Origin of the sequence: Oceaniradius stylonematis (assembly GCF_003149475.2) — a bacterium.
In the GTDB taxonomy this organism is placed as follows: Bacteria; Pseudomonadota; Alphaproteobacteria; order Rhizobiales; family Rhizobiaceae; genus Roseitalea; species Roseitalea stylonematis.
Genome location: NZ_QFWV02000004.1, coordinates 225897 through 338524 on the forward strand (window position 1 = coordinate 225897; position 112628 = coordinate 338524).

The 112628-nt window shown below is 64.8% G+C and carries 108 protein-coding genes, 1 tRNA gene and 3 pseudogenes (2 of these 112 cut by a window edge); 53 read left to right on the top strand and 59 right to left on the bottom strand.

Annotation, left to right across the window (positions count from 1 at the left end; all coding sequences use genetic code 11):
• Positions 1 to 31 (top strand) — tRNA-Thr (locus tag DEM25_RS04700) (it extends 45 nt beyond the left edge of the window).
• Between the two features lie 80 nt (positions 32 to 111).
• Here DEM25_RS04700 and DEM25_RS04705 read toward each other — a convergent pair.
• The gene (locus DEM25_RS04705; protein WP_109766920.1) at positions 112 to 366 is read right to left on the bottom strand and encodes a helix-turn-helix domain-containing protein; all 255 of its coding nucleotides are present in this window, start codon (positions 364 to 366) and stop codon (positions 112 to 114) included.
• A 92-nt stretch (positions 367 to 458) separates the two neighbouring features.
• Between DEM25_RS04705 and DEM25_RS04710 the strand changes: the two genes are divergently transcribed.
• Positions 459 to 788: a hypothetical protein gene (locus DEM25_RS04710; protein ID WP_109766921.1), complete on the top strand. Its 330-nt coding sequence runs from the start codon at positions 459 to 461 to the stop codon at positions 786 to 788.
• Between the two features lie 156 nt (positions 789 to 944).
• Here DEM25_RS04710 and DEM25_RS04715 read toward each other — a convergent pair whose 3' ends face one another.
• The 9 genes from DEM25_RS04715 to DEM25_RS04750 form a co-directional block, all read right to left on the bottom strand.
• The gene (locus DEM25_RS04715; RefSeq protein ID WP_158585164.1) at positions 945 to 3380 is read right to left on the bottom strand and encodes a bifunctional DNA primase/polymerase; all 2436 of its coding nucleotides are present in this window, start codon (positions 3378 to 3380) and stop codon (positions 945 to 947) included.
• Positions 3352 to 3516: a hypothetical protein gene (locus DEM25_RS17730; RefSeq protein WP_158585165.1), complete on the bottom strand. Its 165-nt coding sequence runs from the start codon at positions 3514 to 3516 to the stop codon at positions 3352 to 3354. Before DEM25_RS17730 ends, DEM25_RS04715 begins: the two co-directional genes overlap by 29 nt.
• A gap of 405 nt (positions 3517 to 3921) precedes the next feature.
• A complete protein-coding gene (locus DEM25_RS04725; protein ID WP_109766924.1) occupies positions 3922 to 4428 on the bottom strand; it encodes a hypothetical protein in 507 nt (168 codons plus the stop codon).
• A complete protein-coding gene (locus DEM25_RS17870; RefSeq protein ID WP_196780272.1) occupies positions 4415 to 4672 on the bottom strand; it encodes a site-specific integrase in 258 nt (85 codons plus the stop codon). Before DEM25_RS17870 ends, DEM25_RS04725 begins: the two co-directional genes overlap by 14 nt.
• Positions 4659 to 5510 carry a tyrosine-type recombinase/integrase gene (locus DEM25_RS04730; RefSeq protein WP_196780273.1) on the bottom strand — a complete coding sequence of 284 codons (852 nt, stop codon included), beginning with the start codon at positions 5508 to 5510 and terminating at the stop codon, positions 4659 to 4661. Before DEM25_RS04730 ends, DEM25_RS17870 begins: the two co-directional genes overlap by 14 nt.
• Positions 5511 to 5689: 179 nt before the next feature.
• Positions 5690 to 8809 (bottom strand): type I restriction endonuclease subunit R, encoded by a 3120-nt coding sequence (locus DEM25_RS04735; protein ID WP_109766926.1) that lies wholly within the window; start codon positions 8807 to 8809, stop codon positions 5690 to 5692.
• Positions 8809 to 9498, bottom strand: coding sequence for an abortive infection family protein (locus tag DEM25_RS04740; RefSeq protein WP_109766927.1), 690 nt, complete (start codon positions 9496 to 9498; stop codon positions 8809 to 8811). Before DEM25_RS04740 ends, DEM25_RS04735 begins: the two co-directional genes overlap by 1 nt.
• Before the next feature lie 6 nt (positions 9499 to 9504).
• Complete coding sequence (locus DEM25_RS04745; protein WP_109766928.1) at positions 9505 to 10803, bottom strand: restriction endonuclease subunit S; 1299 nt, start codon at positions 10801 to 10803, stop codon at positions 9505 to 9507.
• On the bottom strand, positions 10796 to 12418 hold the full coding sequence (locus tag DEM25_RS04750; RefSeq protein WP_109766929.1) for a type I restriction-modification system subunit M: 1623 nt from the start codon (positions 12416 to 12418) through the stop codon (positions 10796 to 10798). The genes DEM25_RS04745 and DEM25_RS04750 overlap by 8 nt, the downstream gene beginning before the upstream one ends.
• Before the next feature lie 224 nt (positions 12419 to 12642).
• Between DEM25_RS04750 and DEM25_RS04755 the strand changes: the two genes are divergently transcribed.
• Complete coding sequence (locus DEM25_RS04755) at positions 12643 to 13734, top strand: restriction endonuclease (protein ID WP_196780274.1); 1092 nt, start codon at positions 12643 to 12645, stop codon at positions 13732 to 13734.
• Positions 13735 to 14101: 367 nt separating this feature from the next.
• Here the strand turns inward: DEM25_RS04755 and DEM25_RS04760 are convergent, their stop codons facing one another.
• Positions 14102 to 14806 (bottom strand): pyrimidine 5'-nucleotidase, encoded by a 705-nt coding sequence (locus tag DEM25_RS04760; protein ID WP_109766931.1) that lies wholly within the window; start codon positions 14804 to 14806, stop codon positions 14102 to 14104.
• Between the two features lie 68 nt (positions 14807 to 14874).
• Here DEM25_RS04760 and DEM25_RS04765 point away from each other — a divergent pair, with 68 nt between their 5' ends.
• The gene (locus tag DEM25_RS04765) at positions 14875 to 15789 is read left to right on the top strand and encodes an EamA family transporter (RefSeq protein WP_109766932.1); all 915 of its coding nucleotides are present in this window, start codon (positions 14875 to 14877) and stop codon (positions 15787 to 15789) included.
• Here DEM25_RS04765 and phhA read toward each other — a convergent pair.
• Positions 15786 to 16643, bottom strand: coding sequence for a phenylalanine 4-monooxygenase (gene phhA / locus DEM25_RS04770; RefSeq protein ID WP_109766933.1), 858 nt, complete (start codon positions 16641 to 16643; stop codon positions 15786 to 15788). The genes DEM25_RS04765 and phhA overlap by 4 nt on opposite strands.
• Positions 16644 to 16762: 119 nt before the next feature.
• Here phhA and DEM25_RS18070 point away from each other — a divergent pair.
• Together DEM25_RS18070 and DEM25_RS18075 are read left to right on the top strand one after the other, a co-directional pair.
• Positions 16763 to 17110 (top strand): annotated as a pseudogene (locus DEM25_RS18070) (Lrp/AsnC family transcriptional regulator); the annotation flags it as partial.
• Positions 17111 to 17707: 597 nt separating this feature from the next.
• Positions 17708 to 18034, top strand: a complete 327-nt coding sequence (locus DEM25_RS18075; RefSeq protein WP_109767036.1) for a GNAT family N-acetyltransferase — start codon at positions 17708 to 17710, stop codon at positions 18032 to 18034.
• Here DEM25_RS18075 and DEM25_RS04780 read toward each other — a convergent pair.
• From DEM25_RS04780 to DEM25_RS04800, 5 genes are all read right to left on the bottom strand, one after another.
• Positions 17997 to 19391 carry an MmgE/PrpD family protein gene (locus DEM25_RS04780; protein WP_109766935.1) on the bottom strand — a complete coding sequence of 465 codons (1395 nt, stop codon included), beginning with the start codon at positions 19389 to 19391 and terminating at the stop codon, positions 17997 to 17999. The two genes, DEM25_RS18075 and DEM25_RS04780, sit on opposite strands and share 38 nt — an antisense overlap.
• Positions 19392 to 19396: 5 nt before the next feature.
• Positions 19397 to 21997: a dipeptide ABC transporter ATP-binding protein gene (locus DEM25_RS04785; RefSeq protein ID WP_109766936.1), complete on the bottom strand. Its 2601-nt coding sequence runs from the start codon at positions 21995 to 21997 to the stop codon at positions 19397 to 19399.
• A gap of 11 nt (positions 21998 to 22008) precedes the next feature.
• Positions 22009 to 23220 (bottom strand): ABC transporter permease, encoded by a 1212-nt coding sequence (locus tag DEM25_RS04790; protein WP_109766937.1) that lies wholly within the window; start codon positions 23218 to 23220, stop codon positions 22009 to 22011.
• Positions 23221 to 23238: 18 nt separating this feature from the next.
• Entirely contained in the window at positions 23239 to 24243 is a 1005-nt protein-coding gene (locus DEM25_RS04795; RefSeq protein WP_196780316.1) for an ABC transporter permease, read from the bottom strand.
• 151 nt (positions 24244 to 24394) lie between these two features.
• Entirely contained in the window at positions 24395 to 26041 is a 1647-nt protein-coding gene (locus DEM25_RS04800; RefSeq protein WP_109766939.1) for an ABC transporter substrate-binding protein, read from the bottom strand.
• Between the two features lie 259 nt (positions 26042 to 26300).
• Between DEM25_RS04800 and DEM25_RS04805 the strand changes: the two genes are divergently transcribed.
• Positions 26301 to 27107: an undecaprenyl-diphosphate phosphatase gene (locus DEM25_RS04805; RefSeq protein ID WP_109766940.1), complete on the top strand. Its 807-nt coding sequence runs from the start codon at positions 26301 to 26303 to the stop codon at positions 27105 to 27107.
• 3 nt (positions 27108 to 27110) lie between these two features.
• On the opposite strand, the gene DEM25_RS04810 is transcribed toward DEM25_RS04805, so the two are convergent.
• From DEM25_RS04810 to DEM25_RS04835, 6 genes are all read right to left on the bottom strand, one after another.
• A complete protein-coding gene (locus DEM25_RS04810; RefSeq protein WP_245412762.1) occupies positions 27111 to 27854 on the bottom strand; it encodes a sulfite exporter TauE/SafE family protein in 744 nt (247 codons plus the stop codon).
• A gap of 13 nt (positions 27855 to 27867) precedes the next feature.
• Positions 27868 to 28863 carry a complex I NDUFA9 subunit family protein gene (locus DEM25_RS04815; RefSeq protein ID WP_109766942.1) on the bottom strand — a complete coding sequence of 332 codons (996 nt, stop codon included), beginning with the start codon at positions 28861 to 28863 and terminating at the stop codon, positions 27868 to 27870.
• Positions 28864 to 29029: 166 nt separating this feature from the next.
• Complete coding sequence (gene lysM, locus DEM25_RS04820; protein WP_109766943.1) at positions 29030 to 29539, bottom strand: peptidoglycan-binding protein LysM; 510 nt, start codon at positions 29537 to 29539, stop codon at positions 29030 to 29032.
• A gap of 103 nt (positions 29540 to 29642) precedes the next feature.
• Positions 29643 to 30080: an alternative ribosome rescue aminoacyl-tRNA hydrolase ArfB gene (gene arfB, locus DEM25_RS04825; protein WP_109766944.1), complete on the bottom strand. Its 438-nt coding sequence runs from the start codon at positions 30078 to 30080 to the stop codon at positions 29643 to 29645.
• The gene (locus DEM25_RS04830) at positions 30070 to 30759 is read right to left on the bottom strand and encodes a nitroreductase family protein (RefSeq protein ID WP_109767037.1); all 690 of its coding nucleotides are present in this window, start codon (positions 30757 to 30759) and stop codon (positions 30070 to 30072) included. The genes arfB and DEM25_RS04830 overlap by 11 nt, the downstream gene beginning before the upstream one ends.
• A gap of 100 nt (positions 30760 to 30859) precedes the next feature.
• Positions 30860 to 32470, bottom strand: a complete 1611-nt coding sequence (locus tag DEM25_RS04835; RefSeq protein WP_109766945.1) for a phosphoenolpyruvate carboxykinase — start codon at positions 32468 to 32470, stop codon at positions 30860 to 30862.
• Between the two features lie 360 nt (positions 32471 to 32830).
• Between DEM25_RS04835 and DEM25_RS04840 the strand changes: the two genes are divergently transcribed.
• The 12 genes from DEM25_RS04840 to trxA all read left to right on the top strand — a co-directional run bounded on the left by DEM25_RS04840 (position 32831) and on the right by trxA (position 50236).
• Positions 32831 to 33538: a response regulator transcription factor gene (locus DEM25_RS04840; protein ID WP_109766946.1), complete on the top strand. Its 708-nt coding sequence runs from the start codon at positions 32831 to 32833 to the stop codon at positions 33536 to 33538.
• Between the two features lie 51 nt (positions 33539 to 33589).
• Positions 33590 to 35368: a sensor histidine kinase gene (locus DEM25_RS04845; RefSeq protein ID WP_109766947.1), complete on the top strand. Its 1779-nt coding sequence runs from the start codon at positions 33590 to 33592 to the stop codon at positions 35366 to 35368.
• Positions 35365 to 35829: an HPr kinase/phosphorylase gene (locus DEM25_RS04850; RefSeq protein ID WP_109766948.1), complete on the top strand. Its 465-nt coding sequence runs from the start codon at positions 35365 to 35367 to the stop codon at positions 35827 to 35829. The genes DEM25_RS04845 and DEM25_RS04850 overlap by 4 nt, the downstream gene beginning before the upstream one ends.
• Before the next feature lie 140 nt (positions 35830 to 35969).
• A complete protein-coding gene (locus DEM25_RS04855) occupies positions 35970 to 36371 on the top strand; it encodes a PTS sugar transporter subunit IIA (protein WP_109766949.1) in 402 nt (133 codons plus the stop codon).
• A complete protein-coding gene (locus tag DEM25_RS04860) occupies positions 36368 to 36682 on the top strand; it encodes an HPr family phosphocarrier protein (protein WP_109766950.1) in 315 nt (104 codons plus the stop codon). The genes DEM25_RS04855 and DEM25_RS04860 overlap by 4 nt, the downstream gene beginning before the upstream one ends.
• A 109-nt stretch (positions 36683 to 36791) precedes the next feature.
• Entirely contained in the window at positions 36792 to 38192 is a 1401-nt protein-coding gene (ahcY, locus tag DEM25_RS04865; RefSeq protein WP_109766951.1) for an adenosylhomocysteinase, read from the top strand.
• Positions 38193 to 38376: 184 nt separating this feature from the next.
• The gene (locus DEM25_RS04870) at positions 38377 to 40905 is read left to right on the top strand and encodes a sensor histidine kinase (RefSeq protein WP_120222638.1); all 2529 of its coding nucleotides are present in this window, start codon (positions 38377 to 38379) and stop codon (positions 40903 to 40905) included.
• A 16-nt stretch (positions 40906 to 40921) separates the two neighbouring features.
• A complete protein-coding gene (gene tsaE, locus DEM25_RS04875) occupies positions 40922 to 42439 on the top strand; it encodes a tRNA (adenosine(37)-N6)-threonylcarbamoyltransferase complex ATPase subunit type 1 TsaE (RefSeq protein ID WP_109767038.1) in 1518 nt (505 codons plus the stop codon).
• Positions 42436 to 43161, top strand: coding sequence for a nucleotidyltransferase family protein (locus DEM25_RS04880; protein ID WP_109766953.1), 726 nt, complete (start codon positions 42436 to 42438; stop codon positions 43159 to 43161). Before tsaE ends, DEM25_RS04880 begins: the two co-directional genes overlap by 4 nt.
• Before the next feature lie 53 nt (positions 43162 to 43214).
• Positions 43215 to 46334, top strand: coding sequence for a double-strand break repair protein AddB (addB, locus tag DEM25_RS04885; RefSeq protein ID WP_109767039.1), 3120 nt, complete (start codon positions 43215 to 43217; stop codon positions 46332 to 46334).
• Positions 46327 to 49833 (top strand): double-strand break repair helicase AddA, encoded by a 3507-nt coding sequence (gene addA / locus DEM25_RS04890; protein ID WP_109766954.1) that lies wholly within the window; start codon positions 46327 to 46329, stop codon positions 49831 to 49833. The genes addB and addA overlap by 8 nt, the downstream gene beginning before the upstream one ends.
• Before the next feature lie 79 nt (positions 49834 to 49912).
• Positions 49913 to 50236, top strand: coding sequence for a thioredoxin (gene trxA / locus DEM25_RS04895; RefSeq protein WP_109766955.1), 324 nt, complete (start codon positions 49913 to 49915; stop codon positions 50234 to 50236).
• 58 nt (positions 50237 to 50294) lie between these two features.
• Here trxA and DEM25_RS04900 read toward each other — a convergent pair whose 3' ends face one another.
• The 7 genes from DEM25_RS04900 to DEM25_RS04930 are packed head-to-tail and all read right to left on the bottom strand — an operon-like array spanning position 50295 to position 56587.
• Positions 50295 to 51659 (bottom strand): bifunctional folylpolyglutamate synthase/dihydrofolate synthase, encoded by a 1365-nt coding sequence (locus DEM25_RS04900; RefSeq protein WP_245412764.1) that lies wholly within the window; start codon positions 51657 to 51659, stop codon positions 50295 to 50297.
• A 12-nt stretch (positions 51660 to 51671) separates the two neighbouring features.
• Complete coding sequence (accD, locus tag DEM25_RS04905; protein WP_109766956.1) at positions 51672 to 52691, bottom strand: acetyl-CoA carboxylase, carboxyltransferase subunit beta; 1020 nt, start codon at positions 52689 to 52691, stop codon at positions 51672 to 51674.
• A 33-nt stretch (positions 52692 to 52724) separates the two neighbouring features.
• Positions 52725 to 53564 carry a tryptophan synthase subunit alpha gene (gene trpA, locus DEM25_RS04910; RefSeq protein ID WP_109766957.1) on the bottom strand — a complete coding sequence of 280 codons (840 nt, stop codon included), beginning with the start codon at positions 53562 to 53564 and terminating at the stop codon, positions 52725 to 52727.
• Entirely contained in the window at positions 53561 to 53983 is a 423-nt protein-coding gene (gene arsC, locus DEM25_RS04915) for an arsenate reductase (glutaredoxin) (protein WP_109766958.1), read from the bottom strand. The genes trpA and arsC overlap by 4 nt, the downstream gene beginning before the upstream one ends.
• A complete protein-coding gene (locus DEM25_RS04920) occupies positions 53980 to 54684 on the bottom strand; it encodes a flavodoxin family protein (RefSeq protein WP_109766959.1) in 705 nt (234 codons plus the stop codon). Before DEM25_RS04920 ends, arsC begins: the two co-directional genes overlap by 4 nt.
• 2 nt (positions 54685 to 54686) lie before the next feature.
• Positions 54687 to 55907 (bottom strand): tryptophan synthase subunit beta, encoded by a 1221-nt coding sequence (gene trpB / locus DEM25_RS04925; RefSeq protein ID WP_109766960.1) that lies wholly within the window; start codon positions 55905 to 55907, stop codon positions 54687 to 54689.
• A gap of 2 nt (positions 55908 to 55909) precedes the next feature.
• The gene (locus tag DEM25_RS04930) at positions 55910 to 56587 is read right to left on the bottom strand and encodes a phosphoribosylanthranilate isomerase (protein ID WP_109766961.1); all 678 of its coding nucleotides are present in this window, start codon (positions 56585 to 56587) and stop codon (positions 55910 to 55912) included.
• A gap of 167 nt (positions 56588 to 56754) precedes the next feature.
• Between DEM25_RS04930 and DEM25_RS04935 the strand changes: the two genes are divergently transcribed.
• Both DEM25_RS04935 and DEM25_RS04940 read left to right on the top strand, forming a co-directional pair.
• A complete protein-coding gene (locus DEM25_RS04935; protein WP_109766962.1) occupies positions 56755 to 57030 on the top strand; it encodes a transposase in 276 nt (91 codons plus the stop codon).
• A 15-nt stretch (positions 57031 to 57045) separates the two neighbouring features.
• Complete coding sequence (locus tag DEM25_RS04940) at positions 57046 to 58296, top strand: radical SAM protein (RefSeq protein ID WP_109766963.1); 1251 nt, start codon at positions 57046 to 57048, stop codon at positions 58294 to 58296.
• Positions 58297 to 58330: 34 nt separating this feature from the next.
• Here the strand turns inward: DEM25_RS04940 and DEM25_RS04945 are convergent, their stop codons facing one another.
• The 4 genes from DEM25_RS04945 to DEM25_RS04960 form a co-directional block, all read right to left on the bottom strand.
• Complete coding sequence (locus DEM25_RS04945; protein ID WP_109766964.1) at positions 58331 to 59074, bottom strand: M48 family metallopeptidase; 744 nt, start codon at positions 59072 to 59074, stop codon at positions 58331 to 58333.
• A gap of 152 nt (positions 59075 to 59226) precedes the next feature.
• Entirely contained in the window at positions 59227 to 59688 is a 462-nt protein-coding gene (locus tag DEM25_RS04950; protein ID WP_109766965.1) for a DUF2852 domain-containing protein, read from the bottom strand.
• 126 nt (positions 59689 to 59814) lie between these two features.
• Positions 59815 to 60957, bottom strand: coding sequence for a benzoate/H(+) symporter BenE family transporter (locus tag DEM25_RS04955; protein WP_109766966.1), 1143 nt, complete (start codon positions 60955 to 60957; stop codon positions 59815 to 59817).
• Between the two features lie 2 nt (positions 60958 to 60959).
• Positions 60960 to 61745, bottom strand: coding sequence for an alpha/beta hydrolase (locus tag DEM25_RS04960; protein ID WP_109767041.1), 786 nt, complete (start codon positions 61743 to 61745; stop codon positions 60960 to 60962).
• Positions 61746 to 61969: 224 nt separating this feature from the next.
• Between DEM25_RS04960 and infC the strand changes: the two genes are divergently transcribed.
• Positions 61970 to 62506 carry a translation initiation factor IF-3 gene (gene infC / locus DEM25_RS04965; RefSeq protein WP_109766967.1) on the top strand — a complete coding sequence of 179 codons (537 nt, stop codon included), beginning with the start codon at positions 61970 to 61972 and terminating at the stop codon, positions 62504 to 62506.
• Between the two features lie 71 nt (positions 62507 to 62577).
• On the opposite strand, the gene DEM25_RS04970 is transcribed toward infC, so the two are convergent.
• Complete coding sequence (locus DEM25_RS04970; RefSeq protein WP_120222639.1) at positions 62578 to 63210, bottom strand: class I SAM-dependent DNA methyltransferase; 633 nt, start codon at positions 63208 to 63210, stop codon at positions 62578 to 62580.
• A gap of 237 nt (positions 63211 to 63447) precedes the next feature.
• Here DEM25_RS04970 and rpmI point away from each other — a divergent pair, with 237 nt between their 5' ends.
• The 4 genes from rpmI to pheT all read left to right on the top strand — a co-directional run bounded on the left by rpmI (position 63448) and on the right by pheT (position 67765).
• A complete protein-coding gene (gene rpmI / locus DEM25_RS04975; RefSeq protein ID WP_109766969.1) occupies positions 63448 to 63648 on the top strand; it encodes a 50S ribosomal protein L35 in 201 nt (66 codons plus the stop codon).
• A gap of 34 nt (positions 63649 to 63682) precedes the next feature.
• The gene (rplT, locus tag DEM25_RS04980) at positions 63683 to 64084 is read left to right on the top strand and encodes a 50S ribosomal protein L20 (RefSeq protein WP_109766970.1); all 402 of its coding nucleotides are present in this window, start codon (positions 63683 to 63685) and stop codon (positions 64082 to 64084) included.
• A gap of 122 nt (positions 64085 to 64206) precedes the next feature.
• A complete protein-coding gene (gene pheS / locus DEM25_RS04985) occupies positions 64207 to 65307 on the top strand; it encodes a phenylalanine--tRNA ligase subunit alpha (protein WP_109766971.1) in 1101 nt (366 codons plus the stop codon).
• Positions 65308 to 65359: 52 nt separating this feature from the next.
• Positions 65360 to 67765 (top strand): phenylalanine--tRNA ligase subunit beta, encoded by a 2406-nt coding sequence (gene pheT, locus DEM25_RS04990; protein WP_109766972.1) that lies wholly within the window; start codon positions 65360 to 65362, stop codon positions 67763 to 67765.
• 2 nt (positions 67766 to 67767) lie between these two features.
• Here pheT and DEM25_RS04995 read toward each other — a convergent pair whose 3' ends face one another.
• Positions 67768 to 68067, bottom strand: coding sequence for a type II toxin-antitoxin system RelE family toxin (locus DEM25_RS04995; RefSeq protein ID WP_158585166.1), 300 nt, complete (start codon positions 68065 to 68067; stop codon positions 67768 to 67770).
• Positions 68057 to 68275, bottom strand: coding sequence for a type II toxin-antitoxin system RelB family antitoxin (gene relB / locus DEM25_RS05000; RefSeq protein ID WP_158585167.1), 219 nt, complete (start codon positions 68273 to 68275; stop codon positions 68057 to 68059). The genes DEM25_RS04995 and relB overlap by 11 nt, the downstream gene beginning before the upstream one ends.
• A gap of 165 nt (positions 68276 to 68440) precedes the next feature.
• Between relB and DEM25_RS05005 the strand changes: the two genes are divergently transcribed.
• Complete coding sequence (locus tag DEM25_RS05005; protein ID WP_109766975.1) at positions 68441 to 69829, top strand: nicotinate phosphoribosyltransferase; 1389 nt, start codon at positions 68441 to 68443, stop codon at positions 69827 to 69829.
• Between the two features lie 10 nt (positions 69830 to 69839).
• Positions 69840 to 70826 carry a Gfo/Idh/MocA family protein gene (locus tag DEM25_RS05010; RefSeq protein ID WP_109766976.1) on the top strand — a complete coding sequence of 329 codons (987 nt, stop codon included), beginning with the start codon at positions 69840 to 69842 and terminating at the stop codon, positions 70824 to 70826.
• On the opposite strand, the gene DEM25_RS05015 is transcribed toward DEM25_RS05010, so the two are convergent.
• Positions 70827 to 71954 (bottom strand): zinc metalloprotease HtpX, encoded by a 1128-nt coding sequence (locus DEM25_RS05015; RefSeq protein ID WP_245412765.1) that lies wholly within the window; start codon positions 71952 to 71954, stop codon positions 70827 to 70829.
• A gap of 47 nt (positions 71955 to 72001) precedes the next feature.
• Positions 72002 to 72454, bottom strand: a complete 453-nt coding sequence (locus tag DEM25_RS05020) for a GtrA family protein (protein WP_109766977.1) — start codon at positions 72452 to 72454, stop codon at positions 72002 to 72004.
• Between the two features lie 144 nt (positions 72455 to 72598).
• Between DEM25_RS05020 and mepA the strand changes: the two genes are divergently transcribed.
• From mepA to DEM25_RS17735, 7 genes and pseudogenes are all read left to right on the top strand, one after another.
• Positions 72599 to 73681: a penicillin-insensitive murein endopeptidase gene (gene mepA, locus DEM25_RS05025; protein ID WP_439650649.1), complete on the top strand. Its 1083-nt coding sequence runs from the start codon at positions 72599 to 72601 to the stop codon at positions 73679 to 73681.
• 87 nt (positions 73682 to 73768) lie between these two features.
• Positions 73769 to 74188 (top strand): methylglyoxal synthase, encoded by a 420-nt coding sequence (locus DEM25_RS05030; RefSeq protein WP_109766978.1) that lies wholly within the window; start codon positions 73769 to 73771, stop codon positions 74186 to 74188.
• Positions 74181 to 75171 (top strand): annotated as a pseudogene (locus DEM25_RS05035) (glucokinase). The gene DEM25_RS05030 and the pseudogene DEM25_RS05035 overlap by 8 nt, the downstream one beginning before the upstream one ends.
• An 8-nt stretch (positions 75172 to 75179) precedes the next feature.
• Entirely contained in the window at positions 75180 to 77000 is a 1821-nt protein-coding gene (locus DEM25_RS05040) for an ABC transporter ATP-binding protein (RefSeq protein ID WP_109766980.1), read from the top strand.
• A complete protein-coding gene (gene dapB / locus DEM25_RS05045; protein ID WP_109766981.1) occupies positions 76997 to 77812 on the top strand; it encodes a 4-hydroxy-tetrahydrodipicolinate reductase in 816 nt (271 codons plus the stop codon). Before DEM25_RS05040 ends, dapB begins: the two co-directional genes overlap by 4 nt.
• A gap of 29 nt (positions 77813 to 77841) precedes the next feature.
• Positions 77842 to 78483, top strand: a complete 642-nt coding sequence (locus DEM25_RS05050) for a 2,3-bisphosphoglycerate-dependent phosphoglycerate mutase (RefSeq protein WP_109766982.1) — start codon at positions 77842 to 77844, stop codon at positions 78481 to 78483.
• 119 nt (positions 78484 to 78602) lie between these two features.
• Positions 78603 to 78800 carry a type II toxin-antitoxin system HicA family toxin gene (locus DEM25_RS17735; RefSeq protein ID WP_158585168.1) on the top strand — a complete coding sequence of 66 codons (198 nt, stop codon included), beginning with the start codon at positions 78603 to 78605 and terminating at the stop codon, positions 78798 to 78800.
• Positions 78801 to 78802: 2 nt separating this feature from the next.
• Here DEM25_RS17735 and DEM25_RS17740 read toward each other — a convergent pair whose 3' ends face one another.
• Positions 78803 to 79048, bottom strand: coding sequence for a DUF1902 domain-containing protein (locus DEM25_RS17740; RefSeq protein ID WP_158585169.1), 246 nt, complete (start codon positions 79046 to 79048; stop codon positions 78803 to 78805).
• A gap of 114 nt (positions 79049 to 79162) precedes the next feature.
• Between DEM25_RS17740 and DEM25_RS05060 the strand changes: the two genes are divergently transcribed.
• On the top strand, positions 79163 to 79807 hold the full coding sequence (locus DEM25_RS05060) for a LysE family translocator (protein WP_158585170.1): 645 nt from the start codon (positions 79163 to 79165) through the stop codon (positions 79805 to 79807).
• On the opposite strand, the gene DEM25_RS05065 is transcribed toward DEM25_RS05060, so the two are convergent.
• Positions 79774 to 80685, bottom strand: coding sequence for a methylated-DNA--[protein]-cysteine S-methyltransferase (locus DEM25_RS05065; protein ID WP_109766985.1), 912 nt, complete (start codon positions 80683 to 80685; stop codon positions 79774 to 79776). The genes DEM25_RS05060 and DEM25_RS05065 overlap by 34 nt on opposite strands.
• Positions 80686 to 80768: 83 nt before the next feature.
• On the bottom strand, positions 80769 to 81272 hold the full coding sequence (locus DEM25_RS05070; RefSeq protein ID WP_109766986.1) for a DUF2244 domain-containing protein: 504 nt from the start codon (positions 81270 to 81272) through the stop codon (positions 80769 to 80771).
• Between the two features lie 21 nt (positions 81273 to 81293).
• Between DEM25_RS05070 and nth the strand changes: the two genes are divergently transcribed.
• Together nth and DEM25_RS05080 are read left to right on the top strand one after the other, a co-directional pair.
• Positions 81294 to 82055, top strand: a complete 762-nt coding sequence (gene nth, locus DEM25_RS05075) for an endonuclease III (RefSeq protein WP_109766987.1) — start codon at positions 81294 to 81296, stop codon at positions 82053 to 82055.
• Positions 82055 to 83368: a hemolysin family protein gene (locus DEM25_RS05080; RefSeq protein ID WP_109766988.1), complete on the top strand. Its 1314-nt coding sequence runs from the start codon at positions 82055 to 82057 to the stop codon at positions 83366 to 83368. Before nth ends, DEM25_RS05080 begins: the two co-directional genes overlap by 1 nt.
• A 9-nt stretch (positions 83369 to 83377) precedes the next feature.
• Here DEM25_RS05080 and DEM25_RS05085 read toward each other — a convergent pair whose 3' ends face one another.
• Entirely contained in the window at positions 83378 to 84109 is a 732-nt protein-coding gene (locus DEM25_RS05085; protein WP_109766989.1) for a sulfate transporter family protein, read from the bottom strand.
• Positions 84110 to 84214: 105 nt separating this feature from the next.
• Here DEM25_RS05085 and DEM25_RS05090 point away from each other — a divergent pair, with 105 nt between their 5' ends.
• Positions 84215 to 85216, top strand: coding sequence for an adenosine kinase (locus DEM25_RS05090; RefSeq protein ID WP_109766990.1), 1002 nt, complete (start codon positions 84215 to 84217; stop codon positions 85214 to 85216).
• A 28-nt stretch (positions 85217 to 85244) separates the two neighbouring features.
• On the opposite strand, the gene grpE is transcribed toward DEM25_RS05090, so the two are convergent.
• Positions 85245 to 86021, bottom strand: coding sequence for a nucleotide exchange factor GrpE (grpE, locus tag DEM25_RS05095; protein ID WP_109766991.1), 777 nt, complete (start codon positions 86019 to 86021; stop codon positions 85245 to 85247).
• A gap of 84 nt (positions 86022 to 86105) precedes the next feature.
• Positions 86106 to 87188, bottom strand: coding sequence for a heat-inducible transcriptional repressor HrcA (hrcA, locus tag DEM25_RS05100; protein ID WP_109766992.1), 1083 nt, complete (start codon positions 87186 to 87188; stop codon positions 86106 to 86108).
• Positions 87189 to 87321: 133 nt separating this feature from the next.
• Here hrcA and rph point away from each other — a divergent pair.
• From rph to DEM25_RS05135, 7 genes and pseudogenes are all read left to right on the top strand, one after another.
• Positions 87322 to 87973 (top strand): annotated as a pseudogene (rph, locus tag DEM25_RS05105) (ribonuclease PH).
• A gap of 2 nt (positions 87974 to 87975) precedes the next feature.
• Positions 87976 to 88626: an RdgB/HAM1 family non-canonical purine NTP pyrophosphatase gene (gene rdgB, locus DEM25_RS05110; protein WP_109766994.1), complete on the top strand. Its 651-nt coding sequence runs from the start codon at positions 87976 to 87978 to the stop codon at positions 88624 to 88626.
• Positions 88604 to 89812 carry a radical SAM family heme chaperone HemW gene (gene hemW, locus DEM25_RS05115; RefSeq protein ID WP_109766995.1) on the top strand — a complete coding sequence of 403 codons (1209 nt, stop codon included), beginning with the start codon at positions 88604 to 88606 and terminating at the stop codon, positions 89810 to 89812. Before rdgB ends, hemW begins: the two co-directional genes overlap by 23 nt.
• Position 89813: 1 nt before the next feature.
• Positions 89814 to 90704 (top strand): 16S rRNA (cytidine(1402)-2'-O)-methyltransferase, encoded by an 891-nt coding sequence (gene rsmI / locus DEM25_RS05120; protein WP_109766996.1) that lies wholly within the window; start codon positions 89814 to 89816, stop codon positions 90702 to 90704.
• Positions 90697 to 91068, top strand: a complete 372-nt coding sequence (locus DEM25_RS05125) for a YraN family protein (RefSeq protein ID WP_109766997.1) — start codon at positions 90697 to 90699, stop codon at positions 91066 to 91068. Before rsmI ends, DEM25_RS05125 begins: the two co-directional genes overlap by 8 nt.
• Positions 91069 to 91128: 60 nt before the next feature.
• On the top strand, positions 91129 to 92067 hold the full coding sequence (gene gshB / locus DEM25_RS05130) for a glutathione synthase (RefSeq protein ID WP_109766998.1): 939 nt from the start codon (positions 91129 to 91131) through the stop codon (positions 92065 to 92067).
• 183 nt (positions 92068 to 92250) lie between these two features.
• Positions 92251 to 93783, top strand: a complete 1533-nt coding sequence (locus DEM25_RS05135) for a YifB family Mg chelatase-like AAA ATPase (RefSeq protein WP_109767045.1) — start codon at positions 92251 to 92253, stop codon at positions 93781 to 93783.
• Positions 93784 to 93861: 78 nt separating this feature from the next.
• On the opposite strand, the gene DEM25_RS05140 is transcribed toward DEM25_RS05135, so the two are convergent.
• From DEM25_RS05140 to DEM25_RS05150, 3 genes are all read right to left on the bottom strand, one after another.
• A complete protein-coding gene (locus DEM25_RS05140; RefSeq protein ID WP_109766999.1) occupies positions 93862 to 94482 on the bottom strand; it encodes a LysE family translocator in 621 nt (206 codons plus the stop codon).
• A 98-nt stretch (positions 94483 to 94580) separates the two neighbouring features.
• A complete protein-coding gene (gene dut, locus DEM25_RS05145) occupies positions 94581 to 95042 on the bottom strand; it encodes a dUTP diphosphatase (RefSeq protein WP_109767046.1) in 462 nt (153 codons plus the stop codon).
• 87 nt (positions 95043 to 95129) lie between these two features.
• The gene (locus tag DEM25_RS05150; protein WP_109767000.1) at positions 95130 to 95423 is read right to left on the bottom strand and encodes a DUF6958 family protein; all 294 of its coding nucleotides are present in this window, start codon (positions 95421 to 95423) and stop codon (positions 95130 to 95132) included.
• Positions 95424 to 95520: 97 nt separating this feature from the next.
• On the opposite strand from DEM25_RS05150, the gene DEM25_RS05155 reads away from it, so the two are divergent.
• Positions 95521 to 97116 (top strand): peptide chain release factor 3, encoded by a 1596-nt coding sequence (locus DEM25_RS05155; protein WP_109767001.1) that lies wholly within the window; start codon positions 95521 to 95523, stop codon positions 97114 to 97116.
• 7 nt (positions 97117 to 97123) lie between these two features.
• Here the strand turns inward: DEM25_RS05155 and DEM25_RS05160 are convergent, their stop codons facing one another.
• Together DEM25_RS05160 and DEM25_RS05165 are read right to left on the bottom strand one after the other, a co-directional pair.
• Positions 97124 to 97504, bottom strand: a complete 381-nt coding sequence (locus tag DEM25_RS05160) for a MarR family winged helix-turn-helix transcriptional regulator (protein WP_245412766.1) — start codon at positions 97502 to 97504, stop codon at positions 97124 to 97126.
• Between the two features lie 65 nt (positions 97505 to 97569).
• Complete coding sequence (locus DEM25_RS05165; protein ID WP_109767002.1) at positions 97570 to 98739, bottom strand: Acg family FMN-binding oxidoreductase; 1170 nt, start codon at positions 98737 to 98739, stop codon at positions 97570 to 97572.
• 310 nt (positions 98740 to 99049) lie between these two features.
• On the opposite strand from DEM25_RS05165, the gene DEM25_RS05170 reads away from it, so the two are divergent.
• The 3 genes from DEM25_RS05170 (at position 99050) to DEM25_RS05180 (ending at position 101670) form a co-directional block, all read left to right on the top strand.
• On the top strand, positions 99050 to 99709 hold the full coding sequence (locus DEM25_RS05170) for a peroxiredoxin (protein WP_109767003.1): 660 nt from the start codon (positions 99050 to 99052) through the stop codon (positions 99707 to 99709).
• 259 nt (positions 99710 to 99968) lie between these two features.
• On the top strand, positions 99969 to 101285 hold the full coding sequence (locus DEM25_RS05175; RefSeq protein ID WP_109767004.1) for a sulfite oxidase: 1317 nt from the start codon (positions 99969 to 99971) through the stop codon (positions 101283 to 101285).
• 55 nt (positions 101286 to 101340) lie between these two features.
• The gene (locus DEM25_RS05180) at positions 101341 to 101670 is read left to right on the top strand and encodes an aldehyde dehydrogenase (RefSeq protein ID WP_147393274.1); all 330 of its coding nucleotides are present in this window, start codon (positions 101341 to 101343) and stop codon (positions 101668 to 101670) included.
• 41 nt (positions 101671 to 101711) lie between these two features.
• Here the strand turns inward: DEM25_RS05180 and DEM25_RS05185 are convergent, their stop codons facing one another.
• The 4 genes from DEM25_RS05185 to ubiE all read right to left on the bottom strand — a co-directional run bounded on the left by DEM25_RS05185 (position 101712) and on the right by ubiE (position 106589).
• Complete coding sequence (locus DEM25_RS05185; protein WP_109767048.1) at positions 101712 to 102629, bottom strand: pirin family protein; 918 nt, start codon at positions 102627 to 102629, stop codon at positions 101712 to 101714.
• A gap of 113 nt (positions 102630 to 102742) precedes the next feature.
• The gene (gene coaBC / locus DEM25_RS05190) at positions 102743 to 104167 is read right to left on the bottom strand and encodes a bifunctional phosphopantothenoylcysteine decarboxylase/phosphopantothenate--cysteine ligase CoaBC (RefSeq protein WP_109767049.1); all 1425 of its coding nucleotides are present in this window, start codon (positions 104165 to 104167) and stop codon (positions 102743 to 102745) included.
• 63 nt (positions 104168 to 104230) lie between these two features.
• Entirely contained in the window at positions 104231 to 105808 is a 1578-nt protein-coding gene (gene ubiB / locus DEM25_RS05195) for a 2-polyprenylphenol 6-hydroxylase (protein ID WP_109767006.1), read from the bottom strand.
• A gap of 4 nt (positions 105809 to 105812) precedes the next feature.
• Positions 105813 to 106589 (bottom strand): bifunctional demethylmenaquinone methyltransferase/2-methoxy-6-polyprenyl-1,4-benzoquinol methylase UbiE, encoded by a 777-nt coding sequence (gene ubiE, locus DEM25_RS05200; protein ID WP_109767007.1) that lies wholly within the window; start codon positions 106587 to 106589, stop codon positions 105813 to 105815.
• Positions 106590 to 106739: 150 nt separating this feature from the next.
• On the opposite strand from ubiE, the gene DEM25_RS05205 reads away from it, so the two are divergent.
• From DEM25_RS05205 to DEM25_RS05215, 3 genes are all read left to right on the top strand, one after another.
• Positions 106740 to 107714, top strand: coding sequence for an adenosine deaminase (locus DEM25_RS05205; protein ID WP_109767050.1), 975 nt, complete (start codon positions 106740 to 106742; stop codon positions 107712 to 107714).
• A 94-nt stretch (positions 107715 to 107808) separates the two neighbouring features.
• A complete protein-coding gene (upp, locus tag DEM25_RS05210; protein WP_109767008.1) occupies positions 107809 to 108438 on the top strand; it encodes a uracil phosphoribosyltransferase in 630 nt (209 codons plus the stop codon).
• A 111-nt stretch (positions 108439 to 108549) separates the two neighbouring features.
• Positions 108550 to 109077: a retropepsin-like aspartic protease family protein gene (locus DEM25_RS05215; RefSeq protein WP_109767009.1), complete on the top strand. Its 528-nt coding sequence runs from the start codon at positions 108550 to 108552 to the stop codon at positions 109075 to 109077.
• Here the strand turns inward: DEM25_RS05215 and deoA are convergent.
• The 5 genes in view from deoA to DEM25_RS05240 are tightly spaced (at most 9 nt apart) and all read right to left on the bottom strand, a layout consistent with a single transcriptional unit that may run on beyond the window.
• Positions 109074 to 110387: a thymidine phosphorylase gene (gene deoA / locus DEM25_RS05220; protein WP_109767010.1), complete on the bottom strand. Its 1314-nt coding sequence runs from the start codon at positions 110385 to 110387 to the stop codon at positions 109074 to 109076. The genes DEM25_RS05215 and deoA overlap by 4 nt on opposite strands.
• 2 nt (positions 110388 to 110389) lie before the next feature.
• Positions 110390 to 111187: a purine-nucleoside phosphorylase gene (locus DEM25_RS05225; RefSeq protein WP_109767011.1), complete on the bottom strand. Its 798-nt coding sequence runs from the start codon at positions 111185 to 111187 to the stop codon at positions 110390 to 110392.
• Entirely contained in the window at positions 111184 to 111585 is a 402-nt protein-coding gene (gene cdd / locus DEM25_RS05230) for a cytidine deaminase (RefSeq protein ID WP_109767012.1), read from the bottom strand. The genes DEM25_RS05225 and cdd overlap by 4 nt, the downstream gene beginning before the upstream one ends.
• Positions 111586 to 111587: 2 nt before the next feature.
• Complete coding sequence (locus DEM25_RS05235) at positions 111588 to 112559, bottom strand: ABC transporter permease (protein WP_109767013.1); 972 nt, start codon at positions 112557 to 112559, stop codon at positions 111588 to 111590.
• Positions 112560 to 112568: 9 nt separating this feature from the next.
• Positions 112569 to 112628, bottom strand: the final stretch of a protein-coding gene (locus DEM25_RS05240; RefSeq protein WP_109767014.1) for an ABC transporter permease. Its footprint extends 1074 nt past the window's final position; the window shows 60 of its 1134 coding nt (coding positions 1075-1134); its start codon lies off the right edge, out of view; the stop codon is at positions 112569 to 112571.

Sequence of the window (112628 nt, forward strand, 5' to 3'; positions counted from 1 at the left end):
GTCAGGTGTTCGAGTCACCTAAGCGGCACCAGCCAACTCTCTGATTTTCAACCTGAAATCCGAGCAGGAGGCGATTTCACGCCTGCTGATTTTCTGCCCTACTAGACCCTACTAATTCGGTATGGCGTCGAGCGCGGCAAGAAGATGGTCAAAGACCGCTGTTGGATTCTCGTCCATCGCCTTCGCTAACGCCACGAACTCGACAACATCCAAACGCCGCTCCCCGCCTTCGACTTTGGCGATATAGGATTGCGGTTTTCCGAGCCTGTCAGCCACGTCCTGTTGCGTCATGCCGCTTCGCTTTCGCGTATCAATCAGGGTGCGGAGCAGGGCTGTATATTCAGGCGTATGCAGGCTTTTGGTCATGGCTTCCAGTTCCGGAAGCCGGATCAATAATCCCAGTTTCGGATTATCCCATTTTGGGATATAGTGGTTCTGCTGAACGGGAGCAGGCCACCTTGGAAAGCTACAATTTCTGGCAGGACTTGTTCGACACCTATCAGTCGCTGTCGGACTGGATGAAGACGCTGTGGCTGATCGTGCCTCCGGCCTTCGCGCTGGGGGCGCTTTGGATAGGTCTCGATTACCGGCTCAAGAGCCGGTCTGCAGCGCCGACTGGGGACGGAACGCTCGCCTATACGGTATTCGCCGACCAGACCGGCATCTGGCGAATCCATGCACATCAGGGCGCGGAGGCGGTCGCCGATGAGCGGCCCGAGGCAACCGTGCTGCCCCTGCCGGGCATACACCCCCACACCCTGCCCAAAAAGCCCTCCTCGGACATCTGAGGCGGCTCTGAGGGCACACTAAAAGCCCGGCAAGCGCCATGCCTGCCGGGCTTTGTGGTTTTGAGGGGTTAGGCGGGTTTGCAGCGGTAGCGCGCGGTTGGCGCAAACCCGTAATACCCTGTCAAACCCGGTTATGCTTTCCGGTTCCCGCCATCCTCAGAACGGCGATGGCTCGATGTCCCTTCCGGCCCGCGCTGAGGCGGTGACATCTCGGACACGATAGGTCTTCACGCCCGAGCCATCGGATTCGGACAGCAGCACCAGACCGCCGACAATGCGGTCAACATGTTTGGCCAGAAACCGCCCGACGCTGCGCGCGTTGAAGTGCTGATAACGGGTGGTCGCGATCAGCTCCGCGACAAGGTCCTGTGCCGGTCCCTTGCCCTGCTTGTCCGCCATCGTCGCCAGTTCTGCGAGGGTCACGGGGCGATCCTGCAAGGCTGACCGCCAGAGGCGAAGCAGATCGAGCAGCACCGCCTTCGCCGGGTCGTCGGCAAGAATGCGCTCACGGGTATCAGCGGGATCGTCTTGCCCGAGCCACAGAAGGGCTTCGCGCACAAGGTTCCAGGCTTCGAACGAACCGATTGTGTCGCGTGGCATCGGTCGTCCTGCCTCGATATAGGCGCGCAACACGGTCAGCCCTGCCATGACCAGTTCGGGGCGGTTGGCGCGCGCCTCGACACGGGGATCAAAGCTGAACTGGCGCTGGTCCGGTCGTTCCATGCCGGGATCCATCCGGCAGATCAGCGCGCGCCGCGTGACGTCGCCGGAGAGGGTCAGATTGTTCCCGGTCGCCATGACGAGGCAGCGTGTGGGCAGCGTCCGCATTTCGGATTTGCCAAGAATGCGCGGGCGCACCCGTTCTTGCGTCAGCATGGAGCACAGGAAGTCGCCCTGAATGGGCCGGTCGCAATTGTCGATGATGATGACCTGATCGCCTGCCATGAGTACCGAGGACAGCCGCTTTTGATCCTCTTCTCCATTATAGCCCTGCGACAGCATCGCCGGCTTGTGCCCCGTGGCGATCACACCGATTGTCTCGGCGAGCAGCGATTTGCCCGTTCCCGCAGTCGGCGCATCGATGGCGAACAGCGGGGCGGCCGGAAACATCGGTCTGACCAGCGCCGTCAGCACTGCGACGAGCGTTACGCTTCTGTCCGCCTCGCTGGCAAAGCAGAAATCGCGAAACGGCTTGGCGAGAATGGCGATGGCCTTTTCCGCGTCGGCCCTGGTCGGTGCTTCAGGGACCGCCGGAAATACCACATTCCCCGGATCGTAGAGCAGAGCGGTAGCCCGGTCGTATCCCGGCTCCTGCAGCACCGTGCCGTCCGCCCGGAGCGTCGGGCTCTGGATCACGCCCTGAAGGAACGGAACCCGCCAATCGCCTACACGGGCCAGATAGGCCACAGGCGCTTGTGCGGGCGGATCAACGCGCCGGACCGTGTCGTCTTTCTCCTTGAGCCATTTCGATGTGAGCGCGAGTTGCTCGCGGAGCCATGCCGCCACAACCGGTTGCAGGATAAGAGCGCCGCTGTCGCGGCCCACGCCATCTTCCTGGGCGCTGACGGTCAGCCGAACAGGACGAACAAGGCTGTCATAGCGCTGGTAGATCGGCACGCCCGCAGCAAGCAGAGCCGTTTCCGCCGCGTCGACCGCTTGCGGCAGGAAGCCGGGACGGACGAGGATCGCAGCGCCCTCCTCGCCCGGTCCGTCGCCGGAGACGCCAAGCCATCCCCGGAGGGTGTCGGCCATCGGCTCGATACCGAGATGCTCGCAGAGCGCCGGTATGCCCCACACGTCCTCGCCCGCATCGAAGCGTTCACGCGCCGCAGCGGCCTTGCCGCTGCGCTTGGCCGCTTCCTCGTCGCCAGCCAGCGTTGCGACATGCTCGACCCAGCGGTCAACGTCATCGTCACCCCAACCTGCACGCACGAGAACGCCAGTCAGGGCGAGACAGATATTGTCGCGGTTGCCCCGTGTCGCCGGATACTTGGACAGCACCACAGCGAGGGCAGCCGTTACCCCCGCCCGCCGCGATATATCCTCGGGGTCTGCGTCAGGTACGCCGCGCGGGTCATCGTGCCAGCGCACAGTTTCGCCGTTCGGGTGCACCGAGGGCGGAACCATGGTCTGCAATCCATCGCCGCGAAGCTCCAGCACCACAGACCGCTCCGCCTCGAACAGGTGGGCAGCGCTGGACGGGATCTTAAATTGCCGGTTCTTCGGCAGCTTGCACCGGGCGAGGCGATGGCTCCGGGGGGATGTCGCCCGACCGAAGCTGGGCAAATCCGGCAAGACCGCGTCCGCGATCCGGGCCGCTTCCGGCCAGTCGAAGTCGAGATCGACCAGCCCGCCCGACCTGTCGCCCAGCGCAATGCCCACATTATTGGTCGCGCCGAACTTGCGTGACAGTTCTTCGTCGGACAGGCGGGGCAGATCGCCCCACCTGCCCTTCGGCGCTTTCTTGCGCTCGGGGAGCACGAGCGGCTCCCAGCCGAGCCGGTTATAAAAGACCGCCGCGCCGGAGGGCGAGGCGAACTGCTGTTCCGCGGTGAGGCTGAAATCAGTCATGGCTACCAGCCTCCGGATCACAGACATTCCGCTCGACGTAGAGCAAAATGTCCGACCAGCGGTAGCGGATTGCGCCGCCCTTTTCCGAGGTCCCGAAGCGGATGTATTTGGGTCCCCAGCCGTAAACCCGTCCCTTGCACAGCCACGACTCGCTCATGGTGGTGAGGGTCGCGACCTGACCGGTCGTCAGGAGCCGGTCGGGGTGGCGGGGTTGCGCCTGGATTGCGGGAGTGAACGCGCCATCGGCACGGGCGCGAGACATAGTTGCGGTTTGCATAGCTGAAGCTTTCGAGGTCGAGCGTGCGAGCACGCATTGGTTTGAGCCAATGCCTGAAATCTCGGCGATCTTTCTCGACCTCGGTCGGGAGTTTCACCCGCAAACGGGGGCCATACTATAGGTCACCCACCGCAACCGGACGCATCCGGCAGATGCTTGTCAGGGCATCTACATTCATCATGACAGATAAGTTCGGGCGTCTCAATCTGAAGGAGCGTTCCGCGAAAGCCAGTCCAACGATTGGCTCTTAAGCGCTTGATCTCTGTGCGCGATGTGCCGCCTCGATCAGTAGCGCGTAGAAACACCCCATTCCTCTAGTTCCGCCAATATGCGCCCCACGGCTTCTTCTTCCAGCGCTGCGGTGATGGGGTCAGGCTCCATCGGGCGCGTCTGGGCGGACAGGCGGTAGCGCTGAGAGAGAAACCGCGCAACGGCGCGAAGCTCTGCAGGTGTGGAGCAGCCCACGACCTTACGCGCCGCCGCTTCGGCCAGTTGCGCAATCGGACGGGCTGAGGCCGCAGTAGCCGTTCGGCTGGATGGTATCGCCGCAAGTTCGGCCTCGCAGATGTCCCGCTGCCGCTCCCGAACCATGTAGCGGACCGCCTGTTTAATCTGCCGCTCGCGTTCCGTGACCGGCCCGACAAGCGCTCTCATGGCCGTGCCCAGCCGTTCCTGCTGACGGCCTTCGGTCTCGGGCGTCGTGTGCGCTTCGATGATCGCCAGAAGAACGCGTTCCAGCACGCTTGATCCATCCCCGAACGGCGCGAGAAAAGTGGAGTCACTGCCTGACATTGGCCAGCTCCAGTATCCGGGCCGCGACCTGTTCCACCGGCCCGCGCAAGCGCTCGGCGTTCACGACGATATAGCCGCCCGTTACGTCGCCATTGGCGCGGTGGTTCAGCAGGCGCTTGAGCGCGTAATAGGGAACGTCGAGGCTTTCGGCGATGGTGATGAAGGTGCGCCGCAGATCGTGAAGCGTGAAGGTCACGCCCGATCCGGCGCTGACGCGGAGCAGGAATTTCTTAGTCTCCTTCAAATGCCCGTCCCGCCCTGGACCGGGAAACANGCAGCGGGTCGCCATTCTTCGTCCTGGGCAGATGCAGCGTCCGCGCGACGAGGTCCACATTCTCCCAGCGCAACGCCATCAGTTCGCCCCGGCGCATGCCGGTGAACAGCGCCATGAGCAGAAAGTCGCGAGAATAATCCGGCTCGGCCATGACCGCCTTCCACCATTGGGGCAGGTCCTGAGCCGTCACCAGCGTCTGCCGCCGCTGCTCGCGGTGCCATGCCCGCGCCTGCGTCAGGATGGTGACCGGATTGGGCGGAAACTCATCATGCGTCGCGGCGGTGAAATTATAGACCGACCGAAGATGCCGCATGACGTTGTTCGCCGTGGTCTTGCCGATTTCCGCCGACAGGTCCTGATGGCGCTTGAGCACCATTTGCCGGGTGATCTCATTGACCGGCTTCCTGCGCCACGCCTTGAGATAGATACGGGATGAGCGCGAATAGTTCAGCACCGTATGCGGTGACAGATGCGGGCGCGCGGCGAAGAAGGCGTCAAAGGCATCGGCCAGCGTAACGCGGGACGTGACGGCCTGTTTCTTCTCGGCGTTGGGATTGCGCCCCTCGGCCATCTCGCCCAGCAGGCTGAGCGCCTTCTTGCGGGCGATGTCGGCGGCGAACAGATCGGCCCGTCCGATTGTCACCCGACAGGAGCGCCGGTCCACCTGCCCCTCGGCGAAATAGACCTTGGATTGCCGCCCGACCCGAAGGCCGAAGCCCGGCAAAAGCGTGTCGCGATAAAAGGTTTGTCCGCTCTGGGTGAAGGGCAGTGCGTCAACGGACTGACGCGTCAGACGTAGACTTGGCATGGTGAGACCTCCTTCCGGCCTCACCTCGAACTAACGTCACTAACGTGAAATTACTAGTGATGTCAGATACTTATGACACAAAAAGGCATCCAGTCCATGACCCGGACGCTGCATCCAACACGCGCGCATGCGCGAGGGGGCGAACATGGGGATCGGCAGTGTCAGGATAGCCAAGGCCGTCAGTCGTCCACCCATTTCTCGCAAACGACGTTCGCCTGTTCCATCACAAGGTCAATCGCCAATTGCTGAAGGTCAGGCGGGTAGCCGTACTGTCTCAGTAAACGGCGCACCTCAACGCGAAGTTTGGCGCGCACATTGTCCTTCACCGCCCAGTCGACCGTCACGAGCGGTTTCATCCTGCGCACGAGCTCTTGGGCAAGCTCCCGCAATCCCTTGCTGCCAAGCACATCGATAGCCGACCGGTTTTCGGCCAGCGCGTCATAGAACGCCACCTCGTCAGGATCGAGGCCCAAGTCCTCGCCACGCCCCAAGGATGCTTGCATCTCCTTCGCGAGATCAATCAGCTCCTGGATGACTTGGACGCTGTCGATGGCGCGGTTGTGATAGCGAGCGATTGCTTCTTCGAGACGCTCGGAAAAGCGGCGCGCCTCCACCACGTTCTGCTTCTCTCTTGACCGGATTTCCCCGTTCACGAGTCGGCGCAAAGCCTCGATGGCGAGGTTCTTCTGCTCCATGGAGCGAACCTCTTCGAGGAACTCGTCAGAGAGGACAGCAATATCCGGCTGCTGGAAACCGGCTTCCTTGAAGACATCCAAAAGGCCATCGGCAACCACCGCCTTGGACAAGAGTTGCGATAACTCGAACTCGATCTCCTGCCGGTCCCGTCGCCGTCCGCCCGTGTATTTTACGAGATTGGCGCGCACAGCGAGAAGGAACGCCACGTCCTCACGCAATCGATCTGCTTCCGCCGTACCAGCGGCCAATGCAAACGCGCTGGCCAAGGCTGTCGCCAGATCGAGATAGCGCTTGCGTCCGCCCTCCTGTGAGAGGATCGCTTCAACGGTCGTCTTGAGAATCGTAAGGCGGCGCGGAGGATCGGCGTTGAAGAACTCGCGCCAGTTCACGCCCTCCAGCAGGTCGCAGACCGCTTCATGTTGTGTCAGCAGGTGCTGGACCGCGAGGTCCTGATCCTTGGCCGTCTGGTCGCGGTCGGTCTGGCTATAGGCGGCGAGCGCTTGTTGAAGCTCGACGCCCAGCCCCATGTAATCCACCACGAGACCGCCCGGCTTTGCTCCGAAGACGCGATTGACGCGTGCGATGGCCTGCATGAGGCCATGGCCGCGCATGGGCTTGTCCACATAGAGCGTGTGCAAGCACGGCGCGTCGAAGCCTGTCAGCCACATGTCGCGAACGATCACCAGCTTGAAAGGATCGGCAGGATCCTTGAAGCGATCAGCCAGCTTCTTGTTCTCACTTTTCTTGCGGACATGAGGCCGGAACTCTTCCGGGTCGTCCGCGCGGCCCGTCATGACGATGTTGAGCGCGCCGTCCTTTGCCCAGTCCGGGCGAAGACGGACAATCTCGTCATAGAGGTCAACCGCGATGCGTCGGCTCATGGCGACGACCATGCCCTTGCCGCCACCCATCGCGTCGAGCCGATGTTCGAAGTGTTCCACAAGGTCAGCGGCGATGAGCTTGACGCGTTCCGGCGCCCCTGCGATGGCTTCAAGGCGCGACCACCGCGATTTGTGCTTCTCCCGCTCGCTCGCCTCCTCGCCTTCGAGCAGATCGTCGGACCCTTCGTCCAGAACCGCCCGCGCATCGGAATCGAGGTGAAGCTGCGCCAGCCGGGCCGTGTAGTAGATCGGTACCGTCGCGCCGTCCTCGACCGATTGGGCGATGTCGTAGGTGTCGATGACATCACCGAAGACATTGTAGGTGTCCCGCCCGACCAGCTCGATAGGCGTTCCAGTGAAGCCTATGAAGGTGGCGTTGGGCAGCAGGTCGCGGAGATGGACCGCGAGGCCATAGCGCGTCTTGCCGGTCTTCTTGTCGATGCGGGCGTTCAGCCCGTATTGGGTGCGGTGCGCCTCGTCGGCGATGACGATGACATTGTCGCGGTCGCTGATGGCGTCGTTGCGCCCGTCGCCTTCGGGCGCGAATTTCTGCATCGTCGTGAAGATGACGCCACCCGACCCGCGCCGCAGCTTGTCGCGCAGATCGTCCCGGTCCTCGGCGTTTTCCGGGGTGACGCGGAACAGGTCCGGATGGTCGGTGAACGTGCCGAAGAGCTGATCGTCGAGATCGTTGCGGTCGGTGACGATGATCACCGTGGGGTTTTTAAGCTTGGCGCTGCGTTCCAGCTTTGAGACATAGAACGCCATGGTCAGGCTCTTGCCCGAGCCTTGCGTATGCCAGACCACGCCCGCTTTGCGGGAGCCTGCGGACGCTGCGCCCTCGGTGGCGCGGACCGCCTTGTTGACGGCGTGAAACTGGTGATACCCGGCCAGCTTCTTGCCGCGCGCCGCGCCGTCCTGAATTTCATAGGCGCCGAAATTCACGACCAGATCGAGGAAGCGATCTGGGTGAAACACGCCCTTGATGATCGTTTCCAGCTCCGCTTCGCCCTTGCCCGCAATCTCCCGCCCGTCCACCGTGCGCCATGGGGCGAAGCGGTCAAAACCTGCTGTCAGCGAGCCGATGCGCGCTTCCATCCCGTCGGAGATAACGATGGCGCCGTTATAGCGGAAGAAGGTCGGGATGCTCGCCTTGTAGGTTCCAATCTGGTTGAAGGCGCGCCGCACCGTTGCGTCGGCGTTCACCGCGTCCTTCAGTTCCATGATGGCGAGCGGCAGGCCGTTGACGAAACAGGCGATGTCGAGCCGGCGATGCTCCTTGCCCTCCACGACGGTGAACTGGTTCGCGGCAAGATAATCATTGGCGAAAGGATCGTCGAAATCAAACAGCCGCACCTTGCGGGTGATGACACCGTGTTCGGGATCGCGGGTCTCGACATCGACCCCGTCGCGCATCAGCCGCATCATCCGCCGGTTCTGGTCCAAGAGGTCCTGGCTCTCCACATCCTGCACCTTGCGCAGCGCGGCGGCGATGCCGTCCGAGCCGATGGCGGGGTTCAGGCGGAATAGCGCATCCTCAAGCCGCGATAGGAGAATCACATCGCCATAGGAGCCGCGCGGCGCGCCGGGACCGTCCGGGGCCAGATAGCTGCCGTCCAGCGTCCGCCAGCCGATGGCCTCGAACCACGCCATGGCCGCGCTTTCGACAGCCGCTTCGCGAAAGCCGAGAGGGGGTGAACTGGCGGACTGGACATACTCCATCAATCTGTTTCCGCTTCTGCTTGCACGGGTTGGGCCGACTTCCAACCGGCCAGCTCTGACTTGTAAGCTTCGGGGTCGAGCAAGAACAGGACTTCACTTGCATTGTAGCGATAAGTAGCGATCTCCACCGGCCACTCATCGTCGAATGAAGTGTTGAAGTCAGGCTCATCATCGTACCGCACGGGTGCGCGGTCAGTCCTCAAAAGCTCTTCGCGGTGGCATTCGAACAAGAAGGCCGAAAGTGCATCGACAGCCACGGCCAGAAGGGCGGCATGGCGCTGCTCTGCACCGGTCCAGGCCGATGCTCCGCCATGGCGGAGCCCCGGAATATTGGACAATTGGGAGAGCGCGCGCACAGCGCCGTTGAGGCTTCCTGCAAGCGCCGTAAGGTGTTGTTCGATAGCCGTCTGCTCCGGGTGTCCCTCAAAACCCAGAACAATGCGGTCAATCAGTTTCTTCGCACGTTGCGGCAGATCGTCGGCGCGTCCGCTAGCTTGGGCGACGGCTCCATCGCGCTCAAGCTCGATGGTGAGACAGCAGGTTTCGAGGAAGGATCGCGCTAACCCGAGACAGATATGGGGGTTGGTTTCGACATTGGCCTCGATGGCTTCAAGCTCTCGGCGGAAGCCATCACCGGTATCTGGGAACCGTTCAATCACCGCCCGCATCTGCTGCATGACAAACGGCATGGCGCGTCACGCTCCCGCTTCGCCGGCGAGCTTCTCCGCATCCCTGATGCGAATCTCGCCGGACATCAGTTTGGGGAGGAGAAGGTCGCGAAGTGCGGCGAGATTTCGGCTTTCCTCTAGCGCAACGCGGAAACGTTCAAATATTAGCAAAACAATTTGGTCAAATGCCGTCAGTAATTCTGGCAAAGGTTCGGGCAAAAACAACCTTTGCATGTCCCCTTTTGTCACATGTCCTAAGCCAGTTGTTTGCTTGTTCGCTGCAATTCGCGTGAATTCCGGTTTCAGAAAACGTAGGGCTGTGTGGAGGTACGCTTTGCTGCGGCACCCGTTTTCTCTGACAGCGAAAATGTGTTGGTTTAGCCAAGCGGAACCGCCCACCCATACAAAGGCGTCGATAGATGTCTCCGGGTTGCCGGACCATGAGAAAAGAAGCTCGCCATTATCGATGCGATAGCGATCTCCAAGCTGGGTGTTCGTCCGTTTTGTTTGTCCGGTAACGCCTGCCTTAAGCTCTGCTATTTTGACGACAGGGAGCGCATCGGACTCATCGCTGAAGTGCATATTCTTGTATGCGGCGCCATTGTCCCAGTTCGCCAAATCCAACAGGGGGGCGGTATCCCACCCCTCCGGCAGGCCATTGTCGCCGAACCGGTCTGGGAAGAGGGCAGCGAGGTCGGGGGCGAGGCCGGTGTCGCGGCCTTCGGCCTTGGCGTGGACAGGGTCGAAATCGACGAACCAGCTCTTGAAGATCGCCCGCGCGAGTTCCTCCAGTGTCTCATTCATCCGCCGGTTCAACTCGATCTTGTCATCGAGCGCGCCGAGAATCGTTCCAATAGCCGTTTGCTCGGCAATGTCCGGGCAGGGGAAAAGAAACTCGGGCATCTCGGTCAGAAGGAGCCGATCAACCGTAGCGCCATGGACAGTCTGTCGCCGCAGAAACTCTTGGTATTGCGGCGACAAGTAGGCGTAGAGGAAAAATCTTGGATCAACACGCTTCTTATCGAGCCGAATAAGCCCCATACGTCTCCCAAGACAGCAGCGTAGGTCTTTTGGGATTAGTGCAGCTTCACCTATTCGCGTTTCATAGGAAAATACGAAGTCATCCGGTTGCGGGGTTACCCTCTTCGTCCACTTTGCGAAATCTTCTTCGGTAACGTGGCGCGTCGTTGAAAGATCAATCCGTCCGTCAACCAAAGAGCCGATGCCAAGAAATAGCGGACCTTCTTCAACGGTTTTCGGCGTCGCATGAGGGCCATCAAAGACGGCCCCGAGATCTCGGATGCGGCATTGCGGCCAATCAACCATTGACTTTGACCATTGTCAGCCCAGCCGCGATCTTCACATCCAGCTTGGCGGCCTCTTCTTGCTGCGCCTCCAGTTTCGCCGTCAGCGCAGCGAACCGTTCTGCGAAGGGCGTGTCGTCCTCCTCCACCTTGGCGGCTCCGACGAAGCGGCCTGGAGTCAGCACAAAACCCTGCGCCTCAATCTCCTCATTTTTCACCGCCTTGCAGAAGCCGGGCACATCTTCGTAATCATCGCGGCCTTCGCGCCATGCGTGATAGGCCTCGACAATCCGGCCGATATCGCTGTCTTCGCCTTCGCCCGCATCGTCCGGGCTCGTGAGCACCTTCAGGGTGCGCGTCTCCATGTGCCCCAGCGCGCGGGCGTCGATGAACAGGGTTTCCCCGCGCCGGTCCCGCAGGCGCTTGTCTTTCAGGATGCCGTTCGACTTGTCGCGGGCGAGGAACCACAGGCAGACCGGAATCTGCGTGGTGTAGAACAACTGCCCCGGCAGGGAGACGATGCAATCGACGATGTCACGGCGGATCATCTCAGCGCGGATTTCGCCTTCGCCGGACTGGTTCGACGAGAGCGAGCCGTTGGCCAGCACGAAGCCCGCAAGCCCGTGCGGCGCGAGATGGTGCACCATGTGCTGCATCCACGCGAAGTTGGCATTGGACGCGGGCGGCACGCCGAACTTCCAGCGCACATCGGACTTGCGGCGCTCGCCGCCCCAGTCCGAGACGTTGAACGGCGGGTTGGCGAGGATGAAGTCGGCCTTCAGGTCCTTGTGCAGATCGTCGTGAAAACTATCCGCCGCGCGCGGGCCGAGATTGGCCGTGATGCCGCGGATGGCGAGGTTCATCCGGGCAAGCCGCCATGTCTGGGGGTTGGATTCCTGGCCGTAGACGGAGAGGTCGTCGCGCCCGCCGCCATGGGCTTCGACGAATTTCTCGGATTGAACGAACATGCCGCCCGACCCGCAGCACGGATCATAGACGCGGCCCTTATAGGGCTCGATCATCCGCACCAGAAGTTCGACCACGCAGGACGGGGTGTAGAACTGGCCGCCCTTCTTGCCCTCGGCGGCGGCGAACTGGCCGATGAAGTATTCATAGACTCGCCCGAGGATATCGTTGCCCTGATGATGTTCCTGTTCGGCGATCATCTCGACACTGCCGACAAGGTTGATCACCTCGCCAAGCAGGCGCTTGTCAAGATCTGCGCGGGCATAGGTCTTTGGCAGGACGCCTTCGAGGGCGGGGTTTTCTGCCTCGATGGCTCGCATGGCGTCGTCCACCACCTGCCCGATCTCGGGCGTCGGCGCCTTGGCTTGAATATCCGCCCAGCGCGCGCCCTTCGGAACCCAGAAGACGTTCTCGGAGACATACTCGTCGCGGTCCTCGGGGTCGGTGTAGTCGGTGTCTTTGCGCGCTTCGAGGTCGGCGTATTTGGCGTTGAACTTGTCGGAGATGAATTTCAGGAAAATCAGGCCGAGAACGACATTCTTGTATTCCGCCGCGTCCATATTGGAGCGCAACTTGTCCGCCATCGCCCAAAGCTTGGCCTCGAAGCCAAGAGAAGTGGATGTCTTCTGGGTAGCTGTTGTCTTGTCTTTTTTTGACTTGCCCCGTGGCATCTCGTCTCCCCAAATCACTTGACGGGCTTTGGGACAAAGAATCACGTAGGAGTCAGCAAAGCAATGCCGAAGACGCAGGCTCAGCGCCGCTGAAGCCAGATGGGAGAGGAAAAATGTCCGAGGACCAAGAACCGATCGTCCGCGCGCCGCTTTTCCCCCTATACGGGCAGGTCAAGCGTTGCCTGCACGCATGGGATGGCGAAGCTGTGCGGGCCGTTCGTGACATGATCACCGCCATTCACGACCAGACCGGCACGCCACAGAACCCGGTCGACTGGTCAGACCCGGATACCTGGATCGCGGAGCGTCTGTCCGGCGAACATGCGCGGCTTGCAACCAAGGTGTGGATAGATAGCGGCAAGACGGTCAATCCCCGGCACGTCTATGGCTGTTACCTCTTCATCAACCGGCTGAACCTTCTTGGCCAGTCCGCGAACCGATATGTACTTGGCGACAGAGGCGAGCGGTTTCTTGCCGATGACCCGGCGCTGCTTCAGGAGCTCGACGCCGGCGAAGGCATCCCCAAGATCCTGTCGCTGGTCGCGGAAACGCCGCAGGCCAAACGCTCGGACCTGATCGATGACTGGGGCGCCTATTTGCTGGCGGTCTCGAAGTTCTCAACTCAAAAAGTATTCGGCGACACGCTTCGCCGCCGCCTTCTGAATCTGGTGGAACGCGGTCTCGTGGAGCGGGATGGAAACCGCTACAGCATTACAGATAGCGGACTTTCTTATCTCAAGTCGTTTCCCGAAAGCGCGGCTGACCGGAAGCCCTCGTCCCAGCGCACCGATGTCGCCCTTGCGGTTCGCGCCTTCAATGAGGCTCAGATCGAGGCTTTGCGCCGCCGACTGATGGGATTGGAGCCCTACGCCTTCGAGCACTTCGTCAAAGAGCTCTTGGAGGCGATGGACTATGAGAATGTCGAGGTGACGCGGCAGTCCGGCGACAAGGGAATCGACGTGGTGGCCAATTATCAGTTCGGCATCACCGAGATCACGGAAGTCGTTCAGGTGAAGCGCACGGAATCGACCATCGGCCGCCGGGTCATCGATGAGTTGCGCGGTGCGCTTCCCTATCACCGCGCCATTCGCGGCACCATCATCACGCTGGGACCGTTCGCGCGCGGCGTGGAAGAGTCTGCGCTGTTTCCGGGCGCCGCGCCAATCACCCTGATAGACGGCGACAGGCTTCTGGAGCTTGTGGTGAAACATCAGATTGGCGTTCGGCGGAAACCTGTCGATCTTCTGGAAGTCGATGAAGCGTTCTTCGCGGATCGATCTGTCGTTGTCGAAGCCGAAGGGGCAGATGAAAACTAGCCTTTCGGTCAAGCACGATTGCGCGACATCCCGACATCCACCCGTTCCGCTCCCCGCCCCGAACCGTGAGCGCCGTTGATGGGGGGAGGTCCGGGGGGCAGGGGTGCAGATCGCCGATTAGTAGGGCAGATCGGGATTAGCAGTTTTCTAGTAGGGCAGCGGGGTGAACCGGGTGGCAACCGGATGACACCCTGTGCTACCCTTCAGCTTCCGAAAGTGGAGTCAGCCCAACGGGTTGTCCAACACGGTCCAACAGAATAGTAGGGCATATAACTCTCTGAAATCATTACGAAATACAATTCGTAATGATGGGGTCGTAGGTTCGAGTCCTATCAGCGGCACCATTCTTGTTGGCCAGGCAGCGCCGTCAAAGGCCCGGCAGGATGGCCCTCAAAAAACCGGCCAGATCGTCGGTGACGTGGTCGACCTGATCGTCGACATCGTCCCGCTCCCAGATCTCGGAGAAAGCCGCCTCGAAATTGCGCGGAACGATCAGCACGGTCTTCATGCCCAATTGCTTGGGAACCGTCAGGTTGCGCGCCAGATCCTCGAACATGGCGGCGCGTGTGCAATCAACACGGTGGAGCGCGCGGAACTTGTCATAGGTCGCGCCGGCCGGCTTGGGCACCAGATCGGCGGCGACGATGTCGAAGATCTCGTCGAAATGGTCGAGAATGCCAAGTTGGCGCGCGGCGCGCTCGGCATGGCCCTTGTCGCCATTGGTGAAGATGAACTTTCGCCCCGGCAGCGCGCGGATGGCATCGCCAAGCGCCGGATCGGGATCGAGCCACGAATAGTCGATATCGTGGACCTTCTCGAGAAAATCGTCCGGGTCGACATCATGGCGCTGCATGAGGCCGGCCAGCGTCGTGCCATACTGTTTGTAATAGTCCTTCTGGACCTTGCGCGCCTCGTCGCGCGGCACCTGCAACAACTCCGACACATAGCCGGTCATCGCCACATCGATCTGCGAAAACAGGTTGGAATGGTGCGGGTAGAGCGTGTTGTCGAGATCGAAAACCCATTCACGGACATGGGCGAAATCGGAGGGTTTCGGAGCATGGACGTTCATGGCCGTGTTATGGCACAGCCGGTCACGGCCCGAAACAAAAACCGGCGCGGCAGCGCTCGCGGGGACCCATGGAACTCTGGATACCGATCACGATCGCCGCAGCCTTCGTGCAGAACCTTCGCTCGGGGCTGCAGCGCCATCTGCGCATGCAGATGGGCACGACGGGGGCGACCTTCGTGCGTTTCGGCTTCGGCCTGCCGGTCGCGTTCGCGCTACTCGCCCTCGCCCTGTGGCTGACCGCAAGCGCGCTTCCGGAGACGAAACCCGCCTTCTGGCTCTGGGTCACGGTCGGGGCGTTCGCGCAGATCTTCGCGCAGGCGCTGCTCGTCATCATGTTCACCCGGCGCAGTTTCGCCGTCGGCTCGGCCTATTCGAGGACCGAGCCGGTGCAGGCGGTCATCTTCGGGCTCGTCCTTCTCGGTGAACGCGCGCCGGCGTCGGTTCTGATCGCAGTGGCCATTTCGGTCGGCGGCGTGATCGCGCTGACCTTTGCGCGGCAGCCCGTCGGCGAGATGGCGCGCAGCCGGTCGCCGCTGGCGCTTCTGGCCTCGCCGACGGCCCTGATCGGCCTCGCCTCGGGCACGTTCTTCGGACTTGCGGCGGTTGCCTTTCGCGCCGCCTCGCTCAGTCTTGCCGGTCCGAACTTTCTGGTGCAGGCGGGGCTGACGCTGTGCGTGGCGATCACCATCCAGACCGCCGTCATCCTTGTCTGGATGCTCGTCCGCGACCGGGCGGAACTGCGCCGCATCGCCGACGCCTGGCGGGTCGGTACGCTGGCGGGACTGGCCGGCGCACTGGCCTCGTTCGGCTGGTTTTCGGCGATGACGCTGCAGCAGGCGGGCGCAGTCAAGGCGCTCGCGCAGATCGAAATGCTGTTTGCCTATGCAACGACGGTTCTGATCTTCCGCGAACCGGTGAACCGGGCGGAAATCGCCGGCTGCGCGCTGGTCGCCGCCGGCGTGATCGTGCTCGTTCTGGCCTAGGCGGCCGCCTTGCGTGCCGGCAGAGCCGCCGGATCGAGCGGCGCGTCATCCTTGTAACGCCTGACGATGGCGGCAAGGTCGCTTTCGGCCATCTGGCGGTTGAGCGCCTCGAACGATGGCAGGACGAAATAGGCGCGCTGGAAGGCATCGATCTCGTAGCCGGTGCGCATGATCGTCTCGATGTCCATCGGCACGCGGTTGGCCTTGCCGCTTTCGGCGGCGAACTGCAGCTCGGAAAAGGACGACATCAGGCCGGCGCCGAACACTTTCAGATCCTGACCCGGCTCGCGGATCAGACCGAACTCTGCGGTGTACCAATAAAGCCGCGTGACCATGCGGTCGCCGCCCAGCGGGATCAGCTCCAGCGCCTTTTCGCCATAACGCTGCATGAAGTCGGCGAAATCGGGCTGGGTCAGGATCGGCACGTGGCCGAAGAAATCGTGAAACATGTCCGGTTCGACGATGTAGTCGAGTTCGTCCATCGACCGCAGCCAGTTGGTCACCGGAAAGCGACGATTGGCGAGATGATCGAAAAAGGGTTCGGCGGGGATGAGGCCCGGCACGGCGACCAGCGTCCAGCCGGTCATTGCCGAAAGCTTCGCGCTGACCGTCTCAAAGTCCGGCACGCGGTCGATGAGGCCGAGCGCGGCGACACCGTCGAGATAGGAATGGTGCGCATGGCGCTCGGTCAGCTTCGTCTGCCGGTCGCACAGCGTGCGCCACACCGCCTGGTCGGCTTCGGAATAGACGCCGTAGTCCTGCGGCACGGTGAAATCGGCGCGGCAGCGGGTATAGTCGCCCCGCATGCCCTGGGCGGCGCATTCGGCGGCATATTGCGATACGGTCACGGACATGGCGGCCTCCTCGAGGGTTTACGCCCTATTCTACCAGCGGCAGCGACGGCGAATTGACTTAATCGACCCGCCCATGCAAGGAATTCGGTGACTTTCTCCCAATTTGAGGGAATTTCGAGATGATTTCACTCGATCCATTCGAGGTGGCGATGCTCGACGTGCTGCAACGCGACGGCCGCCGGACGATCACCGATCTGGCCGCCGATGTCGGCTTGTCGGCGACGCCATGCGCCCGGCGGTTCGACCGGCTGACCGAAAGCGGCGCCATCCGCGCCATCGTCGCGCGACTCGACCGGCGCGCGCTGGGGCTGGAGGTGGAGGTGTTCGTGCAGGTGCGCCTTGGCAGCCATGCGGACGATACCCCTGAACGGTTCATCGCCATGGTCGGGCGGCTCGACGAAGTCGTCGCCTGCTGGTCGCTGACGGGCGATTTCGACTTCATGCTCCAGGTCGTTGTGACCGATGTGGAGGCGCTGAACGANCAAGGGACCGGCCAAGCTGCCGCTGGGGCATTTGACATGAGCGACGGGGAACAAGGCGCGCCGCCGACGCCGGTGCTCATGGTCGGTGGGGCCGCAGATGCGCAGGCCCTGTTCCAGACAATTGCGGCGACACTGCTCGATGCGAGAGACGTCATCGTGCGAACCGCACCTCCGGATGCCATCGCCGAAGCTGCCGGCCTGACTAGCTGGATCGCGGAATCGGTTGGCCGCGACGCCGCAGACCGTGCGATCATCATCGCCCACGGCCGGGAGGCCGACATGGTCATCGCGTGGTTTGCGCCGTCCGTGCCGGACGGTCCGGTGGCGCTGCTGCACCCGCTCGCGCCAACCGACACCATCGCGCCGGACGGGATCGAGGGTCGCGCCGTGCTGATCACCGCCGGAGCGACCGATCCCGAGACGCCACCGGCGGCCATCGGCGCGCTCGCCGATGCGCTGGACACGGCCGGCGCGAAGACCGATGTCTTCTGGAACCGTGGCGGCGCGGAGATCACAGAGGAAGAAACCCAGCGCATCATCGCATGGCTCAATGCGGCACGCGGCGCGCTTGTCGACCCCCGTATGCTGCCCATCACGGTCGAAAAGGATGGGCCCAAGGGCCGCTACTTCATCGAGGCGCCGGGCGGCGTGACGGCGGAGATGACGTTTTCTCAGGCCAGCGACACGCTGATCATCATCGACCATACCGAGGTGCCGGACGCTTTTCGGGGCACTGGAACCGGTGTCCGTCTGGTCGAGACGCTGATCGCGGACGCGCGTGCATCGGGCACGAGGATCATTCCGCTGTGCCCGTTTGCGGCGGCGCAGTTCAAGCGCCATCCGGAGTGGAGCGACGTTCTGGAGACGAAAGTCAGGATGAAGCCGAACAGCAGGCGACCAGATCGCTGACCGTGGCCGGTGTGGCGGCGCCGGCCATCATCATGTCCTCGATCCGGGTAGCGCGATCGCCATAGCCGGCCTCGTCCATCAGGGCGTGGAACTTCGAAGAAATCTCGGCGTCGGAAAGCGGCGCGTCGGCATCGCCCCGCGCGGTCAGCGGCTTTGATGCCAGCACGCGTCCGCCGGTCAGTTCAAGCTCCACCTCCGCCCAGCGCTCGGCCGGGAAAAGGTCGTTGAAGGCGGCGCTTTCCGACAGTTCGACCCGCTCCGCCAGATCGAGAACGGTCGCGTCCCGCAATCCTTCGCCGCTGATCTGCGCGACGCCGAGGCGACCGTGCACGAGGGCGGCGGCCACCGGAAACGGCAGCGCGTACTGCGCCTGTTCCGTATCGGCCGGCCGCGCCGTGGCAAGGCGGATCGCTTCGTGAAAGGAGCGCACGCGGACGCGCCCGATCGTGTCGGACGCCACACCGTGTGCAGACCGCAGGTCGAGGGCCGCCTCGACGGCCGGCTGCGCCCAGCGGCATACCGGCCAGGGCTTCAAGTACTGCTCCATGATGCGCCAGCGCGTGCCGAGATCGGACCAGATGCCGGTGACGGCGGCTTCTTCCACCGTCAGCGCCGGCGCGCCGGTGAACCCGGACCGGGCGAGCATCAGCGCCGAAACCCCGGCCATCGCACCCCACCCGGACCCGTCCTTGAGCATGGTCGGATGATCGATGCAGCGCATCATCTGGCTGCGCGGGCCGTGATACTCGGCGATCCCCGCCGCATGGCGCACGATCTCGGAGTTCGCGCCGGTCATCAGCGCCCCCGACAATGCCACGCCCACTGCGACCCAGGCGCCGGAGGTGTGGTAATCGGGCGCCGTCGCATGCAGGGCGATGCCGCAGCGGATGGCGATCTCATAGCCGATCGTCAGATGAGCCAGAAATTCGTCCAGCGGCATGTCCGGCGCTTCGGTCTCGGCGATTGCCAGAAGCGCGGGGAAAAGCCCGCAACCGGCGTGTCCCTTGGTCAGCGGGTGACCGTCATGAGCGTCGATCGCGTCAATGGTCATGCCGCCGGCCAACGCTGCACCGGCCGGTGAAGCCTTGCGCGCGCCGGCGTCGAAGAGGATCGTGGCGGGATTGGTGCCGGCCCCGAACTGGGTGGCGGCATGGGCGGCAATCAGGACAGCGAGTTCAGTGCGGCTGCCGGCGGCGGCAACGCCGACGAGATCAATGAGGCAACGCCGCGCCTGTTTCAACACGGGTCCAGGCAGGGCGCCGGGCACGGTCTGCGTCCGGTGAAACAGGGCAAACGTTTCGTGGACGGCAACCGGCTCGCCCGGCAACGCAGCGGTATCGGCAACCGCCGCCCCCATCGCCGTCAGCCCCCGGTCTTCTTTCTGGCCAGCGCCTTGGCCTGCTTGACCCAGCCGTCCCGGTCGATCCGTCCCTTGAAGCTCAGATAGCTGTCGACCCAGTCACGCTGAGGCTTCTTCCAGGCCGCGACCTGCTCGAACGTGTAGATGCCGAGCCCGTTCAGCGTGCCTTCAAGCTTCGGGCCGACCCCGGAGATCTGCTTGAGATCGTCGGGCACGTCCGGACGTTCCATGGATGACGGACGGTCGGGATCATCGAGCGAAGACTTGCCGCCCCTGGACTTGCCGCCCCTGGACTTGGCCGCCTCGGCTTTCGCTCGCTTGGTCTTCTTGGTCGCTTTGGTCTTTGCCGACCCCGTGTCGCCGGTATCCGCGACGGCGGCGACGGCCTTGTCGCGCCTGGCATCGGCCTTCTTCTGCACGGGCGCCTTCTTGACCGCGTCCAGATCGACGATCTTGGAGGCGTCCTCGACCGAGTCCTCCTTTGCCTCGAAAGAAATCACCGGCTCCATGGACTCAAGTTCGTCGCGGGACAGGTGGCATTTCATGAAGTGGCCTTCGCCCCATTCCACGTAACCCGGCACTTCGGTTTCGCACTTGTTGCCGGAGACGCGCTCCTTCCAGCGGCAGCGCGTCTGGAACGGGCAGCCCGGAGGCGGATTGAGCGCCGAGGGAATGTCGCCGTCCAGAACGATGTGCTTCTTCTGGACCGACGTGTCGGCGATCGGAATGGCCGACAAGAGCGCCTCGGTATAGGGATGGTAGGGCGGCGAAAAGATCTGGTCGGTCGTGCCCTGCTCGACGATGTGACCGAGATACATCACCACCACGCGGTCGGCGATGTAACGCACGACGGACAGGTCGTGGCTGATGAACAGCATGGTGGTGCGCGACTCGCGCTGAATGTCCATCAAGAGCTCTGTGACGGCCGCCTGGACCGACACGTCGAGCGCCGATACCGGCTCGTCGGCGACGACAACCTTCGGCCCGCCGGCAAAGGCGCGGGCAACGCCGATGCGCTGTTTCTGGCCGCCGGAAAGCTGACGCGGCATCCGCGTTTCGAAGGCGCGCGGCAGCTTGACCAGATCGAGCAGTTCCAGCATGCGCTCGCGCCGCTCCTCGGTCGAGTTGCCGAAATTGAACTTTTCGAGCGTGCGGATGATCTGGCTGCCGACCGAGTGGCTGGGATTGAGCGTGTCGAACGGGTTCTGGAAGACCATCTGGATCGAGGAGACCAGATCGGCGCCGCGGTTCTCGACCTCGATGCCCTGGATCTCCCGGTTGCCGAGCGTCACGGTGCCTTCGGTTGCCGTTTCAAGCCCGAGCAGAACCTTGGCGAGCGTCGACTTTCCGCAACCCGACTCGCCGACGATGGCGACGGTTTCCGCCTCCCGCGCGGTGAACGAGATCGTCTCGTTGGCCTTGACGGTCCGGGTCTCGCCGCCGCCGAAGATCGCGTTGGCGGCCACGTCGTAATATTTCTTCAAATTGTCGATCTGCAGCACGGGCGCGCCGGGCTCGACCGGATCGTTCTGCGCGATGCCGTCGGGCATCGCCTTCCAGTCGATCTCGTCGAACCGGACACACCGGCTGTTGTGATCGTGATGACCCTTGACCGGAATCATCGAGATCGGACCGGCATCGCACTCGCCTTCCACGAAGTGATGGCAGCGCGGGCCGAAATTGCAGCCATGGGGTCGCTCGTGCGGCAGTGGCAGCTGGCCGGGAATGGCGATCAGCGGGCGCGAATTCTTGTCCGCGCCGGGCAAAGGGATCGATCGGAACAGGCCCTGCGTATAGGGGTGGCGCATCCGGTCGAACACATCGGCGACGTCGCCCGTCTCCACGGCCTCGCCCGAATACATCACCGAGATGCGGTCGCAGGTCTCCAGGATCAGGCCCAGATTGTGCGAGATGAACAGCATCGACATGCCGTATTTCTTGCCCAGATCCTTGACCAGCTCGACGATGCCGGCCTCGACCGTCACGTCGAGCGCGGTGGTCGGTTCGTCCAGAAGCAGAAGTTCGGGGTTGGACAGGAGTGCCATGGCGATGACGACACGCTGCTGCTGGCCGCCGGAAATCTGGTGCGGATAGGAGCTCATCACACGCTTGGGATCGGGCAGGCGCACCGCTTCGAGCATCTCGATGGAGCGGTCATAGGCCTGCTGCTTGGAAACGCCCTCATGGACGATCGGCACTTCCATAAGCTGCTGGCCGATCTTCATCGCCGGATTGAGCGACGCCATCGGCTCCTGGTAGATCATGGCGATCTTCGATCCGCGCAGGTCGCGCAGTTCAGCATCGCTCATCTCGCCCATGTCACGGCCCTTGAAGCGGATCGTGCCGGACTTGATGTGTCCGCGGTTGCCCATGTCGCGCATGATGCCGAGCGCGACCGTCGACTTGCCGCAGCCCGATTCGCCGACAATGCCGAGCGCCTCGCCCGGCATGACCTTGCACGAATAGTCCATGACGGCGGGAATTTCGCCGGCACGGGTGTAGAACGAGATGTGCAGGTTCTCGATCTCGAGGATCGGGGTCTGGTCGGTGGCGGGCGCCGGAACGCCGCCGGTTGCGGGAGTGATTTCAGTGTTGGCTGACATTGTTCCCTCCCTCAGTCTTTCAGCGATTCTTCACGCAGCGCGTCGGCGAGAAGATTGAGGCCGAGCACGAAGCTCATCAGCGCGACGGCGGGCACCAGCGCCGGCCAGACGTAGAGCCGCAGGAGCTGCGAGCCGTCCTTGATGGCCGTGCCCCAGTCGGGGCTTTCGGGCGGCATGCCGAGCCCGAAATAGCCCAGCGTGCCCAGCAGGATCGTCGTGTAGCCGATGCGCAGACAGGCATCGACGATCAGCGGGCCGCGTGCGTTGGGCAGCACTTCCCACAGCATGATGTACCAGGGGCTTTCGCCGCGCGTCTGGGCGGCGGCGACATAGTCGCGCGTCTTGATGTCCATGACGAGACCCCGCGTGATGCGGAACACGCCGGGTGACGATGCGAAGACGACGGCGACGAAGATGTTGAGCTGGCCCGGTTCGATCGAGATGATCTTGAAGACCGGCAGGTCGAAAAACGCCCCGACAAAGCCAAGCCCGTTGTTGCGCAGCGCCTGAACGATGAAATCGTTGGAAACGAGCGAGATCCAGATCCATGTGCCCAGGACTATGGTCACTGCGATTGCAGGCCACATGAATTGCGGACGCGCCTGATAGCGCGTGTAGAAGAGCGTGACGAAGAAGATGACCGGGAAGATGAAGAACAGGCCGGCCAGCGTGTAGGGGATCGGCGTCTCGGTGATGCCCGGCGTGACCAGCAGATAGAACAGAAGGATCACCGGGAAGGCCAGAACCAGGTTGGCGATGAACGACAGGACGTTGTCGACCTGTCCGCCGTAATAGCCCGCCGGCAGGCCCAGCGTGATGCCGACCATCAATGCGAAGGCGGTGGCGGCCGGCGCGATGATCAGAACAATCTGGGAACCGTACACCATGCGGCTGAACACGTCGCGGGCCAGCTTGTCGCCGCCCAGCAGGAACGCATTGCCGGATTCAGGGTCGATGGTGCCGGGCACCGCGTTCTTGAGGATCGGCACCACCCCGATCGGGTCGAACGGCGCGATGATCGACGCGAACAGCGCCGAGAACAGCCAGAAGCCGATAAAGACCAGGCCGGCGATCCCGACGCCGCCATCATAGAGCTGGCCGTAAAGGCCGAGCCGGTCCCGATACATGTAGCTCAGGGTGCCGATGATGATCATCGCGGCCCAGACCGGCCAGAAACGCCAGATGATCTGGATGACGATTTCGAATGTGGACAGAGTTTCCATTGTGCGCCCCCTATGCGCTCACGAGACGCGGATGCGCGGATTGAGGAAGGCGTAGCCGACGTCGCTGAGCAGCTGGGTGACCAGAACGACGACGACGGAAACGAGCGCGCAGGCGAGCAGCAGGTCGATATCGTTGTTCGACGCTGCTTCGACCAGCGTGAAGCCAAAGCCCTGATACCGGAACATCGCCTCGACGATGACGACGCCGGTCAAAAGCCACGGGAACTGCGGCATGATCACGGTGAAGGGCGCGATCAGCGCGTTGCGCAGCGCATGCTTGATGACGACCGATGAGAAGGTCAGCCCTTTCAGGCGCGCCGTGCGGATATATTGCGCGGTCATCACCTCGGCCATCGACGCGCGCGTCATGCGGGCAATGTAGCCCATGCCGTAGATCGCCATGGTCATGACCGGCAGGGTAAAGTTGGAAAAGGTGATGCCCTCGCGCGTCGCGGTCGCGGCCGACCCGTTCAATATGCCGAGCCAGGACGCGAATATGACGGTGAAGATGACGCCGGACACATACTCGGGCGTCGCCGTCGATGCGATCGAAGCCACCGACAGACTTCGGTCGGTTCGTGACCCTTCGCGCATGCCGGCAAAAATGCCGACGAGTAGCGCTCCGGGCACCATGACGAGCATGACATAGAACATCAGCCAGCCGGTGGCCTGAAGGGCTGGCACAAGGCGTTCGGAAACCGGCACCTTGAAGCGTGTCGAACAGCCGAAATCGCCCTGGATGACGCCGGAAAAGCGCGCCTCGGCCGGCTCGTCGCAAAAGCGGAAGCGCGGTGTCGCCTCGCCGGTTTCAGGATCGACGAGGGGTTGCTTCTGGACGACGCCCAGCCACTGGCCGTAGCGGACGAAGAAATTGTCGCGATAGCCGTTGCGCACAAGCCAGCTTTCGATCTGCGCATCGGAGGCGCGCATGTTGGTCTGGCTGATGGACAGCTTGCGCAGATTGGGTTCGAGATTGACGAGGAAAAACACGACGAGTGTCAGGCAGAGCATGGTCAAGGCCATGATTCCCAGACGCCGGACAAAGAACGAGATCAAGCTGCTTCTCCCCAAGACGCGCGATGGCGCGAGACGTGCAGACGGCTTCTTGCGGCCGCCTTGCCCCTGTAGCGAAAAGGCGCAGCCGGTTCCGGCTGCGCCCTGGTTTCAGGCCCCGTCAGGTGTCGAGCCAGACATCGGCCAGATCCAGCTCGTAGGTCGGATGCTGGTAGTAGTTCTGGACGGTTGCGTCGTTGAAGTTGAACAGCGAACGCCAGTAGGGCTGGATGATAATGCCCGATTCCTGCAGCATCCGCTGGATATCGACCATCAGTTCACGCCGCTGGTCGGCGTCGGCGATCGCCAGGGCCTGGGTCAGCTTCTCGTCGAACTCCGGGTTCGAATAGCCGGCTTCGTTCCAGGCTTCGCCGGACCGGTAGGCGAGCGCAAGGATCTGCACGCCGAGCGGGCGGTGGTTCCAGTTGGTGGACGAGTAGGGATATTTCGTCCAGTCGTTCCAGAAGGTCGAGCCGGGGAGCACCGTGCGCTTGACCTTGAACCCGGCCTCGCGAAGCTGGGCCGCCACCGCATCGGTGGTGTTCTTGCGGTAGTCGTCGTCGATCGAGATGATCTCATGCTCGAAATCCATCTGGCCGGCTTCTTCCATCAGCGCCTTTGCGGCGTCGATGTCGCGGCTGATCGGCGGCAGTTCGGCATATTCGGGGTGGATCGGTGCCACGTGGTGGTTCTCGGCCACCGTGCCCTGACCGGCAATGCCAAGCTGCAGAACGACATTGTTGTCGACGGCGAGCTGGAGCGCCTGACGCACGCGCTGATCGTCATAGGGCGGGTTGTTGACGTTGGTGCGGACGACAACGGTCGCGCCGGTGACGGCTTCGTTCTTGGTCAGACCAAGGCCCTCGAAAATGTCGACGAAGTCGCCGGTCACCTCGTAGTTGGCCTGTACCTCGCCCGACTCGAACGCGGAGACCTGGGCCGACTGGTCGGTGCCGTAGTCGACGAAGACCACCTCGTCGAGATGCGCCTCGCCGCCCCACCAGGCACCGTCCTCGCGGCGCTTGTACTCGGCACGGTCGCCGATCGAGAACGAGACCAGTTCGAACGGACCGGTGCCGATCGGATTGTCGACCAGTTCGCCCGTGTCCGCATAGGAGGGGTGAACGACCAAGGCCGGATAATCGGCCATGCCGGCGATCAGCGTAATGTCCGGCTGCGGCAGCATCAGCTTGACGGTGAAATCGTCGACCCGGACGATTGCGCCCTCGGCGGCCTTGCCGGTCTCGTCGTCGATGATCGCCGCAAAGCGCGCGGCCATCGAATTGCCCTCGACGTCGCGTTCGCACCAGCGCTCGATGTTGAAGATAACGTCGTCGGCGTTGAAGTCGTCGCCATTGTTCCACTTGACGCCCTGCCGCACGCGCAGCGTGTATTCGGTGGCGTCGTCGTTGATCTCCCAGCTTTCGAGCAGCATCGGCTCGAAGGTGAAGTCGACGGTGTATTTGACCAGCGGCTCAAGGAACTGACGGCCCAGATTGCCCATTTGCGACCAGTCAAAGGTGCGCGGATCCTTCAGTTCGCGCACGTCCATGGCGATGGTCAGCACGCCGCCTTTCTTGGCTTCCTGCGCCAACGCCCTTCCCGGCGCTGCGATGCCGATCATCGAATAGGCGGCGGCGGTGGTGGCGCCGAACGTCGTTGCCAGGGCGAGGAATTCGCGCCGATCCATCTTGCCGGCCTTGGTGTCCGCGGCCAGCTTCTCGATGTGCTCGGGCATACGCTCGCCGTTGCGTTTGAAAAATGCCATACATGCCTCCCGGGGTTGTAGCATTGCGTGCCCTAACTTCGGACACGGCAGCACGCTTGTCAAAGCGCTTACAAAAATTTTCGTTTCTGCGACCTCATCAAACGCCGTGGCGACCCCGGCGGGTTTCCGTCAAGCGACATGCATTTGCGAAGCGGCGTCAACAATGGCGGAAAAAACGCCGTCGGACGGGGTTTTTTTAACCGCAATCGGTGTATAGGCCGGCACGACCCGCTTCACACGATCGCCGCAGAAAGCCTCCATGACGGACCAGACAATCGTTGCAGCCGCCCTTCTGGGCGTTCTTGAAGGGCTGACCGAATTCATACCGGTCTCGTCCACCGGACATCTGCTGCTTGCGGGACACTTTCTGGGCTTTGAATCCACCGGCAAGACGTTCGAGGTGCTGATCCAGCTGGGCGCAATCGGCGCGATCGTCAGCGTCTATGCGGCGCGGCTGTGGCAAATGGCCACGCGCCTGCCATCGGACCCGCAAACACAAAGGTTTGTTCTGGGCATCCTTCTGGCATTCCTGCCGGCGGTCGTGGTCGGCGTGCTGGCGCACGGCTTCATCAAGACCGTCCTGTTTGAATCGCCGATGACGATCTGCATCGTGCTCATCGTCGGCGGGTTCATCCTGCTGTGGATCGACCGGCTGCCGCTGAAACCCAGATATACCGATGTGATGGACTATCCGCCATCGCTTTGCCTGAAGATCGGCCTGTTTCAGGTGCTGGCGATGGTACCGGGCACTTCGCGCTCGGGCGCGACGATCGTCGGCGCATTGCTGATGGGCACCGACAAGCGCTCGGCGGCGGAGTTTTCCTTCTTCCTCGCCATGCCCACGATGGCGGGCGCGTTCGCCTATGACCTGTTCCAGAACCGCGCGCTTTTGACGATGGACGATGCGGTGATCATCGCCACCGGTTTCATCACCTCGTTCATCGTCGCCGTCATCGTCGTGCGAATGCTGCTGGACTATGTCTCGCGCTACGGCTTCGGCCTGTTTGCCTGGTGGCGGATCATCGTCGGTTCGGCGGGGCTGGTGGGCCTGTGGCTGCTGGGCTGACGGTCACAGCAGCGCGCGGCGGATCAGGTCGAGCGCCAGAAGGGTCAACAGAAGCTTGAAGACGCGCCGAAAGACACGCTCCGGAACCACCGACAGGATGCGCGCGCCGGTGATCGTACCCAGATAGCCGGTGGCGATCATCGCCGCGATCACCGGCACCCATTTCCAGAACGCAAAGCCCAATGCGCCGAACGCGGCCACCTTCAGCCCGTGCTGAAAACTCATGGCGAGCGCGGCATTGGCGACCAGCTTTCCGCGATCGGCGAACGAACGCGCGAACAGGGCGTTGACCAGCGGCCCGGTGGCACCGACGAACATGGTGGCAAACGTGCTGGCAAGGCCGCCAATGGCCATGACACCCGGCGAGGCGAAGGCGAGCGCCGGGAGCTTCAGCCAGGTGACGGCCAGCACGAACAGGCCGAGGATAAGCTTGAGCGCCGTGTCAGGCAATTCGACGACGAGCAGCGCGCCCAGAAATGCGCCGGCCAGACTGCCGACCAGGAACGGCACGAGGATGGGAGGGGCGGCAAGCCGCCGCATGTGCCAGGCGCGGCCCGCATTGGAGCCGAGCTGGACGACGCCGTGCACGGGAATGAGCGCGGCAACAGGAACGACCGGTCCCATGAGGGCAAGAAGCGTCACCCCGCCGCCGATACCGAACGCGGCCGTCATGGCGGACGTGAAGTAGCTGGCGGCGATCAGAAAGGCCGCCTCAAGCCCTTCCAGGCCGGGCGGCAGGAGGGTCAAGGCCGGCGGTCCGTCAGCCTTCGCCCTTCTCGGCGGCGACATTGTTCCGGAACTGCCCGGTCACGCGGAAGCGCCACAGATAGGTGGGCAGGATCGCCTCGACGGTCGACGCATCGATGCCGATGCCGTCCAGCGTGCGCCTATCATCGATGGCCGCTTGTGAGACGACGTTGTCGGTGCGCAGCAGGCGCACCTGGTCTTCGGTGATGAGCGGCGTGCCGGGCATCATCTGGAAAAAGCGGCCCTGCATGGAGGCCGCCCACCACGGAATACTCACAAGGGCGCGCTTGCGCTGGATGACTTCGAGCATCTCTTCAAGGCATTTGCGGAAGCTCATCACTTCAGGACCGCCCAGCTCATAGGTTGCGCCGCCCCTGAGCCGGCCGTCGATTCCGCGCGCGATCGCCTCGGCGACATCGCCCACATAAACCGGCTGGAATTTCGTCTCGCCGCCGCCGATCAGCGGCAGGAACGGCGAGTAGCGCGTCATGGAGGCGAACTGGTTGAAGAAATTGTCTTCGGGCCCGAAGATGATGGACGGGCGCATGATGACCGCATTGTCGCCCAGCGTCTGCCGCACCCAGTCTTCGCCACGGCCCTTGGACCGGGCATATTGCGACTCCGAATCCGGGTCGGCGCCGATGGCCGAGACATGGACCAGCGGGATGCCGGCCTTGTCGCAGCTTTCGGCGACGTAGCGTGCGCCATATTCCTGCACGGCGTCAAAGCCCTGCTTGCCGCCCTCGAACAGGATGCCGACGAGATTGATCGCCGCATCGGCGCCTTCGACGGCGCGCTCGACCGACCATTTGTGGCGCAGATTGGCCTGGATGGCGGCAATCTGGCCGACATCGCCGAGCGGCTGAAGATGGAACGCCAGATCGGGCCGGCGCACGGCGGCGCGCACGCGGTAACCGCGCTTGGCCAGCGCCCGCGTCACATGGCGGCCGAGAAATCCGGATCCGCCGAAGACGGTGACGACTTTGGGCATGTTCGACAGGGTGGTCATCGTCGCTTTCACTCCGCGCTGCACCTTTGCGCCGGCGCCCGTGCGGGCGCGGCGTCTGGCCGGTTCTCTATTCGCTTATGGCGTTGCCGAAAAGGGGGTCATTGGACGCATGAAGCGCCAAGACGAAGGGCAGCGCCGGGCCGCCCTTCTTGCCGGTCGGCGCGTCTCAGGCCTTGGCTATGTCGGGAATGCGCAGCACCTGGCCGGGATAGATCTTGTCCGGGTGCGTCAGCATCGGCTTGTTGGCCTCGAAGATGAGCTCGTATTTGGAGCCGTTGCCATAGGCCTTCTCCGAGATCGCCCACAGCGTGTCGCCTTTTTCCACGGTGTGGAACTTCGGCTCGGCGGCCGGGGTCGCAGCGGCGATGATCGCGTTCATGTCGGCGCCGGCGTCCAGCTTCAGACCGCTTTCGGGCGGCACGACCTTGAGTTCGGACGCCTCGACCTTCGAGATGCCGAGCGTGTTGCCGACGGCGACGACGGCCTTTTCGAAGATCGACTGATCCTCCACGGCGCCGCGAATGACCGCCGTGTCGCCCTTGACCTCAACCTGCACCGCGTCGGTGCCAAGGCCGTGCGAATCCAGTTCGCGCTTGAGTTCCTCGGCATTGGCTTCATCATCGTCACCGAAACCGAGCCGCTTGCCGGCGCTCTTCACAAAATCGAAAAATCCCATTTCCCCATCTCCCTCGATAGAAGTGTTTGCGCGACGTGTATTGCACCTGTCGCATGACAAATCCAAGTCATTTGCTCGGCAGCCGCTTCGGCGCGCCGGTCAGCTATTCGTCGTCATGCACCGAACCGCGCATCTTCTTGATCGCCGAACGGCCGGCCTTGGCCTTCAGACGCCGTTCCACCGAACCGCGGGTCGGGCGCGTCTTGCGGCGCGGCGGAGGGGGTGGCTGCAGCGCCTTGTCGACCAGCGCCGCGAGCCTCTCGCGCGCGTCCTGCCGGTTGCGTTCGCGCGTGCGGTATCGGCTCGCCTCGACGACGATCTCGCCGGCCTTGGTGGCGCGCCGGCCAGCCAGCCGCATCAGTCGCGCAAACTGGGCATCGGTGAAGACACCGGAGCCCCTGGCCTGAAAGCGCAGTTGCACGCTTGTCGCCACCTTGTTGACATTCTGGCCGCCCGGGCCCGACGCATGGATGAAGGCCTCCGTCAGCGTCCAGGCGGGAAGCTCCGCGCCGTTCGCCAGCCGGAGCGCATCACCGGCCATCGCCACCGATCCATGTGGTGACATCTTCGAGGGGCTTGCGGGTGATGGCCGGAACGCTCGCGCCCTCAGCGGGTCGGCCGGCGACCAGCAGGATGACCGGCTTCTCGTGCGCGGGGCGCCCGCAAATCTCCGACAGGAAGCCCATCGGCGACGGCGTATGGGTCAGCGTCGCAAGGCCTGCATTGTGCAGGGCGGCGATCAGAAGGCCGGTGGCGATGCCGACCGATTCGGGCACGTAATAGTGCTTGACGCGCTCGCCGGCCGCATCGATGCCATGGCGTTCGGCGAAGATGACGATGAGCCAGGGCGCGGTTTCCAGAAACGGCTTGTGCGCGTCCGTGCCGAGCGGCGCCAGCGCCGACAGCCATTCATCGCCGGCGCGGCCTTCATAGAAGGCGCGCTCCTCGGCTTCGGCCGCCTGACGAATGCGGGCCTTGGTCTCCGGGTCGCCGATCGCAACGAAATGCCATGGCTGCTGGTTGGCGCCCGACGGCGCGCTCGCCGCCGTCCGCAGGCAGTCCTCGATCACCGACCGGGGCACGGGTTCGGGCGAAAAGTCGCGCACCGTGCGCCGGCGGGTCATCAGGTCGGCGAAGGCGCCGGCCCGTTCCGTCATCTCATCGGCGGATCGATGCTGAAAATCGAGCTGGATATGCGACGATTGCGCGGATCGGTTCATGACGGCCTCCGCGCGCACCATGCACATTCAAGCGCCAAAATGAAAAGGGCGACCGCGTACGGCCGCCCCTCATCGGATCATGTCTACAGGTCGTGGCCGCTTATTCGGCGGCCTCAAGAAAAACCGGCGCCGCGTCCATCACCTCAAGATCGACGTGGCCTTCGAACTTGTCGAAATTGTCGCGGAACATGGACGACAGGCGGGTCGCTTGCGCATCGTAGGCCGCCTTGTCGGCCCAGGTCGAACGCGGATCGAGGATCGTCGAATGGACGCCAGCGACCGCGACCGGCACGGCGAAACCGAAATTGGGATCGGTGCGGAATTCTGCGGCGTTGAGCGAACCGTCGAGCGCGGCGCGCAGCAGGGCGCGGGTCGCCTTGATCGGCATGCGCTGGCCGACGCCATAGGCGCCGCCGGTCCAGCCGGTGTTGACCAGCCAGCAATCGACGCCATGCTCGGCGATCAGTTCGCGCAGCAGATTGCCATATTCGGAGGGATGGCGCGGCATGAAGGGCGCGCCGAAGCAAGTCGAGAAGGTCGCTTCGGGCTCGGTCACGCCCTTTTCGGTGCCGGCCACCTTGGCGGTGTAGCCCGACAGGAAGTGATACATGGCCTGCGCCGGGGTCAGCTTGGCAATGGGCGGCATCACGCCGAACGCATCGGCGGTCAGCATGATGATGTTGGCCGGATGGCCCGCATTGCCGGTGTCGCTGGCATTGGGAATGAAATGCAGCGGATAGGCGCAGCGCGTGTTCTCTGTCAGCGAGCCATTGTCGAAATCGGGCTTGCGGTCGGCGTCGAGAATGACGTTTTCCAGAACCGTGCCGAAGCGCTGGGTCGTGGCATGGATCTCCGGCTCGGCCTCGGCGCTCAAACGGATCGTCTTGGCGTAGCAGCCGCCTTCGAAATTGAAGATGCCGTCCGGGCCCCAGCCGTGCTCGTCATCGCCGATCAGCGTCCGTTCGGGGTCGGCCGAAAGCGTCGTCTTGCCGGTGCCCGAAAGGCCGAAGAAGACGGCGGCGTCGCCGTTCGGCCCGACATTGGCCGAACAATGCATCGGCATGACGCCCCGGCCGGGCAGCAGATAGTTCAGCGCGGTGAAGACCGATTTCTTCATCTCGCCAGCATAGGAGGTCCCGCCGATCAGCACGATCATCCGCGTCAGGTCGACGGCGATCACCGTTTCGGTGCGGCAGCCATGCTTGACCGGGTCGGCCTTGAAGGAGGGCAGGTCGATGATCGTCATCTGCGGAGCGAAGTTCTTCAGCGCCGCCCGATCCGGCCGGATCAGCAGATTGCGGATGAACAGCGAGTGCCACGCCTTTTCCGTGACCACGCGCACATTGATGGCGTGCTCGGCGTCGGCTCCGCCCGTCAGGTCCTGCACGAACAGTTCCTTGCCGTTGGTTGCGGCGAGCATGTCGGTGTAGAGCCGCTCGAACGCATCGGGCGCCATCGGCTTGTTATTGTCCCACCAGACATGATCGTCGACAAGGCCGTCGCGCACAACGAACTTGTCCTTGGCCGAGCGTCCGGTGTGCTCGCCGGTGCGCGCGACAAGCGCGCCGCCCGCAGCCAGTTCGGCTTCGCCACGCGACAGGGCGTATTCGTACAATTGCGGCTCGGACAGGTTGTAATAGACGGCGGACGCGCCTGCGATGCCGTTCTTTTCCAATCCCTGGGCCGTATTGAATACGCCGTGTGCTTTCATGACTGTCACCGGTTTTCAGTTCGAAACGAGAGCCGCCCCGAGGCGGCGCCACTTGCCTGATTGCAAGAGGGTGCGCAGCGTGAAACAGAATTGCCAAACAATCTCAAACCATTAATCGTTTTAAAAGTTTGAAAATCGTTTCAACCGTTTGAATCAGGCCCATTCTTTACGCATTATTAACTATGCCGGCTAAGAAATCGGCGCGCCAGACGCTTTGCGCTAAATGGCGGGCACGCCGCGAACCATGACAGGCTCGTCGATTCGTGCCACATTTTGTCCCCTGTTTGCGGGGAAAGCCTTCCGTCACCACATGCATGCACAACGGAAGGGTCGCGGGTCATGTCCGGGGAGAGTTTCAACATGCAGACGATTGCGCTTGTCGACGACGACCGCAACATTTTGACGTCGGTGTCGATCGCGCTGGAAGCCGAGGGGTTCCGCGTCGAGACATACACCGATGGCGCTTCGGCACTGGACGGGCTTCTGGGCAAACCGCCGAACCTGGCCATTTTCGACATCAAGATGCCGCGTATGGACGGGATGGAACTCTTGCGCAGGCTGCGGCAGAAATCGGACCTGCCGGTGATCTTCCTGACGTCCAAGGACGACGAGATCGACGAACTGTTCGGGCTGAAGATGGGCGCCGACGACTTCATCACCAAGCCGTTCTCGCAGCGGCTCCTGATCGAGCGGGTGCGTGCGATCCTGCGCCGGACGGCGGCGCGCGAGATCGCGGTCAAGCCCGGCGCGGCGGGCGCCAACAGCACGCTGGTGCGCGGTCATCTGGTGCTCGACCAGGAACGCCATACCTGCATGTGGAAGGAAAAGCCGGTGACGCTGACCGTTACCGAGTTCCTGATCCTGTTCTCGCTCGCCCAGCGCCCCGGCGTCGTCAAGAGCCGCGATGCGCTGATGGATGCGGCCTATGACGATCAGGTCTATGTGGACGACAGGACGATCGACAGCCACATCAAGCGGCTTCGCAAGAAATTCAAGGGGGCCGACCAGGATTTCGACATGATCGAAACGCTCTACGGCGTCGGCTACCGGTTCCGCGAGGCGGCGTAAGCGGACGCATCAGCAGCGGCGCCATGGCTGGCGCCGCACGAGGACCATTCAATGGCGGTCGAAACCGACCACATGCCGGCGACGAAATCACGCCGCGACGGGCGGCGGGCGGCGGCCCGCGCCGGATCGGTGCAGGGGCTGACCGGCCTGCGCCGGCTGTTCGGCCGGCACCTGTTCTCGTCGATCACGCGGCGCATCCTGATCCTCAACCTCGCCGCGCTCGGCCTTTTGATGTCGGGCATTCTCTATCTGAACCAGTTTCGCGACGGGCTGATCGATGCGCGCGTCGAGAGCCTGATGACGCAGGGCGAAATCATCGCCGGCGCGATCGCCGCCTCTGCAAGCGTGGAAACCGACGCGATCCTGATCGACCCGGAAAAACTGCTGGAACTGCAGGCCGGCGAGAGCATCGTGCCCAGCGTCGACGGGTTCGACAGCCTCGATTTTCCGATCAATCCCGAGCGCGTTGCGCCCGTCCTGCGGCAATTGATTTCGCCGACCCGGACGCGGGCGCGCATCTACGACCAGGACGGCAACCTGATCCTCGACAGCCGTCATCTTTACTCGCGCGGCCAGATACTGCGCTACGATCTGGACCCGCTCGACGCGCCGGAAACGACCATGGCCGAAGAGATGCGCAACCGCATTGCGCGGTTCTTCCGCCGCAACGACCTGCCGCTCTACCGGGAGCAGCCCGGCGGCACCGGCACCGCCTATCCCGAAGTGATGCAGGCTTTGGCCGGCGACCGGCGGCAGATCGTGCGCATCTCCGAGCAAGGCGAGATGATCGTGTCGGTCGCCGTGCCGGTGCAGCGTTTTCGCGCCGTGCTCGGTGTCCTGCAATTGTCCACGCAGGGCGGCGATATCGACAAGATCGTCGAGGCCGAGCGCTTCGCCATGTTCCGCGTGTTTGCCGTCGCGGTTCTCGTCAACATCATCCTGTCCTTCATGCTGGCGGGCACGATCGCCAATCCGCTGCGGCGGCTGTCGGCGGCGGCGGTGCGGGTGCGCCGCTCGATCCGAAACCGCGAGGAAATTCCCGATTTCTCCGACCGGCACGACGAGATCGGCAATCTGTCGGTGGCGCTGCGCGACATGACCAATGCGCTTTATGCGCGGATCGACGCGATCGAGAGCTTTGCCGCCGATGTCAGCCATGAGTTGAAGAACCCGCTGACCTCGCTGCGCAGCGCGGTCGAAACGCTGCCCCGGGCCCGCACGGACGATGCCCGCGCGCGGCTGCTCAACGTCATCGAACATGACGTGCAGCGGCTGGACCGGCTGATCACCGACATCTCCGACGCCTCGCGGCTCGATGCGGAACTCGCGCGCGAGGATGCGGGGCGCGTCGATGTCGCGCGGCTGCTCCAGAACATGATCGGCATCTGGTCCGACGGCCACATGGACCGCATCGCGCCGAAGCTGACCATCGACCGGCAGCAGGGCGGCCGCGCACTGATGGTCGCCGGCCATGAATCGCGTCTCGGCCAGGTGATCACCAATCTGGTCGAAAATGCGCGCTCCTTCGTCCATCCCGGCACCGGCCGGATCGAAATCCGCCTGTCGGGCAATGCCAAATGGGTCGAAATCCGGGTCGAGGACAACGGGCCGGGCATTCGGGCCGAAAATGTCGAGACCATCTTCAAGCGCTTCTACACCGACCGTCCCGGCGCGGACGATTTCGGCCAGAATTCCGGGCTCGGTCTTTCGATCTCGCGGCAGATCGTCGAGGCCCATGGCGGCACACTGACCGCCGAGAACATCACCCGTCCGAACGACACCGAAACCGTTCTGGGCGCGCGTTTCATCGTCCGCCTGCCGCGCGAATGAGCCCGGACGACACCGACACCCCGCCGCACGGCACATGTGTTGCGTTGGGCGGCAAGGGCGTTTTGATCACCGGCGCCTCGGGCGCCGGCAAGACAGGGCTTGCACTGACGCTGATCCGGCGCGCCCGCGCCGGCGGCATCGAAGCCGGCCTCGTCGCCGACGATCGGGTGATCCTTGAACCCGATGCAAGCGGCATAATCGCCCGGTGTCCCGCGCCGCTCGCCGGCAAGATCGAAGTTCGGGGCTGGGGCATCGCCGATGTCTCGGATATCGCCGTGCCGTCCGTCCGGCTTGCGCTGCTGGTCCGTCTGGTCGCGGCTGGAGACGCACTGCGTTTTGCGCAGGAACACCGCGAAACGGTGGAAGGGCACGGCTTCCCGTGCCTCAGACTGCCGACAGGGCCGACCGCCTCGGCACCGGCGGCCGTGTTGGCCGCGCTTGGCCTTCCGGTGTGGCTTTGACCCCACAGCGTGACGGTTTGGCCGCGTTGAAGCCGGCGCGGGCATGCCAACGCCTTGAAATGGACCGTGTTTGCTGATCAAGATGGTGCCCTTGCGGAGGTGGGCACGATAAGCGGACCCCGGACGGGAGTTGGTGACAGATGATCGGTGTCGTGCTGGTGACGCATGGCGCTCTTGCCGACGCATTTTTGCGCGCCGTCGAACACGTCGTCGGCCCGCAGGAAGCGTTCGAGACGGTGTGCATCGAAGCGGACGACAATATGGAGCGGCGGCGCGAGGATATCGTGGCGGCCATCGACCGCGTCGACACTGGCCAGGGCGTCATCGTCGTCACCGACATGTTCGGCGGCACGCCGTCCAATCTGGCGATTTCCGTGATGGCGCCGGACCGCACCGAAGTGATCGCAGGGGCCAATCTGCCGATGCTGATCAAGCTGGCCAAGGCGCGCGAAAGCGCCGACATGGCGAGCACGCTCGAACAGGCAAGCCAGGCCGGCCGGAAATACATCAATGTCGCAAGCCAGATCCTGGCCGCCAAATGAGCGATGCCACGCAAGCGGACAGGGGGGATGACGGGCGGAACCACCGGCAGGCCGTCTTTACCATCACCAACAAGCGCGGCCTTCACGCGCGCGCCTCGTCTAAGTTCGTCCAGCTCGCGGAAGGCTACGGCGCCTCCATCACCGTGGCCAAGGACGGCACGCGCGTCGGCGGCACATCGATCATGGGGCTGATGCTGCTCGCGGCGGGACCCGGCAGTTCGATCGAAGTGACGGCGGAGGGACCGGACGCCGGCGCCGCGCTTGATGCGATCGGCGCGCTGATCGCCGACCGGTTCGGCGAGGGCGAATAGACAGTCGCCCTTTCATATACGGACATAAAGATTTCTTTATATTGCCGTTGCGTGCCGTGGTTCAGTCTGTTAGGAGCCGCGCCAAATCCAATTGCCAACGGAGCCCCTGATGGCTGACCCCAAAGACTACGTCGTTGCCGACATCTCGCTGGCCGAATTCGGCCGCAAGGAACTGGACATCGCCGAAACGGAAATGCCCGGCCTGATGGCGCTGCGGGCCGAATATGGCGATGCAAAGCCGCTGACCGGCGCACGCATCGCCGGCTCGCTGCACATGACGATCCAGACCGCCGTGCTGATCGAGACGCTCAAGGAACTGGGCGCCGATGTGCGCTGGGCCTCGTGCAACATCTTCTCGACGCAGGACCATGCCGCTGCGGCGATCGCGGCCACGGGCACGCCCGTCTTCGCCGTCAAGGGCGAGACGCTGGAGGAATACTGGTCCTACACCGACCGCATCTTCCGGTTCGAAGAGGGCGGCGCCAACATGATCCTCGACGATGGCGGCGATGCCACGCTCTACATCCTGATGGGCGCGCGCGTCGAAGAGGGCGAGGACGATCTGATCGCCAATCCGACCAATGAGGAAGAAGAGGCCCTGTTCGCCCAGATCAAGAAACGCATCGCCGAGACGCCGGGCTGGTTCGTCAAGCAGCGTCACATGATCAAGGGTGTCACCGAAGAGACGACGACCGGCGTCAACCGCCTTTACCAGATGATGGAGAAGGGCCACCTTCCGTTCCCGGCCATCAACGTCAACGACTCGGTCACCAAGTCGAAGTTCGACAACAAGTATGGCTGCAAGGAATCGCTGGTCGACGGTATCCGGCGCGCCACCGACACGATGATGGCCGGCAAGGTCGCCGTCGTCTGCGGCTATGGCGATGTGGGCAAGGGTTCGGCCGCATCGCTGCGCGGCGCCGGCGCCCGGGTGCAGGTCACCGAGATCGACCCGATCTGCGCGCTGCAGGCGGCGATGGACGGCTATGAGGTCGTTACGCTCGATGAAGCCGCGCCGAACGCCGACATCGTCATCACCACGACCGGCAACAAGGACGTCATCACGATCGACCACATGCGGTCGATGAAGGACATGGCGATCGTCGGCAATATCGGCCACTTCGACAACGAGATTCAGGTCGCCGCCCTGCGTAACCTGAAATGGACCAACATCAAGCCGCAGGTGGACATGATCACCTTCCCGGACGACACGCGGATGATCCTCCTGTCGGAAGGCCGGCTTCTGAACCTGGGCAACGCCACCGGCCACCCCAGCTTCGTGATGAGCGCATCGTTCACCAACCAGGTGCTCGCCCAGATCGAACTGTGGGCGCATGGCGACAAGTACGGCAATGAAGTCTATGTGCTGCCCAAGCACCTGGACGAGAAGGTCGCGCGCCTGCATCTCGAAAAGCTCGGCGTCAACCTCACCCAGATGAGCGACGAGCAGGCCGCCTATATCGGCGTGTCGCCGCAGGGCCCCTACAAGGCAGAGCACTACCGCTACTGATCTGTCCGCCGTCAACGAAAGAAGCCGGTGCCGCGATGCGGCGCCGGCTTTTTTGTGCGCGAGGCTTCACGGCGATTCCGGCGCCAGCTATGGTGCGGTGATTCGTGTGTCGGGGTGCTTCGTTTACGTGCGCGGTAACGGCCCGTGCACGGCGCCCCTTGCGCGGAGGCAAAAGGGGACCCGCATGCCGCATGATGGCAGAACGCCCGGAAATCGGCGCGTCTCAAATCCGTTTGTTCGGCTGACACGCCTTCCGGCGCTTCTCGGCGGCAGCGCGCTGGCCAGCCTTTGGGCCGGTGTCGCCGCAGCGCAGACCGGCCCCGGCAACACTTCGTTTTCGTCGCTGCTCTCGATGATCTCGCTGGACACGTTCGAGGTCGTGCAGCTGGCGCTGTTCACCGGCGCCATGGCCGCGGCAATCGGCTCGGCGCTGTGGCTGATCCGCGAGCGCGGGCGCACGGCCTCGCAGAACCTTGCGCTGCGCGGAAAGGTCTCCGCGCTGACCGGGCGGCTGAGCCAGCTCGAGACGCTGGCCGCATCGGAGGGTCAGCGTGCGATCGTCTGGAGCGACGAGCCGAACAAGCCCGCCGCCGTCATCGGCACGCTCGGTGCCCGCTCGGGCGCGCCGGAATCGCGATCCGAGTTTCTTGCCTTCGGGCGATGGCTCGAGCCGCGCTCGGCGGCGCGCATCGAACAGGCCATTGCACGGCTGCGAGACCATGCGCTGCCGTTCGACGATCTGGTGCAGACGCCGACGGGCAATCCGGTCGAGGTGACCGGCCGGACCAGCGGCGGCAGCGCGATCGTACGCTTCGTGTCGCTGTCGGGCGAACGGGCGGATCATGCGCGGCTGATCGCCGATCACGCCCGGGTCGTCGAAACGCTGGAAACCCTGCAAGGGCTGATGGACCAGTCCGACATGCCGGTTTGGCTGCGCAGTGCCGACGGGGCGCTTGCCTGGGTGAACCGCGCCTATGCGGACGCCGTCGAGTGCGCCGATGCCGATGCCGTCGTCGCCGAACGGGCCGAACTGTTCGGCACGCAGGCCGGCAAGACCATCGCCCAGCAGCGGCAGGCCGACGGCCATTTTGCCGACCAGGTTTCCACGGTGGTGCGCGGCGACCGGCTGATGTTCGACGTGATCGACGTCGCCGGCCCCTTCGGATCGGCCGGCATCGGGCGCGACCGCACGGAGACCGAAGCCGTGCGGTCGGAACTGAACACAACCATCCGCAGCCACGAGGAAACGCTCGACCAGCTGACGACGGCCGTGGCCATGTTCGACAGCGATGCGAGGCTGCGTTTTCACAATCAGGCGTTCGAACAGCTCTGGGAACTCGACAGCGGGCTCCTGGCATCCAAGCCGGACATGTCGATGTTCCTCGACCGGATGCGCGCCGAGGGCAAACTCCCCGAGCAGCCGGAATGGCGCCGCTGGAAGGACGGGCTGCTCGCCGCCTTCAAGGCCGTCGAGCCGCAGGAGGACTGGTGGTACCTGCCCGACGGGCGCACCGTGCGCGTCATTGCCAGCCCGCATCCGCGCGGCGGCCTTACCTGGGTTTTCGAGAACCTGACCGAGCGCATCGATCTGGAAAGCCGCTACAAGACGCTGATGCGCGTACAGGGCGAAACGCTCGACCATCTGGCCGAAGGTGTGGCGGTCTTCGAAGCCGACGGAACGCTGCAACTGGCCAATCCTGCCTTCGAGCGCTTCTGGCATATCGGCCACCTGACCGGCGAGGCCCGCGTTCATATCAACCAGATCGGCGAGGCGTGCGCCGCCAAGTTTGGCCATGCCGGGCCCTGGGAGCAGTTTGCGGGTATCGTCACGGGGTTCGACGAGGACCGTGCCGGCGCGACCGGGCGGACGGAGACCGGCAGCCTCACACTGTCATGGACCGTCGTGCCGCTTCCCAACGGCCAGACGATGATCACCTTCGTCGACATCACCGCCAGCGACCAGATGGAGCGCGCCTTGCGCGAGCGCAACGACGCGCTGGAAAAGACCGCACTTGTGCGGGACCGGCTCATCCGGCACGTATCATACGAGCTGCGCGCACCGCTGACATCGATCGGCGGCTTCACCGAACTTCTGGAGATGGACGCGACCGGCCCCCTGAACGGCAAGCAGCGCGAATATCTCGACCATATCGCCGCTTCCACCGGCACGTTGAACGATCTGACCCGCGACATTATCGATTTGGCGAGCGTCGATGCCGGCGTCATGGAACTTGCGCTCGACGAGGTCGAACTCGAGCCGGTCATGCGCACGGCGGCCGCCGAGATCATGCCGAGGCTGGAAGACCACGGCATCAGCCTGGCGCTGCGCATCGCGCCGGATGCGGGCTGCATCATCGCCGACCGGGCACGGCTGACCCAGGTTCTCACCAACATCCTGGCCAATGCCGCCGACTATGCACCGGAAGACAGCGAGGTCGTGTTCACCTGCGAGCGCACCGAAGATGGAGTCCGGTTCCGGATCCGCGATCACGGGCCAGGCATCGAGGAAGGGGCGCTGACGGAGGTCTTCGAACGGTTCCACACGGACCAAGGCGGCCGGGGACGAGGCGCCGGCCTTGGCCTGGCAATCGTCAAGAGTTTCGTGGCGCTGCATGACGGCGCCGTGTCGATCCAATCGTCGCCGGACAGTGGCACCGAAGTGACCGTCACCTTCCCGGAGGCGCCTGCGCGTGTCAGCGTCGCTGCCGAATAGGATCGCCTTGCCCAAGATGCAATTCGGACCGTTCGACGAACCGGCCATGGCGCGGTTCGCCGCCGATCTGGCGCGCATCGTCCTGCCGGGCGATTGTGTGGCACTGTCCGGCGATCTGGGCGCCGGCAAGACCAGCTTCGCGCGGGCCTTCATCCGCGCGCTGGCCGGCGACGCCGAGCTGGAAGTCCCAAGCCCGACATTCACGCTCGTACAGGAATACGCCACCAGTCCGCCGGTCGCCCATTTCGATCTCTACCGCATCGCCGACCCGGACGAAGTTGCCGAACTGGGGCTGGACGAAGCGCTGGAGGCAGGGATCGCGCTGATCGAGTGGCCCGAACGGGCCGGCACTGCCCTGCCCGCCGGTGCGATCGGGCTGGCTTTTTCGGAAACCGTGACCGACGCCGGCGCCGATGCCCGCACGATCGCGATCGAAGCGCCCGAAGCGGCCGTTGCGCGCATAAGGCGCACGCTGGCGATCCGCGCACTGCTCCTGTCCGCGGGCCATGGCGGGGCAAACCGCGCGCCGCTCACCGGCGATGCCTCGACGCGCCGGTACGAAACGGCAACCGACGGTGCGTGGCGTGCCATCGTCATGGACGCGCCGCCCATGCCGGACGGGCCCCCGGTGCGCGACGGCAAGCCCTATTCGCAGATCGCTCATCTGGCGGAAGATATCGGCCCGTTCGTCGCAGTGGCCCGGATGCTGACCGGAGCGGGTTTCGCCGCGCCGGAGATCATGGCGGTCGACCATGAGGCCGGGCTGATCCTGCTCGAAGATCTCGGCGAGGATGGCGTGCTGGATGCTGCCCGCCGGCCGATCCCGGCGCGCTATGAGGCGTCGGTCGATTGCCTCGCCGCCATGCACGCCACCGACTGGCCCCGCGAGATCGTCCTGGAAGACGGCACGGTCCACCGGGTGCCGGCGTTCGACCTCGGCGCCTTCCTGATCGAGGTCGATCTGCTGCTCGACTGGTATGTTCCGAGGGTCGCCGGCGCTCCGGCCAGCGCCGAGGACCGGCAATCGTGGCACGCCATCTGGCAGGCGCTGTTCGCCACCGTCGATGCCGGCCCCAAGACCCTTGCGATGCGCGACTTCCACTCGCCCAACATTGTCTGGCGCGGCGAAAGGACCGGACATGACCGGGTCGGGCTGATCGACTTTCAGGATGCGCTCTGGACCCACCCCGCCTATGACGTGATGTCGCTGATCCGCGATGCGCGTGTCACCGTCGAACCGGACCTGCAGTCGCGGCTTCTGGAAGCCTATTGCGCGGCAAGGGACCAACAGGCGGAGGACTTCGACGAGACCGGCTTCCGGGAGTGTTCCGCCATTCTGGCCGCGCAGCGGGCCGCCAAGCTTCTGGGGATATTCGTGCGCCTCGACGAACGGGACGGCAAGCCGGGCTACATCGCACATCTGCCCCGCATCCAGACATACATGCGCCAGTCGTTGTGCCATCCGGCGCTCGCCGATCTCGACGCGTGGCTCGCCGCGCACGGCCTGCTCGACGTGACGGTCGAACCGCGATGACCGCACCGGTCTCAACAGCCATGGTGCTGGCCGCCGGCTTCGGAAAACGGCTGCGGCCGATCACCGACACCGTGCCCAAGCCCCTGGTCCCGGTGGGAGGGCGTACCATGCTCGACCGGACGCTCGATGCGGCGGAAACGGCCGGGATCGCGCGCGCCGTGGTCAACGTTCATTATCTGGGCGAGCAGATCATTGCGCATTGCGCGAGCCGGCAGACGCCGGCGACGTCGATCAGCGACGAGCGCGACGCGATCCTTGAAACCGGGGGCGGCGTGGTCAAGGCGTTGCCGTTGCTCGGCGATACTCCGTTCGCGCTCCTCAACGCCGACACGTTCTGGGTCGATGGCGGCCGGTCGACGCTTGCGGCGATGATCGACGCCTTCGACCCGGCACGCATGGACATGCTGCTCCTGACCGCGCGCCTTGACGATACGACGGGACATTCGGGCGGCGTGGACTTCACACTGGACGCCGGCAGCCGGATCGCACGGGCGCCGGATCCGGCCGGAGCCGGCGTCATCTACGCGGGCGCGGCGATCATCGATCCGGCGGTCTTCACCGGCGCGCGTGCCGAGCCGCATTCGCTGAACCGCTATTTCGACGCCGCCATCGCCGCCGGCCGGCTGTTCGGCCATGCGCTCGAAGACGGCCACTGGTACACGGTCGGCACGCCGGACGGGCTGACGGAGGTCGAGGCGCATCTGGCAGCGGGCAGGGTTTGACCGCCGAGCGGGAGGCCCGCAGACTTGGGCTCTCCGAATCGCGATCTGCCGCCGTGACCCAGAACCGCTACGTCCATCCCAAAGTCTTCACCGTCGCGCCCGGCGCGCCTTTCCTGCCCGCCATCGCCGATGGACTGCTGGAGGGCACACTGGTCGACGGCTTCACCTTCGATGGCGATCCGATGGCGTTGGCGCGCGCGATCATTTACGTGCCGACGCGGCGCGCGGCGCGCGAGCTGCGGTCGGTGTTCATGGATGCGCTCGGCCAACGCTCCATCCTTTTGCCGCGCATCCGCCCGCTCGGGGAATTCGACGAGGATGCCGCCTTCTTTGCAGCAGGCGCGGGGGAGATGCTGTCGGTGCCGCCGGCGATCGACGCGCTTGAGCGCCAGCTTGCGCTCGGCACGCTGACGGCGCGCTGGACAGAGGCGATGACAGACGATCTGCATGCGCTTTACGGCATCGAGCGGGTGACGACGCCGGTGTCGACCGCCGACGCTTTCTGGATGGCGGCCGATCTCGCCGCGCTGATCGACCAGCTTGAGACCGAGGGCATTCCGTTCAAGGCCATCGAGGATGCCGCCGGCGCCGAGGTCTCGGAATGGTGGAACGTCACGCTCGCCTTTCTGCAGATCGTCAAAAAGGCCTGGCCGGCGCATCTCGCCGAGGCCAACCGGCTGGACCCGGCCGACCATCGCAACCGGATGATCCGGGCCGAGGCGGCCCGGCTCGCCGCCGCGCCGCCCGCCGGGCCGGTGATCGTCGCCGGCTCGACCGGCACCATCCCTGCGACGGCGGAACTGATCGCCACCATTGCGCGGCTTCCCCAGGGCGCTGTCGTGCTGCCGGGCTACGACACGGAGATGGATGGCGAGACACGCGCGCTTCTTGAAACCGTTGGCGATGCCACGCCGGTGATCGGCCATCCGCAGTTCGGCATGCACAAGCTCGTCCGCTCGATCGGGATCGCGCCCGACGCGATCGAGCGGCTCGGCGCGGCGGAGGACGATGCGGTTGCGGCGCGAAGCCGCTGGGTCGCAGCGGCGCTGGCACCCGCCGAACGCACGGCGGACTGGGCCGCCCAACGCGCGACGTTCAAGGACGCCGCCTTTGCCGGAACTGCGGTTCTGCACGCGGCCGACGAGCGGACCGAGGCGCTGGCGATCGCCTGCGCGCTGCGCGAAGCCATTCTCGATCCGCAGGCGACGGCGGCGCTGGTGACGCCCGACCGGCAGCTGGCCCGCCGCGTTGCAACCGAGCTTGCGCGCTTCAGTGTCGAAGCCAACGATTCCGGCGGTACGCCGTTTGCATTGACGCCGCATGGCAGCCTGCTTGCGCTCGCCCTGCCGCTCGCGGCGGGAGAGGCGGACCCTGCCGCGCTTCTGGCGCTGCTCAAGCATCCGCTGGCGCGGTTCGGCGCCGACCGGGCGGCGCACATGACGGCGGTCGCACATCTGGAAATGCTGGCGCTGCGCGGCGGCACGGGCCGGATAGCGCTCGGCCGGTTCGCGGGCTTCGCCGAAGACGCACTGGCACAATGGGCCGACGACGGGCGCCGCAAGCCGGACTGGTTCCAGGCGATCGACGCCGGTGCTTTCGATCAGGCACGGGATCTGGCCCAGCGCATCGAGGCAGCCTTTGCGCCCCTTTGCGCGCTCGGCGATGCGGCGGAAACGATCGCTCTCGACAAAACCGTGTGCGCAACGGTGCAGGTGCTTGAGGCGATCACGCGCGATGGCGACGGGCGGTTCGACGCGCTTTACGCAGGCGAAAGCGGCACGGCGCTCGAAGGCCTGTTGCGACGCCTGCGCGACAGCGCAACGCCCATCGCCTTCGCTGCGGACCAGTGGCCGGACATGGTCCGCGCCCTGACCGCAACGATGGCGGTCAAACCGGCCGTCGGGGGTCATCCGCGCATTGCGATCTGGGGCACGCTGGAAGCGCGCCTCCAGACCGTCGATCTGATGGTGCTGGGCGGCCTCAACGAAGGCACATGGCCGGCGCAGACATCCAATGACGCGTTCCTGACGCGGTCGATGAAAGCGGAAATCGGTCTCGATCCGCCCGAACGGCGCATCGGGCTGGCGGCGCACGATTTCCAGATGGCGATGGGCAATCGCCGCGTGCTTCTCACCCGAGCCATTCGGGCAGGCGGTGCCCCGGCCGTCGCCTCGCGCTGGCTCCAGAGGCTGGAAACGCTGGCCGGGCCGGATCGGACGGCGGCAATGCACGCGGCCGGCGGTCACTATGCGCAATTGGCCGAAACCGTCGCCGCGCCGTCCATCGCCGATCCGGCCGGGCGGCCGGCGCCGCAGCCGCCGCTCACGGCGCGGCCGAAGGCGCTGTCGGTGACCGAAGTCGAAACTCTGCGGCGCGATCCCTACGCCGTCTATGCGCGCCGCGTTCTGGAACTGGCGCCGCTCGATCCGCTGGTGCGCGATCCGGACTTCGCCGACCGGGGATCGCTGATCCACAAGGTGATGGAGGAAGCGGCGCGGGCGAGGATCGACTGGCCAGCGGAGACGGCCCACGCCGCGCTGGAGCGCCTGGCGCGAGACGTGTTCGATGCGGAGAGACTTCCGCCGGAGATCGACGCGGTATGGTGGGCCCGGATGCTGGCCGCGCTGCCGCGGATCGTCGCCTGGGAGACCGAAAGGCAACCGCTGATCACCGCCCGACATCCCGAAGCCCGCGCCCGGCCGACGCCCGTCGGCGCAACGGGCGTGACACTGCGCGGCTATGCCGACCGCGTCGATGCGCGCACCGACGAGCTTGCCGACATTATCGACTTCAAGACCGGCGGCGCGCCATCCGCGCCGCAGGTTCAGACGCTGCTGGCGCCACAATTGCCGCTCGAAGCGGCCCTGCTTGAACGCGGCGCCTTCGACAGCCCCGAAAAATCCGAGCCGGGCGATCTCATCTATGTCCGGCTCGGCGCGCGCGGCGAACTGGTCGCCCGGCCCGTATCGGGCGGCAAGAATGACAAGGCGGCCACGCTCGCCCGGCGTGCATGGGAGAAGCTGGAGGGGCTCTGCGCGCACTACAACAAATTCGAGCAAGGCTACCCGAGCCGCCTCATGCCGTTCCGGGAGGCCGATTTCGACGGCGATTACGACCATCTGGCGCGGGCGCTGGAATGGGCCGACGCGGTGCGGCGCGAACGCGATGGCTAAACCGCTTCCCGACGACAGGACCCGAGCCGATCAGGCCCGAGCGGCGGACCCGGCCAATTCCGCCTGGGTGTCCGCCAATGCCGGGTCCGGCAAGACCTGGGTCCTGTCGACCCGGGTCATCCGTATTCTTCTGTCCGGCACCGAGCCGTCGAAAATCCTGTGCCTGACCTACACCAGGGCCGCCGCCGCGGAGATGAAGACCCGTGTGTTCCAGCGGCTCGGGGCCTGGGTGGCGATGGACGATGCGGCGCTGCGCGACGAGCTGGCCGCCATCACGGACGAACGACCGGGGCGGGAAGCTATCGCGTTCGCGCGGACCCTGTTTGCCCGCGCGCTCGAGACGCCGGGCGGGCTGAAGATCCAGACCATCCACGCCTTTTGCGAATCGCTGCTGCACCGGTTCCCGCTCGAAGCCAACATTGCCGGCCATTTCGAGCTGCTGGACGCCGAGGCGCAGGCGCTGCTTGTCGCACAGGCGCGGCGCGGACTCCTGGCCGATGCGGCGCAGCGGAGCGGCGCGGGTGCGGCGGTCATGCGGCTTCTGGCGATTGCCGGGGAAAGCGGGGTCGAAAAGCTGCTCGACGAGATCGTCGTCCGGCGCATCGCGGTCACCGATCTGCTGCGGCGGCTTTCGCCGGCCGGGGAGAGACGCGGTGCCTATCGCACCGCCTTCGGGTTCGCGCCGGACGAGACCGATGCGGACGTCGCCGCGACCGTCTGGCCGCTGCCGGGGTTCGGAGAGGCCGATCTGGAGCGGCTGGAACATGCGGCCCGTGCGCCGAAGTCACCGCGAAAGACGCATCTGAAGTTCATCGCCGAGCTACGCGATGCGTCGGCGGAGCCGGACGCTCTATTGCGCCTCTCCTCGCTGGCCAGGGCATTTCTGAAGGCCGATGGCACGCCGGCGACGCACAATATGTTCCCGGCCGATATTGCCGGGGCGCTGCCCTCCTTCGAGGCAGACTATCTGTCGGCAGCGGACCGGATCGCAAAAGCCTGCAACCGCTTGGACCTGCTGCGCGAAATCGAAGGCACGCTCGACGTTCTCGCCGTTGCCGACGCGCTGATCGCGCGCTACGAGGCGCTCAAGCGCGCGCGCGGGCTGCTGGACTTCGAAGACCTGATTGCGCGCACCGCCACGCTTCTGACGCGCACCGGCGCTTCGCTCTGGGTGCGCTACAAGCTGGACCAGGGCATCGATCATATCCTTATCGACGAGGCGCAGGACACCAGCCCCGCCCAGTGGGACGTCATCCGCACTTTGGCCGACGAGTTCTTTGCCGGCGATGCGGCACGGCCGGAACTGCGCACCGTCTTTGCGGTCGGCGACGAGAAACAGTCCATCTACTCTTTCCAGGGGGCCGATCCGGACAAGTTCGCGGGCACACGCACCCATTTCGCCCAACGGGCTGGCGAAGCCGACCGTGCCTTTGAGCCGGTGCAACTGCAGGTCTCGTTCCGGTCCACCGAGGCGGTTCTGGCCGCGGTCGACCATGTTTTCGCGACTGAAGAAAACCGGGCCGGGCTGACACGCGACAGTCTGCCCACCGCGCACCGTTCGCTGCGCAGAGGCGAGCCGGGCCGCGTCGAAATCTGGGAGCAGGTCGCAAAACAGAAGAGCGACCCCAGCGAAGACTGGACCGCGCCGGTCGACGCGGTCGAGGAGCCCTCCCTGCGTGTCGCCACCCGCATCGCCGAAACGATCAAAGGATGGATCGGGACGAGAACGGTCCTTGAGGCAACGGGCGAGCCGATCGCGCCAGACGACATTCTGGTTCTCGTGCGGTCGCGCGACGGGTTCGTCAACGCGCTGTCGCGGGCGCTCAAGGATCGCGGCGTCCCCGTCGCCGGCGCGGACCGGCTGGCGCTGACCGGCCATATCGCGGTGCTGGACCTGATGGCGCTTGGCCGTGTCATGCTGAACCGGGCCGACGATCTGTCGCTGGCCGCGCTTCTCAAGAGCCCTCTCTTCGGCCGTAGCGATGACGATCTGTTCGCGCTCGCCCATGGCCGCGAGGGTGCGACGCTCTGGTCGCGGCTGGCCGATGTCGGGCGTAACGACCCGGTCCTTGCGGCCATCGCGGCGCAGCTCGCCGACTGGGCGGACAAGGCGATGCGCTGGCCGGTGCACGAGTTCTATGCCCATGTGCTGTCGGCCTGTTCGGGACGCGAAAAGCTGATCGGCCGGCTGGGTCCGGAAACCGCCGACGTGCTCGACGAATTCATCGCGTTGACGCTGGCGGCCGAACGCACCGGACCGCCGGCGCTCGAGACCTTTCTCAACACGCTCGATCTCTATGCGCCGGAGATCAAGCGCGAGATGGATCAGGCCAAGGGCGAAGTCCGGATCATGACGGTGCACGGCGCCAAGGGGCTGGAGGCGCCGATCGTGTTTCTCGTCGATCGCGGCAGCGCGCCGTTCGATGCGCGTCAGGCGCCGGCGCTGCTGCCGGTGCAACTGCCAAGCGAAACAGGCTCCGACAGCGACGCCCTTTTGTGGCGCGGCGTGCCGGACGCGCGCTCTGATGTTCAAGCCGCAGCGCTCGAAAGGCTGAAGCGCGCCGCACAGGACGAATATCGCCGGCTCTTGTATGTCGGAATGACGCGCGCCGCCGACAGGCTGATCGTCGCCGGCTATCGCGGCATCCATGCGCCGTCCGAGGCGACATGGCACACCATGGTGCTGTCGGCGCTGGAGCCGCATTGCGACGTGACCGAAACCGGTGACGGGACGGTCTGGCAGTTTCCGGCGGGGCTTGGCGCTGTGCCGGCCAGCGCTCCGGCGGTACCGGACAAGCGCGAACAGGCGTTCTCGCTGCCCGCGGGTTTTGCCGATCCGGCGCCCCCCGAACCTCCGGCGGCGCGGCCACTGGTGCCGTCGGGAGCGTCGGGCCTTGCCATTTCCCCGGAGACAGCGGATGCCGCGGAACCGGGCAGCGTGTCGCTGCTGGACGACGGGGGCGGAACACCGGGCGGATCGGCGGCGCGGCGCGGAACGCTGATCCACACGCTGTTGCAGATGCTGCCGGCAATCGACCCCAGCGAACGGCAGGACCGGGCGCGGCAATGGTGCGCGATGACCGCGCCCGAAATGGACATCGGCGACGTCGATTCGTTGCTCGCTCAGGTGTTTGGCGTGCTGGACGACCCGCGTTACGCGCCGCTGTTCGCGCCGGAATCGATTGCCGAGGTGTCCGTGATGGGCACGCTGAAGCTTGGCGGCGAGGCGCGCGCCGTCTCCGGCGCGATCGACCGGCTAGTGGCGGTGGGCGACACGGTGCTGATCGTCGATTACAAGACCGGCCGCCACATCCCCGAAACGCCCGACGCGGTCGCCGAGGCCCATGCGCGTCAGATGGCGCTTTACCGCGCGCTCGTCGCCCCTCTCTATCCGGGCAAGGCGGTGCGCACGCTTTTGCTTTTCACCGCCGGGCCGGCGATGATCGAAGTCTCCGGCGAGAGGCTCGCCTCCGCCTTGGCCGGTCTCGCACAATCGTGAGAATCGGCCTATAGGTACGGGCTTGAACATGCGTCCGATCCGGCCCACATGCGGGCCAGGACATGAGAAGGAGGCCGCAATGGCGACCGTGAAGATCGATACCAGCAATTTCGAGGCCGATGTGCTCGGCGCCGACGAACCGGTGGTCGTGGATTTCTGGGCGGAATGGTGCGGCCCGTGCAAGATGATCGCGCCGGCGCTGGAGGAACTGTCCGGCGAACTGGACGGTCAGGTGAAGATCGCCAAGGTCAACATTGACGAAAATCCGCAGATCGCCGCGCAGTACGGCATCCGCTCGATCCCGACGCTCTACATGTTCAAGGGTGGCGAAGTCGTCGACCAGATGGTCGGCGCCGTGCCCAAGGGCAAACTGTCGGACTGGATGAAGGGCGCCATCGCCTGAGGCCGGCTGCACGGATTTTCACGAAAACCCGGCCCTTGCGCCGGGTTTTTTGTGCCGGCTACCGTGGCGGCGTGCCGTTGTCGCGCAGAACATCGCCGGCCAGATAGAGCGAGCCGCATATCAGGATACGCGGCGGACGCTCCAGGCCGTTCCAGCTTTCAGCCAAAAGACGGAGCGCGGCGGAGACGTTTTCCATCGGCTCCGCCGAAAGGCCGGCTTCGAGCGCCTGGTCGGCGAGAAAGCCCGGATCGACACCGGCATCGCTGCCCGGCACCGGAACGGTGAAGACATGCCGGACGAGGCCCTCGAACACGCGGAAATAGCCGACGGCATCCTTGGTGTTGAGCATGCCGGCGATCATGAACAGCGGCCGCTCGACCTGTTCCTCGCGTGCGGCGAGATGCTCGGCGGCCATCGCCGCGCCGTCGGGATTGTGGCCGCCATCGAGCCAGATCTCCGCCCCCTTTGGTGCGAGCGCCACCAGATCGCCTTCGGTCAGCCGCTGCAACCGCGCCGGCCAGTCGACCGTCTGCATCGCGCGCTCGGCGGCCGCCTCGGTCAGGGAAAAACCGCCGGCGCGCAGTGCGGCGATGGCCGCGGCGGCGTTGGAAAGCTGGTGCCGGCCCCGCAGCGCCGGCAAAGGCAGATCAAGCAAACCGTCGGTGTCCTGAAAGACCAGCCGGCCATGCTCCTCGAAGGCGATGAAATGCTCACCATAGATGTGCGCGTCGCAGCCCAGAGCTTCGGCGCGCGTGACCAGTTCGTCGCGCGCCTCCGGATGAGGCTGGGCGCCGATGACCACCGGCGCGTCGGGTTTCATGATGCCGGCCTTTTCGCCGGCGATCAGTTCGACCGTGTCGCCGAGATAGGCCTGATGGTCGAGACCGACCGGCATGATGACGCTGACCGCCGGCCGGTCGATCACATTGGTGGCGTCGGCGCGGCCGCCAAGACCCACCTCGATGACTGCCGCATCGGCCTTGTGTTCGCTGAACAGGACGAACATGACCGCCGTCAGGATCTCGAAGACAGTGATCTTGCGGCCGTCATTGGCGTCGGCGACGCGGCGCACCGCATCTGCGAGCACTGCATCGTCGACCAACGTGCCGGCCAACCGGAACCGCTCGTGCCAGCGCACGAGGTGCGGCGAGATGTGAACGTGGGTGCGATGGCCGGCGGCCTCCAGCAGCGCGCGGCAGAAGGCGGCGCACGACCCCTTGCCGTTGGTGCCGGCGATGTGGATCACCGGCGGCAGCGCCGTGTGCGGATCGCCGAGCGCGCCCAGCAGACGGCGGATGCGGCCGAGCGACAGGTCGAACCCCTTCGGATGCAGGGCCATTAGCGCCTCGATGGCGCGGGTGGCTTCGTCGGGCGATACCAGTTCGGTGCCCGGCGCGGCGGGCGGATGATGATCGCTTGCCATGGCCGCGCTCCGTCAGAAGCTGGGCGAAGGCTTTTGGGGCGTCGCCTCGGCCGGTTCGAGAATTTCGGTCTCGACGGCACCTGTCGTCACCGCCGCATCTTCGGGATCGGCGACCGGCACCGTGTCGACCGAGCCGGTCTCGTCCATCACCGCGGCCTGCCCGACCGTTTCGGTCGCAGGCACGTCCTGTTTGGTCAGGATGCGAAGCAGGCGGGCGATGGTCGCCCTCAGTTCGGTGCGCGGCACGACCATGTCGACCATGCCGTGATCGAGCAGATATTCGGAACGCTGGAAGCCCTCGGGCAGCTTTTCGCGAATGGTCTGTTCGATGACCCGCGCGCCGGCAAAGCCGATCACCGCGCCCGGTTCGGCGATGTGAATGTCGCCCAGCATCGCATAGGAGGCCGAAACGCCGCCGGTGGTCGGATTGGTCAGGACGACGATGTAGGGCAGGCCCGCCTCCTTCAGCATTTCGACGGCAACCGTGGTGCGCGGCAACTGCATCAGCGACAGGATGCCCTCCTGCATGCGCGCACCGCCGGATGCGGCGAACAGCACCATCGGGCATTTCTTTTCGATGGCCGTCTCAAAGCCGCGAATGATCGCTTCGCCGGCCGCCATGCCGAGCGAGCCGCCCATGAAGGTGAAATCGTGCACTGTGGTGACGATTTCCATGCCCTCGAGCTTGCCGGTGGCGTTGATGATGGAATCCTCGAGACCGGTCTTCAGCCGGTTCTCGCGCAGCCGGTCGGAATACTTCTTCTGGTCCCGGAAACGCAGCGGGTCCTGCGCCACCTCCGGATTGGCGATCTCCTGGAACGCGCCGCCATCATAGAAATGGGTGAGCCGCTGGCGCGCGGCGATCTTCATGTGGTGTCCGGAGACCGGGATCACCCACTGGTTTTCCTCGACATCGGCGTGAAACACCATCTCGCCGGTCTCGGGGCACTTGATCCAGAGGTTTTCCGGCGTCTCGCGCCGCCCCAGCATGGAGTTGAGGCGCGGACGGACGTAGTTGGTGATCCAGTTCATGACCGATTCCCGTTTTGGGCCAATGTGGACCGGCTATTCGGCAGCTTCAAGGCGCGCGGCGCGGACGCCTGCGGCCAGGCCGCCCACCAGCGTCGTGACGGCGGCGACCGTGTCGGACGTCGAGCCGCCATCGCCGTCCAGCGAATTGACGATGGCCTGGACGATCGCCGTGCCGACCACCACGCCGTCCGCATCGCGACCGATCAGCCGGGCCTGCTCGGCGGTCTTGACGCCGAAGCCGACACAGACCGGCAAGGGCGTATGGCCCTTGATACGGTTGACCGCCTCGCCGACCGCGCCGGTGTCGGCGATGGCCGATCCGGTGATGCCCGTCATCGAGACGTAATAGACAAAGCCGGACGTGTTGGCGAGGACGGCCGGCAGGCGCTTGTCGTCGGTCGTCGGGGTCGCCAGCCGGATGAAGCTGATGCCGGCCTCAAGCGCCGGAATGCACAGTTCGCCATCCATTTCCGGCGGCAGGTCGACGATGATCAGACCGTCGATTCCGGCAGCGTTCGCATCGTCGAGGAACCGGTCGACACCATAGATGTAGACCGGATTGTAATAGCCCATCAGGACGATCGGCGTATCGGTATCGGTCTTGCGGAAGGCTTTGGCCATCGCCAGCGTACGGGCCAGCGTCTGCCCGCCCTTGAGCGCGCGTTGTCCCGCCATCTGGATCGCGGGCCCGTCGGCCATCGGGTCGGAAAACGGCATGCCGAGTTCGATGATGTCAGCGCCCGCTTCCGGCAGGGCCTTCATGATCGACAGCGAGGTGTCGTAGTCCGGATCGCCGCCCATAATGTAGGTGACGAGCGCGGGCCGGCCTTCATCGGCAAGCCGCGCAAACAGCGTGTCGAAACGGTTGGTCATGCGCTTTGCCCCGATTTGCCGACGACTTCGCCGTCTTCCTTTGTGAAGGTGCCGACCTTGTCGGCGTTCGGCAGCACGTCCAGCACCTTTTCGGACGGGCGCGACAGGACCGTTCCGAGCGGCGTGACGACGATCGGCCGGTTCATCAGGATCGGGTGCTCGACCATGAAGTCGATGAGCTCGTCATCGGTCCATTTGGGATCATCGAGCCCGAGTTCCTCATAGGGCGTGCCCTTCTTGCGCAGCACTTCGCGCACTGAAAGACCGGTGGCCGCGATCAGCTCGACGAGCTTGGCCCGGCCCGGCGGTGACTTCAGATATTCAATCACCTCGGGCTCCTCGCCGGACGCGCGGATCATCGCCAGCGTGTTGCGGGAGGTGCCGCATTTGGGATTGTGGTAGATGGTGATCGTGCTCATTTCGGCACCTCCGGGTGATCGAAGCGTTCGCCGTTGTTCCAGCCAACGGCCGAATTGCCGTGTGCGGGAATGCCGCCGGCGTCATCCAGCATCTTTGCCAGATGCATCAGGTTCCAGGTCATGAACGTGGTGTTCCGCCGCGTGAAGTCGTTGTCGAGACCGGCGCCATTGTCGCCATAGGAATCGCCCGGGCCGGCCTCGCCGATCCAGCCCGAATCGGCCTGCGGCGGCACCGTGTAGCCGATGTGCTGAAGCGCATAGAGACACGTCATCGACGCGTGCTTGATGCCGTCCTCGTCGCCGGTGACCATACAGCCCCCGACCTTGCCGTAATAGATGTACTGGCCGGCATTGTTGCGCTGGCCCGCATGGGCGTAAAGCCGTTCGATGACGACGCGGCAGACGGACGATTCCTCGCCGAGCCAGAGCGGTGTACCGAGCACGAGAATATGCGCATCGCGCACCTTCGGCCAAAAGATGTCGGGCCAGTCGTCGTGATCGGCGCCGTGGTCGCGCATGTCCGGCATGATACCGAACGCGATCCGGTGATCGGCGGCGCGCAGATAGTCCACCGTGACGCCGTTCCTTTCCATGATCGCCATGGAGTTGCGCATCAGCCGTTCGGTGTGGCTCGGCCCCTGGGCGGTCGATTTCAGCGTCGTGTTGATGAACAGGGCTTTGAGGCCGGCAAAGTCGACCATCGTCACATCTCAAATCCCAGCCGCTTGCCGACGGCGAAGACGTCCTTGTCGCCGCGGCCGCACAGATTCATGACGATGATCTGGTCCTTGCGCATCTTCGGTGCGCGCTTGATCACCTCGGCGAGCGCGTGGCTGGGTTCGAGCGCCGGGATGATGCCCTCGATCTTCGACAGGAGCTGGAAGGCTTCGAGCGCCTCGGTGTCCATGATCGGCACATAGTCGACGCGGCCGGTGTCCTTCAAATAGGAATGTTCGGGGCCGATGCCGGGATAGTCGAGGCCGGCCGAGATCGAATGGCCTTCCTCGATCTGTCCGTCGCCGTCCTGCAGAAGATAGGTGCGGTTGCCGTGCAGCACGCCGGGCGAACCGGCGGTCAGCGAGGCGCAGTGCTCGTCCGTGTCGAGCCCCTTGCCGCCCGCTTCGACGCCGACCATCTGCACATTGCGGTCGTCGAGGAACGGATGAAACAGGCCGATCGCGTTGGAGCCGCCGCCGACGGCGGCGACCAGCATGTCCGGCAGCCGGCCCTCGATTTCAAGCAGCTGCTCCCTGGCCTCCTTGCCGATGACCGACTGGAACTCGCGCACCATCTCCGGATAGGGGTGCGGGCCGGCGGCGGTGCCGATGATGTAGTAGGTGCTCTCGACATTGGTGACCCAGTCGCGCAGCGCCTCGTTCATGGCGTCCTTGAGGGTGCCGTTTCCGGCCGTCACCGGGGTCACCTCGGCGCCCAAGAGCTTCATGCGGAAGACGTTCGGTGCCTGCCGGTCGATGTCGGTGGCGCCCATATAGACATGGCAGGGAAAGCCGAACCGCGCGGCGACCGTGGCCGAGGCCACGCCATGCTGGCCGGCGCCGGTTTCGGCGATGATCCGCGTCTTGCCCATGCGCTTGGCCAACAGGATCTGGCCCAGGCAATTGTTGATCTTGTGCGAGCCGGTGTGGTTCAGCTCGTCGCGCTTGAAGTAGATTTTCGCGCCGCCCAGATGCTCGGTCAGCCGCTCGGCGAAATAGATCGGCGAGGGCCGGCCGGTATAGTGCGTGTTCAGATGCTGCAATTCGGCCTGAAACTCCGGATCGGTCTTGGCCTGGTTCCACTTGTCCTGCAGGTCGAGGATCAGCGGCATCAGCGTCTCGGCGACGAAGCGGCCACCGAAAATGCCGAACATGCCCTGCTCGTCAGGACCTGTGCGAAAAGAATTGGGTTCAGGTGGCTTGTTCATCGTCAAACTCCCAAAGCGGCGGTCTGCCGCTGTTCGCGCGCCTCGGCGACCGCCAGAAAAAACGCCTCGATCAGGCCCGCGTCCTTGATGCCCGGCGCGCTTTCGACGCCCGAGGACACGTCGATCCCCGGCGGGCCGGCGATCCCGAGCGCCTCGCCCACATTGCCGGCATCGAGCCCGCCGGACAGCATATAGTCCGTGTCCGCGTCAAGCGAGGCAAGGAGCGACCAATCGAAGCTGACGCCATTGCCTCCGGGAAGGTCCGATCCTTTTGGCGGATTGGCGTCGAGCAGGAACCTGTCGGCGACGCCGCGATAGGCGTCCAGCTTTTTCAGGTCATCGCGACCGGAAATGGCGAACGCCTTCATCACCGGCAGGCCATGGCGCGCCCTGACCGCGGCGACCCGTTCGGGGCTTTCGCTTCCATGCAATTGCAACATGTCGGGCCGGACCGTCCGGACGATCCGGTCGAGCATGGCGTCGTCCGCATCGACCGTTACGGCGACCGTCACAACGCCGGCCGCCTTGGCCCGCGCTGCCAATGGCGCCGCAGCGTCCGGCGCCACGTTGCGCGGCGATCTCTCGAAGAAGATGAAACCGGCATGGCTCGCGCCGCCGGCTGCCGCCGCGTCGATGGCGTCCGGTGTCGAAAGTCCGCAGATCTTGATGTCGAGGCTCATGCAGGCGCCTTAGCGCGCACGGTTCAGCGAGTCGAGCATTTGATCAGCCCGGCGCCATGCCGGACGAGGTCGCCGACTGGTCGATCTATTTGTGAAAGAGAACAAAATTGACTCTTTCCAATACTTGTATCACCCTCAGAATGTTTCCGTTAAAGGAGATTTGGTCCATGCCTAAAAGAGAAATCACTGCACGAAAGCTGATTGGCGAAAAGCGCTATGCCGAACTCAAAGAGCGCTACGATGCGTTTGTCGGTCAGGCGATCGTCGACAAACTCGTGGAGCCGGACATGCTGTCGGGCTTCCCTCCCTTGGGGATTCACGCCGAAGGGCCGCACTACGAGCAGGAAGGCGGCGATTACGATCAGTCCACCGGCGGCAATCACAGCCAGACCGGCGGCGGCAGCTACAAGCAAGCGGCTCCCAAGACCGAAGAGTTCCGCTAAGCCGGCCGCGCCACAATGCCCCCTGGTCTGACCGGCGCGGCCACGACGCGACGCCATGCGGCCGTGCCCTCGATCCGGACGCTTCAGGTCGTGTTGAAGGTGGCCGAGCGCTGCAACATCAACTGCAGCTACTGCTATTATTTCAACATGGGCGAGACATCGGCGCTGGACCGTCCGGCGCTGATCAGTCTCGATACGGTGGCCTCGCTCGCGCGCTGGATACGTGAGGGTTGCGCGGAACTGGGCATCGGGCGCGTGATGGTCTCGTTCCACGGCGGCGAGCCGCTGCTCCTCAAGCCCGCGCGCTTCTCCGCGGCGTGCACGCTCCTGCGCGAAACGATCGAGCCGGTCGCCAAGGTTTCCTTTGCCGTGCAGACCAACGGCACGATTCTCAGCCGGCAATGGCTCGATATCTTCGCCGAGCACCGCATCCATGTCGGCGTCAGCATCGATGGCGACCGCGGCGCCAATGACCGTTTCCGCCTGACCAAGGACGGACGGTCTACCTTCGACACGGTCGACGAGACGATCCGGACCCTGGTTGCCTGGTCCGGCGGCAATCAGGCTCTCGGCCCGTCGACGATCTCCGTTCTTGATCATCGCAACGACTATGGCGCCATCTATCGCTACCTGCGGTCGCTCGGCATCATGAACATGAGCTTTCTCCTGCCCGACCGCAGCCACGATCAGGGGTTCAGTGCCGACGATGGCGATGCGGAGAGCTATGGCCGGTGCCTGTCGGATCTGTTCCAAGCCTGGTTCGCCGAGGACAATCCCGATGTGAATGTGCGGCAGGTCAAGGAGGTCATCCGGCATTTCCAGAACACGGAAAAAGGCCCGCCCGAACCGCCGGGCGAAGACAAGATCGCCTACCAGATCATCGTCGCGCAGAGCGACGGAACCGTGTCGGTCGACGATTCGCTCATCCCCGCCCTTGACTGGTTCAAGGGCACGCCACGCGTGGCCATCGCGGACACGTCGCTGCCCGACTTCCTCGCCGATCGGGTTTTTGGAGAGATCCGGCGCGCAAACAACACGATCGCCACCGCCTGCCGAGACTGCGATTGGCGCGGCGTGTGCCGCAGCGGCGATCTCGAAAACCGTTACGCCGACGGCATGGGGTTCGACAATCCGTCCGTCTACTGCAGCGGTTACCAGCGGTTTTTCACCGACGTCTGTGGAACGCTGCTTGCCAACAACTATCCGGTCGATCTGCTGGAAGATCGCATCGAGCAATCATTCGCCGCGGTCGACGCGCATGTTTGAATGAAGCCTGGCGTGGCCGGCACGGTGGGGCCGGTCAGAACACGATCGACTGCAGTTTCGACCCGTTGCGCTTGAGCCAGGCCTTGCAGCGCTTCGTGTCCGGGCAGAGCTCCTCGCACAGCGCCCAGAAGCGCGCGCCGTGGTTCATCTCGCGCAGATGCGCCACCTCGTGGGCGACCAGATAGTCGATCACCCGCGGCGGCGCCATGGCGATCCGCCAGGAAAAGGACAGGTTGCCCTCCGACGAGCAGGAACCCCAGCGGCTGACCGTGTCCTTGAACCGGACCGCGCGCGCCGGCCGGCCGACGGTGGCGGCATGGCGGGCCACCAGCGGCTCGATGCGCTCCCTGGCGGTCTTCTTCAGAAAATCGGCGACACGGCGCGGCAAATGTTCCGGCGCGCCGAAGACGACCAGTTCGGGGCCGTTCGCCCCGTCCTCGATCCGCGTGACGCCGCGGCCGGGCCGGTGGACGATCAGATGGTTGACGCCCAGCACCGGCAGCTTAATGCCCGGCCGCACCTGCGGGCGATCGGGCATCTTGGCGATCTTGCCGGCGAGCCAGCCCTCGTGACGGGCCAGAAACCGGTCGATCTCCGCTTGCGCCATGCCGGGCGGCACGGTGACCTTCAGACCGCGATCGCCGGGCTGTATGCGCAGCGTCAGCCGCTTGGCGCGGGGGTTTTCGACGATCGAGAGCGGCAGCGTCCGGCCAGCCACCTGGTGGCTGTCCGGACGTTGCTCGTGTCGGCGCCGTGCGCGCGTCAGGCCGAAAACCATGGGGTGTTCATAGCGTGATTCGGCGGCGCGCCTAACAGCGAAACCGGACCTGCGCGAAGCAGCTCCGGCCGGCCCGCCAACGCCGGGAGAGGTCCCGACGTCGCGGTTTGTGTGCCGGCGCCATCACAGGACGGCGCCCGGTTCTTTGCGTATCAGCTCTCGTCCGATCCCTTGACGTTCGGGACCGAAGTGCCCTTGGCGCCATTGCCGGCGTCGGCATCCATGTCGCGACCGCGTGCCGCCATGAACTGGTCGAATTCTTTCTGGTCCTTGGCGCGGCGCAGTTCGCGCAGATAGTCATCGAACTCCTTGCGCATTTCGTCGAGCTTGCGGCGCTCTTCCTCGATGCGCTTGAGTTCGGCATCGCGCCAGTCGTCAAAGGCGACGTTGCCGGTGCGCGGTGCCATGTTGGCGGAACGGCCGCAACGGCTCCAATTGCGGGACATGGCATCGGTGGCGCGGTTGACGTCACCCTTCCAGCCATCCAGCCGGTCGCCCCAGAGAATGTAGGCCAGCATCGCCAGGCCCAGCGGCCAGAAGACGATGAAACCCAGCACCATCAGGCCGATGGTGGCCGGCGTCCACGCGGGACGGATCAAGGCAGTCTGTGTCATGTTCGAACACCCCATTTTTGCCTGGCGATAAAGGCTCGCCACGGTTCTGAGGTGGTGACCGAACACCTGCTCTGCAAGCGCTTTTGGCCGGTTTTTCGGCGGACAATCGTTAAATTTTGTTCAGATTCAGCGTTTTGCCAGCGCCAGAAAATGCACCGCGAGACCCAGCATCAGGCCCCAGAAGGCGGCGCCGATGCCGAAAAAGACAATGCCTGAGGCGGTGATGGCAAAGGTGGTCATCGCCGGAATGCGGTCGCGTTCCTCGGCGACGGCAATGCGGGTGGAGTTGGCCAGCGGCCCGAGCAGCGCGATGCCCAGAACCAGCGCAATCAGCGAGGCGGGCAGCACGGTGACAAGCGCCACGAACGAGGCGCCGAACAGCGCGAACACGATATAGATGAGGCCGTACCAGATGCCCGTGACCCAGCGCTTGTGCGGATCGGGATGGGCGTCTTCGCCGGTGCAGATGGCCGCGGTCACGGCGGCGAGATTGGTCGATGAGGCGCCCAGAAAGCCGGTCAAGGTCGAGAAGACGCCGGTGACGGCGATCACCGGCCCGGCCGGCGGGCGATAGCCGTCGGCGCGGAGCACCGCCAGGCCGGGCAGGTTCTGCGAGGCCATGGTGACGACGTAGAGCGGTACGGCGAGGCCGAAGAACGAGCCGACCGATATCTCCGGCACGACGAAGGCGAGCGACGAGGTCTCGATGGTGATGTCGCCTTCGGTCATGCCGCCAAGCAGCGCCCAGGCAATGCCGACGAACAGCACGCCGATCACCGCCAGCTGCGCGTCATAGGTGCGCAGCACGAAAAATCCGGCGGCCAGCGGCAGGATGAAGGCCGGATCGATGGTGGCCGCCTGCGCGCCGGCGACGACGAAGGGCAAAAGGATGCCGCCGAGCATGCCGGCGGAGATCGCGCCGGGAATGGCTTCGACCAGCCGCATCAGCGGCCGGAACAGGCCGGTGGCGATCGTCAGGAGCCCCGCCGCGACGAAGGCGCCGACCGCTTCGTTCATGGAGTATCCCGTGCTTGCCGTCACCAGCGCCAGGCCGGCGATCGACCAGGCGGCGATGATCGGCATGCGAAACCAGATGGTCAGGATCAGGGTCTCGATGGCCACCGCGATGCATATTGCGGTGATCCAGCTTGCCGTCTGGGCCTCGGTTGCGCCGACAGACTGGGCTGCGCCAAGCACCAGCGCCATCGTGCCGCCGAAACCGACGAATGAGGCGACAAGCGCCGCCGACAGGGCCGAAAAACGAAACATGGTCAGCCCTGGCCGCCTCCCTGGCCGCCGGACTTGCCCGCAAGCGCGCCGGCGGCATCGAGCATCATGGCGATGTCCTGCGGCCGCGACAGGCGGTGATCGCCATCCTTGACGTAGCTGATCACCGCATCGTCCTTGGACAGAAGCTCGAACAGACGCTGCGCATGCTGCCACGGCACGTCGGGATCGGCCTGGCCCTGAATGATGCGCACCGGGCAGTGCGTGTCTATGGGCCCGGTCATGACGCGGTTGTTGCGGCCATCCTCGAACAGGTCCCGCGTGAAGATGTTCGGCTCGGGCCCGTATGGCGTCGGCTCGGCGAAATAGCCCTGCTCTTGCAGATCCCGCTTTTGCGCGCCGGTCAGCTTGGGCTCATGCAGCTCGCTGGTGAAGTCGGGCGCGGGCGCCAGCAGCAGCAGCCCTGCGATCGGATCGCCGACACCGCCCCGGTTGAGTTCGGCGACCATGCGCAGCGCGATCCACGCGCCCATTGACGAACCGACAAGGACCAGCGGCGGAGCGCAGACGTTTTCGGTCACCGCGAGCGCCTCGCCGAGCCAGCGCGAGATCGTGCCGGCCCGGAAATCGCCACCCGACCGGCCATGGCCCGAATAGTCGAACCGGGTGCAGGCCATGGCGTGCTCGCCGCACCAGCGGTCCAGTTCGACGGCCTTTGTGCCGTCCATGTCGGATCGGTAACCGCCGAGCCAGACGAAGTTCGGCGCGCCGCCCGTGCGGTGGCACACGGCGATCTCGGCGCCGTCCACGGTCAGCGATTGTTCGTCCATCTCGCGCTCCTCCGGCGGTCCCTGCGCCATCGTCCGCCTTATGAGGGGTTGCATCGGACCTGTGAAGCCATCACATGGCCGAATGCGTCCGGCCGGATCAATGCAACAAACGGCCCAAGGCAGGTGATTTGCGGACACGTTCATGCTATGGACCTGCCGTCCGCACCCCGGCCAGCCGGCTCGGACCATGAACCCTTCCGGTCAATATCAAGGAGATTACGACCATTCGCAGACCATTCAGAGCGCCACCGCCGCAAAAGTCCGGCCCGCCCGCCAATGACGACATTCGCGATCCAGAAGTGCAGCTTATCGACGCCGACGGCGAAAACAGGGGCATAACCGAGACGCTCGAAGCGCGACGCATGGCCGAAGATGCCGGCCTCGATCTCGTGCTGATCTCACCCAACGCCAAGCCGCCGGTCGCCAAGATTCTCGATCTGGGCAAACTGAAATACGAACAGCAGAAGAAGGCGGCGGCCGCGCGCAAGAAGCAGAAGACCGTCGAGGTCAAGGAAGTGAAGATGCGCCCGAACATCGACACCCACGACTATGAGGTGAAGATGAAGGCGGTGAAGCGCTTCTTCGAGGATGGCGACAAGGTCAAGGTCACGCTGCGCTTCCGCGGCCGCGAGATGGCACACCAGCAGCTCGGCATGCAGCTTCTGCAGAAGGTGCGCGAGGAAGTCGGCGATATCTCAAAGGTCGAAGCCGAGCCCAGGCTTGAGGGGCGACAGATGATGATGGTTCTGGCGCCGAAATAGAGCGGCACACATCGCGCCATGCAATGAAGGCTCGCCGGCGGCGGGCCTTTTTTGCTGGCTGGCCGTTTCGTTCAGCCGGCCTTGCGGGCGGCGATCACCCAACCGGTCAGGCCGGTGCCGACAATATGTTCGCCATGCTCGTCGGCGCGGCCGGTCAGAAGGCCGCCGGCTTCGAGGGCGTCGAGCTTTCCGGCCAGTCCGCCCGACCGGTAGAAATTGTCGTTCAGTCCGATCACCAGAAAGCCGCCGGGACGGATCACACGCACGATCTCGTCGATCGCGTCCGGCCGGACATGGGCGGTCGAAAAGACGCCGACGCAGGCCGCGGCGTCATAGGCGCCATCGCCGGCATCGAGCGGCGGCCGGTTCAGATCGGCCTCGAACAGCCGGCGATAGATGCCGGTCGCCTCGGCTTTCTTCAGCATGCCGGTGGAAAAATCGCAGCCATCGATCGCGCCGTATCCTGCCTGATGCAATGCGATGCCCGACAGGCCCGAGCCGCAGCCGACATCGAGCACCGCAACACCGGGCCCCGGCGCGAGCCGTTCGGCCAGGGCCTGTGCGCAGCGTGCCGGCTGGCGGTATTCGTTCTCGTCCAGTTCCTCGTCGTAGACCTCCGCCCAGCGGTCGTAGAGCGCCCGTGTCTCCTCATCGGTCCTGACCTGATAGGCCTTGTCCAGAAAGCGTTCCCGCCCGTTGGTCATCGCGCGTACCTCCCCACCGCCAAGGCTTGCATCCACAACGGTTTGAGTCTATAGGCGCGCGGTCCGAACCGTCCGGCAGGGCATGCCGTGGCGGTTCACGAATGCTGAACAGCCAGCACGTCATCGACAATCGAGCGAAGCGAGGCGGGATCGGCCGATCCCCGTTCGAATTTTCGAACGCCCTTGCGGAGCGCCTGCGAAAGCGGGCCGGCGTGAACGCGAACAATGGAGAGCAAAATGCCCAAGATGAAGACGAAGGCTTCGGTCAAGAAGCGCTTCAAGACCACCGCCTCGGGCAAGATCAAGGTCGCCCAGGCCGGCAAGCGCCATATGATGATCAAGCGGTCCAACAAGTTCATCCGCAACGCGCGCGGCACCATGGTGCTGTCCGAGCCGGATACGAAGATCGTCAAGAAGTTCATGCCCTACGGCCTGTGAGCCGTCACGCACCAGATTTGAAGGAGCCAAGACCATGGCACGTGTCAAACGCGGCGTGACCGCTCACGCCAAGCACAAGAAAGTTCTCAAAGCCGCCAAGGGCTATTACGGCCGGCGCAAGAACACCATCCGCATCGCCAAGCAGGCGGTTGAGAAGGCGGACCAGTACGCCTATCGCGACCGCAAGGCCCGCAAACGCAATTTCCGCTCGCTGTGGATCCAGCGCATCAATGCCGCCGCGCGCGAGCACGGCCTGACCTATGGCCGGCTGATCGACGGGCTGAACAAGGCCGGCGTCGAGATCGACCGCAAGGTGCTGTCAGACATGGCGATCCACGAACCGGCGGCATTCGCTGCCATCGCGGAAAAGGCCAAGGGCGAGCTGGCCTATCTGAAAGACACCACGCCCAACGCATTTGAGGCCGCTGTCCGCTAGGCCAGCGCGCTTCTCAACGCATCACCCAAGTTTGAGAACCCGCTTCTGGCCACCGCCGGACGCGGGTTTTCTTTGTCGCCGGACTGTGAGAAACGAACCGCCGGACAGATAGGGAAACCGTCATGAACGAAACGGCCCGACCCGAGATCGATCAGCTTGAACGGACGCTGATGGCCGACATCGCCTCGGCCGCCGACGAGGACGCCATCGAACAGGTGCGCGTTGCGGCAATCGGCAAGAAAGGCGCGGTCTCCGAGCGCATGAAGACGCTCGGCAAGATGAGCGCCGAAGAGCGCCAGGTGATGGGCCCGGCGCTGAACGGGCTTAAGGTCCGCGTGACCGACGCGATCGCGGCCCGCAAGGCCGAACTGCGCGACGCGGCGATCGAGGCCCGGCTGGCGACCGAGACGGTCGACATCACGCTTCCCGTCCGTCCGTCGCCCGCCGAGACCGGCCGCATCCATCCGATCAGCCAGGTGATCGACGAGATCACCGCGATCTGCGCCGACATGGGGTTTGCCGTTGCCGAAGGCCCCGATATCGAGACCGACTATTACAACTTCACGGCGCTCAATTTCCCCGAGGATCATCCGGCGCGGGAAATGCACGACACGTTCTTCATGGCGCCGGACGCAAACGGCGAGCGCAAGGTGCTGCGCACGCACACCTCGCCAGTCCAGATCCGCACTATGGAAGCGCAGGAGCCGCCGATCCGCATCGTCATTCCCGGCAAGACCTACCGGCACGATTCCGACGCCACCCATACGCCGATGTTCCATCAGCTGGAGGGACTTGTCGTCGACAAGGTGACGACGGTCGCGCACCTGAAATGGACCATCGAGGAGTTCTGCAAGGCCTTCTTCGAGGTGCCCGACGTCGCCATGCGGTTCAGGCCGTCCTACTTCCCGTTCACCGAGCCGAGCCTGGAGGTGGACATTCAGTGCGACCGGTCAAAGCCCGGCGAAGTCCGGTTCGGCGAGGGCAATGACTGGATGGAGATCTTGGGTTGCGGCATGGTGCATCCGAACGTTTTGCGCGCCGGCGGGCTCGATCCGGACGTCTATCAGGGCTTTGCCTGGGGCATCGGCATCGACCGGCTGGCGATGCTGAAATACGGCATGCCGGACCTGCGCGCCTTTTTCGACGCCGATGTGCGCTGGCTGAAACACTATGGCTTCCGGCCGCTCGACATGCCGACCCTGTTCGGAGGATTAAGCCAATAGCGGCGAACCTGCCGCGCCGGCCGCTGACCAACGCCTATCGAAAGCAAAAACGATGAAATTCACATTGTCCTGGCTCAAGGACCATCTCGACACGGATGCAACGCTTGCCGAGATCACCGAGGCGCTGACCATGATCGGCCTCGAGGTCGAGGCGGTGGACGACAAGGCGCAGTTCGCGCCGTTCACCATTGCGCGCGTGCTGACCGCCGAGAAGCACCCCGACGCCGACAAGCTGAAGGTGCTGACGGTCGATGCCGGCGACGGCAAGCCTGTTCAGGTGGTGTGCGGGGCGCCCAATGCGCGGGCCGGCCTCGTCGGCGCGTTCGCCGCGCCGGGTACCTATGTGCCGGGCATCGATCTGGAACTGTCGGTCGGCAAGATCCGCGGCGTCGAGAGCCATGGCATGATGTGCTCGGAGCGCGAGCTTGAGATGTCGGACGAGCATTCCGGAATCATCGACCTGCCCGAGGACGCGCCGGTGGGTACGCCTTTCGCCGCCTATGCGGGGCTCGACGATCCGGTGATCGAGATCGGCCTGACGCCGAACCGGCCCGACTGCACCGGCGTCCATGGCATTGCGCGCGACCTGGCGGCGGCCGGGCTGGGCACGCTCAAGCCGCTCGGCATCGAGCCGATTGCAGGCGACGGCGCATGCCCGGTCGATGTGCGCATCGACGCGCCGGACCTGTGTCCCGGCTTCGCCCTGCGGCTGGTGCGCGGCGTCAAGAACGGCCCCTCGCCGCAATGGATGCAGCAGCGCCTGATCGCCATCGGCCTGAGGCCCATCAATGCGCTCGTCGATATCACCAACTATGTCACCTTCGGCTGGGGCAGGCCGCTGCACGTATTCGATGCCGCCAAGGTGACGGGCAACCTCGTCGTGCGCCGCGCCACCGATGGCGAGACAATTCTTGGCCTTGACGGCAAGGAGTACACGCTGACCGGCGAGATGTGCACGATCGCCGACGAGCGCGGACCCGAATCCATCGCCGGCATCATGGGCGGCGAAGAATCCGGCTGCGACGAGACCACGACCGATGTGGTCATCGAATCGGCGCTGTGGAACCCGCGCAATGTCGCGCGGACCGGTCGCGATCTGGGCATCATCACCGATGCCCGTTACCGGTTCGAGCGGGGTGTCGATCCGGAATTCATGGTGCCGGGACTGGAACTGGCGACACGCATGGTGCTGGACCTGTGCGGTGGCACGCCCACCGAAACGCGCGTGACCGGCTATGCCGGCCATCAGTGCAAGACGGTGGATTTTCCGTTTGCCGAGGTCAGGCGGCTGACCGGCGCCGATGTCGAAGCCGCCAAGAGCACCGACATTCTGGAACGGCTCGGCTTTGACGTGAACGGCAGGGGCGAGATCGCCAAGGTCACGGCTCCGTCATGGCGGCCGGACATTGAAGGCAAGGCCGATCTGGTCGAGGAGGTCATGCGCATCCATGGCGTGGGCAACATCGCGCCGCTGCCGCTTGAGAGCCATGGTGCGGTCAATGGGCGCGTGCTGACCGTCCAGCAGGTGCGCACCCGCGCTGCGAAGCGTGCGCTCGCCGCGCGCGGCATGATGGAAGCCGTCACATGGTCTTTCATTCCGGCTGCCCATGCGGCGGCGTTCGGCGGCGGCGCGGCCGCGCTGCAGCTTGCCAACCCCATTGCGGCCGACATGAGCGACATGCGCCCCTCGCTGCTTCCCGGCCTTCTGGCGGCGGCCCAGCGCAACGCCAATGTCGGCCATGGCGATGTCGCGCTGTTCGAGGTCGCGGGCACTTATGAAAGCGACACGCCGGACGGGCAGCGCAGGGTCGCCGGCGGCATCCGCCGCGGCACGGCGACGCTCACCGGCGCGGGCCGGGCATGGGACGGACACGCGGCGGCGGTCGGCGTGTTTGACGCCAAGGCCGACGCGCTGGCCGCGCTCGAAGCGTGCGGCGCGCCGGTCGACAAGCTGACGGTCGAGCGCGGCGCGCCGGACTGGTACCATCCGGGCCGTTCGGGGCTGATCAAGCTCGGCCCGAAGAACGTGCTCGGCCATTTCGGCGAACTGCATCCGCGCACGCTCGAAGTGCTCGACGTCAAAGGGCCGGTCTGCGGCTTCGAGATCTTCATCGACGCCCTGCCCGAACCCAAGCGCAAGGCGACACGCACCAAACCGCGCCTCGATTTGTCGCCGTTCCAGGCGGTGACGCGCGATTTCGCCTTCGTGGTCGATGCCGATGTGGCGGCGGGCGCCCTGCAGCGCGCGGTCGCCGGCGCCGACAAGCAGTTGGTGACGGGCGTGACGGTCTTCGACCTGTTCGAGGGCGCGGCGCTCGGCGAAGGCAGGAAGTCGGTCGCCGTCGAAGTGCAGATCCAGCCGACCGACCGAACGCTGACCGACGAGGACCTCGAAGCACTGAGCGGCAGGATCGTTGCCAGTGTCGAAAAGGCGACGGGCGGCGTGCTCAGGGGGTAAGGTTAGCCGCCGGTGCGTGTCTTGATCGTTCGTTGTCCGCGTTTCGAGTAAGCGCGGCTGCGATGCGCAAGATGGACGATCAGCACCACGGTCCCATCTCGTCGCAATAACTCACAGACGAGGCGGTAAGCGCCGCACCGCAGCTTCCGAAAGCCTTTCAGGTTGCCCGAATAGGGAACCAGGCGCTGTCGTGCGTCCTCAAGGCGGGACAATTCGTCCAGCGCCGCCTTGATGCGCCGCTGATCGGCGGTCGCGATCGCCAGAAGGTCGGTGACGGCATCGGGATGCCATTCAATCCGCAAGACCGACCCTCTTCCAAACCTCTTCGTTCGGCACCGGCTCGAAAGGCTCCGACAAACGACTGCGCACAGTGTAGAAATCCTCAAGCTCTTCGAGCTTGTCGATGATCGCCTGACGGATCAGATGGCTTGCGTTCAAACCATGCTCTTCGGACAGTTTATCCCAACGAGCCTTGATCTCCGCATCAACACGGATAGACATCGATGTCATGACCGGCCTCATGTGTGCATCATGTCATACATGTAGTACGATGCGTATCATTCTTCAATGAGCGCTTACCGGTTGCCGCCTGAGAAGTCCGAAGCCTGTACGGGCACCCTTGCTCCCCGCCGCCCGCTCTGACACAAGGCTGGCCTGCATCGGTCGGAGCCCGCCATGAACCTCATTCTCAACACCGACAGCTACAAATACTCGCACTTTGCGCAGTATCCGCCGGAGACGGCGGCGATCTCGGCCTATATCGAATCGCGGCGCGGCGGCGACTATGACGTGACGCTGTTCTTCGGCCTGCAAATGTTCCTCAAGGACTATCTGTCCAAGCCGGTCACGCTTGCCGACGTCGATGAAGCCGAGGCGATGATCACGGCGCACGGCCTGCCGTTCAACCGGCCCGGCTGGGATCTTTTGATCGAGCGCCATGGCGGCTATCTGCCGCTGATGATCGAGGCGCTGCCGGAAGGCTCGGTCGTTCCGGCCGGCACGCCGATGGTCCAGGTGCGCAACACCGACCCCGAATTTTTCTGGCTGCCGACCTTCATCGAGACCGCGCTTTTGCGCGCGGTCTGGTATCCGTCGACGGTGGCGACGGTATCGTGGCATGTGCGCCAGATGATCGCCGAAACGCTCGACAGGACCTGCGACGATCCGGGGCCGATCCTGCCGTTCCGCCTGCACGATTTCGGCGCGCGCGGCGCGACCAGCTATGAGCAGGCCGGCCTTGGCGGCGTCGCCCATCTGGTCAATTTCCTGGGCACCGATACCGTCGCGGCGCTCGTCTATGCGCGCAAATATTACGGCGAGGAGATGGCCGGCTTTTCGATCCCGGCCGCCGAGCATTCGACGATGACTTCATGGGGCGAGGAGCGCGAGGCGGCGGCCTACGAGAACATGGTCGAGCAGTTCGGCGGTGACGGCAAACTGGTCGCCGTGGTCTCCGACAGCTACGATCTGTTCCGCGCCGTGCGCAACATCTGGGGCGGAGAACTGAAGGAAAAGGTCGAGACGATGGGCGGCACGCTGGTTGTGCGGCCCGACTCGGGCGATGCGACCCGCGTGCCCATCGACACGATCGAGATGCTCGGCGACATTTTCGGCTACCGCGTCAACGCCAAGGGCTACAAGGTGTTGGCCGATTGCGTGCGCGTCATCCAGGGCGACGGCATCACACCGCGCACCATCCGTGTGCTGCTCGAAGCGATGACCGAGCGCGGCTGGTCGGCGGAAAACCTCGCCTTCGGCATGGGCGCGGGGCTGTTGCAGCGGGTCAATCGCGACACGCTGCGCTTTGCCATGAAGGCCAATGCGCGGCAGGACACGGACGGCGGCTGGCACGGCATCGCCAAGGACCCCAAGACCGACCCCGGCAAGGCGTCCAAGCGCTACCGGCAGGCGGTCGTTATCGAAGATGGCGCTCCGGTGGCGATGCCGCTCAAGGACATTGGCGACCGTCAGAACCTGATGCAGCCGGTCTGGGAAAATGGCGAGCTTAAGCGCGACTGGACCTTCGCGGAGATCCGCGAACGAGCCAATCCCGCGCGAAAATAGGAGGGCCATCATGTTCCGTTGGGGGATTATCTCGACCGCAAAAATCGCCCGTGATCAGGTCGTGCCGGCGATCATGCAGAGCGAGACCGGCATCGTGACCGCCGTCGCCAGCCGCCGGCCCGGTCCGGCGGCCGGTTTCGCGCGCCGCTTCAACATCGCACACGCGTTCGACAGCTATGAAGCGATGCTGGACAGCGATGCCATCGACGCCGTCTATGTCCCGACCGTGACATCGACCCATGTCGAATGGGCGATCAAGGCCGCGAAGGCGGGTAAGCATGTTCTGGTCGAAAAGCCGCTGGCGCTCAAAGCCGAAGACATCGATCCGGTGATCGCGGCGCGCGATGCGGCCGGCGTTGTCGTCTCCGAAGCGTTCATGGTCACTTATCATCCGCAATGGCTCAAAGTGCGGGCGCTGATTGCAGAAGGCGCGATCGGCACGCTGCGGATGGTCCAGGGTGCGTTTTCCTATTTCAACCGCGACGGAAGCAATATGCGCAACGTGGCCGATCTGGGCGGCGGCGCACTGCCCGACATCGGCGTTTATCCGACCGTCGTGACGCGCTTCGTGACCGGGCAGGAACCGCGCGACGTGGTGGCGACAATCGACTTCGATGCAAAATTCGGGACCGACATCTTCGCCAATGCGACGATGCGGTTCGACGGGTTCGATCTTGGCTTTTACCTCGGTACACAGCTCGCCCAACGCCAGTCGATGGTGTTTCACGGCGACAAGGGCTTCATCGAGGTCCAGACGCCGTTCAATGCGGGGCTTTACGATTCCGACCGGGTGACGCTGCACGGTGCCGACCACCGCGAGGCGCAGATTTTCGCCTTTCCGGGCGTCAACCAGTACCAGTGTCAGGTGGACGCTTTTGCCCGCCATGTGGCGGGATCGGGCGAAGCGCTGTTCACGCTTGAGAGTTCCCGCGCCAACCAACGGGCCATCGACGCAGTCTATAGGGCGGCGGAAAGCGGCGAGCGCACGCGCGTCTGATCACCACCAGACGCCGCCGCGACCGATGCGGATGCGCGGGGCTTGATCTGCGGGCGGATGCAGCGGACCGGCACAACCCGGACAATCGGCTTCGGTGGCGCCGACGACCGGCCCGACCGGTGGACGCGTCTCGGCAAAGGCCAGCCAGTCACGCATTCGGTCCTGCTCGCGCCGGGGAATTTTCGGAACCGGCGAAACCCGCCGTCGCAGCGGAGCCTGACGGGCAGTGGGATTGTCTGCCGGCGGCGTGCGCAGCAATGTCGGCTTGAGCGCCTGCAACCGTTCGACCCGTTCTGCGGTCGGCGGATGCGAGCGCAGCATGGAAGGCTCGGCCATCCGGCCGGCGGGCAGCAACATCGCTTCGAGCCTGCGCCGATGGGCGCCTTCAAGCTTGACGAGGGCCGACGACAGGCCGTCCGGGTCGCCGGTCAGCATGGCGGCACCATAATCGGCGTCGAACTCGCGGGTGCGCGACAGTGCAAGCTGCAGCAGGCTGCCCACGGTCGGCGCCGCGATCATCGCCACAATGCCGAGCCAGGGCACGGTCGGAAAGAAGCCCGAAAGGTTGAACAGAACGGCGATGATGCCGATGGTCGACAGGGTCGATGTCAGCCGCGAGACGACATCGGCCAGGCTCATCACCTTGATGTCCTCGTTGCGGATATGCGTGATCTCGTGGGCCAGAACGCCGGCCAGTTCGCGTGTGGTCAGGCTCCGCACCAGCGCATCAGTCACCGCGATCGCCGATGCATCGCGCCGACCCACGGCAAACGCGTTCATCAGCGGCGACGGAACCACATGCAGATCGGGCGCTCGGGTCAGGCCGGCGCGACGCGAGAGCTCGGCGACGATGGCGTGGCCCGCCGGAAACCGGTCCGGCCCCACAGGCTTTGCCTTGTACATGCGCAGGACGACCGACGGCGAAACCCGCCGGGCAGCGAACAGGCTGACGCCCCCGAAGATGAGCGCGTAGACGATACCGGTCGTGCCGGCGATCGCCCAGGCCGTCATCGCAAGAAGGGCGAGCGAGCCGGCGACCAGCACGAATGTGTGCAGCCGGTTTGCGAAGCGGTGACGCCGATGGATGGCATGGGTCTGTTCGAAAAAGGCGAAGGCCATGGCGTTCATATGGGCGACGCCACGGCCGGTTTGGAGTCCCTGCTTTGGGCCCGATCTCAGCCCTTCACGCCGAACACGAACCGCGAATAGCCCAGATAGGAAAAGACGGTGACGCAGGCGACGGCAACGAATGTCGCCATTTCGGGCAGGAACCAGTCCGGCGTTGCCAAAAGGACCGCCGAATAGATCAGATAGTTCAACACCGCGCCGATGATGGCCACCGTGACATAGCGCGCGGCCTCATTGCCCACCGTCCTGCCGCTGGCACCGAAGGTGAAGGTCCGGTTGATCAGCCAGGTGGTCAGCATCGCCGCGCCAATCGCCGGGATGCGGGCGGCAAAAGGACCAAGGCCAGCCAGCTCGATCAGCCCGCGCAGCACCGCCAGATCGACGATGAAGCCGGCGCCGCCGGCGAAGGCGAAGCTGAAAAGCCGGCCGAGCCGGGTTCTGGCGGGCTGGACCGCCGGACCGCGGCCGGGCGCATCGGCATGTTCACCGGTCTGCTTCATGGAACCCTTCATACCGTGGCGGGGTAAACCAATCCTGTCGCGGCGTGTCGGCGCCGGCGATTGGCCGGGCCGGTTGGAGCGGAATGCAAATCGCGATAGACTCGGCAAGATTTGGGGGCGGAATCAGGCGACGGGGAGGCGGCGATGGGTGTTTTTGCACGATTTTCGATGCGAGCCCGGTTCAAACCGGCGCTGACCGGGCTTGCGGTTGTGGGACTTGCGCTAATGTGCGGCCTTGGCTCCACGCCGGCCCTGGCGGAAGAGCCGGCCAAGCAATTGTTCGGCAACACGCCGCTGCCGGCGGCGACCGAAGCCCGCGTCCACGGATTTTATTCCAGTGGCTGCATTGCCGGCGCGGTCGCGATGCCCATCGACGGTCCGAACTGGCAGGCCATGCGGCTCGAGCGCAACCGCCGCTGGGGCCATCCGGACCTGATCGCGCTGGTGCAGCGCCTGTCGCGCGAGGCGGCGGCCGATGGCTGGCCGGGCCTTCTGGTCGGCGACATTTCCCAGCCGCGCGGCGGGCCGATGCTGTCCGGCCACGCGTCCCATCAGGTCGGGCTCGATGCCGACATCTGGCTGACAAAAATGCCGAACCGGCGCCTGACGCAGAGCGAGCGCGCCAACACCAGTGCGGTCTCGGTCCTCAAACAGGGCACGCTTCATGTCGATCCGGCGATCTGGACCGCCGAACATGCCAAACTGCTGCGGCGGGCAGCGTCCTACGGCGCGGTGGAGCGGCTGTTCGTGCATCCGGGCATCAAGCGGGCGATGTGCGACGCCTATGGCGCCGATCGCGGCAATGATCGCTGGATGATCAAGATCCGTCCCTATTACGGCCACCACTACCACTTTCATATCCGCATGAAGTGTCCGGCCGATTCGCCCAATTGCCGGCCGCAGGACCCGGTGCCTGCATCCGGCAATGGCTGCGATGCCTCGCTCGACTGGTGGTTCACCTCCGAACCCTGGACGCCGAAACCGCAGGCGCCGGGCACAAAGCCCCGGCCGCGCCGCGAAAAGACGCTCGCCGATCTGCCCAATGCCTGCCGGGGCGTGCTGCGCGCGCCGCGCCCGGCCTCGGAGAGTCTGGCGACCTATTCGGCGTCATTCGATCAGGTTGCGATGATCGCCTCAGCCGTTCCGATTGCCGACGCTGCGCCGGCGCGCGCGGCGCTTCCGGGACTGGCGCGACTGCCGATACCCGCCGACCGGCCACGGCAGTAGATGGCGCGAAAAAAGATGCGAGCCCATCTTTCACGCGGACCCCGAAACGGTTAAGAGAAACACGTCTTCTAAATCGATTGAACCACCATGTCCGATGCCCTCACCATCGCCCTGGTCGCCCATGACCAGAAGAAGGACGACATGGTCGCGTTCGTCCGGCGCCATGCGCCGCTTCTGTCGCGCTGCAGCCTGGTGGCGACGGGCACGACCGGCGGACGCATTGCCGATGCCGATCCTGCGCTGGATGTATCGCGGCTCCGCAGCGGGCCGCTGGGCGGCGACCAGCAAATCGGTGCGATGATTGCCGAAGGCGCCATCGACTCGCTGATCTTCTTCGTCGATCCGCTGACGCCGATGCCGCACGATGTCGATGTCAAGGCGCTGATGCGGCTGGCGATCGTCTATGACATTCCCATGGCGCTCAATGCCGCCACCGCCGACATTCTTCTCACCGCGCTGATTGCGGGGCACACCCCGGCGCAAGACACGGAAAAGGCCCATGCCTAGCTCCTCCAGCACCAGCCACTTCGTTTTGCCGTTCCCGATCCTGATCGCCGATGTCGGCGGCACCAATGCGCGGTTTTCGATCCTCATCGACGCCAATGCCGAGCCGAAGGCATTTACGACCATCCGGACGCGCGATTTTCCGACGCTGGATGCCGCGATCCAGAGCCACGTGCTCGACCAGACCTCGCTGATGCCGCGCAGCGCCGTACTGGCGGTGGCCGGGCCGACCGACGGCGACACGATCGACCTGACCAACAATGACTGGGTGGTCCATCCGCGCCGGATGATCGAGGAACTGGGGTTCGACGATGTGGTCGTGCTGAACGATTACGAGGCACAGGCGCTCGCGGTCGTCGCGCTCGACGAAGGCAATCTGCAGCAGATCGGCGGCGGCGAACGCGNTGACCTGGATTCCGGTCGCCGGCGAGGGCGGCCATGTCGATCTCGGCCCGCAGACCGATCGCGATGCCGAGATCTTCGCCCATCTCGAGCGGATCGAAGGGCGGGTCTCGGGCGAACAGGTGCTGTGCGGCAGCGGCATGGTCAATCTCTACAGGGCCGTCGCTCGCGCCAACGGCAACGAACCGCGCTTTTCCGACCCATCCGAGGTCTCACAGGCTGCCGAACAGAAGGCCGATCCGGACGCCGTCGAGACACTCGATCTGTTCGCCGAATATCTCGGCCGCGTGGCCGGCGATCTGGCGCTCGTCTTCATGGCGCGTGGCGGGGTCTATCTCACCGGCGGCATCACCTTGAAAATCCTACCCTTTTTCAATGCCGAGCGTTTCCGGACCGCCTTTGAGAACAAGGCCCCGCACGGCGAACTGGTCGGTGCCATTCCGACCTATGCCGTCTTGCACGACCGCGCGCCGATGGAAGGGCTTGCCGCCTATGCGCGCACGCCGTCGCGGTTCGGCGTGTCGCTGGAAAACCGGCACTGGACGCGCCGAGCGCCTGTCCACGCCCTATTGAATAGGCTATAGCGCGCGCCATGAACGACAGACCGGACACGGCCGCGATCAGGGACGGGCTTGGCGGAGGCGTCATCGCGGTTCTGCGGCGCATCCTGTCGGAAAACGGCCGCGCCTATGCGTGGCACTACGCAATCACCATCGTGTGCCTCGTCCTGATCGGCATGACCACGGCGTTCGTCGCCTGGATCACGCGCGACGTGGTCGACGAAATCTTCGTGCGCCAGCGCGGCGATTTGATCATCATAATTACGGGCACGGTGATCGGCGTCTTCCTTTTGCGCGGCATCGCCATGTATGTGCAGGCGGTGGTGCTGGCGCGCATCGGCAACGATCTGGTCGCGCGCTACCAGAGCCGGGTCTTCGACAAGTTGATGAAGCTTGGCATCGGCTATTTCACCGAAGCGCGCTCGGGCCATCTGTCGGCCCGCATCGCCGAGAACGTCAACGGTATCCGCGACGTGCTGTCGCTGACGCTCACAGCGCTGGGCCGCGACCTGATCTCGCTGATCGGCCTTCTGGTCGTCATGGTGACGATGGACCCGATGCTGTCGCTGATCGTCTTTTCGGTCGCGCCGATCCTGATCCTGGCCGTTGCCTGGGTGTCGGCCCGCATTCGCAACGTGGTGCGCGAAACGGTCGAACTGAATGCGCGCGTTGTCGGCACGATGCAGGAAGCGGTACAGGGCATCACGGTGGTCAAGGCATTCACGATGGAAGAGCGGCTGGGCGCGCGCATCGGAGCGATCATCGACGATGCAAGGTCGAAGGCCGACCGGCTCGCCGGCATCATCGAGCGGGTCAATCCGGCAGCGGAGGTCTTTGCCGGGCTCGCCGTCGCCGGCGTTATCGCCTATGCGGGCCTGCGAGCGGTCAATGAAGGCCAGCCGCCGGGCGCGACATTCGCCTTCATCACGGCGCTGCTTCTGGCCGCCGACCCGGCACGGCGCCTCGGCCAGCTCAAGGTCAATCTCGAAAAGTCGATGGTCAATGCGCGGATGATCTACGAGATCCTCGACATGCCGGAACGCCAGAGCGACCGCGCCGATGCCGCGCCGCTGACGATCACCGAAGGCGACGTGCGGTTCGAGGATGTCGACTTTGCCTATGGCGATGGCACCAAGGTGCTGCATGGGCTGACATTCGCCGCCCCGGCGCACAAGACGACGGCCATTGTCGGCCCGTCGGGCGCCGGCAAGACGACGATCATCGCCCTGTTGCAGCGTTTCTACGACATCGATGCCGGGGGGATCGAGATCGACGGCCAGGACATTGCCGGCGTGACGCTTTCCTCGCTGCGCGGCCAGATGGCGTTCGTCTCGCAGCAGCCCTATCTGTTCGAGGGCACGATCCGCCAGAACATCGGCTATGGGCGGCCCGATGCCACAGACGCCGAAATCGAGGCGGCGGCGCGGCAGGCCAATGCGCACGACTTCATCATGGAACAGGCGCAGGGCTATGACACGCCGGTGGGCGAGAATGGCGTGACCCTGTCCGGCGGCCAGCGCCAGCGCATCTCGATTGCCCGCGCGATCGTGCGCGACGCGCCGATCCTGCTGCTCGACGAGGCGACCTCGGCGCTCGACAACGAATCCGAGAAGCTGGTCCAGCAGGCGCTCGAAGACGTGATGGCGGGGCGGACCACGATCGTCATTGCGCACCGGCTTTCGACGATCGTCTCCGCCGACCGGATCGTCGTCATGGACAAAGGGGAGGTGGTCGAGACCGGCACTCATGCCGAACTTGCCAGCCGGAAGGGTGGCCTCTATGCCAAGCTGAACATGCTCGGCGCCGGGACCGATCCCGATGCCGCCGAGCCGATAATGGAGACGGATGCGTGAGCGAACCGGTTGCCATTGCCGTCGTCGGAGCAGGCGGGCGCATGGGCCAGGCGCTGATCGGTGCGATTGCGAACGATCCGGCGGCGCGGCTTTCGGGCGCGCTCGAGCGCGAAGGGGCCGATGCGATCCTGCGCGATGCGGGCGAAGTGGCGGGCCTGGGCGCCAATGGCGTAACCGTGACCGCCGACCCGGACGAAGCCTTTGACGGCGCCGATGCCATCCTCGATTTCACTGCGCCGGCAGCAACGCGGGCGTTCGCCGACATGGCCGCCCAAAAGGGCATCGCGCATATCATCGGCACGACCGGCATGAGCGCCGACGACGAGGCGCATGTGCATCTGGCCGCCGAGCGCACCGTCATCGTCAAATCCGGCAACATGTCGATGGGCGTCATCCTTCTGTCCGTACTCGTCGAACGGGCGGCGGCGGCGCTGGAAGCATCGGATTGGGACATTGAGGTCCTCGAAATGCACCACAAGCACAAGGTGGACGCCCCGTCGGGCACCGCGCTGCTGCTCGGCCAGGCCGCGGCGACCGGGCGCGACATCGATCTGGACCAGAATTCGGTGCGCATGCGCGACGGCCACACGGGTCCGCGCGCCGCCGGCGCGATCGGTTTCGCGACGCTGCGCGGCGGCTCGGTGGTCGGCGATCATTCGGTGATCATGGCCGGGCCGGGCGAGCGGCTTGTCCTGTCCCATCATGCCGAGGATCGCGGTATCTTCGCCCGGGGCGCGGTCAAGGCGGCGATCTGGTCGCGCGGCCAGGCGCCGGGGCTCTATTCCATGCGTGACGTTCTGGGCGTCAGCTAATTCAGTCAACCGACTTGGGGAGAAAGCCGATGTCCGGTACGATGGTTCTGGTCCGCCACGGACAGAGCGAATGGAACAAGAAGAACCTGTTCACCGGCTGGCGCGATCCGGACCTGACGGAGCAGGGCGTGGCCGAAGCGATCGAGGCGGGCAAGGTGCTGGCCGAACGCGGCATGAAATTCGACATCGCCTTCACGTCCGTGCTCGTGCGCGCTGAACGCACCTGCCAGATGATCCTGGACGGTGTCGGCCAGTCGGACCTCGAGACCATCCATGACCAAGCGCTGAACGAGCGCAATTATGGCGATCTGGCCGGGCTCAACAAGGACGATGCGCGCGCCAAATGGGGCGAGGATCAGGTTCACATCTGGCGCCGGTCCTACGACACGCCGCCGCCCGGCGAAGACGGCGAAAGCCTGCGCGACACGGGCGCCCGCGTCTGGCCCTATTACATGACAGAGATCCTGCCGCGCGTCTTGCGCGGGCAGACGGTTCTGGTCGCCGCGCACGGCAATTCGCTGCGCTCGCTCGTCATGATCCTCGACGGGCATACCAAAGAGTCCATCACGCAGCTCAACCTCGGCACCGGCGTACCGATGGTCTATCGCCTGCACGCCGATTCGACCGTCGCCGCCAAGGAAGTGCTCGGCGACATGTCCGGCGCGCATTGATCTTGATGAACCGGCTGGCCACGCCGGACATTGTCCGGTGCCTAATGTGATTTTTCTTTGCTGAGCTGTGGCCGCAGCCGATGCGAATCGGCTCTTCAAGACAGCGGAGTGCAGCCGCCGTGCCCAATGATTTCTACCGAACCGTCACCAAGACAATCAGCGAAGTGGGATACGCCTATTGGAAGCCCGCCAAGGGAAGCCACGAGAAATGGCGTCACCAGACGACTGGCAAGCTGTTAATCGTGCCACGCAACCTCAAAAGCCGGCATACCGCCAACAACATTTTGAAATCAGCGGGCAGCCAAAAGCGCCTGTGAAGTCAGGCAGCCTGCGGCTCGGGCTTCACGAAGACGATCGCTGGAATCAGGTCACGCGCTGTAAACTTGTCCAGATCGGCATCGGTCACGTGATTGGCCGCAACAAGCTCGGCGGCGACGTCGTGCAGAGTCGATTCGAACGCATCGATGCTATCGGCTTCAATATGAAGTCCTTCGATGTCGCTGTCGGCAACCCAAACCTTGGCGTCATCGTCCCAGACCGCTCGTACGGTGTATGTGCGCGGCACATTCGTCTCCTTCAGACCGTGTTGTAACCTATAGGCGCTTTGGGCGCTTGCCAACAGCACTCTCAAGGTCTGAGATGTCGGGTGCCGAGAAGGCAAGATTGCCCAGAGATGCGCATGACCGACCTCTTCACACTGTTCTCGGACCACTGGCCGGCAATGATGGCGGTTCTTGCCGTTTTTGCCGTGGCCGCCGCGAGCCCCGGGCCGGCGACGCTCGGCATCATGGCTACGGCCATGGCGCGCGGGCGCGCGGCGGGCATGGCGTTCGCCGCAGGCGTCCAGCTTGGTTCGTTCACATGGGCGATGGCGGCCGCGATTGGCCTCTCGGCCTGGCTCAACACGATCGCCTGGGGGCTCATCGCAATGAAGATCGCAGGCGGCGCCTATCTGATCTGGCTGGCGGCCAGGGCGTTGCGCAGCGCGCTGTCGGCAAGGCCGGTCCCGGCCGCCGCAAGCAATGCCAGGTCGCTGACCGGCCATTTCGCCCGTGGCGCGCTGTTGCACCTGACAAATCCCAAGGCCGTTCTGGCGTGGATCGCAATCGTTGCGCTGACGCAGACAAGCGGAGGCGGAACACCGGTGCTGCTGGCGACGCTGGGCATCTGCCTTTTGATCGGAGCGGTGGTGTTCCAGGGCTACGCGCTGCTTTTCGCCTCGCCGGTCATGGTGGCGGCCTACAGGCGCGCCCGGCGTGCCATCGAAGGGGTTCTCGCCGGCGTCTTCGGCTATGCGGGCTGGCGGCTGTGGTCGTCGGCCTGACCGCCGGCCACCTGCCCGGCTTCCCAGCCCAGGATCGCGCGTTTGCGCGTCAGGCCCCAGTGATAGCCGGTCAGCGCGCCGGACTTTCCCATCGCGCGGTGGCACGGCACGACGAACGAGACCGGATTGGCGCCGACCGCCGCGCCGACGGCGCGTGACGCGGCAGGACGACCGATCCGGTCGGCAATCTCGGAATAGGCCTCCGCCTTGCCCATCGGGATCTTCAAAAGCGCCTCCCACACGCTGACCTGAAAGTCGGTCCCGATCAGCACGACACGCAGCGGCTGGTCGTGCCGCCAGGAGCCCGGCGCGAAAATGCGCGCCGCGTAAGGTCCCGTGGCTGCCATGTCTTCTTTAAAACGGGCAAAGGGCCAGCGGCCGGACATGTCGGCGAAAGCCTCGCGCTCGCCGCCCGGATCGCAAAAGGCCAGGCCGCACAGGCCACGATCGGTGACCATGATCAGCGCAATGCCGAACGGACACAGATGATATCCATACCGGATGATCAAGCCCTCGCCCTTTGCCTTGATCTCGCCGGGCGACATTGCCTCGTGGGTGACGAACAGATCGTGCAGCCGGCCGGGACCGGACAGGCCCAGCTCATAGGATGCATCGAGCAGCGGCATGTCCGAGGCCAGAAGCCGCCGGGCATGGTCGATGGTCACCGCCTGCAAAAACGCCTTTGGCGACAGGCCGGCCCAGCGCGTGAACAGCTTCTGAAGGGCGGTCGGCTCCATTCCGACATCGTCCGCAAGGGCTTCCAGCGACGGTCGGTCACGCCAGTCCTGCGAAATCTTTTCGATGACCCGGCGAACGGTTTCATAGTCGCCGGTTTCGATCGATGCGGGTTGGGTCAGAACGGCGTGCGGCTGTTCCATGGTCGTTTTTCCAAATGATGTCGGTTGCGCATCATAGGATCATCAAGGCCGGCGCTCCGCCACCCGAAACTTGAGAACGCCGATCAGCGCCGCGCGGTCGCCAAAGCCTGCGAAAACGCCGTCGCGAAGCTCTCGCGATCGTCGGGATTGAGGAAGGCACCGATCGATGTGGCCCGCCCCTGCCCGGTCAGACGCATCGCGGTGATGCCGATTTCGCTATGCCGGTCGATGTGAAACCGCGCCCAGAACGGGTTGTAGTGGTGGTCCTGATGGCGGCCGTTGGGTGCGATCTTGCGGATGTGCACGTCCGAGCGCGTTACCGTGACCTGCTCGCGCGCCCGGCCGGCACGGAAGCTCAGGCGGATCGCGAGGTACAGGATCAACACGTCAACGATCATGAAGATCGCCACCGGCCAGGCGCCGAGCGCAAAATAGAAGACCGCATTGCCCGCGCAGATCGCGGCGAACACGCCCATCAGCAGGGCAAACCCACCCGGTGTCAAAGACCGGTGCGGAAAAAGCTCTGCTGCGAATACCGTCTTTTCGGCTGGCGCGGCGGGTTCTATGTCTGGAGACGCAACGGACATGGATCGAGGTTATAGGCCGCAATGGAAGCCAGCCAAGGGAAAAAGCCAACGGCGAAACGTGCCGGACCGGCAAAGAAGCGGACCAGGCGGCTGCCGCGGACCAAGTACACGCAGGACGAATTGCGCGAGATGTTCCGGCGTTTTTCGATCCAGCGGCCCGAGCCCAAGGGCGAACTGGCGCATGTGAACCCGTTTACGCTGGTGGTCGCCGTCGCGCTGTCGGCGCAGGCGACCGATGCGGGCGTCAACCGGGCGACACGAGACCTGTTCAAGGTCGCCGACACGCCCGAAAAGATGCTGGCGCTTGGCGAGGAAAAGGTGGGCGATTACATCAAATCCATCGGGCTTTGGCGCAACAAGGCCAAGAACGTCATCGCGCTGTCGCAAAAGCTGATCGACGATTTCGGCGGCGAGGTGCCGCAAACGCGCGAGGAACTGACGAAGCTGCCGGGCGTCGGGCGCAAAACCGCCAATGTGGTCATGTCGATGGCGTTCGGCATTCCCACCATGGCCGTCGACACCCACATTCTGCGAATAGGCAACCGGATAGGCCTGGCGCCGGGCAAAACGCCCGATGAGGTCGAGGCGATCCTGATGAAGGTGATCCCCGAAGAGTATCTCTATCACGCCCATCACTGGCTGATCCTGCATGGCCGCTACACCTGCAAGGCGCGCAAGCCCGATTGCGTGGCCTGCGTGATCGCCGATCTGTGCAAGTCGAAGGAAAAGACCACAAGCGAGCCTGCACCGCTCGTGCCGCTTCCGCCGCAGGTGATCGGCTGATGGGCGTCAATCTGGTCATTGTCGTCGCGCTTATCCTGCTCAACGGGCTGTTCGCGCTGGCCGAACTGGCCGTCGTGTCGTCGCGGCGGGCGCGGCTTCAGGCGCTCGCCGACCGGAACCGCCGCGGCGCGCAAAGCGCGCTCGCGCTGCATGCCGACCCGGGCCGGTTCCTGTCATCGGTGCAGATCGGCATCACGCTGGTCGGCATCGTCAATGGCGCGTTTTCGGGCGAGGCGTTCGGCGACGCGGCGGCCGATACGCTTGTCGCGCTGGGGCTGAACGCGGCAACGGCGGCCACGTTGGGCTATACGGCGATCATTCTGGCGGTCACCTATCTGTCGGTAATCGTCGGCGAACTGGTGCCCAAGTCGCTGGCCCTTCGCAACCCGGAAGGCATTGCCTGCGCCGTGGCACCCGCCATGACGCTGTTTGCCCGGCTGGCGGCGCCGGCGGTCTGGATTCTCGATGCCTCGACGCGGCTGATCATGCGGCTTATCGGGCAGGGCGGCGCCGAGGAGCCGCGCGTGACCGACGAGGAAATCAAGTCGCTGATCGCGCAGGCCGAACAGGCGGGCGTGGTGGAGACCGACGAGCGCGACATGATCGCAAGCGTCATGCGACTGGCGGATCGCCGCGCGACCAGCCTGATGACGCCGCGCATGGAGATCGAATGGATCGACATGAGCGATCCGCCGGCCGACATCGCCGAGCAACTCAAGACCACGCGCCAGACCTTCCTGCCCGCGGCCGGCGAGAGCCTCGATCATGTGGAGGGAGTGGTGCGCACGCGCGAGGCGCTGCTGGCCCTGCTCGACGGCAAAGCACCGGATCTGGAGGCGCTTTTGCATCGCGTCGACAGCGTGCCCGAATCGGCGGCCGCGCTCGATGTGGTGACCCGTCTGCGGGAGGCGCCGACGCCGGTCGTGTTCGTCCGCGACGAACGCGGCCATTTCGAGGGTCTGATCACTTCGACGGACATACTGGAATCGATCGCCGGCGCCTTCGTCTCCGAAAGCGGACCGACAGAGCCGGATGTCGTGGCGCGCGACGACGGCACCTATCTGATGAACGGGGCGATGCCGGCGGACGAGGCGGCCGAACTGCTCGGCATATTGCTGCCCGATCGCCGGTCCTACGAGACGCTGGCCGGGCTGATGCTGGACCGGCTCGGCCGGTTGCCCGACACGGGCGAAGCCATCGAGGCCGATGGATGGCGGCTTGAGGTCATCGACATGGACGGCCAGCGGATCGACAAGCTGCTTGCCCGGCGCACCGCCACCACACGCCGCGCGGGCAAGGGGACCGAAGCCTGACGGGCGGCGCTATGCGGGCGCCATATGCCCCTGGCGCGCCTGCCTGCCGGCAATCGCCTTGTGCAGGTGCACCATCAGGGCGGCGCCGAACAGGGGTGTCATCAGGTTGACGATCGGGATCGCCATGAAACCGGCGATCAGAAGTCCGGCGAGGACGACCGTGCCCGAATGGCGGGAGCGCAGTTCGGCGGCGGTCTTTTCGTCATGAAAGCGCATGGCCGCGAACTGGAAATATTCGCGGCCGAGCAGATAGGCGTTGACCGCCAGAAAGGCGATCAGGTTGACGCCCGGTATCAGCAACAGCAGCAGCGCGGCCAGGTTGCCGGCGACCACAACGCCGAAAAACTTGATGCCGAGCACGATGGAGCGCCCGAGCGGCAGCGGCCTGCCGGTCGGCGCATCGGGATAATCCTGCCGTTCGATGTGTTCGGCGACATCGTCAAGAAAGATGCCGGCGATGACCGCACTCACCGGCCCGACCAGAAAGGCAAGGCCGACCGCCAGCGCCAGACCCGCGGCGACAGCCGCGACGAGCCCGATCGTGCCGGTCCAATCCGGCAGGGCGAAACCGGCGATGAACGCTTCCAGATAGGGCAGCGCGGCCCACTCGACCGCATAGCGGATGGCGAACCAGGCGGCGATCAGGCCCACAACCGTCAGCCCGACCGACTTCCACAGAACCTGCCGCAAGGCCGGATCGAACAGTTCGCCAAGCGCGCGCCGTGCCGATGCAATCACCATGGCCGCTAGATGGGTGCCGGTGATCGGTCATGCAATGACCGGTCGGCACTTCCCATCGCGCCGTTCACGGGCTAAACGCGCCGGGACCGAGACCGAGGGCGCCCAATGAGTCATTATGATGTGCTGTGCATCGGCAATGCGATCGTCGATATCATCGCACGTGCCGAGGACGACTTCCTGCGCGAGAACGGCATCATCCGCGGTGCGATGAACCTGATCGACATGGAGCGCGCCGAGCTCCTTTACGAACGCATGGGTCCGGCCGTCGAGACGTCGGGCGGCAGCGCCGGAAACACAGCAGCCGGTGTCGCCAGCTTCGGCGGAACGGCGGCCTTTTTCGGCAAGGTTGCCGATGACGGGCTCGGCCGCATCTACCGCCACGACATTCGTGCCCAGGGCGTTGCCTTCGACACATCGGAACTGGCCGGTACTCCGCCGACGGCGCGCTCCATGATCTTCGTCACACCCGACGGAGAGCGGTCGATGAACACCTATCTGGGTGCCTGCGTCGAACTGGGTCCCGAAGACGTCGAAGAGGACAAGGCCGCCGGGTCCAAGGTCACCTATTTCGAAGGCTATCTGTGGGACCCGCCGCGCGCCAAGACGGCCATCCGCGAGACCGCGAGGATCGCGCACGCCAATGGCAACGAGGTGGCGATGAGCCTGTCGGACCCGTTCTGCGTCGACCGCTATCGCGACGAGTTCCTCGATCTGATGCGTTCGGGCACGGTCGATATCGTCTTTGCCAATGAGGACGAGGCAAAATCGCTCTACCAGACGGCCGACCTGGAGACGGCGCGCGAAGCATTGGCCGAAGACTGCAAGATCGCCATCGTCACGCGCTCCGAAAAGGGCTCGATGATCATCAATGGCGGCGGCGCGCACACGCGCATCGATGCCGACCCGGTCGACAGGCTGGTCGACACGACGGGCGCCGGCGACCTCTACGCGGCCGGCTTTCTTTACGGCTACACTGCCGGGATGGACATGGAGACATGCGGCCGGCTGGGATCGCTGGCCGCCGGAATCGTCATCCAGCAGATCGGTCCGCGTCCGCAGGTTTCCCTCCGCCAGGCGGCGATCGATGCGGGCCTGATCCGGGGTTGATTGTCAGGGGCGCAACGGCTTCTGTCGATCACGCGTCCTTGTCCGCCTCGGCATCGGGCGGGCCGGGTTCGGGCTCGGATGCGGCCTGCTTCGGGCCACCCTTGGCGACGCCCACCATGGCCGGCCGCAGCACGCGCTCGCCAATCGAGTAGCCGGCCTGAACGACCTGAACGACCGTGTTGTTGGGCACTTCGGGGTTGGGCACTTCGAACATTGCCTGATGGAAATTGGGGTCGAAGCGCTCGCCCTCGGGCGCCAACTGTTTGACGCCGTGGCGCTCCATCGTCGACAGCATGGATTTTTCCGTCAGTTCGACGCCTTCGAGCAGGTTCTTGAGCACGTCATCGGCGGCCTCGCGCTGTTCAGCCGTGACGGCTTCGATGGCGCGCCGAAGATTGTCGGTCACACCCAGCATGTCGCGGGCGAAGTTGGCGATCGCAAAGCTCTTGGCATCGGCCACTTCGCGCTGGGTGCGGCGGCGCAGGTTTTCCATGTCCGCGGCAAGCCGCAGCAGCCGGTCCTTCATGTCGCTGTTTTCGGCCTGGATCGCCTCGATTTCCTCGGCAATGATCGAACCGGCTGCGGCACTGTCTGTGTCCATATCGCCGAACACCGCACCCTCGGCCTCATCGGCGCCGTCCTCTTCGCCAAACGCCGCATAGGCATCGGCATCTTCGGCGGCGGCGCGGCGGCGGGCGGCGCGGTCGGCCTTCAGAAGCTCATCGGCGGCCTTGCGGAGGTTTTCGCGGCTGCCGGGATTGATGTCAGCGCCGGAGGTCTCCGGCTTTCGATCATTGTCAGCCATTCGTCATGTCCATTCGGTTGGGAATTCAAAGCTGGGCGCGATATCGAGTGTGCGCAGCGAAAAATCAAGCCCGGCGGCGCTGTGCTATTCGCGTTCGATCATGCGCGAAATCAGCTGCGCGGTGTAGTCGACCATCGGCACGATCTTGGCATAGTTGAGCCGTGTCGGCCCCAATACGCCCAGCGCGCCGATCACCCGGCGGTTGGTGTCGCGATAGGGCGCAACGACCAAGGACGAGCCGGACAGCGAAAACAGCCGGTTCTCCGATCCAATGAAGATGCGCACGCCCGAGCCTTCCTCGGCCATGTCGAGAACGCTGATGATCTCGTCCTTGCGCTCGAGATCGTCGAGCAGCATCTTGGTGCGCTCGATCTCCTCGGCGTCGGTGAGGTTTTCAAGAAGATTGGCGCGGCCGCGCACGATGAGCTGGCGGGGATGGCCGTCATTGGCGCCAGACCAGACCGCCAGCCCACGTTCCACAAGGCTGGCGCTGAGCGCATCCAGTTCGGCGCGGATTTCGCCGCGCATCGCGTTGATGGCGCGGCGGACGTCGGCAAGCGTCTGCCCGCGCGCATGATGGTTGAGGAAATTGGCAGCTTCGGCCAGTTGCGATGCCGTCATGCCGGCAGGCAGGTCGATGATGCGGTTCTCGACCTCGCCCGATTCCCAGACCAGAACGGCCAGAGCCTTGGTTTCTTCGAGGCGCACGAATTCGATATGCTTCATCGCGCCGTCGCGCTTGGCCGCCAGCACGAGCCCCGCGCCGCTCGACACCCGGCTGAGCATCTGGCTGGCCTCGGTCAGCAATTGCTCGGTATGCGGATGGCCCTCGCCGGAGCCCAATTGCTGGTCGATGATCGCTCGTTCCTCGTCGCTGACGGCGCCGGCATCCATGAAGGCATCGACGAAAAAACGCAGACCCTGCTCGGTCGGCAGTCGCCCGGCAGAGACGTGCGGCGCATAGATCAGGCCGAGCGCCTCCAGATCGCTCATCACATTGCGCACCGAGGCCGGCGACAGCGATGTCGGCAACATCTTGGACAGGTTGCGCGAGCCGACCGGCTCGCCCTCGGTGAGATAGCTTTCGACGATGCGCCGGAAGATGTCGCGCGATCTCTCGTCGAGCTTTTCGTCCAGTTCGGTGGCTGTCGGGGTGATATGCTGCATTGGCGCGTGGCAATCCCTGTTGCCCCAGATATATGCCAGCGACGGAATTCGGGAAAGGGGCGACAGCGCACGGTTCCATCGGGCGCGCAAACCGTCTAGACACGGCGCGGATTTCAAACCCGAAGGACATTCCATGAATCGGCCATCCGGGCGCATGCCCGACCAAATGCGCGCCGTCTCGTTCGAGCGCGGCATCTCCAAGCATGCCGAAGGCTCTTGCCTGATCAAGTTCGGCGACACACACGTTCTGTGCACCGCGAGCCTTGAAGAGCGGGTTCCGCCATGGCTGCGCAATTCCGGCCGCGGCTGGGTGACGGCCGAATATGGCATGCTGCCACGCGCCACTGGCGACCGGATGCGTCGCGAGGCGTCATCGGGCAAGCAGGGCGGCCGGACGCTGGAAATCCAGCGTCTGATCGGCCGGTCGATGCGGGCGATCGTCGATCTCGAAGCGCTTGGCGAACGCCAGATCACCGTCGACTGCGATGTGATCCAGGCCGATGGCGGAACACGCACGGCGGCGATCACCGGTGGCTGGATCGCGCTGCACGATTGCCTGGACTGGATGCATTCGCGCCAGATGGCGTCCAAGNGACTATGTCGAAGACAGCAACGCGGAAACCGACGCCAACTTCGTGATGACCGGCACCGGCGGCATCGTCGAGGTGCAGGGTACCGCCGAAGGCGCGCCGTTCAGTCGTGACGAGTTCAACGCCCTGTTCGGTCTGGCGGAGAATGCCGTCGCCGATCTGGTCGCGATGCAGAAACAGGCCGTCGGGGGCTGACCATGGCACGGCGGCTCGAACCGGGACGGCTGGTGCTTGCCACGCACAATGACGGCAAGCTGCGCGAGATTCGCGGGCTGATCGGCCCGTTCGGCTTCGATGTGGTTTCAGCGGGCGAACTGGGTCTTGATGAACCCGAGGAAACCGGAACGACGTTCAAGGACAATGCGCGAACCAAGGCGATGGCCGCGATGGAGGCGACCGGCCTGCCGGCGCTAGCCGACGACAGCGGGCTATGCGTCGAGGCGCTCGACGGGGCGCCGGGCGTCTACACCGCCGACTGGGCGGAGACCGGCAATGGCGATCGAGATTTCATGATGGCGATGCGCACGGTCGAGGAAAAGCTTCAGGCGCTGGGTGCGGCAGAACCGGATCAGCGGCGCGCCGCGTTCGTCGCGACGCTGTGTCTGGCCTTTCCCGACGGGCATTGCGATTTCTTCCGGGGCGAGGCGCCGGGCCATCTCATATGGCCGCCGCGCGGCGATCTGGGCTTCGGCTATGATCCGGTGTTCGTGCCCGATGGACACAGCCGCACGTTCGGCGAGATGACCGCCGAGGAAAAGCATGGCTGGAAACCGGGCGAAACCGACGCCTTGTCGCATCGCGCCCGCGCGTTCAAACTGTTTGCCCATGACTGTCTGGGCGTCACCTGATCAAACAGCCCCGGCGCCGCTCAATGGCGATGACGGATCGCCGGGCTTCGGCGTCTATCTGCATTGGCCGTTCTGCGCGGCCAAATGCCCCTATTGCGACTTCAATTCGCATGTCCGCCACGCGCCGGTCGACCAGACGGCCTTTGCCGAAGCGTTCCTTCGCGAGATGGCGCATGTGCGGGACCTGACCGGTCCGCGCGAGGTGACATCGATCTTCATCGGCGGCGGCACACCATCCCTGATGACGCCGGAAACGGTTGGCACGCTCCTCAATGCGGTTGCCGCACATTGGAGGGTTCCGGCCAACATCGAAGTGACGATGGAAGCCAATCCGCAATCGGCAGATGCGAACAGATTTGCCGGCTACAGGACTGCGGGCGTCAACCGGCTGTCGCTCGGCGTTCAGGCCCTGAACGATGCCGATCTCACATTCCTGGGCCGGCTGCACGATGCCGACGAAGCGCGCGCCGCGATCGAACTGGCGCGGCGGACATTCCCGCGCCTGTCGTTCGATTTGATCTATGCGCGGCCCGGCCAAACGCTTGAAAACTGGGCATCGGAATTGCGCGAGGCCATCTCGCTCGCGGCCGATCATCTGTCGCTCTACCAGCTGACCATCGAGGACGGAACGCCGTTCAAGGCACTGCACGCGGCCGGGCGCATCGCCATTCCGGACGGTGAACTGGCGAGCAATCTTTACGCGATGACGCAGGACATCACGTCCGATCATGGTTTGCCGGCATATGAAATATCCAATCATGCCGTGCCCGGTGCGCAATCGCGGCACAATCTCACCTATTGGCGATACGGCGATTATGCCGGCATCGGCCCCGGCGCGCACGGACGGTTTGCCGTTGGCGAGGCCGTCGAAAAGCACGTGACCATCACCGAGCGACATCCCGAGACCTGGCTGGAGCGTGTACGCCGGCACGGTCACGGCATTGCCGAAACCGAAACGCTGGATCGGATGGCCCAGGCGGATGAGATGCTGATGATGGGCCTGCGGCTGACGGAGGGCGTCGATCTGGCACGTCACGAAGCGCTCGGCGGGCGGACAATCGATGGACAGGCGCTGCAGGCGATGATCGATCTGGGCATGGTCGAACGCGTCGGCAATGCCCGCATCCGGGCGACGGCGCGCGGGCGGATTGTGCTTGATTCCGTGATTGCCGAACTGGCGCAATGAGATGAGTGCACCGACCTACACGATCGCCGGCCACGAGATCACGGCGCCGCCGCTGGAGCCGGCGCTCTATCTGGTCGCAACGCCGATCGGCAATTTGCGGGATGTCACGATCCGCGCCCTGGAAACGCTGGCCGCCTGCGATGTATTGGCCTGTGAGGACACGCGGATTACCCGCCGCCTGCTCGACCGCTACGGCATTGCCGCCAAACCGGTCGCCTATCATGAGCACAATGCGGATCAGGCGGGTCCTCGACTGCTCGCCGCGCTGGCCGACGGCCGCTCCGTGGCGCTGGTCTCCGATGCCGGAACGCCTCTGGTCTCCGATCCCGGCTACCGGCTCGGTATCGAGGCAAGACAGGCAGGCCATGCGGTTGTCCCGATCCCCGGTCCATCGGCGGTTCTCGCCGCCCTTTCGGCCTCAGGCCTGCCCACCGACGATTTTCGGTTCGTCGGGTTTTTGCCGGCGAAAGACAAGGCCCGCCGCGACCGGTTGGCTTCGCTTCTGCACCAGCAGTCAACCCTGATCGCCTTTGAATCACCTCACCGCCTAGTCGGCGCGCTCGAAGCCATCGCGGCAGTGATGGGGGCGGAGCGCACGGTGTGCGTCGCGCGCGAGCTGACAAAACGGTTCGAAACCGTAACGACGGGAACCGTCAACGAATTGTCGAACCGTTTCGGAGACGAAACGATAAAGGGCGAGATCGTTTTGCTGATCGCGCCGGCGAAGACGGAAACCGGCCAAGCCGAGGCGACTGACATCGATGCGCTGCTCGCCGGACTTCTCGCGGACATGCCGGCGGGCAAGGCGGCGCGGGAAGCCGCGCAGATGACGGGCCTGCCCCGCGCCGATCTCTACGCCCGGATCCTTGCGCGGAAAGAGACCGGTGACTGAACCGGGCGGCGCCAAGCGCCGAAAAGCCGAAAGGCGCGGCCACGCCGGTGAAACCCGGGCAGCGTGGCTGATGCGCCTCAAAGGCTTCCGCATCGTGGCGCGCCGCTACAAATGCCGGGCGGGCGAGATCGACCTGATCGTCCGGCGCGGCGATCTGGTGGCGATCGTCGAGGTCAAGGCAAGGCCGTCACTGGCCGAGGCGATGGACGCCGTGACGCCTTACGGGCGCCGGCGCATCATCAGCGCGACCGATCACTGGCTGGCCGGACAGCCGGACCATGGCCGGCTTTCGGTAAGATTCGATCTGGTCGCTGTGCTTCCGGGCCGCTGGCCTGTGCATGTGCCGGCGGTTTTCACGGCCTGAAGCCGATTGATTTTGCCGCGCACGCGCGCCACTTAGGGCCAACCCAATCGAGGAACGATCATGGCGCTTACCATCGCGGTCCAGATGGACCATGTCTCCACCGTCGCGATCGAGGGCGACACCACGTTCGCCCTGTGTCTCGAGGCGCAGGCGCGCGGCCATGACCTGTTCCACTACACGCCCGACCGGCTGGCCCTGCGCGACGGAACGGTCAGCGCCTTGCTCGAGCCGCTGACCGTGCGCGACGTCAAGGGCGATCATTTCACCCTGGGTCCGGCCCAACGCACGGACCTGTCCCGGATGGATGTCGTGCTTCTGCGGCAGGACCCGCCGTTCGACATGAACTACATCACGACGACGCATATTCTCGAACGCATCCATCCGCAGACGCTGGTGGTCAACGACCCGGCCTGGGTGCGCAATTCGCCCGAAAAGATCTTCGTCATGGAGTTTGCCGACTTCATGCCCGAAACGCTGATCACCAAGGATGTCGATGCGATATCCGATTTCCGGCGCGAGTTCGGTGACATTATCGTCAAACCGCTCTATGGCAATGGCGGTGCCGGCGTCTTCCACCTGCGCGATGGCGACCGCAACCTGACCTCGCTGATGGAGATGTTCGGCCAGCTGACCAACGAGCCGATCATCGCCCAGCGCTATCTGGCCGATGTCCGCGCCGGCGACAAGCGCATCATCCTGATCGACGGAGAGCCGGTGGGCGCCATCAACCGCGTGCCGCATGAAAGCGACACGCGCTCGAACATGCATGTGGGCGGCAAGGCGCTGGCGACCGAGATGACCGAGCGCGAGCGCGAGATCTGCGCGGCGATCGGGCCGGCGCTGCGGGAGCGTGGCTTCATCCTGGTCGGCATCGACGTGATCGGCGGTCTCATGACCGAGATCAACGTGACCTCGCCGACGGGCGTGCGCGAAGTCGCCAAGTTCGGAGGCGCCGACATTGCGGCGCTTTTCTGGGATGCGGTCGAAAAGCGGCGCTGACCGGCGCCCGTTTGTTCCGCCATACAATCGGCCACAACCTGAATACAGCCTTGACGCGTATTTGTTCCCAAAATGTTCTTGCCTTGTTTCACAACCTGTGCTTGATTGATTGACGGGTGCGGGTTGTGCGCGGCGGATGGTCCGGTGCACGCGCCACGCCCTTCGCGCACAGGGGGCAAGGACATGGTCGCACGTGTGACGACAGTCGCCTTCCAGGGCATCGAGGCGGTGCCGGTCGATGTTCAGGTGATGGTGGCGCCGGGCAAGATGATGATGCAGATCGTCGGCCTGCCGGACAAGGCCGTCGCCGAAAGCCGCGAGCGGGTCCAGTCGGCCTTGCATGCATCGGGTCTGTCGATGCCGCCCAAGCGTGTGACCGTCAATCTGGCGCCGGCCGACCTGCCCAAGGAGGGCAGCCATTTCGATCTGCCGATCGCGCTGGGACTGATGGCGGCGCTGGGCGCCATTCCCTCCGACGCGCTGGCCGGCTTTGCCGTGCTGGGGGAATTGTCGCTCGACGGCACCATCGCGCCGGTCGCCGGTGTCCTGCCGGCGGCAATTGCGGCCAATGCCTCGGGAAAAGGCCTGATCTGTCCGGCGGCCTGCGGCGCCGAAGCGGCATGGGCGGATGCGACCATGCCGATCCTCGCGCCGGTCAGCCTGATCGGGCTTGCCAATCATTTTCGCGGCACGCAGGCGCTGTCGCGGCCACGGGCGGCGATGCGCGAGGCGGCATCCAACCTGCCCGACATGGCCGACATCAAGGGACAGGAAACGGCGCGGCGTGCGCTGGAAGTCGCCGCGGCGGGCGGTCACAACCTCCTGATGGTCGGCCCGCCCGGTTCGGGCAAATCCATGCTGGCGCAGCGCTTGCCGTCGATCCTGCCGCCGCTGTCGGCGCGCGAACTGCTCGATGTCTCGATGATCGCCTCCATCGCCGGCGAACTTGCGGGCGGCGAATTGACCGACCGGCGCCCGTTCCGCGCGCCGCATCATTCGGCCTCGATGGCCGCCATGGTCGGTGGCGGGCTCAGGGCGCGGCCCGGCGAAGTGTCGATGGCGCACAATGGCGTTCTGTTTCTCGACGAGTTCCCCGAATTCGCGCCGCAGGTGCTGGACAGTCTGCGCCAGCCCCTGGAAACCGGCAATTGCATGATCGCCCGCGCCAATCACCGTGTGTCCTATCCCGCCCGCATCCAGCTCGTCGCGGCGATGAACCCGTGCCGGTGCGGCATGGCCGGCACGCCCGGGCATGCCTGTTCACGCGGCCCGCGCTGCCAGACCGACTACCAGGCGCGGATTTCGGGGCCGCTGATGGACCGGATCGACGTCCGCGTCGAGGTGCCGGCGGTGATGCCGGGCGACCTGATCCGCCGCAAGCCGGGAGAGACGAGCGCGGCGGTGGCTGCGCGGGTTGCAGGGGCGCGCGCACTGCAGGCAGACCGATACACCGGTCTCGGCATGGCGGAGGTCGGCGTCAATGCGCACTGCCCGACGGCGATGATCGAGGAGGTGGCGAAGGCCGATGGCGGCGCGCTTCAACTGCTTGCGGACGCTGCCGACAAGATGCGCTTTTCGGCACGCGGCTATCACCGCATCCTGAAGCTGGCGCGGACACTGGCCGATCTCGACGGGCACGACGCGGTCGGCCGGATCCACATTGCCGAGGCCATCTCCTACCGCATCATGGGCGATGCGATGGCCGCCGCGGCGTGATGGAAACCGGGCCGAACCGGCCCATTTGCGGCCGGCACCGGCGCAAGACCGCCGATCCGGCCGGATGGCGCCAGCCGGTCAGCCCGCGCGGGCGGCGATGGCGACCGCCGCCCCGCCCAGACATGTGGCCGCAAACCGGTTGAGCGCCTTGAGCGCCCGCGGCGTCCTCAGGAAGATGCGTGCCCGGCCCGCCAGCCCCGCATAGGGCACCATGACGGCGACCAGAACGAGAAATGTCACGGCGATCAGGATGGTGAAGTCCGCCATGGTCACCGCCGTCATGTCGATCAGGGTTGGCAGAAGCGCCAGATAGAAGACCATCGTCTTGGGATTGCCGAGCGTGACCAGCAGGCCGGCGACGAAGCCGGCCACCGCACCGCCGCCATCGGCCTTCGCATCGATCGTTTCGGCGGTGACCCCGGCCCGCCAGAACCCGATGGCCATCCAGACGAGATAGGCGGCGCCGGCATATTTGATGACGACGAACAGCGTGCCGAAGGTCGATGCGACATAGGCGAGGCCAAGGATCGCCGCGGCCAGATAGACAACGTCACCCAGCACCAGCCCGAACAGCATGGGCAGTGTCGGGCGGAGGCCGGCGCCGAGCGCCCGCGCGACGATGGCGATCACGCCGGGCCCCGGAATGGCGGCGGCGATGGCAAGCGCGATCGCATAGGTCAGAAAATCGGGCAGGGTCATCGGCGCGGTTCCGCTTCGGGATCACCGGCAAGCCCTATCACCGAGCCGATGGTCTGTCTGTGGCAATCCTGTCACCGGTACAAGATATCCAGCGCCGGTCAATGGGTGCCGGTGGATCCGAAGCCACCGGCGCCACGCCCGGTCGCGTCCGGCGGCTCGGTCGTCTCGGCGGTCGCCGCCCGGACCGCCGGCGCGATGACGATCTGCGCGATGCGCATGCCGCGCGTGATCTCGAAGACGTCGTGGCCGAGATTGATCAGCAGCACATGCACCTCGCCTCGATAGTCGCTGTCGATCGTGCCCGGCGTGTTCAGGCAGGTGACGCCGTGACGGACGGCGAGGCCCGAACGGGGCCGGATCTGCCCCTCGAATCCATCGGGAACCACCATGACGAAACCGGTGGGCACCGCAGCCCGTTCACCGGGCGCCAGAACGAACGGCACATCGTCCGGCACGGCGGCGCGGATGTCCATGCCGGCCGCGCCCTCGGTGGCATAGGCGGGAAGATCGAGCCCGTCTGCGTGAGAAAGACGGATGAAGGTCACGACGGTCGCATTCATGACCGCCTGATGCGCCGTCGCGCGCCTGCCGTCAATGGCTGGCCGTCCGATTGCGGACATCCATTGCCGCGCGGCCGCGATGAACAATCAGCCTGTGCGCCAAAAGCGCAAAGGCGAGGCCTTGCTCCGCGCCAGTTCGCCCCGTGCCTCCAGGTCCAGCTGGACTGTCTTGGCCCACCAGCCTGCCGTCTTGCCCTGCGGAAACAGCGTTGCGGGCAGGTGCGGCAATGCCGCCTCCTTGATCTCCCGGCCGGTCAAACCCGGCGGGCCGTCGGGCAGAGTGGCCAGCATGGCGGTCTTCATGGCCGCGTACTTGGCCGCGTCGACCCGTTCCACGCGGCCCGGAACATTGACGTTCCGCACTTCGATCTTGTCGGACATGGCGTGCTCCCTCGGCCCCGATCGTCGGTCATACTGGCACGATTGACACCGCCTGCGCACCCTGCCAGACACCGCGCGACCCAGGAACAGGCCCACCATGCCGCAATCGCTCCAAGACGAGGTCGCCCGCCGGCGGACCTTCGCCATCATCTCGCATCCCGATGCGGGCAAGACGACGCTGACCGAGAAGCTGCTTCTGTTCGGCGGCGCCATCCAGCTCGCCGGCGAGGTCAAGGCCAAGAAGAACCGGACCCAGTCGCGGTCCGACTGGATGAAGATCGAGCGCGAACGCGGCATTTCGGTGGTCACTTCGGTGATGACGTTCGAATATGGCGGCAACGTCTTCAACCTGCTCGATACGCCCGGGCATGAGGACTTTGCCGACGACACCTATCGCACGCTGACGGCGGTCGACAGCGCGATCATGGTGATCGACGCGGCCAAGGGCATCGAGCCGCGCACGCTGAAACTTTTCGAAGTGTGCCGGCTGCGCGACATTCCGATAATCACCTTCGTCAACAAGATGGACCGGGAAAGCCGCGATCCGTTCGAGATCCTCGACGAGGTCGAAGAAAAGCTGGCGCTGGACACGGCGCCCGTGACCTGGCCGATCGGCCGCGCGAAGACCTTCTCGGGCACCTATCATCTGGCGCAGTCCGCGGTGCGCCTTGGCGACGCGGACGCCGGGCGCACGCCGGTCAACGGCCCCGAGGCGGACAGCGCGGCTGGCCTTCTGCCGGAAAACGAACGCGATGGGTTCATCGAGGAAGTCAATCTGGCGCGGGAAGCCTGCCGGCCATTCGATCGCGACGCCTATCTGGAAGGCCATCTGACACCGGTCTTTTTCGGCTCGGCGCTGCGCAATCATGGCGTGCGCGACTTGATCGACGCGTTGGCCGAGTTCGCGCCGCGCCCCCGCGCGCAGGAGGCAGACCTGCGCAAGGTGGAGGCGACCGAGACGGGCATGACCGCCTTCGTCTTCAAGATCCAGGCCAACATGGATCCCAACCATCGCGACCGGATCGCGTTCGCCCGCGTTTGCTCGGGTACCCTTGAGCGGGGCATGAAGGCAAAGCTCGTGCGTACCGGAAAGGCGGTGACGCTGTCGGCGCCGCAATTCTTCTTCGCCCACCAGCGCCAGACCGCAGACAGCGCCTTTGCCGGCGATGTCGTCGGCATTCCCAACCATGGCACGCTGCGCATCGGCGACACGCTGACCGATGGCGAAGCGCTGGTCTTTCGCGGCGTGCCGAACTTCGCGCCCGAGATCCTGCGCCGCGTGCGGCTGATGGATGCGATGAAGGGCAAGAAACTGACCGAGGCGCTGGCGCAGATGGCCGAAGAAGGCGTCGTCCAGCTCTTCATTCCCGAAGACGGTTCGCCATCTATTGTCGGTGTCGTCGGCGCGCTGCAGCTCGACGTGCTCAAGGCACGGCTCGAGGCGGAATACGCGCTGCCGGTTGACTTCGAAAGCGCACGGTTCTCCGTCTGCCGGTGGATTTCGTCCGATGACCGCGCGGCGCTCGACGGTTTCATCGCCAAGCAGCGTGCGGCGATCGCCCGCGATCTGGATGGCGATCCGGTGTTCCTCGCCGAGAACGGTTTTTCGCTGAACTATGAGGCCGAGCGCGCGCCGGCGATCAGCTTCGAAGCGGTCAAGGATTACCAGGTGACCGCGAAGAAGGCGGCCTGAGGCATGGTCAGCGGTTCTCGTCGAGCCGCTTTCGAATGGCGCGCAGATGCGGCAGCGCCTTGGCCAGATGATCGAGCATCGCGTCGTCGAACACATCGCCCACCATGGCTTCGACCGCGCCGATGGCCGCGTTGCGGAAGGCCCTGCCCTCATCGGTGAGGTAGACCAGCTTGGAGCGCGCGTCGCGCTCATTGGCTGCCAGCCGGATCAGGCCGCGCTTTTCGAGGAGCGCCAGCGTGTGGCTCATGGTCGCCCGGGTGACCTGAAAGGCCGACGCCAGTTGCGCCGGCGTTTTCGCGTCGCCGAGACGCACCATGTGGTTGAGCACACCAAAATGCGACGGATGCATGCCGTCCGGCAGGACCTTCTGGAACCGCGCGGTGCCCAACTGGCCGATAATGCCGACCTCGTTGAAGAATTCGAACGGCGAGCCTTTGCCGGGCGGCGTCTCTGTCAGCTTTGCGGCCCTTCCACAAGTCGGGATTCCAACGGCCAGCGCGGGGTCGGGCCGGCGGCGGGACCATAGCCGATGCGCGCGAGCATTTGAACCGTGCCGCCATCGGTCGCCAGCCGTTCGTGAACCTCGGTGTAGAGCGGTTCCATCTCGGCAAATTCCTGCAGCGACTGGCTCAGCGGATGGAACGAAATTCCCTGGGCCGTGGCGGCAAGGTTGATGCGCACCCAATCGCGCCCGGCACCGATCTGGCTCGAACGGCTGTTGTCGCCGGTCACGCTCCAGACAAATCCCATCGATGTCGCGACCGGGCCAAGCACCGAGGCCAAGCCCTGTTCGTAGGCGAACGAGCCGGTGTCGAGCGCGGTCTGTCGCGTGAAAAGACCGAGCGCGTTCAACACTTCGAGCGGCGCGCCGGGCAGTTCGATGCCGTCGGGGTTGGCGTTGATCTCACGCTTGCCGATGCGGAACAGATCGACCGACTCCTTGTAGGTGCGCGGCGTCTCGAATTCGATGCGCAAGGCATTGGCCGTGAGTTCGCGCCATTGCGCGATTTCGTCCGGCGCGAGGGTCCCGCCGACACGCGTGCCGTGGCGCGCAACGCGGATCATCGCGTCGAGTCCGGCCTGGGGAACCGGCCGGTCCGTGTCGTGGCTGCCCTTCGCAGAACGGCGCGCCAGCACATGGGCGAACAGCGGGTCGCGTTCGACAGCAGCGTCCTGCGCAAACCGGGCGACGGCGACCGGCGCACCGGTCAGGCCGTCAGGCGACGTGCCCGCCGGAAAAAGGTCGAGATCGACCCGGTGGCCGTCCTGGGCGGCAGCCATGACCATCAGTTCGAGGAAGCAGCCCATGCCGATGGTCAACTGCCGGTCATACGGGTCGGTGTGCGGCAGTTGCCGGGCATTGTCGAACCCTATCCGGACCGTGTCATCACCTTCAAGCGCGACCGTCCATGGCTGCCGATTGTGCGGATTGGGCGCGAGGATGGCGTAGGACAGGGCGCGCATGCGCGGGTCGGCATAGGCGGGAGCGCCGGCGCGCTCCCAGGGTTCAAGCGCGCGGGCCGGTGTGCGCGTCGCCGCAAAGACGCCGGCCGATGCGCCTGCGGCGACGACGACGCCACCACCGGCCAGCATCAGAAATTTTCTGCGATCGAGTGAGGACATGGCTTGCTCCTTTAATTAGATATCTAATCATTATAGTTTGATATCTAATTAGTCAAGCCGACCCAGAGGCGCTTTTTTCCGGGCCGCAGCGGGCAGGCTGCAGGTGCCGAGGGATGTGCCTTGCGGAACGGATTTCCCCGTTGCGGCCATCATCGGAACCGTGTTGGCTCGCAACGATGGCGCGGCGCGGCTAGATTGCTCTCAAGGTCGAAAGTCCAGCGGCGGGATGCCGCGCCCCCTTTCGAACGCGCTCTCCGATGCCTATTGAAAGGGCAGACCATCCGCACGACCACATGAAAAGGAACACGCCATGGGACTGCGCATCAACGACACCATCCCCGACCTGACCGTCGAAACCGACCAGGGCTCGTTCAGCCTTCACGAGTGGATCGGCGACAGCTGGGCCATCCTGTTCTCACATCCCAAGGACTTCACGCCGGTCTGCACCACCGAGTTCGGCGCGGTCGCGCAGCTTGCCGACGAATGGGACAAGCGCGGCACCAAGGTGATCGGCGTCTCGGTCGATGGCGTCGAGGACCATGTCAAATGGAAGGGCGACATCGAGCAGGTGGCCGGCACCAAGGCCGGTTTTCCGATCATCGCCGATGACGGGCTTGAAGTCTCCAAAGCCTTCGACATGCTGCCGGCGGAAGCCTATTTGCCCGACGGACGCACACCCGCCGACAGCGCCACCGTGCGCTCGGTCTTCATCATCGGCCCGGACAAGCAGCTCAAGCTGTCGATGACCTATCCGATGAATGTCGGCCGCAATTTCGCCGAGGTGTTGCGCGCGCTTGACGGGCTTCAGACGGCGGCCAAACACAATGTCGCGACTCCGGCCAACTGGAACGTCGGCGACGACGTCATCATTCCGACGGCCGTCAATGACGACGATGCCAAGAAGAAGTTCGGCGAATTCGAAACGGTTCTGCCCTATCTGCGCAAGACCAAGGCGCCGAAATCGGCCTAGCCGTCGAACCCCGGCCTTTCCGCTTGCCGGAACCTGTATGTTTTGGCAAGCTGAACGGGTCGGGGTCATCGTTCCCACAGCGCCACGGCAGCGCGAGACCGGCCCCTTCCACACGCGGCGCCTTGATATGGCGAGACGTTGAAGACCGCCGTATCGTGCTGCGCGGAGGCTGGCTGAAACAGCCATGATTCCCGACCGCGACGTTCCGCTCACGCTGCGATGAGCGTTGCGGCTGCCAAGCTGCGCGGAGGAGGAACATATGGCACATGATCTCAAGGACCAGGGCGAACGGGCCGACGGCCTGTTTTCGCGTTTCGAAGAAGACCCCGAAGCGGCCGATTGGGCGTTGTTCGGCCGCCGGACCAACACCGACCGGCGCGGGTTCCTGCGCGGTGCGGGGCTGGCGACCATGGGGGCGATGCTCGGCGCAAGCATCCCGTTCCACCGCAACATGCCGGCCGGGTTCATTCCGGTAGCCTTTGCACAAGATGATGTGCTGGTCGGCAAGGATGGGCTCACGCTGCTCAACGACCGCCCGATCAACGCCGAAACGCCGGCGCATCTTCTCGACGATCCGATCACACCAACCGAACGGCACTTCATTCGCAACAACGGCATTCCGCCGCACGAACTGGGCGAGGTGGATGCCGACGGCTGGACGCTGACCATCGACGGTTTCGTCGACAACACCATGACGATGACCATCGCGGACATGCAGGAGCGTTTCGAGGTGCATACGATGGCGCTTGCCATCGAATGCGGCGGAAACGGGCGCGCCGCCTTCGATCCGCCGGCAAGCGGCAACCAATGGACGGTCGGCGCGATCGGCTGCTCGGAATGGACCGGCGTCAGGCTCAGGGATGTCCTCGAGGCGGCAGGCGTTCAGCCCCAGGTTGTCTATACCGCACATGTGGGCGCCGACGCCCACCTGTCCGGTGACCCGGAGAAACTGCCCATCTCGCGGGGCCTGCCGATCGAAAAGGCGATGTCCGACAATGTCCTGATCGCATGGGCGCAGAACGGCGCACCGATCCATCCCAACAACGGAGCTCCGTTGCGGCTTGTTGTTCCGGGCTGGCCGGGCTCTTGCTCGCAGAAGTGGCTCACCAGCATCACCTTGCGCGATGTCGTCCATGACGGACCGAAAATGACGGGAACGTCCTATCGCGTGCCGAACCGGCCGGTCGCTCCGGGTGAGGATGTCGCGGAGGAAGATTTCGTGATCATCGAGCGGATGCCTGTCAAGTCACTGATCACGGCGCCGCCGACGGGCACGTCTGCGGGGCGGTCGGTCGAGGTGCGCGGGCATGCCTGGTCCGGAGACCGCCGGGTCACGGCAGTGGACGTGTCGATCGACTTCGGTGCCACATGGCAGCGCGCCGAACTCGATGAGCCGGTCAATGACGGCGCCTGGCAGAACTGGCGGACGAACGTCCGGTTTCCAAAGGCCGGATACTACGAGGTCTGGGCGCGGGCGACGGACGATGCGGGCGCGCAACAGCCCTTCGAGATCGCCTGGAACCCGAAGGGGTATCTCAACAACACCATGCACCGCGTCGCGCTGACCGTATCCTGAAAGAAGGGTGGCCGGCGTTGGCCGGCCACCCCCGCGCCTTTCCGATGGAGCAATGATGAACCTTTCGATGATGCTGCGTCCGGCGATCGCCGGAGCGTTCATGATGACGGCTGCGGCGGCGCAGGCCGGCGAAAACGGCGAGAGTCCGTTTGGCGCGCTGGTGCCCGGTGAAGGCGCCGAGGAAACCTATGTCCACTGCGCCGCCTGCCACTCCGAGATGCTGGTCGCGCAGCAGGGCCTGACGCGCGAGCGCTGGGCGGATCTGATCGAATGGATGGTCGACGAGCAGGGCATGAACCCGATCGAAGAGCCCGACTACACGCTGGTCCTCGACTATCTGGCCGAGCACTACAACACCGACCGGCCCAACTTTCCGCGCAACTGAGGGGACCGGCCCGCTCGGATCGGCGGGCCGGCACAATGCGCCTACATCCGCGCCTGTTCGCGGATGAAGTTGCCCGAGCGCAGGTCGGCGAAGGCCTGGGCCAGTTCTTCCTGCGTGTTCATGACGATCGGGCCGTGCCATGCAACCGGCTCCTGGATCGGCTTGCCGGTGACCAACAGGAAACGGATGCCGTTCTCGCCGGACTGCACGACCACTTCGTCGCCGGTGTCGAAGACGACCAGCGTCCGGTCTCCGGACAGGTCACGCAGATGAATCTCCTCGCCATTGACCTCTTTTTCGACGAGCACGCCGAAGGGTTTGGAGGCGTCGCGGAACGTGCCGGAGCCCTCGAAGATATAGGCGAAGGCCGAGCGGTATGTGTCGATCGGCAGGGCCTTGCGCGTCAGAGGGGGCACCCAGACGTCAAGATATTGCGGATCGGCGGCGATACCGTCGACCGGGCCCTTCTTGCCCCAGAATTCGCCGGTGATGACGCGGACGCGCGTGCCGTCGTCGTCGATCACTTCGGGAATGTCGGCGCCGGAGATATCCTGGTAGCGCGGCGTCGTCATCTTCTCGCCGGAAGGCAGGTTCGCCCAGAGCTGGAAACCGTGCATGCGGCCGGACGTATCGCCCTTGGGCATTTCCTGATGCAGGATACCGGAGCCGGCGGTCATCCACTGGACCGAGCCCGGGCCGAGCGTGCCGGCATTGCCGAGGCTGTCTGCATGATCGACGGAGCCGGCCAGTACATAGGTGATCGTCTCGATGCCGCGATGCGGGTGCCACGGGAAACCTGCCGCATACTTTTCGGGCGAATCGTTGCGGAAATCATCCATCATCAGGAACGGGTCCGTCATGGACGGATCGCCGAAGCCGAAGACGCGATGCAGATGGACCCCGGCGCCTTCCATGGTGGGCGTGGTGCCGGAGACGTGCTTGACGGGTCGAATGGACATGGCGGTCAACTCCTTTGTTGACGTCAAGATAGGGTGGATTGCCGCCACGGCACATGGGTGAACGATGGAACAGACTGTTCAACGAACGCCACCATAACCGCCGGCCGCCATCGTCAGACCGTGACGGTTTCGAGCCGTTCGGCCACCAAGGCGGCGATCCGGGCCGCCACCTCGGTCTTGTCCATCTCGGGCCAGCGTTCGGCGACGCCCTTGGAGACCAGCGTGATGCGGTTGCGGTCGCCGCCCATCACCCCTCCCTCTCCGCCAATCCCGCTGTCATGCGAGACATCGTTGGCGACGACAAAGTCCGCGCCCTTCCTGGCGAGCTTGGCCTCGGCATTGGCGACCAGATCGCGGGTTTCGGCGGCAAACCCGATGACGAGACGCGGACGCGCGGTGTCGTGCGTGCCGACCGATGCGAGAATGTCGGGGTTTTCGGTCAGCGCGACGGCTTCGATACCGCCATCGCGCTTCTTGATCTTGTCGCCCGCCTCGGTGGCGGGCCTGTAATCGGCGACCGCGGCGGCGAAGATGGCTGCGTCGGCCGGCAAAAGCTGATGCACCGCATCGTGCATGTCGCGGGCGCTTTCGACCCGCACCATCTCGACACCGACAGGGTCGGCAATGGTGACCGGCCCGGAGACCAGCCGCACCGTCGCACCCAGTTCGGCCAGCGCGGCGGCGATGGCATGGCCCTGTTTGCCGGATGAGCGGTTGGCGATGTAGCGCACCGGGTCGATCGGCTCATGCGTCGGACCGGACGTGACGATCACGGTCTTGCCGGCAAGCGGCCTGGGCCGGTTGTCGAGCAAGGCTTCGACGGCGGCAGCGATTTCCAGCGGTTCGGCCATGCGGCCATAACCCGCCTCGCCGCTCTCGGCCATCTCGCCGGCATTGGGCCCGACAAAACCGATGCCGTCGCCGGCCAGGGTCTCGCGGTTGCGGCGTGTTGCGGGGTGGTCCCACATGGCCGGGTTCATGGCCGGCGCGATGAGGACCGGCGCCTTTGCGGCCATCAGCACCGTCGAGGCCAGATCGTTCGCCAGCCCGTGCGCCATCTTGGCCATCAGATCGGCGGTCGCCGGCGCGACGACGATCAGATCGGCCTGGCGCGCCAGCCGGATATGGCCGACATCGTGCTCATCCTGCCGGTCGAACAGATCGGTAAAGACGGTATCGGCGGTCAGAGCGCCCACAGACAGCGGCGTGATGAATTCTTCGGCCGCCCTGGTCATCACGCAGCGGACGTGAGCGCCACGCTCGCGCAGCCGGCGAATGAGATCGAGGCATTTGTACGCCGCAATGCCACCACCGATGATGAGCAGAATGCGCTTGTCGACGAGGATGCCGGAGCCGACTTGCGCGGTCGCAATCGCGGGCGTTTCCGTTACAGACGGCGCGCCAGCAGGGCTTGGCTTGGCCAGCGCCCCGAAGATGATTCGGGCTTCTTCCTCCATCGACCGGTTGTTCGCAGCGGCCCGAAGCCGCAGGGCTTCCTTGGTGGCCGGATCGAGATTGCGGATCGTGATCGATGCCATGACGAACCCCAGTGATTGCAGCGCAATCACATTGCACACAACATCGCAATCATTGCAATCGAATCAGCTGACGGCGATGGCGATCCAGATGGCAGCCAGCGCAATCACCCACAGGGCGACCCTGCCCCAGCGGCTTTCGCGTGCCTCGGCCTTGCCGATCCGGGCCACCGTTTCCGGCGCCAGCTTCAGTCCGTGCTCGGCCATGGCGCCGATGTCGCGGCTCAGCCGCTCGGTACGATCGGCCAGTTCGGGCAGTTGCCGCGCGATTCGGATAGCCGAATGCACGCCGTCGCGGGCATCGTTGACGAGCGCGGCGGGGCCGAGATTGCGCCTGACCCAGTCGGACACGATCGGTTCGGCTGCCGCCCACATGTCGAAATGCGGGTCGAGCACCCGCGCATTGCCCTCGACGACGACCATTGTCTTTTGCAGCAACAGAAGTTCGGGCCGGGTCTGCATGTCGAAAATGTCGGTGACATCGAACAGCAGCGTCAAAAGGTTGCCCATGGAGATGGTGTCCGCCGACTGGTCGCGGATCGGCTCGCCCACCGCGCGCAGGGCCTGGGCGAAGGCCTCGATGTCGTGGTGCGGCGGCACATAGCCGGCCTCGAAATGCACTTCGGCGACGCGGCGGTAATCGCGCCGGATGAAACCGTAGAGGATCTCGGCAAGGAAGCGGCGCTCCTTGATGCCGATGCGGCCGGCAATGCCCAGATCGACGGCAACGATGTCGCCATCGGTGTCGACGAACAGATTGCCAGGATGCATGTCGGCGTGAAAGAAGCCGTCGCGCACTGCATGGCGCAGGAAAGACTGGATGACGTTGACGGCAAGGCGCGGCAGATCGTGTCCGGCGGCCTTGAGCGCATCGACGTCGCTCATCTTTATGCCGTCGATCCACTCCATTGTCAGCACGTCCCTGCCGGTGCGCTGCCAGTCGACCTTGGGCACGCGGAAGCCTGGATCGTCCTTCGTGTTCTCGGCCAGTTCGGACAGGGCCGCGCCTTCGAGGCGCAAATCCATCTCGATGCGCGTCGACTGGGCGAGCGTCTCGGCGATGGCGACGGGGCGCAGCCGGCGGGTCGAGGGGATATAGCGCTCCTGCATGCGGGCAAACAGGAAGAAGGCCTCCAGATCGCGGTCGAAACGGCTGCGCACGCCCGGCCGGATCACCTTGACGGCAACCCTGCGCTCGCTGCCGTCGGCGGCGCGGGTGATGCCGGGATGGACCTGGGCGATCGACGCAGCGGCGATCGGCTCGTCGAGGCGCGCATAGAGATCGTCCACGGGGAGGCCCAGCGATTCCTCGATGCGGGCATGGGCCTGGGCGCTCGGAAAGCTCTCCATATTGTCCTGCAGCGTGGCCAGATCGACGGCCATCTGCAGACCGATAATGTCGGGCCGGGTGGCGAGGAACTGGCCGAGCTTGGCATAGGACGGGCCGAGCCGGGCGATGGCCTTGGTCATGCGCTGGGCGCTGTCGAGACCCTCCGAGCGTTTGCGCGCCAGCCGGGTGGCGATCTTGTGCCCGGTGAGTGCCGGACCCGAAAGGCCCTGTCGCGGCAGGGCGGCGATCACGCCCTCGCGCGCCAGCACCCAGACCGCGCGCAAAAGGCGCATGGCAGCGAAAAGGCTGGTCATCGGGTCAGAGTTTCCAGCCCGAATGGAGCGCCGCGACACCGCCCGAATAATTGCGCCACGTCACGCGCTTGAATCCCGCCTCGCCGATCATCGTGGCGAAATCAGCCTGGCGCGGAAACTTGGCGATCGACTCGACCAGATAGCGATAGGGCTCGCCATCGCCGGCAACCGTCTGGCCGATCCGCGGGATGGCGTTGAACGACCAGGCTTCATAGACGCGGTCGAAAACCGGCATGTCCACCTCGGAAAATTCAAGGCACAGGAACCGGCCGCCCGGCTTGAGCACGCGCCGCGCCTCGCGCAATGCCTTGGGAATATCCGGCACGTTGCGGATACCGAACGCGATCGAATAGGCATCGAACGCCGCATCGCCGAAGGGAAGCTCCTCGGCATTCGCCTCGACGAAATCGACATGGTCGGACAAGCCGCGTGCGTCCGCCCGTTCGCGGCCGACATCGAGCATCGATCCGTTGATATCGAGCACGGTGACATGGGCGTTTCCGCGCGAGGCTTCGACCGCGCGAAAGGCAATGTCGCCAGTGCCGCCGGCGACATCGAGCATGCGCCAGCCCGGCCGTTTGGGCGGCGCCAGCGCGGCGATCATCGCGTCCTTCCAGACACGGTGCAGGCCGAACGACATCAGATCGTTCATCACATCATACCGGCGCGCGACCGTATGGAAGACATCGTCGACGCGGGCCTGCTTCTCACCCTCGGCGACCTGGGAAAAGCCGAAGCTGCGCTTCATGGCGTCGCCGGCGCCGGTTCTGGATGTGGACATGGGACCCCGCCATGAAAAAGGTGCGTGCGTTCAGGCTGCCGCCCGATGTAGAGCAAAACGGGCGACAAGAAAACGGCCCAGCCTATGCCCGTCCGCGGCCATGGGCCGCAAGCTGCCCTTTCGTCGCGGGGAACGCGCAAGGAGATCGCGATGGTGCCGAAGGCCGAACTGCATTGTCATATCGAAGGGGCGGTGAGCCCGGCGCTTGCGCTGGCGCAGGCGGAACGCCACGGCGCGGACCTGTCGGAGATCGTCGTTGACGGCGCATACCGATGGACCGACTTCACCGCGTTCCTCAACGTGTACGACACGGTGGCGGCGCTGTTTCGCACGCGCGACGACTATGCGCGTCTGGCGCACGACTATCTGTCCTCGCTGGCTGCCGACGGCTGCCTTTATTCGGAGATCTTCATCTCCACCGATCATGCCGAGCAGACGGGCCTTTCCCCGCACGCCTATATTGACGGGCTCGCCGAGGCGATCGAGCGAGCGAAAGCCGAAACGGGAATCGAGGGTCGGATGATCGCGACCGGCTTGCGCCATGGCGGGCCCGAGGCGGTGGAACGGGCGGCACGGTTCGCCGCCGACAACCCGCATCCGCTGATCACCGGTTTCGGCATGGCGGGCGACGAGCGGATGCATCATCCCAAAGACTTCGCGCCGGCCTTCGACATTGCGCGCGATGCTGGCCTCCGGATCACCGTCCATGCGGGCGAACTGGCGGGCGCCGAAAGCGTGCGTGACGCGCTCGACCATCTGCGGCCCGAACGCATCGGCCATGGCGTCCGGGCCATCGAAGATCCGGCGCTGGTGGAACGGCTTGCCGAGGAAAGGATCGTCCTCGAAATCTGTCCGGCCTCCAACATTGCGCTCGGCGTTTTTGCCGACTATGCGTCCCATCCGTTCAACAGGCTGCGAGACGCCGGCGTCAAGGTGACGCTCAACTCCGACGATCCGCCGCATTTCCATTCCTCGCTTGCCAACGAGTACCGGATCGCAAGCGACCATTTCGGCCTCGACGATGCTGCGCTCAAAGGGATTACGCGGACGGCAATCGAGGCGGCATTCTGCGATGACGACACGCGCACCAAGCTGCTCGGAAAGCTAGGCCAAGCCATCATTTGACTGTGAACCGCAGCATGGCGCAGCGCGCATTGGCTTTCACCCTGTCGGTCGCCGCGCTAGGCTTGTCCGGCTCAACCGTTGCAAGGCGCTCTTCATGAAACAGGTCAATGTCGTCGATCACCCGCTCGTCCAGCACAAGCTGACGCAGATGCGCAAAAGGGAAACGTCAACGGCGGGGTTCCGCCGCCTTCTGGGCGAGATTTCGCATCTTCTTTGCTATGAGGCGACGCGCGAACTGCCGATGACCAAGGAGACGATCGAGACGCCGCTCACCGACATGGAAGCGCCGATCCTGGCGGGCAAGAAGCTGGTCTTCGCCTCGGTCTTGCGTGCCGGCAACGGCCTGCTGGAAGGCATGCTCGACCTCGTCCCGTCGGCCCGTGTCGCCCATATCGGTCTCTACCGCGATCCGGAAACGCTGGAGCCGGTCGATTATTATTTCAAGGCGCCCGACGATCTGTCCAACCGGCTGACCATCGTCGTCGATCCGATGCTGGCCACGGCCAACTCGGCGATCGCGGCGGTGGACAAGCTGAAAGAGCGCGGGGCGGCGAATCTGCGGTTCGTATGCCTTCTGGCCGCGCCCGAAGGGATCGACAAATTCGTCAAGGCGCATCCGGACGTACCGATCATCACCGCCTCGATCGACAGCCATCTCAACGATCATGGCTATATCGTGCCGGGGCTCGGCGATGCGGGCGACCGCATGTACGGCACGAAATAGATAACATTCGATCTTTTTCGGGAAATCCGTGTTTACCTTTTTCGCAGGGCGGTCCCCGGTTTAGCCCTTTGGGAAGGCGGACATGGCATCCTCTTTCGGCGGAGGCATGCCATGGTGCGTTATCTCTTCATCTTCGGCGCGGTCAGCTTTGCGGCGGTCGCGTTTTCCGACTTCGTCTCGGATCGCGCGGTCGCTCCCGATTCGCGCAACGCCGCCATCGACATGCCCGTATCGGACGGGGAGCCGGCGGTGCATTCCGCCGCGCTTTCGGGCATGGAGCGGCTGCGCGCCGATGCACGCGGGCATCATGTCGCCGAATTCGAGCTCAACAATTTGCGGGTTCAAGGTCTGATCGATACGGGCGCCACCACCGTCGCGCTCAATGAGTCCACAGCGAGGCGCGCCGGCATCCGCCTGTCGCCGGCGGACTTCGTCTATCCGGTCCAAACCGCCAACGGAACGGTCATGGGCGCCCGCGCCGTGATCGACAAGGTACGCGTCGGCTCGGTGCGCGTGCGCCAGGTGGAAGCGCTGGTGCTGGAAGACCGGGCGCTGAACACCGTGCTGATCGGCATGAGCTTCCTGAACAGGCTACGAAGCTTTTCCTACGAGAACGGAACGCTGGTCCTGAAACGTTAGCCGGTTATGGTTTCCGCAATGACGGGCCGCGTTGCGGGCGCCGCTTCGGCGATCGATACGGCGCTCAGGACGGCTTGACGCGCGCGCTCAAGGGAGGCCGCATCCCGCGCGTGGATACGGACGACCGGATCGCCCTTCTGTATCGATGTGCCAACCGGCACGATCCGGTCGAGCCCGACCGCATGGTCGATCTCGTCCTCGCGGCGGCGTCGACCGCCGCCCATCTCGACGACAGCAACGCCGAGCGCCCGTGTCTGGACGCCCGAAACGAAACCGCCGGAAGGCGCCGGCACGTCCTCGATCAGAGGCGCGATGGGCAGATGGTCGCGAAAGCTGTCGACGAAGCCAGCCGGGCCGCCCAGGCCATGGACCATCCTGCCGAAGAGTTCGGTTGCACGGCCATCATCCAGCGCGGCCCGGGCCGTTGCGATGGCGGCGTCGCGATCGGCTTCAAGTTCTGACTGGACGAGCATTTCGCCGACCAGCGTCAGGACGACCGTTTCAAGGCGCGGATCGCGATCATCGCCGGTCAGGAAACGCACCGCGTTCGCCACCTCCACCGCATTGCCGGCGGCAGACGCGAGCGGCTCGTTCATATCGGTCAGGATGGCCGCCGTCCTTGTGCCGGCGCCGTTGGCGACCTGCACGAGGCTTTCGGCCAGCGCGCGGGTCTCGGCGATATCATCGATAAACGCGCCATTGCCGAACTTGACGTCGAGCACCAGCGCGCCGAGGCCGGCGGCCAGCTTCTTGGACAGGATCGAGGCGGTGATCAGTGACAGGTTCTCGACCGTCGCGGTCACGTCGCGCACGCCATAGATGCGCTTGTCGGCGGGCGCGAGGTCACCAGTCTGGCCGATGATCGCACAACCGATGTCGCGTGTTATGGTGCGGAACAGCGTGTTGTCCGGCGCAACATTGTAGCCGGGGATCGATTCCATCTTGTCGAGCGTTCCGCCGGTATGGCCAAGGCCCCGCCCTGAGATCATCGGCACGGCAAGGCCGCAGGCGGCGGCGATCGGCGCCAGCATGAGCGAGACATTGTCGCCGACGCCTCCGGTCGAATGCTTGTCGCAGACCGGCCGGTCGATGTCCGACCAGTCGAGCACGTCACCGCTGTCGCGCATTGCCAGGGTCAACGCGACAGTTTCGTCGCGGTCCATGCCGTTGAAGAAGACCGCCATAGCGAGCGCGGAAATCTGCGCATCGGTGACCGAGCCGTCGGTGACGCCGGCGATGAACTCGGCGATCCGGGCCTGCGAAAGCGCGCCGCCGTCGCGCTTGATGCGTATGATCTCCTGAGCAAGCACGGCTAACCGGCCTCGACGACGAAGCGGCTCAAGATCTTCTGAAGGCGCCCACCGCCGACCGGCGCCATGTCCTTGGTTTCCTGGTGGGACAGTTCGCCGCCGGTCATGCCAGCACCGAAATTGGTGATCACCGAACAAGCCGCGCAATTGAGCCCGACGAACCGGCCCAAGATCACTTCGGGCACGGTCGACATTCCGACCGCGTCGGCACCAAGCGTGCGTGCCATGCGGATTTCGGCCGGTGTCTCGAAGCTCGGCCCCGAGAACCACATATAGACGCCCTCGCCCAGCTCGATGTTCTCGGCACTGGCCGCGGCGCGCAGCCGGTCGCAAAGGCCGGCATCATAAGCGCTCGTCATACCGACAAAACGGCGGTCGTTTTCCTCGCCGATCAGCGGGTTGGTGCCGGCGAAGTTGATGTGATCGGTGATCAGCATGACCGAGCCGGGCGGCAGATCCTCGCGCAGGGAGCCGGCGGAATTGGTCAGGATGAGATTGCGGATTCCAAGGCCGTGCAGGATCTCGATTGCCGGGCGCATCACCGCCGCATCGCCCTTTTCGTAGTAGTGGGCGCGGCCGGACAGCATCATGACCGGCTTGCCGGACAGTTTGCCGGCAACCAGTTCGCCGGCATGACCGCTGACGCCCGATGCGGGAAAACCGTCCAGTTCCTCATAAGGCAGGTGCACCGCATCCTCGATCGCCGCGACAAGGCCGCCAAGGCCGGAGCCCAGAATGAAGGCCGTCTGCGGTGCCAGCCCCTCGAGCCGCTCGATGATGTGATCGATGGTGGTGATCATGTCGTCAGCACGTCCCCGTCAAAGCCGAGCGGAAAGATCTCGGCCATGGTCAGCGTCCTTGCAATCTTGCCGTCGGCGCACAGATGCAGCCTTGCGTCCGGCGGCGCGAATTCGGCGAGACGCTGGCGGCAGCCTCCACAGGGCGTGCAGAGCGGCAAGCGCTCGGCGATGACGCAGATATCGGTGATCGTGCCGCCCTGACCCATCACATAATGCGACAAGGCCGTCGTTTCGGCGCACCAGCCTTCCGGATAGGACGCCACCTCGATATTGCCGCCGGCAAAGATGCGGCCGTCCTCGGTCATGATCGCGGCGCCGACGGGAAACCGCGAATAGGTCGGGCGGGACTTGCCCATCGCGTCCTTTGCTGCCGCCAGAAGATCGTCGAGGCCGGCCATCGTCAGCGCTCCTTCACATAGGGCTGGCCGCCGGCCTTGGGCGGGATGGCCTTGCCGATGAAGCCCGCCAGCAGGACCACGGTGAGGATATAGGGCAGCGACTGCATGAATTGCGGCGGAACCTCGAACAGGCCGATATCGATCCCGGCAAAGCGGATGGCCACCGCGTCAAGGAAGCCGAACAGCAGGCAGGCGAACATGACGGGCACCGGTTTCCACTTGGCGAAGATCAGCGCAGCCAGCGCTATGAAGCCCTTGCCGGCTGTCATGTCCTTGACGAAGCCCGCATTCTGCGCGACCGCCAGATAGGCGCCCGCAAAACCGCACAAAATGCCGGTGCACATCACGGCCCGATAGCGCAGCCAGGTCACCGAGATGCCGGCCGTGTCGACCGCTCCCGGGTTTTCCCCGACGGCGCGCAGGCGCAAGCCGAACCTGGTCCTGAACAGGACCCACCAGGTAAAGGGCACCGCCGCGAAGGCCAGATAGACCAGGATCGAATGGCCCGAGATCAGCTCGGAGTAGACCAGGCCGAGGACCGGCACGTCGCGAACCGCTTCGGCGAACGGCAGGTCGATGGCGGTAAAGCGGCTTCCCTCGGCGCTGAGGGCCGGCGTACGGCCACCCTGACGGAACCAGGCCTGCCCCAAAATGATCGTCGTGCCCGCAGCAATGAAGTTGATGGCAACCCCGGAGACGATCTGGTTGCCCCGGTGGGTGATCGAGGCAAAGCCGTGCACCAGCGCCAGCGCCGTCGACACGATGATCGCGAAGAACAGGCCGATCCAGGCACTGCCATAGACGGCGGCCGCGGCCGCGCCGGCGAAGGCGGCGGCCAGCATCTTGCCTTCAAGGCCGATGTCGAAAATGCCCGACCGTTCGGAATAGAGCCCGGCGAGCGCAGCGAACATCAGCGGAATCGCCAGCCGGACAGTGGAATCGAGGATCAGGATCAGTGTTTCAAACATGCCCATGACCGCCCCCTATTCGCCTGGCTGCGGCGTGGGCTTGAGCGTCCCGCCGCCGGCCATGTGGAACATCCG

Coding starts and splice junctions, on each gene's coding strand:
- DEM25_RS04705 (WP_109766920.1), bottom strand. CDS start 366: ATGACCAAAAGCCTGCATACGCCTGAATATACAGCCCTGCTCCGCACC.
- DEM25_RS17730 (WP_158585165.1), bottom strand. CDS start 3,516: ATGAGCGAGTCGTGGCTGTGCAAGGGACGGGTTTACGGCTGGGGACCC.
- DEM25_RS04725 (WP_109766924.1), bottom strand. CDS start 4,428: ATGTCAGGCAGTGACTCCACTTTTCTCGCGCCGTTCGGGGATGGATCA.
- DEM25_RS04735 (WP_109766926.1), bottom strand. CDS start 8,809: ATGGAGTATGTCCAGTCCGCCAGTTCACCCCCTCTCGGCTTTCGCGAA.
- DEM25_RS04740 (WP_109766927.1), bottom strand. CDS start 9,498: ATGCCGTTTGTCATGCAGCAGATGCGGGCGGTGATTGAACGGTTCCCA.
- DEM25_RS04745 (WP_109766928.1), bottom strand. CDS start 10,803: ATGGTTGATTGGCCGCAATGCCGCATCCGAGATCTCGGGGCCGTCTTT.
- DEM25_RS04750 (WP_109766929.1), bottom strand. CDS start 12,418: ATGCCACGGGGCAAGTCAAAAAAAGACAAGACAACAGCTACCCAGAAG.
- DEM25_RS04755 (WP_196780274.1), top strand. CDS start 12,643: ATGATCACCGCCATTCACGACCAGACCGGCACGCCACAGAACCCGGTC.
- DEM25_RS04760 (WP_109766931.1), bottom strand. CDS start 14,806: ATGAACGTCCATGCTCCGAAACCCTCCGATTTCGCCCATGTCCGTGAA.
- DEM25_RS04765 (WP_109766932.1), top strand. CDS start 14,875: ATGGAACTCTGGATACCGATCACGATCGCCGCAGCCTTCGTGCAGAAC.
- phhA (WP_109766933.1), bottom strand. CDS start 16,643: ATGTCCGTGACCGTATCGCAATATGCCGCCGAATGCGCCGCCCAGGGC.
- DEM25_RS18075 (WP_109767036.1), top strand. CDS start 17,708: ATGCTGCCCATCACGGTCGAAAAGGATGGGCCCAAGGGCCGCTACTTC.
- DEM25_RS04780 (WP_109766935.1), bottom strand. CDS start 19,391: ATGGGGGCGGCGGTTGCCGATACCGCTGCGTTGCCGGGCGAGCCGGTT.
- DEM25_RS04785 (WP_109766936.1), bottom strand. CDS start 21,997: ATGTCAGCCAACACTGAAATCACTCCCGCAACCGGCGGCGTTCCGGCG.
- DEM25_RS04790 (WP_109766937.1), bottom strand. CDS start 23,220: ATGGAAACTCTGTCCACATTCGAAATCGTCATCCAGATCATCTGGCGT.
- DEM25_RS04795 (WP_196780316.1), bottom strand. CDS start 24,243: ATGGCCTTGACCATGCTCTGCCTGACACTCGTCGTGTTTTTCCTCGTC.
- DEM25_RS04800 (WP_109766939.1), bottom strand. CDS start 26,041: ATGGCATTTTTCAAACGCAACGGCGAGCGTATGCCCGAGCACATCGAG.
- DEM25_RS04805 (WP_109766940.1), top strand. CDS start 26,301: ATGACGGACCAGACAATCGTTGCAGCCGCCCTTCTGGGCGTTCTTGAA.
- DEM25_RS04815 (WP_109766942.1), bottom strand. CDS start 28,863: ATGACCACCCTGTCGAACATGCCCAAAGTCGTCACCGTCTTCGGCGGA.
- lysM (WP_109766943.1), bottom strand. CDS start 29,539: ATGGGATTTTTCGATTTTGTGAAGAGCGCCGGCAAGCGGCTCGGTTTC.
- arfB (WP_109766944.1), bottom strand. CDS start 30,080: ATGGCCGGTGATGCGCTCCGGCTGGCGAACGGCGCGGAGCTTCCCGCC.
- DEM25_RS04830 (WP_109767037.1), bottom strand. CDS start 30,759: ATGAACCGATCCGCGCAATCGTCGCATATCCAGCTCGATTTTCAGCAT.
- DEM25_RS04835 (WP_109766945.1), bottom strand. CDS start 32,470: ATGAAAGCACACGGCGTATTCAATACGGCCCAGGGATTGGAAAAGAAC.
- DEM25_RS04840 (WP_109766946.1), top strand. CDS start 32,831: ATGCAGACGATTGCGCTTGTCGACGACGACCGCAACATTTTGACGTCG.
- DEM25_RS04845 (WP_109766947.1), top strand. CDS start 33,590: ATGGCGGTCGAAACCGACCACATGCCGGCGACGAAATCACGCCGCGAC.
- DEM25_RS04850 (WP_109766948.1), top strand. CDS start 35,365: ATGAGCCCGGACGACACCGACACCCCGCCGCACGGCACATGTGTTGCG.
- DEM25_RS04855 (WP_109766949.1), top strand. CDS start 35,970: ATGATCGGTGTCGTGCTGGTGACGCATGGCGCTCTTGCCGACGCATTT.
- DEM25_RS04860 (WP_109766950.1), top strand. CDS start 36,368: ATGAGCGATGCCACGCAAGCGGACAGGGGGGATGACGGGCGGAACCAC.
- ahcY (WP_109766951.1), top strand. CDS start 36,792: ATGGCTGACCCCAAAGACTACGTCGTTGCCGACATCTCGCTGGCCGAA.
- DEM25_RS04870 (WP_120222638.1), top strand. CDS start 38,377: ATGCCGCATGATGGCAGAACGCCCGGAAATCGGCGCGTCTCAAATCCG.
- tsaE (WP_109767038.1), top strand. CDS start 40,922: ATGCAATTCGGACCGTTCGACGAACCGGCCATGGCGCGGTTCGCCGCC.
- DEM25_RS04880 (WP_109766953.1), top strand. CDS start 42,436: ATGACCGCACCGGTCTCAACAGCCATGGTGCTGGCCGCCGGCTTCGGA.
- addA (WP_109766954.1), top strand. CDS start 46,327: ATGGCTAAACCGCTTCCCGACGACAGGACCCGAGCCGATCAGGCCCGA.
- trxA (WP_109766955.1), top strand. CDS start 49,913: ATGGCGACCGTGAAGATCGATACCAGCAATTTCGAGGCCGATGTGCTC.
- DEM25_RS04900 (WP_245412764.1), bottom strand. CDS start 51,659: ATGGCAAGCGATCATCATCCGCCCGCCGCGCCGGGCACCGAACTGGTA.
- accD (WP_109766956.1), bottom strand. CDS start 52,691: ATGAACTGGATCACCAACTACGTCCGTCCGCGCCTCAACTCCATGCTG.
- trpA (WP_109766957.1), bottom strand. CDS start 53,564: ATGACCAACCGTTTCGACACGCTGTTTGCGCGGCTTGCCGATGAAGGC.
- arsC (WP_109766958.1), bottom strand. CDS start 53,983: ATGAGCACGATCACCATCTACCACAATCCCAAATGCGGCACCTCCCGC.
- DEM25_RS04920 (WP_109766959.1), bottom strand. CDS start 54,684: ATGGTCGACTTTGCCGGCCTCAAAGCCCTGTTCATCAACACGACGCTG.
- trpB (WP_109766960.1), bottom strand. CDS start 55,907: ATGAACAAGCCACCTGAACCCAATTCTTTTCGCACAGGTCCTGACGAG.
- DEM25_RS04930 (WP_109766961.1), bottom strand. CDS start 56,587: ATGAGCCTCGACATCAAGATCTGCGGACTTTCGACACCGGACGCCATC.
- DEM25_RS04935 (WP_109766962.1), top strand. CDS start 56,755: ATGCCTAAAAGAGAAATCACTGCACGAAAGCTGATTGGCGAAAAGCGC.
- DEM25_RS04940 (WP_109766963.1), top strand. CDS start 57,046: ATGCCCCCTGGTCTGACCGGCGCGGCCACGACGCGACGCCATGCGGCC.
- DEM25_RS04945 (WP_109766964.1), bottom strand. CDS start 59,074: ATGGTTTTCGGCCTGACGCGCGCACGGCGCCGACACGAGCAACGTCCG.
- DEM25_RS04950 (WP_109766965.1), bottom strand. CDS start 59,688: ATGACACAGACTGCCTTGATCCGTCCCGCGTGGACGCCGGCCACCATC.
- DEM25_RS04955 (WP_109766966.1), bottom strand. CDS start 60,957: ATGTTTCGTTTTTCGGCCCTGTCGGCGGCGCTTGTCGCCTCATTCGTC.
- DEM25_RS04960 (WP_109767041.1), bottom strand. CDS start 61,745: ATGGACGAACAATCGCTGACCGTGGACGGCGCCGAGATCGCCGTGTGC.
- DEM25_RS04970 (WP_120222639.1), bottom strand. CDS start 63,210: ATGACCAACGGGCGGGAACGCTTTCTGGACAAGGCCTATCAGGTCAGG.
- rpmI (WP_109766969.1), top strand. CDS start 63,448: ATGCCCAAGATGAAGACGAAGGCTTCGGTCAAGAAGCGCTTCAAGACC.
- rplT (WP_109766970.1), top strand. CDS start 63,683: ATGGCACGTGTCAAACGCGGCGTGACCGCTCACGCCAAGCACAAGAAA.
- pheS (WP_109766971.1), top strand. CDS start 64,207: ATGAACGAAACGGCCCGACCCGAGATCGATCAGCTTGAACGGACGCTG.
- pheT (WP_109766972.1), top strand. CDS start 65,360: ATGAAATTCACATTGTCCTGGCTCAAGGACCATCTCGACACGGATGCA.
- relB (WP_158585167.1), bottom strand. CDS start 68,275: ATGACATCGATGTCTATCCGTGTTGATGCGGAGATCAAGGCTCGTTGG.
- DEM25_RS05005 (WP_109766975.1), top strand. CDS start 68,441: ATGAACCTCATTCTCAACACCGACAGCTACAAATACTCGCACTTTGCG.
- DEM25_RS05010 (WP_109766976.1), top strand. CDS start 69,840: ATGTTCCGTTGGGGGATTATCTCGACCGCAAAAATCGCCCGTGATCAG.
- DEM25_RS05015 (WP_245412765.1), bottom strand. CDS start 71,954: ATGAACGCCATGGCCTTCGCCTTTTTCGAACAGACCCATGCCATCCAT.
- DEM25_RS05020 (WP_109766977.1), bottom strand. CDS start 72,454: ATGAAGCAGACCGGTGAACATGCCGATGCGCCCGGCCGCGGTCCGGCG.
- mepA (WP_439650649.1), top strand. CDS start 72,599: ATGGGTGTTTTTGCACGATTTTCGATGCGAGCCCGGTTCAAACCGGCG.
- DEM25_RS05030 (WP_109766978.1), top strand. CDS start 73,769: ATGTCCGATGCCCTCACCATCGCCCTGGTCGCCCATGACCAGAAGAAG.
- DEM25_RS05040 (WP_109766980.1), top strand. CDS start 75,180: ATGAACGACAGACCGGACACGGCCGCGATCAGGGACGGGCTTGGCGGA.
- DEM25_RS05050 (WP_109766982.1), top strand. CDS start 77,842: ATGTCCGGTACGATGGTTCTGGTCCGCCACGGACAGAGCGAATGGAAC.
- DEM25_RS05060 (WP_158585170.1), top strand. CDS start 79,163: ATGACCGACCTCTTCACACTGTTCTCGGACCACTGGCCGGCAATGATG.
- DEM25_RS05065 (WP_109766985.1), bottom strand. CDS start 80,685: ATGGAACAGCCGCACGCCGTTCTGACCCAACCCGCATCGATCGAAACC.
- DEM25_RS05070 (WP_109766986.1), bottom strand. CDS start 81,272: ATGTCCGTTGCGTCTCCAGACATAGAACCCGCCGCGCCAGCCGAAAAG.
- nth (WP_109766987.1), top strand. CDS start 81,294: ATGGAAGCCAGCCAAGGGAAAAAGCCAACGGCGAAACGTGCCGGACCG.
- DEM25_RS05080 (WP_109766988.1), top strand. CDS start 82,055: ATGGGCGTCAATCTGGTCATTGTCGTCGCGCTTATCCTGCTCAACGGG.
- DEM25_RS05085 (WP_109766989.1), bottom strand. CDS start 84,109: ATGGTGATTGCATCGGCACGGCGCGCGCTTGGCGAACTGTTCGATCCG.
- DEM25_RS05090 (WP_109766990.1), top strand. CDS start 84,215: ATGAGTCATTATGATGTGCTGTGCATCGGCAATGCGATCGTCGATATC.
- grpE (WP_109766991.1), bottom strand. CDS start 86,021: ATGGCTGACAATGATCGAAAGCCGGAGACCTCCGGCGCTGACATCAAT.
- hrcA (WP_109766992.1), bottom strand. CDS start 87,188: ATGCAGCATATCACCCCGACAGCCACCGAACTGGACGAAAAGCTCGAC.
- rdgB (WP_109766994.1), top strand. CDS start 87,976: ATGGCACGGCGGCTCGAACCGGGACGGCTGGTGCTTGCCACGCACAAT.
- hemW (WP_109766995.1), top strand. CDS start 88,604: ATGACTGTCTGGGCGTCACCTGATCAAACAGCCCCGGCGCCGCTCAAT.
- rsmI (WP_109766996.1), top strand. CDS start 89,814: ATGAGTGCACCGACCTACACGATCGCCGGCCACGAGATCACGGCGCCG.
- gshB (WP_109766998.1), top strand. CDS start 91,129: ATGGCGCTTACCATCGCGGTCCAGATGGACCATGTCTCCACCGTCGCG.
- DEM25_RS05135 (WP_109767045.1), top strand. CDS start 92,251: ATGGTCGCACGTGTGACGACAGTCGCCTTCCAGGGCATCGAGGCGGTG.
- DEM25_RS05140 (WP_109766999.1), bottom strand. CDS start 94,482: ATGACCCTGCCCGATTTTCTGACCTATGCGATCGCGCTTGCCATCGCC.
- dut (WP_109767046.1), bottom strand. CDS start 95,042: ATGAATGCGACCGTCGTGACCTTCATCCGTCTTTCTCACGCAGACGGG.
- DEM25_RS05150 (WP_109767000.1), bottom strand. CDS start 95,423: ATGTCCGACAAGATCGAAGTGCGGAACGTCAATGTTCCGGGCCGCGTG.
- DEM25_RS05155 (WP_109767001.1), top strand. CDS start 95,521: ATGCCGCAATCGCTCCAAGACGAGGTCGCCCGCCGGCGGACCTTCGCC.
- DEM25_RS05165 (WP_109767002.1), bottom strand. CDS start 98,739: ATGTCCTCACTCGATCGCAGAAAATTTCTGATGCTGGCCGGTGGTGGC.
- DEM25_RS05170 (WP_109767003.1), top strand. CDS start 99,050: ATGGGACTGCGCATCAACGACACCATCCCCGACCTGACCGTCGAAACC.
- DEM25_RS05175 (WP_109767004.1), top strand. CDS start 99,969: ATGGCACATGATCTCAAGGACCAGGGCGAACGGGCCGACGGCCTGTTT.
- DEM25_RS05180 (WP_147393274.1), top strand. CDS start 101,341: ATGAACCTTTCGATGATGCTGCGTCCGGCGATCGCCGGAGCGTTCATG.
- DEM25_RS05185 (WP_109767048.1), bottom strand. CDS start 102,629: ATGTCCATTCGACCCGTCAAGCACGTCTCCGGCACCACGCCCACCATG.
- coaBC (WP_109767049.1), bottom strand. CDS start 104,167: ATGGCATCGATCACGATCCGCAATCTCGATCCGGCCACCAAGGAAGCC.
- ubiB (WP_109767006.1), bottom strand. CDS start 105,808: ATGACCAGCCTTTTCGCTGCCATGCGCCTTTTGCGCGCGGTCTGGGTG.
- ubiE (WP_109767007.1), bottom strand. CDS start 106,589: ATGTCCACATCCAGAACCGGCGCCGGCGACGCCATGAAGCGCAGCTTC.
- DEM25_RS05205 (WP_109767050.1), top strand. CDS start 106,740: ATGGTGCCGAAGGCCGAACTGCATTGTCATATCGAAGGGGCGGTGAGC.
- upp (WP_109767008.1), top strand. CDS start 107,809: ATGAAACAGGTCAATGTCGTCGATCACCCGCTCGTCCAGCACAAGCTG.
- DEM25_RS05215 (WP_109767009.1), top strand. CDS start 108,550: ATGGTGCGTTATCTCTTCATCTTCGGCGCGGTCAGCTTTGCGGCGGTC.
- DEM25_RS05225 (WP_109767011.1), bottom strand. CDS start 111,187: ATGATCACCACCATCGATCACATCATCGAGCGGCTCGAGGGGCTGGCA.
- cdd (WP_109767012.1), bottom strand. CDS start 111,585: ATGGCCGGCCTCGACGATCTTCTGGCGGCAGCAAAGGACGCGATGGGC.
- DEM25_RS05235 (WP_109767013.1), bottom strand. CDS start 112,559: ATGGGCATGTTTGAAACACTGATCCTGATCCTCGATTCCACTGTCCGG.